Source organism: Vibrio sp. BS-M-Sm-2, assembly GCF_041504345.1.
GTDB lineage: Bacteria > Pseudomonadota > Gammaproteobacteria > Enterobacterales > Vibrionaceae > Vibrio > Vibrio satsumensis.
This window is the reverse complement of sequence record NZ_CP167895.1, coordinates 633,183-748,525: the sequence shown is the minus strand read 5'-3', so window position 1 is coordinate 748,525 and position 115,343 is coordinate 633,183. Positions and strand designations below refer to the sequence as shown.

The window sequence follows — 115,343 nt, the reverse complement described above, 5'->3', positions numbered from 1 at the left end:
TGGTAAGTACTTAGCACTTGAACAAATTCCAACACAAATTGCTAACGCGATGCTTGAGTTCTCTGATAGCAAGGTGATCTTCATTATCTTGATGGTAGCTCTACTGCTCGTCGTCGGCTGTTTCATGGAGACCGTTGCGGCAATCATTATTCTGACGCCAATCTTGGTTCCAGTGGCCATGCTATTCGGTTTCAACCCAGTACACATCGGCATCATCATGGTGGTGACATTGGCTATCGGGTTTATCACTCCTCCTCTGGGTCTAAACTTATTTGTTGGCTCGAGCGTTTCAGGGGTCTCTGTTGAGAAACTTTCTAAAGCCATTATCCCGTTCTTCCTAGCCATGATGTTCGCGTTAACGCTGATTGTCTTTATTCCTCAGATATCTCTGATTCTGATTTAAGTAAGGTATTTATTGTGAAAATTATTGATGTCATTCCACACGCAATCTCAGTTCCACTAGAGACGCCATTTTACTTCGCACAAGGCTGGGTTCATAACCGTAGCTCAATGATCATCGAAATCGTTACTGATGAAGGGGTTGTTGGTTTTGGTGAAGCTCTATGTCACGGTCTACAGAGCCCACACATCGCTGCTGCATTTGTCGAGCATACCTTTAAGCCACTGCTACTTGGACGTAGCCCATTCGACGTAGAAGTGCTTTGGGAAGAGATGTACAACGTGACTCGCCCATACGGTCAAGGTGGTTCTGCAGTCAACGCAATCAGCGGTGTTGATATTGCGCTGTGGGATGTCATTGGTAAGGCTCTCAATAAACCGATTCACTCTCTCATAGGTGGTGCTTTCCGTAAAGAAGTCACCCCTTATGCAACGGGCTTCTACCGTATTGCAGATGCAAAATATCCAGAAGCCGCGATCGAAGAAGCACATCGCTATGTCGATGGCGGCTTTGAAGCCTTCAAGCTTAAGATTGGATTTGGCGTAGAGGAAGATATCGCCTTCATTCGTTCAATTCGTGAAGCAGTTGGTAATGATGTGAAAATCATGGCTGATGCTAATGGGGCGTACAACGCCGCTGCTGCACGTCGCATTATCAAAGAAACAGAAGAGTTCAACCTGTACTTCTTAGAGGAGCTGTTAGCTCCAGAAGACATTGCTGGCTATCAAGAAATCAAGAACCTTTCTACGACTTATATCGCCGCAGGTGAGCAACTGTTCGGAAAAATGGGCTACCGCCCTTGGCTTGAACAGAGAGCGTTAGACGTGATTCAACCTGATCTATGTTCTTCAGGTGGTATCACAGAATGTAAGAAGATTGCAGCAATGGCACAAGCAAACCACACCATGATGATTCCACACGTTTGGGGTTCTGGTATTGGTATTGCGGCCTCTTTGCAGTTTATTGCTTCACTTCCAAGTTCACCACTCTCACTCAACCCTATCGAGCCAATGCTTGAGTTTGACCAGTCTTCACACCCATTCCGCAAAGATCTCATTTGCGATGGCATCAAGATGGAAAACGGCAAGGTACAAATCTCTACCAAACCGGGCATCGGTGTCGATGTGAATACCGACATCATCAAGCAGTACAAAGTTAACTAAAAAAGCAAAGTTAACTAAAGAGGCAAGGTTAACTAAATAAACAGAGTTAGCTAGATCCGAAACGTTAACGGTTCGACAAAGTAAACCGATAAAAAGTACATCAACTAAACCTAAAACTGCGCGCCTTAGGGCGCGTCTGTGAGCTGTAATTATGAATCAAAAAAACAAAATCAGTTGGCTAATCCTGGATTGGGGAACGACAAACTTTCGTGCCTTTGCCATGGATGAACAAGGACAGGTCGTTGATAAAACAGAACGCAAAATGGGGCTGCTTCAAGTTGAAGATGGTGCCTTTGCAACCGAACTTGAATCATTACTAAGCAAGTGGCTCGGCGAATACCAATACTTACCCATTTACATGGCAGGTATGGTTGGTTCTGCACAGGGCTGGGTCAACGTCCCGTATGTTTCCACTCCAACTAATGTGGAGTCCTTGGCTCAAAACACCCACCAATTCGACCTCCCTTGGGGGGCAACAGCCACCATCATTCCGGGTGTCAGCCATTGTGATGAGCATGGCCACTACGACGTCATGCGTGGTGAAGAGGTTCAGTTGTTTGGACTTCTTGAGTTAGCAAGCAAACCGACGCTTGAAGCAGCCTTTCCAGGTACTCACAGCAAACACGCAAATATTGAAGCGGGTAAGTTAATCTCGTTTTCAACCTACATGACTGGCGAACTTTTTTCTGCACTTTCGACACACACAATCCTAGGGCGTGGCTTACCTAAACAAGTCAGCTCTAACGCTGCTTTTGTAAAAGGGGTAGAGGAAAGCTCGAACTCGTCAATCACTAATCAGCTCTTCAAAGCCAGAACGCATCGTCTATTCGGAAATCTAGAAGAGAGTGAGGTGCTTGATTATTTATCAGGGCTGTTAATCGGCAACGAAGTACGAGAACTGCATCAAGAAAGCATCTACTTGGTGGGCGGAAAAGCCCTATCAGAACGCTATGACCAAGCCTGTCGTCAGCTAAATAAAACAACCGAATACGTGAATGGCGATGACACTTTCATCGCTGGAATGTTAAAAATTAAAGAGGTAATGAACAATGACAAATAAAGACTTTAACCTAAGTGATCACTTACCGCTCGTTGCCATTATCCGTGGTGTGGAACCAGCAGACTGTATTCGAGTGACACAGATTTTGATTGAAGAAGGCTTCTCAATGATTGAAGTGCCATTGAACTCACCAGATGCATTGACCAGCATTAAAATGCTAGTCGAACATTTCGGTGATCAATATTTAATTGGCGCGGGTACCGTTACCACCCCAGAAAAAGCACAAGCTGTGATTGATACAGGTGCAAACTTAGTGGTAACGCCGAACTTCAACGAACAGGTCGTGAAAATGTCAGCGGCTGCAGGTTGCGTCAGCTTCCCTGGTGTTGTTACGCCAACAGAGGCGTTCGCTGCACTTGCTGCCGGTGCGACAGGGTTAAAGCTATTCCCAATTTCAGTGCTTGGCCTTGATGGCTTTAAAGCGTTGAATTCTGTACTTCCTCCCGAAGCAATCTGCTTACCTGTAGGAGGAATCAACCCTACCATCGAGAGCATGAAACCATACTTAGACATCGGTGCGAAAGGTTTTGGTTTAGGGGCGTCACTGTACAAGCCTGGTTTATCTGACGACGAGATTCGTGCTAATGCAAAAGCATTCAATACCGCCTTTAAGGCGTCTGTAGCTTAAGTAAGCTCAGCCAAAATGTAAGCAGAACCACAATACGGCTCATATTTGTCTACGTGATTTGTTATCAAGTCATACAGAACAATATGAGTCGTATTTCTTTTACTAAAACATTAGCTCGCCGCTTGTTCCCAATCAGTTAATAACTTCATGATTACGCGAGAGTCTTGGTGGGTTGCCATTGGCGCAGCAAGTTGTGTGTCAACTTGCTCAACCGCTTGGCGGATATTGCGCACTTGATAATGGAAGCCGTCACCTTGCGCTTCGACTTTCACTTCGCGTTTCGACGTTTCATAAATCTCAACCGTAAATGTATTCTCTTCGGTCGGTAACCATGGGTTAGTGTCGAGAATGATACAGCCTTTACTGCCTAAAATCGTAAAACCATGCTTTAAGCCGTGGTCTTCTGCAGTGTGGATTTGCGCGGTAAAGCGGTCATTGAAATGCATCATCGCCGACGATTCGCAGATATTGCCATCTGGGCCTCGTCGACCGATTGCTGAGATCTGCACATCATCAAACACACTCTCACCAAATTGCTGCTGCGCGACAGAGTGAATCAGCGACATTGGGTAGCAGCCAAGGTTGTATAGCGCGCCTTTACTTGCAGGATTCACAAACTGATCAATCGCCGCAACGTAGGAACCTTGAATTGAGCGCACTTCGCCGATCTCACCAGTTGCCAGTTCTTGATGAAGCTTGGAGATAAGTGGATGGTTTAAATACATCAGACCTTCTGCAAAGAATACACCCGCTTCTTTCACCGCTTGCAAGGCTTGTTCTGTTTTTTCCATATCAACCGACAGAGACTTCTCACACAAGATCGCTTTGCCTTTTTGAGCCGCTTTAATCACATACTCATGATGGACATGGTTTGGTAGAGCAATGTAGATAATGTCGACCGACTCATCTTCAATCAAGGCGTCATAGCTGTTGAAGGTTCGTGTTGGTTGGTATTGGTCAGCAAACTCATTGAGTGTTTTTTCAGTACGACCAGCAACGGCATACAGCTCGCTTTGAGCATCGCCTTTGATCGCATCCGCCATGACGCCTGAGATAAAGCTGGTTCCTAGGATTCCCCATTTCATGTCTTAGATCTCCTGCTCTTGTGCTTTGATAGGTCCACGTTGCGTTTCGAATGCTTGAACCAACTCGGTAATGCCACGCTCAATAAACGCTTTGGTATGAGGCATCACAAAGTGCTGATTGATCGCCTCGCGGTTTGCGTATTGCTCAAGCAAGATCACACGATCGCTTTGGCTTTGATCATAGGTTGCAATCGCTTGTAGGCAGCCCGGTTCGCTTTGCATGTCTAAACAAAACTGTTCGATGACTTCAATCACAGCAGCTCGCTCTATGTTGGTTTTGATCTTAAGTTCGGCAGTAACAAAGATGATTTCATTCGTTTGAGGCATTTCACGCTCTTATTTTAGTTAATTATCGGTTTGCCATTAATATAATTAACCCCTAATAATTGATAAACTCACCTTTTGTTTATTGTTTATCAACCAAGAGTGTTTAATGGATAAGTTAACCAGCATGAAAGTCTTCGTCTACGTAGTAGAACAGGGCAGCTTTCGTAGCGCCGCAAACCACTTCAACCTGTCGGCGACCATGATCAGTAAGCATGTCCATTCCTTAGAAACCAGTTTGAACTCTCAGCTGATCCACCGCACCACGCGTAAGCAGTCTTTAACCGATTCAGGGCAGCTTTACTATCGAGAATGTAAGCGGATTCTTGAAGACATCAGCAATGCTGAAAACCTCATTCAAACCTTAGAAAAGCAGCCACAAGGCACGGTAAAAATAAACTGTCCAGTCACCTATGGGAACAAAGTGCTTGCCCCGATTGTGGCGAAGTTCCTCGCAAATCACCCAACAATCAACGTCGAACTCATGCTGAACAACGACCTTGTTGATCCCTACTCTTCCGATATTGATTTGATTGTGCGAATTGGTGACCTGTCTGACTCCAGTTTAGTCGCCAGATACTTAGGCGATTACGAGATGTGTTACTGCGCAGCTCCTGAGTACCTCAACCAACATGCAGAGATTCGTGTATTAGAAGATCTCGCACAACACCCATCGCTTGGATTCAGTTATAGCAGTCGTCGTGATGTGAATAGCCGTGATACCCAAAACAGTGACTCGCAACTCCTAGCCCCTAAGAACCACCAAGCAACGCATAACACGGGGAATAAAGGGCAGGTGCGTTTGATGTCTAACAATGGGGATGTGTTGCGATATGCCGCCCTACAAGGCGTGGGCGTGTTGTTGCAGCCGACTATCTTAGTCTCAGAAGAGATTGAGCGTGGTGCTCTGTTGGAAATTTTAGCTGGCATGGCACCATTACCAAAGCCGATTCACCTACTCTACAAAACCAAGCAGCTGTCGTTGAAGAACAGAACCTTTGTCGAGTTCTTGCTAGCCGAGCTTTCTAAATAACTAGGGTGATCTGAGTAACTAAGGTGGTCTGCGTTACTAATGGCTTTAAAACAACGATGAAGGTTAATGCCCTTGCCAATGGCTCACCAAGCGTTTACCAAGATCAGAAGGTGTAGTGTAATGGACGATCATCTCATCACATTGGTTGAACACCATGAAGTGTTTAAGCTCATCGCATAAAGCGTGAACCAATGACTCATGGTTTCTAATTCGCTCTTCAACAACCAAGTTGCGAATATTGAGTAAACGGGTCTTCCTGTCGACCTTACAATCCATTCGCGCCACCAGCTTACCTTGCCACAGAATCGGCAAACTAAAGTAACCAAACTGGCGCTTGGCTTCTGGAACATAGCACTCAAGAAGGTAATCAAAGTTGAACAATGATTGCATTCGCTTACGTTGAATCAGCAGATTATCAAATGGCGAGAGTATCTTAAGCTTAGTCCTGGAAAGAGGCTGATTCAACAGTTCAAAAGCATCCGGCAGCACATAATAATCAGAGCCTTGAACACTCACTTTCATCACTCGTTTATCTTCAAGCATCTCCTGGAGTGTTTTCTGAATCAGAGGTTTGGTGTTCTTGAGGAGATAGCTCATCTCCGATGCTATTCCCATACCATTGGCTTCTAAATAACGCGTGATCAGATGCTCAATGTACTCTTGTTCCGTTGGTTCAGAGGTATCAATGCCGCTCGGCAAAACTCGCTCGGTTAAGTCATACACCTTATGAAAGTTTACTCGGCTCGGCACCATTAAGTCACCTTGCATAAACAAGGTCTCTAGCGCCTGTTTGGCCGGTTTACCGCCCCACCCACCGGGGTTTGGTCTATCCCCTTCAAAGTCTTTCGCCATTAATGGCCCTTCGCTCTCAATACGTTTGAGAACATGTGCCATCAGTGCGTCGTCTTTTTTATACCAATGCTTAAGCTTACCGCTCGTAAATCCATTCTTTCGATGCAAGCTGAAACGATAATCTCGCATGGGTAAATACGCGGCGGCGTGCGACCAATACTCAAACACTTCACGACGCTCTAACAACTTATCAAGGTGATTCAGTTGGTAGTCTTGATTGCGATTCCACAACGTATGGTGGTGGGCTCGCTGAATCACGGAAATGGTATCAATTTGCACATAGCCAAGGTTTTCAAGCGCAGACAGCGTATTCGCCAAAGCGCCCCCATTACGTTGCTTTTTAGGTGGCAGCTTTTGCGAAAGCAGTACAATTTTTTGTGCTTGAGCGAGTGACAATGATTCCATGAAATTCAGACTCTAATTGATACCAATGATCGGCTTATGATTCAGCAATAAGCTCTTGAAGGATCTGCTTGTACGTTTCGACCGTCTGCGCACCAGTGACTGCACTCTTGCGGTTAAATACCACAGTAGGTACCGCAGAGATGCCCATGCGTTGCCATTCAAATTCTTGCGCTTCAATTTGCTTTAAGTTGTCTGTGTTATTTAGGCGTTTCAGTGCCTTGGTTGAATCTAGCCCAACCGCTTCAAGTTCTTGCGCGATGACCTCAAGATCAGACAGATCTTTCTGCTCTGAAAAATGAGCCGTAAAGAAGCGTAGCTTTAATTCAGTCTGTTTACCGTGCGCCAGTGCGAAATCGAGAAGCACATGCAGGTGACGGGAATTAACCATTCTCATGCTGTCATAGAAATTGAAATCGAACCCGACAGTTTGGCCACGAGCAGCCAGTTGCTCACGCGAATTTTGGCTCTCTTCTGCACTAGAACCGTATTTTCTCATGATATGGTCACGCAGGTTTTCACCCTCTTGCGGCATATCAGGGTTGAGCTCAAACGGCTGCCATTCAAGTTCAATCTGTTGTTCTAAGCCAAGTTCCGTAATGGCTTGCTCTAAGTTTTTGTAGCCGACCACGCACCAAGGGCACATTACGTCAGAAATAATATCGAGTTGAAGTTTCTTGCTCATCGTCATTCCAAATATAGTTGATAAGGCATGTCTACAGTAAAAGCAGGCATCCAATTTATCTTCAGACTACAACAACCTGAACAATCGTTCAAATTCAACTAATACCAATCACAGCACCTGTAGCCAACAAAAAAGCCAACTCATATTACCGAGTTGGCTTTGACCAAAATCTGTTCGAGCTAAAGCGCATTATGCTAGCAGCTTCTCTAGCACTTGGAACACACCCGCATCAACGTTACTTGGCGCACCAAAACGTGCGATCTCTTTCAGCTTAGGATGTGCGTTTTCCATTGCGTAAGAGTGGTAGCTCTCTTTAAGCATTTCCAAGTCATTCAGGTAGTCACCAAAGCTCATGGTCTGCTCGTAAGTGAAACCTAATGTGTTTTGCAGATGCTTGAGCGCCGCACCTTTTGACGCTTCAGCGTTCATCACATCCAACCAAATTTTTGCGCTCACAACCACTTGGTAATTCTCACCAAACTTAGCGTCGATGCTTGGGTTTACTTTCTCTTGTGAACCATCAAAGTGGCAAATAGCAACCTTGATGAAATCGTCTTCTACCGCCAGCAAGTCTTCTACTTGCTCACGGCGATGGTAGTACTTAGAGATCTCAGCTAAAGCACGCTCGTCTTTGGTTTCGATGTATGCCGACTTCTTACCACACAACACAACATGAGCGCCTTCGATAGCACGCGCTTCTTTGATGATGTCTTTGATGGCATCAGTATCAAGCAAGCAACTGTAAAGCTCTTGGCCTTTGTGCATCACTAATGTGCCGTTTTCAGCAACAAACATCATGCGGTCTTTAATTGGAGCAAAAGTTTCCATTAAGCTGTAATACTGGCGACCCGACGCAGCAGCAAAGATAATGTCTTGAGCTTCTAGTCGCTCGTACAGGTTGAAAAATTCTGGGGCTAATTTTCCGTGTTCATTAAGCAGAGTGCCGTCCATATCAGCAGCGATAAATTTGATGTTCTGTTGTGGCATTTCAGATACTTACCTTAAAATTGTAATAAGTCCACAATGTCGTGGGCAAGTCGTTGATTATATCTCAATCTAACCTAATTGCTCCCCTCTAACATGATTAAATAACTGACATAAAAATCAATAAAAAGTGAAAAAACTGGGACTCATCATTAACTTATTGTTCCATTTATAAATACGCCATACTTTTGTGATATTACTCCCATAAAAACACCCCTAGCAGTGTTATTTTGCACAACTTTGCAACGAGTTGTTCACCTACATATTGCTTATTTATAATTTATGGTTGTTGATTAATGTTTTTTAGCTTCGAAATATTCCTTAAAGCCCTAATCACAACGAGCCTGATATTAGTCGTCTTCATTGTTGACCCACTTGGAATCAGAAACTCTGCCGAAGACCACTATGAAGATCATATTCTAAGATTATGGTCTCCATTCTTTAGTGAAACAGTTTCTGAAGACATCGTAGTTGTATTAATTGATGACCAATATATAGAAGGAACTAACACTTACCCGGTTAGCTACCGAAATCTTGCCCGGCTACTTAAAACTATCTCACGTTACGAACCACAATCCATGTTCTACGATATTCTTCAACATCATGAGCATTCCGATAATCTAAAGCGTTGGTTGCGCATGCTGGATAACCAGAAGTTCCCCATTTTCATGGCCAGCAACACCAATTATGACACTGAACAAAGACTTAATGATCCGGAATCACTAAGACACAAAATATCAAATGTCACACAACTGGCAGCAGTATCTTGGAGTGGTGAAGGACGATACTACCCGTTGTCTGTCCCATGGAATGATAAGACAATGAACACCGTTGCGGCTGCGATGTATCAAGACTGGTGCGCACGAGACAAACAGTGCGATACCACATCCATCGGCAATATGGATGACGCGGTCATTGTCCAATGGAGCAACAAACACGCTAGTAACCAGGAGTCATTTTTTCCACTTGGGTTTGACTGTGGAGAACACACCAGCCAGTTTCAACAGTTAAAAGAGTTACTGGTCGTAAGCCTTACTCAAGGCATACAAGACCAAAATGATGTCGATGCCACGCTCAGAAAACGCTGTCCGCCCTTTCTTACTATTGCAGCTTCCAAGCTCAGTGCTCCTGGTGCAGCTGGTTCACCTGAACTAAAACAAGCCATTAAGGGGAAAATGGTACTCGTTGGTTACCATGTTACTGGTGGTGTCGATCTAGTTGTTTCACCCGTTCACGGCACGCTTCCTGGGGTCTACTTTCATGCTATGGCACTCGATAACCTAGTCACACTTAAAGATGACTACTGGCGTTCCCCTGACGACACTGGGTTATTTAACCTAAGTATTGCAGATATGGTTGAGATTTCAGTGCAAACCATCGTTCTATTTTTAGTCATTTGGTTTCGCTTTAACTTTCTAGAACAACAAGAAAGTCTGCAATTCAATGAAAGACAAAAACTTTGGGGCGCTTTCGTTCCGATGATAATCATCATTGCTGTCATCGCCATTTCAGTTGCCATATCTCACTTTGTACTTAACGTCGGTGCACCTAATTGGTATGGATTGGTTCTGATCATTTTTATCGACTTGCCGGTGTTTTTCTTCTTCATATTTGAAGCTTTCAGACCAAAACTCGAAATATATCGAGAGAAAGCCTGTGTATTCGCAAAAACAGCCAAGCATAAATTAAGAAAAATACAATAAACACATAATATTCAGTAAATAAGGAACATTTATGAAACTATTATCAACGCTAGTTCTAGGCTTATCATTAGGTTTTTCGACATCAGCAGCCATGGCGCAAGACCACGTCAAGATTATTGACTTTTTAGTCGATAATGTTTGGGTGTGTGACAAGAATAATGAATGCGCAGACGTATCAACGAAGACTTTACCTGACCCAACCCAAAGTGGGCTCATTGTTGAAAACTATGACCGCAAAGAACAGATGGTAATGGTCAAAATTGATGGCCAAGAAAAATGGTTTGACCAAATCGAAGTGCAGCTCAATAAAACTGCGGTGGCCAGTGTCGTATGTAGCACACAAGTCATTAGTGCCAAAAGTGACAGTGGTACTTACGCAACCCTTGGTTTAGGTGAGGGGTGTAACTAATGAAGAAACTATTTTGGCTAGCTGCGCCTTTATTAATATCAGGATGTGCCGTCGACAGCCTCAATAATCTTGTAGGCAGCAAATATGAATCTTTCGATGGTAAATATATCGACCAACACCTTGGTGAAACAAATTCTCCTAAGAAAAACACCGAGGCGAGCGCTGAGTTTGCGAATATAGTCAACACGCGCGCCGCTGCCGATAAAGACCTGATCGCAAACCCATACGTTAATAAATACCTAGAAGGTATCTTAGCTAAAATTCTTAAGCAGTGGGGCCAACCTGTCGATAACGACATTGCCATTATGGTCTCATCTGACCGCAGCTACTCTGCTTATGCAACACCTAGCACCATCGTCATCACTCAAGGCGTATTAGCCGATGCGGAATCTGAAGATGAGGTAGCGTTCATTATTGCACATGAGCTTTCCCATATTTTACTTAAGCATAACGACACCAATGAATACTTTGCTAAGCAAAGCGCTTTAGTCAGTAAAACGGCAAACATAGCAATGAGTACCGCACTCATCACTGATATGAAAACGGAAAAGACAAACAATGGTTACAAAATAACTAACCAAAATAAAAGCTCGACCAAAAATCTAATTAAAGACTCCTACCGTGCGGGTTTAACCATTAACCGCTTAAGTCGAGACGTTATTAGCTCTTCAATGAGCCGTAATGCTGAAGATGAAGCAGATCTACTCGGCATGGATCTCTTAGTAAAAGCGGGGTACAGCCCAAGAGCCTTCTCACCAGTACTTGAACGACTAGACAGTAGTCAGAAGTTTACAACAGCTCAGCTCAAGGAAAAAAAGCAAGACTTTCAAAGCTTTGTTAGCCTAGCGAGTGATGCGGGTAAGCACTTATCCAGTGAAAACAAATGGAGTAACTTAGGCTATTTAGCTGCAAATGAAGCTGGCACTCAACTTTTGCAGAGTTTTTCTGCCAGACATGCCTCTCCAATAGATCGCAAGAAAGACCTATCAGCTTACGTTAAACGTGAATATAGAAAAGAGCGTAAAAGATACGTGTCATCGACTGAATTCGAGAGGGTGGTAAAAAATGGTAAAGGCAAGCAGATCCAACAGAACTATTGGTATGCATCCGAGGCTTTTAAAGCCTTAGAGTTTGGAGATATAAAAACTGCAGAAACGCTCGCAAGAAGAGCAGTATCTGGTCCAACTAAAAATCATGCTTACCCGCGTTTAGCTTTCTATGGAGTACGAAAAGCACAAAACTTAGACTCGAAAGCACTGCAGAATCTAGCCCTGATCAAGAACTGGGACTACGCCTCAATTCAAACTTTCACGTTAGCTGCACAATCTTATCGCGAACAAAAAAAGCCAACCAACTCGCTCAAACTTCTCGCAAAAGGTGAACAAGTTATCGGAACCCAAGTTCCGTTCTTCCCCGAGTACATTGCAGCACACAAAGCATTAGGAAATGACACCCAAGTAGCGGAGCTTCTTACACAATGTAAGGGATTAAGTGAAAGTAATATCGTTGCTCAATGCCATAACAGTGCAGGAGTTGCGATTCCACAAAGCGCAGAATCAAGTAGCAGCCTAATGGATTCTTTTAATTCTTTAACCTCGTTGGTAGAACTTTAGTCACAATAGGCACCAGTAAAAGATTTCATTATTGGTGCCTTCATTTGCTAAGGGGTCACGCCTGCCAACTTCAACCAAACTTCACGGTAGTCTTGCCTATTAGCCTCGCTTCCCTGAAACTCACTTCGAACAATCAGCCCCTCCAGAAAGACCATCATCATTTCAGGTCGCACGTCATGAGGTTTCTTTTCCGGAAGCAACGACACAATAAGTTCTTTCAACCATGATTTGTGCTGTTGTGAAAGCATCGCAATGTCATCTTCCGACTCTTTAAATTCGGCGAGTGCGTGCATGAACATGCAACCTTTGAAGTCAGGCTGTTCAAACCAAGCAAAGTGCCAATCTAACAGCGCATCGAGTTGATTTTGTATCCCAGAAGTTGATGATAGCGCTGCTTCTAAACTCGACTCGAAACGCTGATGACGCCTTTCTAACACCGCTTCAATCAGTTTGGTTTTCGAGCCAAAATGGCGGTACATGGATGTTTTGGAAACCGCTGCTTCGTCTCGGATCATATCCACCCCAACTGCGGTATAGCCAAACTGATTAAACAACGACTCTGCTACATCCAAAATCAAATCTTTTTTACTCATCGTTCATCAACCTCAAATCGCTCTGAAATCGTAGAGCTCAATTTCTCGTTGCAAGAAGTGTACAGATCTGTATCATTCAAATCAAATAGTACAGATCTGTACACTTTCAATAAAACGAGATAACGAAGAGGAAACGATTATGATCAGCAAACTATCTGGTGGTGGAAACCTTCCTCCGAAGGCAAGCATTAGACAGCTTGTTAAAGGTTTTATTGGCGGTACGCTGGGCATCTTAATCTTGTGCTTATTAGCCGAAAGCTCTGGTTTCCCGTGGTTAATGGCGCCATTTGGTGCGACGTGCGTACTACTGTTTGCGGTGCCGACATCGCCGTTAGCTCAACCTAGAAACGTCATTGCGGGTCACTTTATTTCGTCTGCCGTGGGCCTAATCGCGTTATATGGCTTTGGGGATTCTTATGTGGCCATGGCTATCGCTGTCGGCTCGTCCATCATGCTAATGCAATACTTTCGCGCGGTTCATCCACCCGCTGGCGCAAATCCGATTGTGATAGCTTTGGCAGGGACTGCGCATGTGGATTGGACGTTCTTATTTACTCCAGTATTAATCGGCAGCATCGCTTTGGTCGGTATTGGTGCGTTATTGAATAACAGTGATTCACAACAAAAATGGCCGTTATACTGGTTTGGTTCATCTAAGTCTTAGTCCGTTGAATTTCAATAGTAAGTAACGATTTTCGTATCCAACTTAAGAGCAAATTGAAAGATCACATTGACCCTTGTATAAAATGGGCTTACTATTAATCGTCTTTTAACGATTATGGAAAGCGAAACATCAATATGAACGAAACTTGCTCTACAACTGGTGGCTGTGCTCTACCAATCGGACATGGTGATGCCGAAGCTGAAAAGCAAATGGCAGCTCTAGCGAAAGCGCTCGCTCACCCGGCAAGAATACGTATATTGAGTATCCTTTCAACGTTGGAAAAATCGGGCGGCTGCTTAAACAGTGATCTAGTGAGTGAATTAGGTTTAGCTCAGTCAACGGTATCTGAGCACTTACGAATCTTGAAGAACTCAGGCTTCATCACTGCCGAGTCGATACCACCGAAGATGTGCTATCGCATTAACCGAGATAATATTCAGCAATTTGAATCGCTTATCGACACCATTTTAAAATAGATTTATCGCGCTTAGTTTGTCGAACACAATGAACTAAGCGTATTTTTTGCCTTTAAATATCGCTTTTCGACGATTAACGATATCAACCAAAGAGATAATATCATGAAACCAAAATTAGGTTTTCTCGATCGCTACTTAACGCTGTGGATCTTCATCGCCATGGGCATTGGTGTACTGCTTGGTACCTTGTTCCCACAAATCGAACAGTGGAACGAATCGATGTCTGTTGGCACAACCAACATTCCACTTGCGATTGGCCTTATCTTAATGATGTATCCACCTTTGGCTAAGGTTAACTACAACCTATTAGGCACTGTGGTCAAAGATAAGAAAGCCATCAAACTGTCTCTGATCATGAACTGGGTTGTCGGTCCGATTCTAATGTTCGTATTGGCACTGACGTTCTTGGGTGATCACCCTGGTTACATGGTGGGTGTGATTCTGATTGGTCTTGCTCGTTGTGTGGCAATGGTTCTGGTTTGGAATGATATCGGCGGCGGTAACAAGGAGTACGGCGCAGCATTGGTTGCATTGAATAGCGCATTCCAAGTGGTGACTTACAGCTTTATGGCGTGGTTATTCATCAGCGTTCTACCGCCTGTATTTGGTTACGAAGGCATGATGGTTGATATCTCAATGATCGATATTGCACACAGTGTACTTATCTATCTAGGTATCCCATTCCTAGCGGGCTTCTTAAGCCGTAAGATCCTTGTATCGATGAAAGGCGAGCAGTGGTACAACGATGTGTTCATCCCTCGCATCTCGCCAATCACACTGATTGCTCTACTGGCAACGATCGTTCTAATGTTTAGCCTAAAAGGCGAGATGATTGTTGAACTGCCAATGGACGTATTGTTGATTGCGGTTCCACTGACTATCTACTTCACAGCGATGTTCTTCATCAGCTTCTTCATTGGTAAGAAGATGGGCATTGAATACGACAAGAACGCATCAATTGCCTTCACAGCAACAGGTAACAACTTTGAGTTGGCTATTGCCGTAGCAATCTCTGTATTCGGTATCAACTCAGATCAAGCGTTTGCAGGCGTTATTGGGCCACTGATTGAAGTGCCTGTGCTGATTTACCTAGTGAACGTTGCACTTAAGATGAAAGACAAGTACTACAACGGTCTAACAGTGAAATCTGCGAACTAGAAAATCGCGTATCGCTTTAAACAGAAAGGCTCACAAATTACTTTGTGAGCCTTTTCTTTATTCAGATTCACCCAATTTAAGTCTCATCCAGCTTATGTTTCGTCTAATAGGCCTTTCAATGCTTGTTCAAGCCAAAGCAATGCTGGGCCTTTCGAGCGTGTTTTAGACAAAACAAGATCAACGGGCGGCGACCATGTTTTGTGATCGAATGAGACATTAATCTCCACTAAACGTTGCTTATCCAAATCATCTTCGACAAGGTGTTTGGGTAAATATGCCCAACCAATGTCACTGCCGAGCACCACCTCTTTGATGACAATAAAGCTGTTCGACCACCATACCTTGCCGGCAATCAGCGGAAACTGATCCATCACCTTACCTTTGTCTCCCCTCAACATTAACTGACGATGCGGGAGTAAATCAGAAAGTTTCGCAACACCTGTTTTTGCGAGCGTATGACTTGGATGGCACACCGCAATAAACGGTAAGTGACCAATAAAGCAAGGCTCAGAGCCGACGTCAAAAGCCAAGTTGGTAAACATCAATCCAATGTCGGCTCTCTCTTCGATAATCAACGGGTTGACCTCAGTTGTGGTACACGCAACCAGTTCAACTTCAGTAGCAGGGAATTGTTTACTGAATTGACTAAGGATCTTAGATAGGTTTGGGACCAACAATGAATCATCTAATGCAATTTTGATGAGCCCCTCTTCACTGCTCCCCATCGCATTAACCGTCACATTCAGATCTTCAACCTGAAGTACGATCGCTTTTACCTGTTTAAATAACTGCTCACCCGCTTTAGTTAGTGAAGGCTTTCGAGTCGAACGGTCAAAAAGTTGAACATTAAAATCTATTTCAAGATTACTGATGCCTTGGCTTACCGCCGACTGTACCTTGCCCAACTCACGAGCACTCGCAGAAAATGACCCTAATTCAACGGCATACACAAACATCTTCAGCTGTTCTATGTTGTACATTCGGTGTCTCCCAACACTTACTATCATCATATGTGATGCTAACTATCTTTATATTATCACTTAAGTAGATATTATCTAGCTAAGTCATTAGCCCATAGAGGCTAGAAAAACATAAAGAGAGTAAAAAGATGTCACATAAAGAACGCATGTTACACATGGTGCTATTTGAATTGGTTGCTTTGGTTTTGATGGCAGGGCTTGCAACCTATATTACAGGAAACGGCGCAGGTGAAATGGCAGGCTTAGCGCTCGCAATATCATTGATAGCAATGGCTTGGAACTACATTTACAACTATGGCTACGACAAAGTATTCGGAGCTGACCGCAGTAAACGAACCAAGAAAACACGTGTTGTGCACGGATTGGGTTTTGAACTTGGCTTAATGACAGTGACTCTACCTGTCTTGATGTGGGTTCTACAACTCGACTTCCTAACCGTACTGATCATGGACATCGGCCTAGTGATTTTCTTCGTACTTTACGCGATTGCATTCAACTGGGCGTATGACTCGATTCGAGATCAATTGGTAGCGAAAGGAAAAGTTGCAGCTCTGGTTTAGAACTGTAATTTCGTACCTTATAACAAGAACAAACACCCAAATTAAACTGCCAAACTACACCGTAGCTGGCAGTTTATTCATTTATGCATATAAGCTCATTCGTTAACGCCCTTCTAACATAGCAAGAACATCACATAGCCCTTCGTAATTAAGTCTAATAATCCACCACTCACGAAGTAGCATCACAAATCCAAACATAAACTCCTCGTACCAGTTGCGCATCCGTTTACATATAGGTAGTTTGAGCGGCTTCGCAACCTATCAATTCGAGTAATGACGTTCATGCGAGCATCTTTTCCGAGCAAAAGTGTTCGGATTAACATTTCAAGTGACTTTAATTAACAATTTTATGCTCAAACGCTCATTTTTGGTGTTCGTTTATTTTCGAGTTCGCAAATATATGCACAATACACGTGCTAGATAAGCAAAACTAAAAAGGACTCGAACATGACAACAAATAAACACCCTTCTTTATTTGGGCAATGCTTGGCTGAATTTATCGGTACAGGATTACTCATATTTTTTGGCGTTGGCTGCGTGGCCGCACTGGTATTAACAGGTGCGACATTCGGACAATGGGAAATCAGCATCATCTGGGGCTTCGGTGTTGCGATTGCAATTTACTGTACTGCCGGCGTGTCAGGCGCACATATAAACCCTGCAGTAACCATTGCATTAGCTATGTTCCACGGCTTTGATAAAGCGAAAGTGCTGCCTTACATCATTTCGCAACTGCTTGGCGCATTCTGCTCTGCAGCATTGGTTTACAGCCTTTATAGCAACCTATTCACTGACTACGAAATTGCACATAACTTCGTTCGTAGCAGCCAAGACGCACTATCAACTGCTGGTATCTTCTCGACTTACCCACATGCTTCACTCTCTTTCTTCGGCGCTTTTGCTGTGGAATTCGTGATTACTGCAGTGTTGATGTTTGCCATCTTAGCGTTAGGTGATGAGAACAATGGCGCATCTCGCGGTGCAATGAACCCTCTACTGATCGGTATTCTTATCGCAGTTATCGGTGGTTCTTTAGGTCCACTGACTGGTTTTGCAATGAACCCTGCTCGTGACTTCGGACCAAAACTGTTCGCTTACTTTGCAGGCTGGGATTTCGCACTAACAGGTGCTCGTGATATTCCTTACTTCATCGTACCAATCCTTGCTCCAATTGTGGGTGCATGTTTTGGTAGTTGGTTGTACCCACGCGTTATCGGTGCTTACCTACCAATTGAAGGCCAAGGCTGCACAATTCCAAACCAATGTGAAACAGAACAAGAAGCTGAACAAGCTCAAGCTTAATCACTAAGCGCCCCTACATTTACTAAAATATAAATAACAAAAGAAAAAGGATTCTTACCATGACCGAGCAAAAATACATTGTTGCCCTAGACCAAGGCACCACAAGCTCTCGCGCTGTAATCCTCGACCACGATGCAAACATCGTAAGTTCTTCTCAACGCGAATTTACTCAGATTTATCCTAAAGCCGGTTGGGTTGAACATGATCCAATGGAAATCTGGGCAACTCAAAGCTCTACATTGGTTGAAGCGCTTGCTAAAGCAGGCATCCGCAGCGATGAGTTAGCAGGTATTGGTATCACTAACCAACGTGAAACCACCATTGTTTGGAACAAAGAGACAGGTAAGCCTGTTTATAACGCAATCGTATGGCAGTGTCGCCGTACAGCAGACATCTGTGAAGACCTTAAAGCACGTGGCCTAGAAGACTACGTACGTGACAATACTGGCTTAGTCCTTGACCCGTATTTCTCAGGTACAAAAGTAAAATGGATTCTAGACAACGTTGAAGGCGCTCGCGAAGATGCTGAAGCTGGCAAATTATTGTTTGGTACGGTTGATACTTGGCTGGTTTGGAAGATGACTCAAGGGCGTGTTCACGTTACGGATTACACTAACGCGTCACGTACTATGTTATTTAACATCAACGACCTATGCTGGGATCAAAAGCTTCTTGATGAGATGGGTATCCCTTCATCAATGATGCCAGAAGTGAAACGCTCTTCAGAGGTATACGGCCAAACTAACCTTGGTGGTAAAGGCGGTACTCGTATTCCAATCGCGGGTATTGCGGGCGACCAACAAGCTGCACTTTACGGTCAAATGTGTGTAGAAGCAGGTCAAGCGAAAAACACTTACGGCACAGGCTGTTTCCTACTGATGAACACAGGCCAAGAGAAAGTAACCTCAAAGAATGGCCTACTGACTACGCTAGCGTGTGGTCCTAAAGGTGAACCTGCATACGCACTGGAAGGTGCGGTATTCATGGGCGGTGCATCAATCCAATGGCTACGTGATGAGATGAAGCTACTGGCTGGCGCAGAAGACTCTGAGTACTTCGCAACTAAAGTGGATTCTTCGAACGGCGTTTACGTGGTTCCTGCATTCACAGGCCTAGGCGCACCATACTGGGATGCTTACGCTCGCGGTACGATCGTTGGCCTAACTCGTGGTGTTAACTCCAACCACATCATCCGTGCAACCTTGGAAGGCATTGCTTACCAAACGCGTGACGTATTAGACGCGATGCAAGCGGACTCTGGCATCAAACTAGCAAACCTACGTGTTGATGGTGGTGCAGTAGCGAATAACTTCCTAATGCAATTCCAATCAGACGTACTGGATACCGAAGTTCACCGCCCTGAAGTAACAGAAGTTACCGCTCTGGGTGCCGCTTACCTTGCTGGTCTAGCGGTCGGTTTCTGGGACAGCATTGATGAACTTCAAGACAAAGCCGTTCTTAACCGTACGTTCATGCCACACCACGACGAAGAGAAGCGTAACCGCCGTTACAAAGGTTGGAAGCGTGCTATCAAGTGTGCGCAGGTTTGGTCTGAACTGCACGATGACGACGAAGAGTAATACTGAGTATTCAGCTCATCGTTAATCATTAGCCGTTGACCTAGGAATTCGAGCAATCAGATCGATTAGATTGCTCGAACCTCAGTAAACGAAACTAAAAAGAGCACTATTTTGTGCTCTTTTTTGCGTTTCAGGCTCAAATTTTACGTTACGAGCACCGTTTTTGCGGTTTAGACATGATTCCTTATCATCATTACTTCTCTCTTTTCATCAATTCGAGCACAATAGCCTGAGTTTATATTTTCGATTTTGACGCGCCAGAGCCTTTGGCGTGCAGGGAGTGGTAAGTTAAGTGAAGCAGATACCAAGACACCAGCAGATTGTAGACCTGGTTAAAACACAAGGATATGTAAGTACCGAAGAGCTCGTTGAAAAGTTCGATGTCAGCCCACAAACCATCAGACGAGACCTAAACGAACTGGCCGATAGCAACAAAATTCGTCGCTATCATGGTGGTGCAACCATTCCTTTAAGCTCGGAAAATACCTCTTATAACACGCGTAAAGCGCTTAATTTCAACGAAAAAGACGTGATCGCCGACGAACTGGTTAAGCATATCCCAGACGGTGCAACTCTATTCGTTGATATTGGTACCACGCCAGAATCGGTCGCACGCGCGCTTAATAAAAATCACAAACAATTACGAGTTGTCACCAACAACATTAACGTTGCCAGCATTCTTCTGCCTAACCCTGAGATAAAGGTTATCTTGGCCGGTGGCGAAGTGAGAAACCGTGATGGCGGTATCGTAGGTGAAGCAACACTGGATTTCGTGAAGCAGTTCCGCCTTGATTTTGGCATCTTAGGCATCAGTGGCATCGACTTTGATGGCTCACTGCTCGATTTTGATTATCACGAAGTTCGCGTGAAACAAGCCATCATCGAGAACAGCCGCAGTATCTTCTTAGCTGTCGACCACACTAAGTTTGGCCGTAATGCAATGGTTAAGCTGGGTAATATCTCTCAGGCACACATGGTGTTTACTAATAAGCAGCCGCCGGAAGAGATTCTGAACATCCTTAAGGATTCAGACATTCCATTAGAAGTTATCGATACAACTCGCCCTGTGAGCGAATAACTCACCCAGTGCTCGATGAGGCCACTTTCTTAAATGAATCACGATTCTTTATAGAAAAGTTAAAAAGTAAAACTTGCTCACGACCACTGTCGCTTCTATGCTCGAATTAGACTTATTTGAACCTCTGCTTTCATAAGCAGAGGTTTTTTTATGCGCAAATCACATAAAACGCGCATAAACGAAAATAATAAATGACCGCAAACGAAAGTTCATATAGGATTCAATTATGTTCTAAAATGCTCGTTCGCTCAGAAAGAGGTCAAAACCATGAGTGCTCAACAAAATAATTCAAACAACAGTACATCTTCCACTTTAGACTTGATCGTGATTGGCGGCGGTATCAACGGTGCAGGCATCGCGGCAGATGCATCAGGTCGTGGTCTAAACGTTGGCTTATACGAAGCAAATGACTTCGCATCTGCGACGTCTTCAGCCAGCTCAAAGCTTATCCACGGTGGCCTACGCTACCTTGAACATTACGAATTTCGTTTGGTTTCGGAAGCACTCGCTGAACGTGAAGTCTTGTTAAGAAAAGCACCTCATGTTGCTCAACCAATGCGCTTCCGTTTGCCTCATCGACCATTTTTACGCCCAGCTTGGATGATTCGCTGTGGCCTATTCCTTTACGATAACTTGGGTAAGCGCACCACTCTTCCGGGAAGTAAGACAGTCAACCTAGCGAAATCAGGCCTACTGAAACCAGAAATGAAGACAGGCTTCGAATACTCAGATTGCTGGGTTGATGATGCGCGTATGGTATTGCTCAACGTGTTGGCAGCAAAAGAGAACAACGCAGAAGTTCGTAACTACTGCCGAGTTGAAAAAGCGCACCGTGAAGGCGGCATCTGGCATGTGACGATCCTTGATGTGATGACAAACCAACGTTTTGAACGTAAAGCGAAAGCGCTGGTTAACGCGGCTGGCCCTTGGGTTAAGCAGTTCTTTGATGATGGATTAGAGCAGGCTTCACCGCGTAATATTCGTCTGATCAAAGGCTCACACATTGTTGTGCCACGCATTCACGACGAACCACAAGCGTACATTCTGCAAAACAAAGACAATCGTATTGTGTTCATGATCCCTTACCTAGATAAGTTCTCGATCATCGGCACCACCGACCTTGAATACAAAGGCGACCCTCGTAACGTCGCAATTGATGATGTTGAAGTGGATTACTTGATTGATATCGTTAACCAGCACTTTGTTAAACAGCTTGGCCGTGAAGACGTAGTTTGGACATACAGTGGCGTAAGACCGCTTTGTGACGACGAATCTGATTCACCACAAGCGATCACTCGTGACTACACATTGGAATTGGACGCAGAGCTTGATCAAGCACCATTGCTTTCGATCTTCGGTGGCAAGTTAACCACTTATCGTAAGCTCGGCGAAGCGGCGCTTAAGAAGCTTGAGCCACACCTAACCAACATGGGTACACCATGGACAGCGAACGACACGCTTCCAGGCGGTAACTTTAGTTGCAGCAGAGAGCAGCTTGCGAAGATGATCCACACAAAATACCCTTGGGCATCTGAAGCGCTATTGCTTCGCTACGTGACTCAATTTGGTACTTACACATGGAAGCTATTGGAAGGCGCAAATAGCGAAGCTGACCTTGGCATCCAGTTCTCAAGCGAAGCGCATGGCGTTTATCAAGTTGAAATCGATTACTTGATCAGTGAAGAGATGGCAATGACTGACGAAGACATCTTGTGGCGCAGAACCAAACTTGGCTTGTACATGAGTGAATCAGAGCAACAAGCGGTGACGGATTACTTGAAACAGAAACTACAAAGTAAAGTGGTAAGCTTTTCTCAAGTAGGCTAACCCCACCAGCCCAAACATGGTTCAAGAGCATAACTAACCATGAAGCTTAGCGTCCCCCGCGCTAAGCTTTTTTTATATCCAATGAAACCCAAGCTTATTTGTTCAGATAGGGACGGGAATGCAGAAACAAAAAAACTCCCGAAGGAGTTTTTATTGTCTCAATCTGCAATTCGCTAACTAACTATTTAATTTAGCTATTCAGTAAAATAACCCGCTAGCTAGGCAATTAAGCGAGCATGCAGTGAATCTTTAAGCTCAGAACGATCATGTTTTAGTTGGTGCATCGAGCCGTCATCAATGGGTGAATCTTTCAGCTCTAGTTTACGAATCTCTTTATCAAGGTTGTCGTATGTCTTCATATCTGCTGCAAAGCCATCGTCAGTTTTAGCAAGCTCAGCAATTTTGTCTTTCATTTCAGGAAATTCGTGAACAAGAGAGTGATTTTCACCTAGCATAGAAACCTCTTAAGTTGAGTAAAGTGATTGGGTTAGTCTTAAACACATTCACTATTAACCTTAGCAAGTGCTTGCACGAACAAATGAGATCTACCACACAACATAGTGCATACTTTAACCAACAATACACACCAAGTTCAATATCGTGATAGCACTTTGAATTAACAGATTTAGTAATAAAAACAAAAGCCCTATGAACGACATAGGACTTTTAGCAGAGATTAGGAGCCGAACAGATTAGCTGCTGCAGCCACCAGAATGAATTCGGTTCGTCTCTTCGCTTGGCGATGTTGATGCCGTAGACTGGCACCCTGCAACAAATAAAAGTGCTAATGACAACATAAGCCATTTCATAACCATTTCTCCTTCCATGATAAGTAGAGCTTAGTGTTTCTAAGCAAGTTCACCTAGTGATAGCTCAAAGTTTTCGCTAAAGGGTAAAAGCATCACCTCATCATTTAACGACCGAGTTTTTGAAGAAAAAATTTCAGGTTGCTGAATAAAAATTAGCCCAACCGACAGGCTGGGCTAAAATACATCACTATTGTTGTAGTAGTAGAGACTACCGGATTAGAAGTTGTAAATTAGCGCAATTTCAACTCGTGAGGTGTCGTCACTCGAACTGCCTACGACATCACGGGTATAGTCACTGTCTAGGGCGTAGTACATATTAACCTCAGACTTTAAGTTACCTGTAATGTAGTTATGGAATTGCAAATAAAATTGGCTATAAGCGTATTTTTCATCCGATTCTGCACCAAACAAGACATCTTGATTTAACGTATAAATCGCATCATCGGTGTTTGCTCGCCATGTCGACATGAAACCTGCAATGATTGACTGCTTCGGCTGATATTCAATGACAGTGTACGAACCAACCTGCATCGCATTACCATATGCCCCATCATGTGCGAAACCTAATGGGTCACCGGTCCATAGCGGGTTAAAGGTATTAACCTTATCGCTGTCTTTATCCGAACCTGAAGCATAATGTAGGTTCAAACCTAAACGGTAGTTCCAATCGGCTTTCCAGTTGTAGTTCAAATCTGCATAAGCCATATACGCAGAAATGTCTTTACCTGCATGGTCACCAAATTGGTACACACCATCGAGCATGTAACCAAAGCCTTCACTCACAAAGTCATGAGCATGAATGCCCAGAACTTGAATATCAACATCTCCATCAGGTGCATTAACAAAGCTTTCGTTTGTTAGCTGATTACTCATTACGTAAGCTTGCATCGTACCGAAATCGGTTTGCCAATTCGCGAATAGACCTGTTGATTTCTTACCGTTAGTTTTGTCATCCCAGTTGCCACTAAAACTACCGTCGCTATATAACGGGAAGACTTCTTCACCGTAATAAACATCAAAATTAATACCAGAAACGCTGTACTTCGCACTTGCCGCATTCCAACTAGACTGTACCGGCGTAGGCTCACGGTTCATCATTTGCCATTCATTCAAGTAAATTTCTTGACGCCCAAGTCGTGTACTTAAATATTGCTGGCCATCGTCAAGGAGCTTGAATTCTGCGAACAACTGATGAAAATCCGTACCTGCATCATCCACCGGCCCTGGGTTATCTAGGTTAGTGTAGTTGGTACGAATCTCACCGAATAAGCGCATCCAATCTTGATACGTCACATCCGTCGCAAACTGCATACGAGTCCGAAGCTCATTCTTTTTGCGATTTTCGCCGTCGTACATATGGTTCCAACGGTTATCGAGAGCCGCTTTTACATTACCGCTAAAAGAAACTTTCCAGTCACCGCTTTCATCGATGTCCAAACGTTTTAGTTTCTCAGAGAAGCTTTTTTGGCTCTCTTTCAAATCGTCGACATAGCTCCAATCTTCATTGGCTCTGTCTCCCCAGAACACCATAGGGCTTCGTTCTGGCCAATCCGCCACTGTATTTTCACTTGCATGTAGAACGCCGGAAACGCATAGGGCAAGTAAGGTAACTGCATGTTTTGTCATTGTTTTCATTTTTATAATATCCATATTTCAGGTGCACGAATCCCTTCCTGTGACACGGGGTCACAGGAGGAATCATGAGTTATTGGGATTCTATTAAGCTTGTAACTGTAGGGTTACATAAGGGAATACGTTGCTAGGAATCGACACCTAAGGCTTCTTTAATACCAGAGGCTATCGTTATGACATTAGCACCGTATATCACCTGAATGCCTTTATTCATCCTTACTACTCCGATAGCGTTAAGTTCTTGTTTCCAAACTTTATCGCTTGCCGCTAAGGATTCATCATGCAATGAGACACGCAGTCGAGTGGCACAGTTTGCTACGTTTTCAATATTGTCGGCACCGCCTAGCGCTTCAATAATTCCAGCAGGTAGGTCTTTTGAGGTTTGCGCTTTTTTCTTTTTAAAGTCTTCTTTGGAGTACAGCGCTATGTCGCCATCATCTTCCTCACGACCCGGAGTTTTCGAGTCAAACTTCAAAATAAAGAACTTGAAGGTGTAGAAGTAAATAACGAAATACAGAGGGACTATCCATATCAGAGCCCAAGCATGCACTTTCTCAGGTTGAAGCAAGTTAGGCACCATGAACAGTAGCTGATTACCATGAATGGATACGCCCATCATTTCAGTGATCACATAAGCTAAACCGTTTAGAGGCACGTGAACAGCAAAGAATAGGAAAGGCTGAACAAATAAGAAGGTGTACTCCAGAGGCTCAGTGATACCGATCACTGCCGCTGTGAACACGGCAGGTACCATGATAGCTGCAACTTTCTTGCGATTTTGTGTTTTCGCCGTCACATACATGGCATAAGCCGCACCAGTTAAACCGCCAATTTGAATTGGAATTCGTCCGCTAGTGAAGTTATGGGTAATGTAGCCCGTTGCCTCTGGTGAGCTCATTTGGCCGTTCATAATGTTACGAACACCTTCATAAACCACACCATCAATCTCCATTACACCACCTACTCGAGTGTACTCGATAGGGAATGCGATCAAATGGTGCAAACCAAACGGTAATAGGCCTTTATCAAACACACCGAAAAGGAACGAACCAAAGATACCAGAGCTGGTAATAAGCGTTGTTAGCGACTGCAAAGCACCTGCAATTGGTGGCCAAGCATAGTAAACGAAAAGGGCAATTGGCATAATAGCGAAGTAAGCAAAAATCACTACCGCGCGAGGGCCAGAGAAAAAGCTAAGTAACGTAGGCATTTCAAATTTGTAAAAACGGTTGTGGATCCAAGCCGTAATACAGCCCACAAGAATACCGCTGAAGATACCCATGTTGTAAGCGAAAATACCTAAAGATTCTCCCCATAGAGAGTTGAAGTTTTGTGCAGCGACTTTGTCGTAACCAGCATCATTCATCAAAGATGCAACACTGGTAGTTTCAGCAGTCCAACCGTGAAATGCAGCAATCGAACCGATAGCGACATTGAAACACATGAACATGGTAAAACCGGTAAAGGCTGCCCATCCTTTTTCAGATTTGGCGAGTGCAAAAGCCAAACCAATCGCGAAGAATGGAGGTAGGTTGCGCATCACCATCAAACCTAGATCTAACATCAGTTTGAAAAATGCCCAAATAACAGAGTCAGTTGCAGACATTTGATTTACAACGCCCGCACCTATACCAATAAATATACCTGCGATGACCAGTACGATGATAGATACCATCATACCTCCAGCAAGTGCTTGAACCTTATCTCTCATAATTTACTCCTAAAGTGATATGAGAACTTTCACGTATATTGTTATTGCTCTTTTTAATGACTTGAGGCTGAGCCTTTCGTTGGGCTCATGAACACAAGTCACATCACCAGGAAAAGTAGGTCCGAATGCAACACCATTGTTTAACGCACGCGCATACGAAGCCGCGCCTTTGCTAAAGCATTGAGCGTCCGTTCTTGTAACTTCGGAATAAGCTTTTCCCATCGCTTGGATAAGATCACTTTCGGGTGAGAGGTAAGATAGAGGTAAGTACTGCTGTTCAATCATTCTCACTCCATATTGTTGGGACAAGTATTGGAGTTGGGTACGAGTCTGATCGATAGTCAGGCCTTTAGGAAACCGAAAATCAAAATCCAAGTTGTAACTATGTTGATCGAGGTTAATAGACGAAACACAACAAGTGGTTGTTCCCATTTCAGCATCTTGATACGCGAGTCCTAATTTGGAAGCATCGCTTGCTTGCGCAAAGCATCCATCCAATAGTTCAATCAAGCTTTGAGAATGAGCATCTAAACCTTCAACATCTCGCATTTGAAGAACAAACTGTTCCATACAGTTGTCAACTTTATGCGGATTGCGGGACTTCTCCCACGGCGTTGATAGTTCAACGCAATACAGCTCCTTCTGTGAGTTATCAATACCCGCTTTATTTTCCACGAGCGTTACTTTGGCAAAAGTGGCAAACCTCGCCGCAACTTCAGCCGCTTTTTCACCAGTTAGGTACACAGTTAATTGATAGCAGGTGGATGTTCTGTCACGCTCACTTTCAATACTGACTATCTGGCAACTTCCTACGTCATTGAGAGTTGGGAGTTCTCGTTGAAATGACGCATATAGGATTCCTTTTTCTCCATTAACGATTGGGAAGTCGCCATCAGGAGAAAAGCCATATTCTGGCTGAGGATTGTGCTTAAAATAATGTTCTACACATTCCCAAGTTGTCTCTTCTGCACCACCGATAATGACTCGAATCGTTTTATCAAGCTTCATATCGAGTGCTTTAAACATCTTGAGGATGTACAGACTTGCCATCAAAGGGCCTTTGTTGTCTGTAACGCCTCGACCGTATAATTCATCACCTTGTTTATGCATTTCAAATGGCGGTGTGTTCCATTCATTCAAATCACCGGCTTCAACAACATCAACATGGTGCAAAATAGCTATTTCTTGCTCGCCTTGACCAAAGCAAATGTCCAGCGCATAACCCTGGTGATCTCTTACTTCAAAACCTTCACGCTGTGCGAATTCAATTAAGTAGTCGAACGCCTGTCTAATTGAACGACCAAATGGTGCGCTCTCTTCACTTGTGGTCAAGTCTCGCACAGACGGAATAGCAATTAACCCCGACAAATCATCCAAGAACGCTTGGTGATGTAAATCAAGATAGCCCAGAGATCGGGGTGAAAAATTGCTTTCCGTCATGTTTAGTCCCTAATTAGCTGTTACTGAGTAAGTTATAAATAGACTTGTTAACGAGGTCTCATTTTCTCGATAACCAGTGCGTTCCTTCGCTATTTGAGAACGCCATGAAATCTGCTGAACGCTGCGCAAAGATACCGTTTTCAACCACCCCAGCAATCGCATTCAACTCTCTTTCTCGGCTTTTAGGCTCGGTAAGATCTAGGCCAGAAACATCGAGAATTATGTTGCCGTTGTCGGTCAAGCAGCCTTCCCTTAGCACAGGCTCTCCGCCTAAACTTCGCAAAGCGTTGAAAACCGCTTTCTGTGCTGCTGGTAACACCTCCACTGGTAACGGAAATTGCCCAAGTTGAGTGACTAAACGACCGCTATCGGCAATAGTGATAAAACTCATGGCTAATGTCGCGAGCACCTTTTCACGCGCTAGCGCCGCTCCTCCACCTTTCACTGTAATGCCGTCGGTCATCCCCTCATCAATGCCATCAATATAGAAATCGACACGGTCGCACTCCGCAATTGCCAACTCTTTCAAGCCGGCCTCTGCAATCGCCTTACTCGAACGTTCAGAGCTCGATACACAGTGAGAAAACTCCGCTCCACTCTGCTTCAATAACTGAATAAAGACTTCGACGGTTGCACCTGTACCAATTCCAATGACACTTGACGGCGTTAGCGCATCAATCACATGCTCTAAGGCTACTTTCGCAGCCTTAGTACGCAGGCAATCTTGGCTAAGGTTTTCAATAAAACGCGTTGCCATTGCCATACTATCTCTCCAGAACCGCTTTAGACTTCTCTACGATGTTTTCAACCGTAAACCCAAACATTTCAAATAGCTCTTCTGCAGGCGCTGACTCACCAAAGCTCGTCATACCCACGATGTCACCTTGTAGCCCTACATATTTGAACCAGTAGTCACGAATACCAGCTTCTATCGCAACACGTGCCGTGATATGGCTAGGCAGCACTTGCTCTTGATATTCAGTTGATTGAGCATCAAACACATCAGTTGCTGGCATCGAAACCACTCGACAGCGTACGCCTGCTAATTGCGCTTTTGCCTCCATCGCTAGCGCCACCTCAGATCCAGTCGCAATCAAAATCAACTCCGGTTCACCTTCACAATCAGAAAGGATATATCCGCCTTTTGCTACATTGGCTAACATCGATTCATCACGTTCAAATTGCACAAGGTTTTGGCGAGAGAAAATCAACGATGTTGGACCATCGAAGCGTTCGATTGCTGACTTCCACGCCACAGCCGTTTCTACTTGATCACAAGGCCGCCACGTACTCATGTTTGGCGTCAGGCGCAATGATGCGATCTGCTCCACTGGCTGATGCGTTGGGCCGTCTTCCCCTAAACCAATTGAGTCATGGGTATAAACGAAAATACTGCGTTGCTTCATCAGTGCTGCCATACGCAGCGCGTTTCGAGCGTATTCCATGAACATCAAGAAAGTGCCGCCATAAGGAATGAAACCGCCATGAAGTGCGACACCATTCATCATTGCCGACATCGCAAACTCACGTACGCCGTAACTTAAGTAATTACCGGAAGCATCTTGAGCCGAGATCGATTTTGAACCCGACCAGTTCGTCAGGTTTGAGGGTGTTAAATCGGCAGAACCGCCCAAGAACTCTGGAAGTAACGGACCAAACGCTTCAATGGTATTTTGCGATGCTTTTCTGGTTGCAATCGTTTGCGGGTTAGCTTGCAAGGTTTGAATCCAGTCTTGTGTATACTGCTCCCAGCCTTCTGGTAATAAGCTTTGGCTACGACGTGCAAACTCAGCAGCTAGCTCAGGGTAAGCTTGTCGGTAAGCATCAAAACGAGCTTGCCAATCAAGCTCATCGGCCTTGCCTTGCTCTTTTCTATCCCACTCATTGTAAATATCTTGCGGCATTTCAAACTCTGGGTGTTCCCACCCCAAGTTTGAGCGAACAAGTGCCACTTCTTCTGCACCTAGGGGAGCACCGTGGCAGTCATGGCTTGCCGATTTATTTGGAGAACCAAAGCCAATGATTGTTTTGCAACAAATCAAACTAGGTTTATCTGTTACCGACTTCGCTTCAGCAATCGCTTTATGGATACTTTCAGAATCGTGACCATCAACATCGGCAATCACATGCCAGCCATAAGCCTCAAAGCGTTTTGGCGTATCATCAGAGAACCAACCATCAACATCGCCATCAATTGAAATGCCGTTGTCATCCCAGAATGCGACTAACTTTCCAAGCCCTAGTGTTCCCGCTAGTGAACAAGCTTCATGCGAAATCCCTTCCATCATGCAGCCATCGCCCATGAACACATAAGTATGGTGGTCTACGATCTCATGACCTTCTCGATTAAATTGTTCGCCCAAGACTTTCTCTGCCAACGCCATGCCCACGCCGTTAGTGATACCTTGCCCTAGCGGACCAGTTGTTGTCTCAATACCCGGTGCGTAACCATATTCAGGGTGACCTGCAGTTTTACTGTGTAATTGGCGGAAAGATTTAATATCGTCCATCGACAGCTCGTACCCAGATAGATGCAGCAAGCTGTAGATCAACATCGAGCCATGACCATTCGACAGAATGAATCTGTCTCGGTCTGCCCAATTCGGATTGGTTGGGTTGTGTTTTAGAAAATCTCGCCATAGCACCTCAGCGATATCAGCCATTCCCATTGGAGCCCCAGGGTGACCTGATCCCGCTTTCTGCACAGCATCCATGCTTAATACACGAATCGCATCAGCAAGTTTTGAACGTGAAATCATCATACTTCTCCTACAAACGCGCTTCGATCATGGTTTCCAATTTGCCTTGGTCGACGGCAAAATTGCGAATACCTTCCGACAACTTTTCCGTGGCCATCGGGTCTTGATTCATTTCCCATCGGAATTCAGCTTCTGTCATCGATGCTGGTGCAGTTTTAATCGCGTCACGCGCTGAAAACAACTGGCATTGCACATCGCCTTCTTGAGCGGCTAGTTGGTCTAAAATTGCTGGACCAATCGTCAGGCGGTCACACCCTGCTAACGCTAAAACTTCTTCTGCGTTGCGGAAGCTGGCACCCATGACGACTGTCTCGTAACCGTGGTCTTTGTAGTAGTTGTAGATATCTGATACTGAAACCACACCTGGGTCTTCATGAGGTAAGTACTCTTTTTTCTCTGTATTGGTTTTGTACCAATCAAGAATTCGCCCTACAAAAGGAGAAATTAAGAAAGCACCAGCTTCTGCACACGCTTTTGCTTGAGCGAAGTTAAACAACAAGGTCAAATTACAGTTGATGCATTCTTTCTCTAACACTTCAGCAGCTTTAATGCCTTCCCAAGTAGAAGCCAGTTTGATTAAAATGCGCTCGTTACTAATACCGGCCTCGTTATACATCGCAATCAATTTGCGTGCCTTTGCTAGGCTTGCTTCTTTGTCAAATGACATACGAGCATCCACTTCTGTAGAGATGCGTCCCGGTACCGTTTTTAAAATCTCTAGGCCAATATTGACGGCCAACTTGTCTCCAGCATCAATTAATTGCTGAGACTTATCATCGCTTTGGGATTTTGCCCACGTCACGGCATCAGCAATCAAGTGATCGTATTGAGGCATCTCAGCTGCTTTTAGCACCAAAGAAGGGTTAGTGGTGGCATCTTGAGGTTGAAAAGCCGCAATCGCATCAATGTCACCGGTATCCGCAACAACGGTAGTGTACTTTTTCAATTGTTCTAATTTATTCATCTTCATTTCTCATAAGTTGATTAAGCAATTGCGGTAAGGTTTGGTCATTCATCGAACTCAGCACCACGTTGGCTAGCGAGACATCGAGGTGACGAGTGAGCAAGTTAGTTACCGCTACTGTTGGTATTCCTGCCGATCGAGCCGCCTGAACACCCGGAGGAGAGTCTTCAAATGCGATGGCTTGATGGGCAGAGACACCTAATTGATTTAGGGCGGCCAAATACACATCGGGTTGAGGCTTACGTTTTGTTGGAGCAATGTCTTCTGCACCGACAAAACAATCAAAGAAGTGAGTGAGATTTAATCGAGATAAAATTGGATGGTAATGCTCAAATTCAGAGCTTGTTGCAAGTGCAATTTTCCAATTTTTTGACTTTGCAAACTCAAGGTATTGGCGAACACCTTCACGCTCAGAAATGGTTTCAATCAAGCGATACGCTTTCTCCTCAACAAGTTGGCGAATGTCATCATTCGACAACGCCTGATGAGATGCTTGATTAAATAATTGATAAAGAGAGGTTGCTGGTGCTGAGCTCCCAACTAGACCAGCAACCTGAAGAGGTGATACTTCAACATCATGGGTTTTTAACAAAGCTTCCCAGGCTTTAAACATACAAGTCTCGGTATCCACGAGAAGTCCATCGAAATCAAAAATCAACGCTTGAACATCACTGGCAATGAATTCCTCTCTTTCCAATTTCAGTGCTGTGTTATTCGAAGTGATGATGCTTTTTTCCATGGTCTCGTCTCCATTTTCTTTATTAATTTATTTTTAAACCCTGTGGCACTAGACCAAACTGGCGTGTAATACTTTTTTCATTTCATCACCGCTAGTCAGCGGTAAATCAAAGCAGAAAGCAGGCTCTAGCTTAAGAACATCTTCTTGAGTTACCCCGACTTGAGTTAAATTCGACTCAAGGCCAATTCGCTCAAGAAACTTCACAAGAAGTGCCGCCAATGATTGAGCTTTTTCTTCAGTGCTTCCCACGGCACCAAAGAGCTCAGCCACTTGTGCAAATCGCTCCGGCTGTTTTCGCCACTGAAGTTGCACATACGCCGGATAAACAACAGCGAGTGTTAAACCATGTGGTAAGTTCGTTTTACTACTGCCCAAAATCTCCCCAAGAGGATGCGGCGCTCCAGCACCACCATTTGCTAGTGAAATTCCGCCTAACGTGTCGGCTTTCGCCAACTCGCAACGACCAGCTAAATCTGCTCCGTTGTCTACAACATTTGGCAAGTTTTCAACCACCAGCTTCATGGCTTGTAACGCCATTGCATCCACAAAAGGAGATGGACGCGTGCCAGTAAATGATTCAAACGCATGAGAAAAAGCATCAAAACCCGTCATTGCAGTCATACGAGGCGGCAGTGTTAACATTAACTCTGGATCAATCAGCGCTTCGCAAGGAAAGAACTCCGGATGAAACAAAGTCAGTTTTGCGTGCTGTTCCATGTCTGTAATCACCGCAGCTTGCGTTACCTGTGACCCTGTACCAGACGTTGTCGGTACTGCGATCAAAGGAACAACTTGAGCGGGTAAATCTTGGATTTCTCCAAACGGTGAGTCATAGGTTGCGAACCAATGCGCCCAGTCCAAAGACTCTGCATTGATAGCAGCAGAAATGATTTTTGCTGTATCAATCGAAGAGCCACCACCAATCGCTAACACCACATCACAATTTGCCGAGACAGCTACTTGACGGCCAAGCTCCACAACAGTGGTTGGTGGGTTTGGTACCACGCCATCAAAATGTGTCACTTCAATTCCTTGCTCTGCTAGCAGGGCAAAAATACGGTCATAAGCAGGTTTCACGGCATCAAAAATTGGCTCACTGACCACGAGGCATCGTTTGCCATATTGAGCAACAAGCTGCCCAACCTTTTGAATTTCTCCTGCACCAAATGTCAATTTTGTCGGCTGATAATATTGAAACTGTGTCATGAATTAATCCTTGGTAGTGGTGCCAAGCTCGAGCATATATAGGGGGTAAGCTCGGCACCGTTATTAGATTGAGCGCGACAGCAAAATGAATCACTTATATGAATCACTGTTACGCCAAGTGAAAAAGTTAAGCTGTTTCAGCTTCTTCTTGTTTCACTTCTGCTTTGTCTTCGAGTTGGTCAATCGCAGCGCGGAAATCACGAACACCAGCAGTAATGCCATCTTTGTGACCAAAGATATTGGTAGAGGCAACCATTACGTCGATGTCTTCATTAAGCAGCTCTTCGATATTGTGGTTACGGATACCACCATCAACACATAGCTCACAGTTAGGGTTACGTTCGTTGATGAGTTCACGAGCTTCACGAATCATTGCAATCGCTGATTTGCGCCATAACCACTCATCATCGCCATCAGTAATTCCGTGAATAACAATGTGTAGGCGATCTAAGTAGTAGATAGATTCTTTAACAAATGACACTGGTGTTAATGCACCAACTGTTAAGCCAAATTTCATTCCGTGGTTTTGGCAGTATTTAATGATGTAACACAGAGGAGCACCGATAAAATGCTCTGCCGGTAGAATCAACATGTTTGCACCTGCAGCTGCGATTTTATCGATAAATAATTTGTCGCAGTCTTTGAAGTAAGCATGAACTTCAATTGGCTTTTCAGTGTAAGGGCGAATACCTTCAACGATTTGATGTCCACCCATCAATTGCAGGTTTTTTAGGTCATGCATATCTGCCGCATCACAGTGAATGTAGTCTGCACCAGCGTCTGAGACTTCTTTCACTACGTCAGCAATGTGTCCGTAATCTACGTGAGCTAGGCCTGCTGCAATTTTCACTTTTTTCATGGTATTTCCTTAATAATTAAAAGAATGTTGGTATGTTTTCTGGCCTTCTTGCACCGTGAGGCGAAGATACTGACCAATTCCACAACCGTTGTTATTGGTGACAATAAGGTTTGCTAAACCCTTTAATGAAGGGCTAGCGTTATCCATAGCAACAGGCTCCCCGACGAGTCGGAACATAGAGGCATCGTTGTCCCCATCTCCAAAAGCTATGGTATTTTGAGCGGATATATTTTGTTGTTTCAGCCACTGAGTTAGCGCATGGCCTTTTGTGGCTAACGTCGACGTAATGTCGAGTTTTGTTGGTGCAGATAAATCAGCTTGGCAATGAGCTTGCAAAGCATCCCTTAATTGGTTCAAAGCGACTTTGTCCGAGCTTGAAACAAGCACTTTGTATACGTCGCCAGCCTGTTCAAGCAGTTCACTGATAGCAGGAACGACTTGAATGGATATGTCTGCATTAATGACTTGCGCTTTTTTGACCAAGTCTTCTGTGTGCTGTGACGCTTTTTGAGCAAACACGCCACGGCTTGAATAAAGAGTGAAAGCAAAGTGTCCTTCATTCAGCAGGCTCACTAGATCAATGAGAAAATCACGTCCCAGAATTTGTGGGTTCATTATGTTCTGCGTGATTGGGTCAAAAAGGTATGCACCGTTACAGCAGATGATAGGTAAAGACAAACCAAGCTTTTCGACATAAGGCATCATTAACTGATGCGGTCGACCACTCGCTAGACTGACGCAATAACCGCTGTTCACAGCAAGCGAGATCGCTTCTTTATTGTTTGAGCAGATTTGCTCATCATCTCTTAACAATGTTCCATCTAAATCAATAATGACTGCTTGATACTTCATCTTGGTCTCCAATGACTCTTCATGACGCAAAATGACTATAAATGGTCAAATGCAGTCACGTAAAGTCATTTTTGATTTGTTATGACCAAAATTCAGTGATAGATCACAATAACAACGTCATTAAAAATCAAAACGAGTCACGGTTAGATTTTATTTGCTCAAAAATTCATAATGCGTCAAAATAAGTCAAAACTAATTAAAGGCATGAAGAATGAATGAAGCTCAACGTCATAGAAGCTTGCTTGACCATTTAAACAGTCACACTTTTATTACGACAAATGACTACGTAAAAATGTTAGATATCTCTTTATCAACGGCTCGTAGAGACATAACTAAGCTGGCAGAAGAAGGTAAGCTAAAGAAGATTCGTAATGGTGCAGAAGTGATCAACCATGATGCGCCATTGGCTGCCACACACGTTCCAAGTAGCTTTATTCCTAAAGAAAAAGATATTGAGTGCTACGCTGCCAAACAACGGATTGCCAAAGCAGCTGCAGATATGTGTGAAGAGCACGATAGTATTATTGTTAGCGGAAGTAACACCACCTTTCTGATGGGGGAACACCTTCTTCACAGAGATGTTCAAGTTATGACTAACTTTATGCCGCTGGCCTACCAATTGATCAGTCAAGATCATCAGAGCATCATTATTTTGGGCGGTCAGTATCTGCCTGAACGTCAAATTACGATTTCACCCGATGAAGAAGCCGCAGACGATCACAAGAGTCGCTTTGTGTTCTTTACCGGTACGGGTGTAACGGCTGCTGGTATCCACACATCTGATTTATTAGTGTATATGGCAGAGAAGAAGCTTCTAGAGTATGGCGATCGCATTGTTGCGCTAATTGATAGCAGCAAGGTGGGTAAGCACGGTGGAAAACTCCTTACGTGCACATCCAAATTAGACACTTTGATTACTGATGAAGGTGCCGATCAACAGACACTCGATTCATTACGCCAACAAGGGGTTAATGTTGTCGTAGTCTGATGGCGAATAACCACCTGATAAAGAAAAAGGATTGGTAGCATACCAATCCTTTTTTATTTAAGTTTCTCGTATAGGAGCGAAAAGAAACTAATCTCTTAAACATCTCGAAGATGATTAAACGTCTATCGCCAAGCGCACCGCCGCTTCAGAGTGAATTGCTGTTGTATCAAACAACGGTACATCCGTATGTTGCTGCTGAATCAACAAAGCGATTTCAGTGCACCCCAGAATAACGGCTTCCGCACCTTGTTGGCTTAGCTTCTCAATGATTTGACGATAGATAGCTCGAGATTCTTCTCTTACTTCACCTCGGCACAGCTCTTGGTAAATGATGTTGTGCACTTTCTGTCGGTCACTCTCATCGGGAATCACAACATCAATACCGAACTTGTTAGTCAGGCGCCCTTTATAGAAATCTTGTTCCATCGTGAAAGCGGTGCCGAGTAACCCGACTTTTTTCACGCCCTGTTCAAGCAGCTTCTGCGCCGTGGTATCTGCGATATGTAAGATAGGAATCTTGATCTTCTCTTCTATTTCAGGAACGATCTTATGCATGGTATTGGTACAAATCAGAATGAAATCAGCACCGCCCTTCTCTACCGATAAAGCCGCGTCCGATAAAATATCTGCCGTCTCCGCCCAACGACCTTGATGCTGCAGCTTTTCTATCTCATCGAAATTCACACTGTACATACAAATCTTTGCTGAATTGAGCCCTCCGAGAGTGGCTTTAACGCCTTCGTTAATGGATTTGTAGTAACTCATCGTCGACTCCCAACTCATGCCGCCTAGCAAACCGATCGTTTTCATTTTTCTATTCCTTTAATTTCTGACTAACCCGATTAAACAGCCATGAGTTAACAAGTTATAGTACGGTCTTACTTAAAATGAGGCTGAAACTTGGCTGTTTCCCAAAAAATTGTTGCGACGTTAGAGGTTTACCCCAACCACAAATGTCGTTATGGTAATTTGGAATACCATCATAAAAACAAGGACTGTCAGAGAGCATGAACAGCACGATTGAAACTATTCTGGGGCACCGCTCCATTCGTCAATATACAAATCAACCGATTGAAAAGTCACAACTTGATGTGATTGTTCAGGCTGGTCTCGCGGCTTCATCATCGAGCTTACTGCAGGCTGTTTCTATTGTGAGAGTAACCGACAAAGAGAAGCGTAAGCTGCTAGCTGAATTCGCAGGCAACCAAGCTTACGTTGAGAACGCGGCTGAGTTTTTGGTGTTCTGTATCGACTATCAACGCCACGCTCAAATTAACCCTGAGGTAAAAACCGACTTTACCGAACTTACTCTGATTGGCGCGGTCGATTCTGGCATCATGGCGCAAAACTGCATGCTGGCTGCAGAATCTCTTGGATTGGGTGGCGTGTACATTGGTGGCTTGCGTAACAGCGCTCAGCAAGTCGATGAGCTATTGGAACTTCCACAACACACGGCTGTGCTATTTGGTATGTGTTTAGGTCACCCTGCACAACAGCCAGAAATCAAACCCCGCCTTCCTGCTCATGTGGTGATGCACGAAAATCAATACCAACCGTTGAGCTTAGATGAAATTGCTCGCTACGACGATTCAATGCAAAGCTACTATGCAAACCGCTCAAGTAATCAAAAGCAAAGCAGCTGGTCACAGCAGATCACTCAAAAGCTTTCTGGTGAATCTCGCCCACATATTCTGCCTTATCTGAACAGTAAACATCTGGCTAAGCGATAAAGCTAGAGCAGATCTAAAGACAGAAAGAGATCCCGATGAACGAGCTCCGTTTTCGTCATCACAAACAAAAATGTCAGCGTATTATGCGCTGACATTTTTCATTTCTAAGGTGCTAACTCTTTTACAAGTATTTCTCAATCGGTAGCAGTTGTAAGAAACCTGATTGCATCCGTTCCCACTTGCCGGTTTCTGGTTCGCTGTCCCAGCTTTGTTCACCTGAGTACCAATACACGTCACCGTCTTCAAGTTCCAAGCGCCAGCTGTTGTCTTCACTCATCGCCTGCTCGATAGTTTCAGCTAGCGTTTCAGCAATCGCTTTGTTCTCGATGATTAACACCGATTCCGTGTTTAGGTAGGTCGAACGCAGGTTGAAGTTAAACGAGCCGATACTCGCAATGCTGCGGTCAAATACGACTGATTTAGCGTGTAAGCCATAGGCCGTTTCAGGCGCACATTTCGACATGTCTTGAGTCGATGCTTCACACAGCTTGGAATCTGGTTTTAACTCAAACAAGTCGATGCCATGTTCTAACATGTCGTAGCGTCTGCCCGCGTAGGCTGAGTGGTTAGTAACCAAGTCATTTGACGCCATTGAGTTAGTCAGTGCTTTTATCTCAACGCCGCTTTTGTTCAACACTTGCCACTCTTCCAACTGACCATCATCAAACACTAAGTAAGCCGATTCAAGCAAGATCTCTTGTTTAGATTCACTGGCTAGCTGCCCTAACAGAACCGCCGTTGCTTTCGGTTCGTCGGTATTGTCTGAGTCGATAGGCACAGGGCGATCATAAGCAAAACGAGCATTCACCCAAGTCATCTCATCTAGAGCCTCTTTCAGCAGGCTATCTGCCGCTTCACGATTTAATGGTAACTCTGGGTAGTTTTTGTATTGCGGAACGGTTATATCGTCAATCTTTGAAAGATCCGGTTGTTCCTCGTCACCTAACATATCGACTGGGTAAGACCAACGGCTGTCCCAATACTCAATAAAGCTGGTTTGGATAGTGGTAACGACTGTGCCCATCACCAATACATCACGATCTCGGAAGTTGATTTCATCAGAAAGATCGAAATATTCATCACCAATATTACGTCCACCAACCACAGACAAGGTGCCATCTACGGTAAACGACTTGTTGTGCATACGGCGGTTTAAGCGAGAGAAGTCGCCAAGGAAGCTCAACCACTTACTGAAACCACGGCGCGTTGGTGTTGGGTTGAAGATGCGGATCTCGACATTCGGGTGAGCGTCGAGTGCCGATAATAGGCCTTCACGCTCGTTGAGATTGATATCATCCAGCATTACGCGAACCTTCACACCACGCTCAGCCGCGGCTAACAAACGGCTGGCGAGGTAGCTGCCTGATTCATCTGAGTTCCAGATGTAGTATTGAATATCAATGGTGTGCTCTGCACTTTCAACCAACGCCAATCGCTGCGCTAAAGCATCCCAACCGGATTCTTGTAAACGAACGGCGGTCGTCGCCTGCGCTGATGCGGGTTGATATTCATCTGCCAAAACCGACAAAGTGCTTGATCCATAAGAGGTGTACGGTTCTGCAGGGTGGTCGATGCCTTCTGGTAATGAAGAACAACCGCCCAGAATAGCGGCTAAAATTAAGGTTAAACTGATGCGTTGGAGCACAGGCATGTGTCTGACTTCCTTTTCACGATGACGTCTTTGAGAGTTGTCCCGACAGCTTTCGACTCACAAGCTATTCAGGTCTATCCATAGATTATTACTGCTAAATCCATAAATTTATAGGTAATTATCCAGTATAAATGAAACATCACTACTCGAACGTGAGCAACACAGCACCAAAGTACCCTCTTCGTCTATCAATCTTTGCTGCAAGATCACAACGATTTCAGCTGCTCGATACCCAAACAATAGAGGCCTAAAGGCTTTCTCACCATCTCAACCGTAATCTCTGTTCTATCCGGGTTACAGTTCAATGCAAGCGCGTAACCGTGTAAATAGTCCACTAGCAAATGAAGAGCGTCTTCGGTTTGCTCTAGTGTGAGATTCAGCGGGTTCACTACCGCTTCAAAGCGCTCACTAAATACCTCAACGGGCCCAAGCGACTTCATCGTTAGCAAGGTTTCAAGTAAGCCACTATAGTCATTTAACACCGACAGGTAACTCACGCTGAGTTGATAAAGATTCTCTTGCCACTCTTGGTTCTGTTCAGGCTGTGCCACCTCTTCCACCAAAGAGACAGTGATCGATTCCAATAGATCATTTTTGTTTTTGAAGTAATGGTATATCGCCATCGCATCTACGCCGAGTTCTGTGGCTAACCCTCTGATACTCGGAACTTTACCGCCTTCACGCATCATGCCCTTTGCCGTATCTAAGATCTTTTCGGCACTCAGTTGGCTTGATCCACTCTTTGGTCGACCTCGTTTTTGATCCTTGACAGTCATATCACCACCTCTTAAACTTAATTTCTACACTGTAGAATATTTTAATTTAATAGAGCGTGAATGCCAAGTTCCAGTTCAGTTTCGGAGTTAACAATGTCAAATATTGTCTTTATCGGTGCGAGTCTTGATGGTTACATTGCAGACAAAAAAGGTAGTCTAGATTGGCTACAAGCAATCCCAAACCCAGAGGGTGATGACATAGGGTACAACGCCCATATCGATCGTATTGATGCTTTAGTAATGGGCCGAAATACAATGGATATGGTGTTGAGCTTCGGTATTGATTGGCCTTACACAAAGCCTGTTTATGTATTGAGTAACACGTTGACGGAAGTACCTAAGGAACTCGAAGGTAAAGTGTTCTTGATAAAGGGTGAGCTCACTCAGATCATCGAAGACCTGAACAGCAAAGGCCTTAACAATCTGTATATTGATGGCGGTGTGACCATTCAAAACTTCCTTAAAGAGGACCTGGTTGATGAACTGATTATCTCGACGATCCCTGTCGTTCTTGGTGGTGGCTCCCCGCTATTTGGTGACTTAGTCTCTCCTCTCGACTTTACACTGAAAAGTGTCACCACTTACCTTGATGAGATCGTAACCACTCACTACTTACGTAAGCGCTAAGCATTTACTTATTAATAATGTAAGTATCAGCATCGTAAACATTGTTCACGCAGTATCGATTCAATAGCGCCTACACAACACTACCCAAAAGTAGTACCATTTATCGTGTCTCATTCTTAATGGCATCTAGGTCTTATGAAGCTTTTAGTCGATCGTACTGGTGAACAGTTTTTAGAAATTCTGGAAGAATCAGGGGACAAACTGACGGTTCAATTCATTAGTAATGAAGGCAATCGAAAAGGTAAGCCATTCCAAGATAGCTTGAGTGGCTTGTTCCTCACAGGCTGGAAGCCTCGCACGACCTCAACCGCCATTGGACTAGAGCGCTTTAAGCAAGGTAAATTACAAGATCCCAAAGTAAGCTTTGCGCTTCACCAACTCTACCCCCTTGGTCGAGACGTAAAATTACCCTCTGGAGATATCGCCACAATCGCAAGTTACGCCAATACCCACAGCGATGGCTACTACATGTTTGTGCGCCTAAACGACGAATTGAAGCGCCTGAAGATGACGCCAGAATGGGAGCTACTACCTTCTGTTGTGAGATTAGCACTACCTTATTATCCAGCCCCAAGAAGCCAACAAGAACTCGACAATATTGATGACTTCGATGCTTGGGCGGGCGGGTTTTAAACACTCTTTACCTACTCCGTTAGCCTGAAACATAAATGACTTAGCCCCATAGTTTTCACCGTGGGGCTTTTTGTCTGCTTTTGTTCTAGCGCTTTTCTTATACAATGGTGTACTACCTACAGGAAATACGTTCAGAGCTAATCACCTTATGCTGATCACCGAAGATGATATTTACTTCACATCGCAGATCCTCGACTTTCTCTCAGAGAACGACAAAGCACTCTCTTTTCGTAAACATACGATAAAGAAAGGCGATCCAATCTTTCAGCAAGGGCAAGAGATAACCGACATCATATTCATCACCGACGGCGCTATTTCTGTCGCTCGAAGCTCGCGTTACGGTCGTCGGTATCAGGTTGGTACTTTCAACCACAATGGGTTTCTGGGGCTTATGGAGCTGTTTTCTGGGAAGCCTTGCTTCTACTCGGTGAAGGCTGAATCTGATTGTGAAGGGTTTATCATGAATGGAGCAATATTTGCAGAGCTCATCTGTCAAACCCCTATCTTGGCGGCACATACTTTTAAACACCTCACCTCCAAATGGTATTTATCGGTCGAGAGAATGTCGCGCAATATCCTGCACTCTATTACCTACTGTGTGATTGATGATTTGTTGCAGTTTCACAGCCTGAATCCAGAAAAAGATTACATCGTAAACAAAAGCTTAGAGTGTGAACGATTAGGCACGAGCCTGCGTGTTTACAATCGAATATTGAAACAGCTGAATGACAGCGGGGCGATTTCAGTCACACGCAAAAGTATTCGAATCATCAATCTAGACAAACTCGAAGCGACTCGTTTGAAAGAGTCCGAAAAGCAATAACTTCACTCTAATACTTATTAATTTATTCACTTATTCCAACGCTCCTACAAACGTAAAACGGTGACCCATAGGCCACCGTTTATTTTGATTATCGACAGTCATTAAGACTAAGCTTGAAGAAACTATGAGTTAGTTCCACAGCTCATGTTCAATGATTTTCTCAGTAGTGAAGTTAGGGTAAGCCATCTTCCACATGTTCAAACCTGAGTATTCATCACTGGAGTACTGAGCAAAAAATTCATCCAACGCTTTTGTCATCGTATCTTGAACCGCTTGACGTGGTGGCTCTGCGATATACGCCTCACCCATTGGGTTGCTCAAGTCATACCAATGATCGATAGGCTCATTTTTCTTATTGTAGTAACGCACTAACTTCCAGTGACCGTTAGTGATCATTCGCGCATTACCTCGCTCTGAGAATTGGTACTGACGCCAATCTCGAACGCGCTCCCCCTTCATCATTGGTAACAAGGATTTACCCGGACCATAACTGGTATCGTAACCTTCGCCCTTGCTCGCCAGATCCATAATCGTAGTATGAAGATCTAAGATATCGACAAATTCGCCACGCACTTGTTTCTGACGCACTATGCCTTCAGGCCCTTTGATGATGAAAGGCACACGAATCGTCTCTTCATAGAAGTTGTATGGGAAACTGGCATTGATCTTACCGTATAAGCCATACTGCCCCATCAATAAGCCATGATCAGAAACAAAAGCGATCACGGTATTGTCCATCAAACCGCGCCCTTCTAAGCCATCGATCAATTGGCCAACTTGCTCATCCAGTAGAGTCACCGCCGCTAAATACTGTGCCAATTTCTCTTCATGATCAGATGGAACCAAGGTATAAGCACTCATGTGTTCAAGCACAGAGTTCCCACCATAAGACACCACTTTATGGGCAATATCGCGGTATTTCTCTACCAATCGCTCTGGTAAACCTTCAAAGGGGAAATGCGGCTCAACATAGTTAAGGCTAACAAAGAAAGGCTTATCGCTTGGCGCATCAATGAACTTAATGGTCTCCTTGGTTAAGAACTGCGCTTGAATACCGGTGTGTTCTTCATTCTCTCCATCTCGCGAGAACAACACAGTTCCTGAATGTAGGTATTGGTTTTTCCAACCCGCTTCTAACGCGTCGTAACTTAACCAACGGTCAAAGCCACGAATCGGCTCTTTACTGTCTGTCGTGGCATGCCACTTACCAATTAAAGCGGTACGGTAGCCTTCATCTTGTAAACGTTCCGACAGCAATTTCTCACCACCTAACCAACCGGCATCAAACTTAGGGTCTTCCGCTAAGAAATCATACACACCATGTTGAGAGGGCATTTTACCAGTATGGAAAGAAGCACGCGCCGCAGAACTCACAGGCGCTGGCGTCATACCATTCTCGAAACGAACACCGGTCTCTGAAAGGTATTCTAGATTGGGTGTTTCTACGTATTGGTTATGGTGGCTTGTCGCCCAATCACCAAGATCGTCGGCCATGATGACCACAATATTCGGCTGTTGAGGTTGTTTGACTTCTTCAGCGATAACGCTACCCGAGCAGGTCACTGCCGCGAGAGCAAACGCTTTTGAAACCGCACTAAGCGGGAATTTTTTCATGTTCGACTCCATTGAATATTCAGGGGATGAGTTATTGAGGTTCTTTATTTTTGATGATTTGCATAATGGCAGCAGGAGGATGCCCTGCTTGGTAGAGCTTCTTCATCAAATCAATGTAAGGGGCAGAATAAGAGAAAAACGTTTTGTACCCGTGGCAAAGGTAGTTCTGATCGGGCTTACCAGAAGACGAGAAAGAAAAACGATGTTTCGGGCAGCCGCCATGGCACACAGAACGAAATTCACAACGCAGACAGTCTTTAGAAAGTGAGTGTTTTTTCTTCTCGCCAAACTGTTGATTCGCCTGGCTTTCATTTATCTCTTTGATAGTGACGGTATGGATATTTCCAAGCTTAAACTCTGGAAATACATAGTGGTCACAAGCGTAAATGTCGCCGTTGTTTTCCATCGCAAAGGCGCTACCGCACGTCTCTGAAAACACACACAACTGCGCAGGTTGGCCACATGTCATTGCGAAGGTATTCTCAAAAAGTTGCACCCATACTTTTCCGACATCTTGGCGTACCCACTCTCTGAATATGGCCGCCATAAATAAGCCATAATGCTCAGAACCAACACTCCAATCACACAGAGACACCGCCTCTAAACGTTCAGGATGTAACAAGGTTAATCCATCTTCCGTTTGCTGTTGGGCTTCACGCTCCACCAACGGAATGAACTGCATGTGCGTACTTCCGATTCCCTTAAGGTAGTGATACACCTCTAACGGAGATTTGGCATTCACATCACTGATAACGGTTAGTGTATTAAACTCAACACCAAAGGATTTGAGTAGATTAATCGCCGCTTCAACTTTGTGGTGGGTAGGTTTCCCTGAGCGTGTTTTACGATAGGCATCATGCAGATGTTGCGGGCCATCAATCGAAATGCCAATTAAGAATTGATAATCTTTGAAGAACTGACACCACGATTCATCAAGCAGTAAACCATTGGTTTGCAGAGTATTGGTGATGGTTTTACCTAAGCCGTATTTGGCTTGCAGAGCCATCGCTTTTTCGAAGAAAGCCAGTCCCAACAACGTCGGTTCACCGCCTTGCCAAGCAAAAGTCACCTCATTGGAAGATTGCGCTTCAATATGTTGGATAACATAACGCTCCAACGTGGCATCACCCACCTTCCAAGAGGTCGGTGAACTGGCAGATTCAGGATAGAGTTTTTCTTTTTCAAGATAGAAACAGTAGCTGCAATCAATGTTGCATTTAGAACCCGAAGGCTTTGCCATAACATGACAACCTTGAGGTGAAAAAGTATCAATACCCATCTGCGATTACCTACTCAATTTCGATATGCGCATGCTAAGAATTGATAAGCTTCGTCAATAGGACAAATGTCCGAAAAGCGGTGATTTTAATCAGTGAAAGTCAGTAAACGCTATTGAGATCACATCCACCTATCGAATCTCAATACAACAATATGTGCTCTCTAAGCATTGATACGAATACCCCATCTCAAACGATTCAAATAACGGTTTGACTGTGTGCTGCTAAAGAGTGTTTCATTCTTCCCTACAAGCTCAAACGGGGCTGTATAAAATCAATAAACGCCGAGATACGTTTAGAGACAGAAGACGACTTGTAGTAAACGGCATTCACTCGCTCTCGGTCTGTGTTGGCAAGTTTGTCTTGTTCCAGAATAGGGATTAGACGCCCTGCTGCCATATCTTCCTGCACCATAAACCCCGATAAACAAGCAATACCATTTCCTGCTAAGACTAGTTGACGCACGGTTTCACCATTACTGGCTGTCACGGTAGGCGCGACATCACTTTGGTTTGGCAAAGGCCAATGGTTAAGCACTTTGTTACCCGCAAATCCCACAATTTGATGCGAACTCAAATCTTCAGGTTTGGTGGGTAGCCCACGCTTAGCGAGATAATCAGGTGACGCCACAATATGGAGTAAACTTTTTCCTAACGGTCGAGCGTGCAATGTTGAATCGGACAACTTACCGATTCGAATCGCAACATCAGTTCTCTTTTCCAGAAGATCAACGAAGCCTTCGTTGGAAGTGAGCTCCAATTCAATGTCTGGGTAAGCCTCTTTGAATGACTGCACCAACGGCACTAACTGATGGAAAACGAATGGACTGGCAGCATCGACTCTTAAACGACCTTTTGGCAACTCACCGCGCGACACGATTTCTTCTTCCGCGCTCTGGATCATCTGCAATCCCACCCTGACTGAATCGATAAACTGCCGCCCTTCCTCCGTCAATTCCACGCGTCTCGTTGTTCGGTTGAATATTGAGACGCCGAGTTGCGACTCAACTTTACTCACCGAACGAGATACCTTGGCGACTTGCACGTCCAGCGCCTCTGCAGCCGCAGAAAAACCACCAGCATCGACAACGGTGAGTACCATTTCTAAATCATCTGAACGGGTTAACATGAGGTCCCTTTGCTATCTTCATTTTGTTTAATGTCATCTCGCTTGTGCTCATCACAGCTCAAATCATCTGTGTCTTTTCAATCTCATCAGCTTAACCCAATGATCGGCTAACTCTTTAATTATTGCAAATTTCACAAAGGTTATTTGTTAATGATGGCATTTTTCACAAATATATTTTGCTAGATAATCCTCGCCATCAAACGAAGCGCTCCTATTGCAGCCACAAGCTGCCCCATTTTATCGCGCTCGGTATTTAACAAAGAACAGTAAGAGATGATTATGCCACTAGCATTACTAGCATTGACGCTCAGCGCCTTTGCCATCGGAACCACAGAATTTGTCATCGTAGGCTTGATTCCTACCATGGCGAGCGACTTGAATGTATCTCTGCCATCGGCAGGTCTATTAGTCAGTTTATACGCACTTGGCGTTGCTATTGGGGCGCCAGTGTTAACGGCATTAACCGGCAAATGGAATCGTAAAGCGGTATTGCTAACCGTGATGGCATTGTTTGTCATTGGTAACTTATTGGCGTGGCAAGCTCCAGGCTATAACACGCTGATCGCTGCACGAATTTTGACCGGCCTCGCCCATGGTGTGTTCTTCTCGATTGGGTCGACCATCGCGACAGGTTTGGTTTCAAAAGATAAAGCAGCCAGTGCCATCGCGATCATGTTTACGGGTTTAACGGTTGCATTGGTAACCGGCGTACCACTGGGCACTTATATCGGCCAAACCTTTGGCTGGCAAGCGACCTTCTTGATCGTTGCTCTGCTTGGTCTTATTGCTCTTATCGGTAGCGCTATCTTGGTTCCAAGCAACCTTAAGCAACCACCAGCGGCGAAGATTTCGGCACAACTAAAGGTTCTAACTCAACCACGCTTACTGTTGGTTTACGCTATCACAGCACTAGGTTATGGCGGTACATTCACAGCGTTTACCTTCCTTGCTCCAATACTGGAAAATGTATCAGGGTTTGATTCGAGCTCTATCAGTCTCATCATGTTGGTTTACGGTGTGTCAGTGGCGGTAGGTAACATCTGGGGCGGTAAAATGGCCGACAAGATGGGCCCGATTAAAGCGCTGACCGTTATCTTCTCTGGTTTAGCCGCGGTACTGGTGGTATTCAACTTTACCGCAGTAAACCCTTACGCAGCTGTTGCTACCATTTTGGTTTGGGGTGCATTCGCATTCGGTAACGTTCCAGGACTACAAGTGTATGTTGTGAAACTGGCTGAGAAATACACACCAGACGCAGTCGATGTCGCTTCTGGGTTGAACATTGCTGCCTTCAACGTCGGTATTGCATTAGGCTCATGGGGCGGTGGTTTGATTGTCGCGAAATCTGGATTAATGGACACCCCTTGGGTAGGTGCTGTGATTGTTTTGATCGCTCTTGTTCTGACTCGATTCAGTGGTGCGTTAGATAAGAAGCAGGCACAACAAGCTGTTCCATCTAGCATCTAGCAAGGATAGAAAAAGCAAAGCCCGAACCTAGGTTCGGGCTTCGTCATTTAAATCTGATTATTGCCCGTTATCGATCGATTTCAGCACTTTACATGGATTACCCACGGCAACCACGTTAGCTGGAATGTCTTTAGTCACGACGCTTCCGGCGCCAATCACGCTGTTTTCACCAATGGTGACGCCGGGGCAAATAATCACACCACCACCAAGCCAAACATTATCGTCAATGGTAATTGGTGTACCGAACTCAACGCCGTCTTCAACTCGGCCTTTCACATCTAATGGATGGCCTGCTGTAAGGATTTGTACATTAGGGCCAAGCAGCACATTGTCACCAATGGTGACTTCAGCCACATCCAAAATCACGCAGTTAAAGTTAGCGTAGAAGTTCTTACCCAACTTGATGTTCGAGCCGTAATCACAGCGAAATGGTGGCTCCAAATGCGCATTTTCACAGCCAGGAATGAGCTCTTGGGTTGCAGTTTTCCATTCAGACGTATCAGGAATACTGTTGTTGAGTTTTTGAAGTACCTTACGACACTCAATTCGAGCTGAATAAAGCTCTTCATCCCAAGCCTGATATGGTTCACCTGCTAGCATTTTTTGTTTTTCTGTTTTCACGTTACTTACCTATTTTCACACTACTTACCGTTTTCACATAACTTAACTAATAGCGGTCAATTCATCGACCAAAGAACGCAATATCGCATATCTTTAACTCTCATAATAAGCACGGTTTTAAGAGGCTTTCTGAGATGCGCTGCCAGTCACGATTTGTAGTGTTCGGCCAATTTAAATCACTTCTAAACCAAGCAAGAAACATAGATAGTGCAAATAAAAAAGCCTTTGCTATCAAGCAAAGGCCGGTTTAATTCAGTGCGTTGCACGCGGCTCAGATACGCTGGGCTACCGAGTCGCGAATTACCAAGCTACCAGTCGTACTCAATACTTCTGCTTGCTTTGTCTCACCAACAATTCGAAGTATCGCCTTTTGCGTCATTTGTTCGAGTGGCACACTCACAGAGGTTAAGCTTGGCGTTAGAAATTCGCCCACTTTACTGTTATCAAAGCCAACAATAGAGATGTCTTTAGGTAATGAGTAACCCAGCTCTGTTAACGCCTTAATCGCGCCAATCGCCATGTCATCGTTTTCAGACAAGATCGCAGTGAAGCTTGCTTTGCTTTCCACTAAAGCTTGCGCGGCACGGTAACCACTCTCCATTGTCCAATCGCCCTGAACGACATTAAGTTCATTCACTGCAATACCGTGCTTGGTTAACACATCTTGATAAGCTTGGTAACGTTGTTCATCCGTTGAAGAACCCGCTTTACCACGAATTACCGCAATCTCTGCATGACCCTGCTCGATGATATGTTCAACCATCAAACAAGCGCTCTGATAGTGGTCGGTGGTAATGGCATGGTTAGGCTTCGACGGCATTTCTCGGTTGAGTACCAGAATCGGCGTGTCAGTGCTTTCGATGACCTTTGCAATCTCGCTTTCGGTTAAGCACTGTGGATAGATGATGATGCCCGCGCACTTCATATCGAGCAGAAAGTTAATTGCTTTGCGCTCGTCTTCAGCGCTGTGTTTACCATCGGTGATCACCAATTGGTGATTCGACTTTTCACTGTAGGAAGCGGCGTGATACATCAAGGAAGAGAAGTAAGGGCCATTGAACAACTCATTGGTGATAACAAAACCGATGAAATTGGTCTTCTTGGTCGCCAATTGCTGAGCTAACAGGTTTGGCCGATAACCTGTCTCTTGTATCGCATCGAATACCTTTTTCACCACATCTGGGCGCACGATGTTCTTGCCATTTAAGACACGAGAAACGGTCGACTTAGATACGCCTGCGCGGTTCGCGACATCAAGCATGGTTACCATTGGCTTCTTTTCCTTTATAAAAAATTAGTCGACATAGGCCGACTAATTCATTGCAAAATCACAGCTCACAGTTCGCATAACTGCACTGGGAAATGCATTCTAAATAGTGGCACCGTTAGATGCAATCACGCCTTTGTACCACTCAAAAGACTTCTTGCGCTTACGCTCTAGTGTTCCTGACTGGTCGTTGTGTTTGTCTACATAAATGAATCCGTAACGCTTTTTCATCTCACCTGTGGTGAACGACACCAAATCGATACAGCCCCAAGGGGTGTAGCCCATCAAGTCAACGCCATCAATCGCTACGGCTTTTTTCATCTCTTTGATGTGATCGCCAAGGTAAGCAATACGATAGTCATCATTAATGCTGCCATCTTCTTCGATGGTATCAACCGCACCAAAACCATTTTCAACGATGAACAGTGGCACTTCATAGCGCTCATAAAGAGATGCTAAGCAGTAACGCAGGCCTGTTGGGTCAATCGGCCAGCCCCAATCACTTGATTGGATGAACGGGTTCTCTACCGAATTTTCATGACCACCGTCCATTGCTTCTTCAGTCGACTGATGCGAAGAAGAATCCAAGGTATTCGACATGTAGTAGCTAAAGCCTAAGTAATCCGCTTTACCCTCTTTCAAGATTTGTTCATCTTCAGGCTGCATTTCAATATCAAAGCCTTTGATGGCCCAATCGCGTTTTGCGTAGTTTGGGTAGTGACCGCGAACCATGACATCAGAGAAGAAATAACGATCACGCATTGCTTGCTGCGCCACCATGATGTCTTCTGGCTTTGAAGAACGAGGGTAGAAAGGCACCATCGCACACATTGCACCGATCTGAAGATCTGGGTTGATCTCATGACCTTTCTTAACTACCAATGCGCTTGCAACAAACTGGTGATGAACCGCTTGGTACATGGCCTCTTGCGGTTTTTCGCACTGTGGGAACTTCACACCAGAGCACAACCAGCCAAAGATATCCGCCGAGATGTTCATCTGGTTATTGATCTCGTTAAACGTCATCCAGTATTTCACTTTGTGTTGGTAACGCTCCATCACCGTGGTTGAGTACTTAACAAAGAAATCGATCACTTTACGGTTCATCCAGCCACCGTATTCTTTGGCTAGATAGTAAGGCATTTCAAAATGGCTCAGCGTCACGACTGGCTGAATATCGTATTTCAACAGCTCATCGAACAGATCATCGTAAAACGCTAAACCCGCTTCACACGGCTCGGCTTCATCGCCATTTGGGAAAATACGCGTCCACGCGATGCTGGTGCGGAAACACTTAAAGCCCATCTCAGCAAATAACTTAATGTCTTCTTTGTATCGATGGTAGAAATCAACAGCGACTTGGTTTGGGTAGTTTTCGCCATCAATCACACCATCGGTGATTCGACGTTGCACGCCATGCGCGCCCGCTGTTAATACATCAACAACACTTACACCCTTGCCATTCGCATCCCAGCCGCCTTCTAGCTGATGCGCCGCAACCGCACCGCCCCATAAAAAATCGTTTGGAAATTCGTTGTTCATACCGTTACTCGCTACAAGTTATTCGTGAAAAGATCAGGATTAGAGAGCTCATTGCAGCTCTGAAACCGATTTCAATAAAAGCAAAGATACAGGTTGAAACCGGTTTCAGCAAGGAGGTTTTGATCTTTTTTTGATCAGGAAGTGGGATCTAAGGAAAGCTCTCATGGTTGATGGATAACGTTCGAGAACGCCTACACAGAATGCAAAAAAGCCAGTTCAATGAGGATTGAGCTGGCTTTGTGTTGTTAGAGAAAAAGAATAAATCAGACTACGACAATGGCAACTGACGGATCATCTGCTGAACCTCATTGCCATATTTTATTCGTTGTCGTGTCTCTTCGAGTGCGTACATTTGCGTCTTCTTGGCTGCAGGGTTGGCACTTCGACCTTCCGTAACCATGGTATCCGCAGAAGACTTTTCTTCATCTAATCGCCCAGGGATTGTTTTAACCGATGACCAACCTAAACCACCAATCGAGCGCGCCGTCATTATGCCTTGATAGATGGTATAGCCTCGGGCGCCCACTTTGACTTGTCCAAGAAGAATCTTGGTAAACCCACCATGAATGGGAGGAGGCGTGTACGTCATCGTCTTACCGCCCTGCGTCATTCTGGTCGCAATCACCTGCCCCTTAGAGCTGCCTATACGCATAGCTGGGTTCGTTTTAGAGGCCCACGCAAGATTGTACTCACCGGAAGGTCTAATCTTGTTCATCAAACGAGAACCAAGACCGGGCTGAGTGACATCTTCCAATGCCCCACCCGCTCTTACCCAACGTAAGTTCTGAACCGACTTGTAGGCTGAATATCCGCCACTCACCACACCAATGATATCGAATGGAATGGTCGCAATATCGAGTTTATGAGAGATATCCCCATCATCGATAACACCCGAGGCAATTTGTAGCGCACCACTAGTCATACCTGCAATACCACCGATAATACCCGCCGCCAATACTAAGCTAGAACCACCGGTTGGTGCCGCCAATGCAATACCCACAATACCCGCGATCACACCAAAAGCACCAAACAAGATCTTACTGATATTCAGGTGTCCGCTTGGGTCGGTGAAGTTAATCGGATCGTTATGGCAGTACACATAAGCATTGTGAACCCCCTCATTGAAAGGGGCCAAACTGTCCGGTGCATTGAAGCGCATCAACTTCGGCTGGTAAACGCGATAGCCTTGGCCTAGATGGTAGCCTTGCAGTACAGGATCCAACCACTCGCCATTAAAGCCAATCTCCGAATGAGAGATGGTCATCGACTGCGCCATCGCTAAACGAACCGAAGTCGGAAGCAGTGAGATGCCACCAGCCACCGCTGCAGTTTGACCAATTTTAATCAGGAACTCACGTCGATTAAGTGGGGTAATAAATACCGAGTCTTTATTGTTCATTTGCATTCCCCGCTTGATCACGTTGCCCATATGGAGAGTAACGGTACATAGACCCTGTTTTACCCGATGTATTTGACGCGATTACCGAACCATTTTGATCCGTGGCCAATAACGTGGTTTCCGAGTCCATCTCTGACCATTTAGGTACCCCTTCGTGATAGATATAGTTGGTCAATTTTCCATTTTCTTCTATCGAAGCGAGATCGCCCCATAGATAATCAAAGTGACGAGTTTCAGAAGACGATAGCTGTGCAGACAATCGGTCATTGCTGTCATACTGATAAAGCCATTCGGTATTATCAGCTAGCACACGCTGTAATCGATCGAAGTTGTCATACTCGAGCACTCGGCCATCCGCATCTTGAATCATGTTGCCATTCAAGTCGTATTTCACTGTTACCTGACCGTCGAGTTGTGGGTGGGAATGAGTAATACGAGTCAACTGGCAAGGGTCATCCGACTCATAAAAGTAACGAGCAAAATCCTCAGATTCAGCAGTAGCTGTGCGTTGCGTCAGCATGTTACCTAGCTCATCATAGCTCCAATCAATAGACGTCATAGGCTGAGACCAATCGCTCAGTGGGCCCGCGCCAAAGAACTCGACTTTAGTCAACTGAGAGAGGTCATCATAGGTATAGATTTCCGTCAGATTACCTAAAGTTGCACACTCCTTTTTACGAGAATTAAGCAGCCCTAACGCGTTATATTCTTGTGATTGCTCAAAGATATAATTATCGTTCAAGGCTATAGCTCGGTTGACTTCGCGACTATATTCATCCCATTCGAGTTCAGTGACTTGGGTTTGATTACCCGATATCAATGTTTCTAGTATCACTCGATCAAACTCATCATATTCGTAGTAAACCGTTGTTGAATTTGAACTCAACTTCACTAATCGTCCGAGTTCGTCGTAGCCATATTGGCGAGTGTCCGTATCACTATCAATTGCAGCGATAACCCCACCATCGGAGTAGCTGTAATAACGAGACTGACCATCATTCACCTCGGCTTCAGGCAAGCCTTTCGTCGAGTAGGTAATGGTACTTTGATTGCCTTCACTGTCCTGACTCCCTGTCGGCAAACCGGATATTGGGTCATGACTGTAACTAGAAGCCTGCCCATCAGACGACTTAGCACTTAGCACACCTAATTGGCTATCGCGAGTAAATTGCCTTGTTGGAGCTGCCATGCTGGTTTCAGTTTCTGGGATATTGCTGCTATCCGCATAAGTCCACGCCAATGAAGCTTGGGGGCTCGCTCCTCTGCGCAAGGATCGCGGACGTCCCAATCCATCAATATCACGTTGCCCTAAAGTCACCCCACCAATTTTCAGATCTACAACTTGTGACTGATCGGTATGTTCAGCGTAAGTGATATCTTGATCGACACCGTTCGCTTGAGTCATGCGAACAACACGATCAAAACGGTCGTAGTGGTAATGCTTAGATCGAGCGAGAGGATTCGTTTCTTTAATCAATCTTCCCCATGAGTCGTACTCATAATTCCAACTGTTGATGCCTTGCTCTTTTTTCTCTTCTAACCCCCAGCTATTCAGAGAGCTGACCGTCATGGTCAAGCCTTCAATACCTTGAGTTTTCTTACGTGAGGCGAGGTTATTGAACTCGACACGACGTTTTCCATTCGCTAACAGAGTCGCTTTAACCTGATCCCACTCATCGTATTCATAGCTTTCTGTTAAGATCACAGGCGCCGATCTGGAATTGCGATCAGGCAACACATCGTAAGTACTCTTACTTTGGAGTCTGCCCAACGCATCGTACATTTTTGTCCATACGACCGAGCTACCAACTTTAGCCTCTAATTCACGTCCTTGACCGTCCCAGCTTTGTTCACACAAGTTGCCTTTGCAATCCGTTAGCAACAAGGTTTGTCGACTCATACCAGTATCAACAATGTATTGATACGAACGGGCTGCACTTCCTTCAATCCGTTCTTCAGTAGTTCTACGAAGCGAATCATAAGTAAATGCACAGCTAACTCCGTCTGAATCGACATGACGCGCGAGTTCTCCAATATCAAGGTAGTGCCCAACCGCAAGATTGGTTTTCGTATTGTCGTGACAGGTCAGCTCTTCGTGTTCTTCAAGGACATCGCTATCCAACTCATAGCGATAGTGAGAAATAGCAGAATACGTGCCGTTAGGATGAAGAATGTCATTTTGGACTGAAGCCAATCGGCCGAAAGAGTAAGTATCACCAGTATCAGTTTGATAAGCGTAATGACTTCTATAGCGTTGGACGTCTTCTTCCAAACTCAGAACCACATCACGATGGCCATTCAGCCCCTCAAGAGAAGCATATTGATAAGAGATCACTCTCTGTTCTGATCCATTGTTGAGCGTACGAGATTTTACGAAATTCACCATGTCAGTAGGCGATGCAGGACAACCTGCCTCACCATTTTTAGCGTAGTATTCGTAACGTTCTGCGATGTCATTCTCATCAACGAACTTAAGCATGTTGCCATACTCGTCATAGTCCCAAAATCGACTTTGAGCTTGGCTATCCGATCCAGAAAACCAGATTTGTTCCTCTTTACTGATCAAAGAATACTGAGCAGGTTGATCCGAAAACTGTTGGTTATCAATCGCTGGGTATTCCAGCCTTTTCAAATGAACAAGGTTTCCGTTAACCTGTCTAGCTTCTTCAACGAGTAGATGAAATTGATTATATGTTTGCGCTGTTACAACGGTGCCATTTTCAATTTTTTGGACGCGATAAGTATATTCGTAACCACGCTCAAGCAGGTTATCAAGCCCTTCACTTAATTCACCACCACGTACACCATAACCCATGAAATTGCGGCTATCTGTACCAACACTGTCGTAGGTTGTGCTAATAACTGGCGAATTAAGGGTGAGGACATCGTGTGCAGTAACTGCTGGTAAATAAGTCATTGAGTTGACTCGAATACCATCAGCTTTATATCTCAAACGCTCGGTCAAACCACAAGGGTGATTTACTTCATTGATTAGCGTATATGAACCAATGCTTTCATAACCAAAACTATAGCTACCTGCTTGTTCTGGTAAATTGCATTTGACGAGCTTGTTATTGCTAAGAGTAAGACTGAAATAAGCTTCATGGGTGCTGCCAATATTAGTAAAAATATTAACGCGCCCTACCGAAATATACTCGACCCACAACAGTGCGGTCTGTTTGGTTGTTCTATCATCCCAAATTTTATCTAGGCGCTTATTTTGTCCCACGTTGAGCCAAGAAAAGTAGAGAGCATGGCCATTACTTTGAGTGATCTTAATGATGTCGCCATCTTTATCTAAAAGATCAATACGGCCATTTTTATACGTAATTTCATAGCCATTCGCGCTAGAAGATACCGAAAAATCGAGCAGTTTCTTGTAGCGAATACTCATTTCGATATTGGCATTTAATTCAGCACGGTAGGACTGTCCATTTGCAAGGTAGAGCTGTTGGTTCTCGATGTCGTATCTTGGGAGATTCAATTTCCAGCCCTTACCGAAACCAAGGTTGTCCGTCGAGTAAGGTGAGAATTGAATGGATATATCGAGGTTTGGTCCCTTAAGCCAGTTACCAATAAGAGAGCCAAGTAAGATTTGATATGAATAGCTTCTGGTTCTTTGGTCTACGCCGCCCGAACAAAAGCTATCAAAGTTAAAAGCGTTTGAAGTCCAATTAGACATAAATTTCCCCTAAAGTGAATGAGTTAGCTCAAAGTGGATGAGCTAACTCTGTTTTATCTGGATGTTATTGGCTAACGAGATTCCAATGGGTGTAATCCCATTTCTGGCCGCCACCAGTAAATTCACTTTGAGGATAAATAAGCTTTAATGGTCCTTTATTTCCGTATTGGTCAAATACAGTAAATCGGTACTCTTTTTGAGAATCATTGTTCGATGTCCCGCTATTTGAATAAAGCAATTGGCTCAAAGTCACTGATCTTAGTTGCTGGTTAACTCGCCATACCGCCGTGCGACCTTCGCCAGCGGCGCTATTCCAAACATATTCATCAGATACATTACGCTCTGAACCTGGAGCGAACACATAACCTTTCACTGAACGAAAGCCATTAGTGCAATCTGAATAACAACCTAACCACTCATCGTTTAGGAACACCTTATCGCTGTCCGACTCGTCGAAGTTATCCATAGCAACCTCGACCAGTTTCACTGAAGTATCTTTGGGCGTCACATAGAAGTTATACATCTCAGCTTTTTCGAAATAGAACCCATCAGCGTTACTCTCTTCCCATACCTTGTCACCTTCTCCAATCTCTGAAAAGTCGGCGGCACTATAGGACTTAGGCTGTACGCTTTGATAGAAGGCACTTGATTCATTTGGATAAGCGCAGCTGTCGTAGTAGTTATTGTCATATTGGCTACCAGTATTGAATTTAACTTTCATACAAACTTCACGATGCTGAGCTACCTCATTGCTATAAACCCAAGCGGTTAATTTGGTATCAGATGCTGAAACCCGAGACGTTGGTAGCCCCTTAGAGTACCCATAACTGCTCCCCATTTGGTGAGAATAGTCATTTGGGTTCAATGTATACCCCCAACAATCTCTTCCATAGGTACAGTCTTTATCTTTGCCTAACTCTTGTTCGCTATTCTTAAGGTAAAAAGATATCGCTCCCTCTAAGTCACTCTTAGATACGGTCACTGGTCTGCCGTAACTATCTGCGAAGGAAACAGAAACACTGAGTTTTGACTGCATTCTCCCGTTAGCATAAAAAGGCATTGGCACACCGTTGCTTTCGTTGTGATCAGCCGTTAAATCTTCGTCTACCACATGATAGTCGCCGTTAATTGCAGCAACACTTACATTAGAAAAAACACACGCTGACATTGCTATTAACAATGACTTATTCATCGACAACTTCATAGTGTTGACCATACATATTATTCGTTAAGAAATTAAAGAAAAGACAACGTTATCGCTGGATATGACAATTTTTTATAATTAAACTAGCCATAAGGTCTTTGCCTTATTTTTAAATTTATATTATCAAATATTAAAAGTGTCATTATCTATTCTGATAACCATTGTTTATACGCCATTTAATTGATTAAACAGACAGCGCTAATTTAATTAATCACTTCATCAATGTAAAATTTCGAAACCTTCTTGGCCCGAACCACACCACAAAACTCAATGAAAAATTATACCCATAAAAAACAACAAGTTAACATGTTTAGTGTGACGTTATTTCAAGTTTATTCATGTAATAACCATGCTCAGAATCGAGAGGGCATTACTTTTTATAAAAATAAGTATGTTTATTTGCTGTGACTCGCATCGTTACACCACCTTACTGTTAATACTATCACTGATTTTACATTGTTTTTATATTAACAAGAACTATTCGAGATAATTACCCTTATTAATAAAAAGGTAATATTCATAATTCAGTTTATTTCCTCAGAATTTACCGAGTTCGTTAATTACGTCAAAATATGAAAATCACCGTAAAATCACTACTGTGTTCATTTATTAAACGAGAAGGTGATAATTTATATGCTTTTATCTAATTCCTATTAATATAAATAATGAAAAGCTAATATATTGAGTGGCAATGGCCAACAGGTTCTGAATTTCTGTTGTTGATATTGGTGGGTGTGATCTCGTCCATCGGCCAATGGTTTGGCGTGGCAGCCTACAAATGGGGAGAAGCTAACGTGGTATCTAATGTTGAATATTCGCAGATGATCTACTCAATGATTCTTGGTTACTTGTTATTCGCTGAATTACCAAACACCTTAGCGTTGATTGGCGCAGCGGTGATCGTTTTCAGTGCTGTTATGCCTTTTGTAATCAAGCTTAAGAAAGGCCTGTAATTCACGATTCAATTCGGCCCTACACATTTGATAGGGGCATTTGTTATCTCTAAATTAAAGCTTGTTCTCAATGCTGTTCAAAATACTGATCATGTTGTGATTTGCCAGAATGGTCTTGGCTTCCAGGATAGAACTGTACGAGCGTCTGATCGGCGAGTGTAAGGTGAATCCAGCCTTCTTTGACTCTCAGCCAATTAGTGCCGTTTGTTTCATAGACGCTAGGAAATTTACCCCAACCAGACTTAGTAATCTGTAGTTCTTGGAAGCGGTCAATCGGTGTAAGTTTGTTGCTGTTGAAATCAGCATTGGAGTAAACCAACAGAGGCTCGATAGCATCGCTTGGCTTAAACGTATAACAGCTCACGAAAGCGGATGTGCGATCAAACCATTGGTAGGGCCGTGCTCCTGTGAGATCATAAACCGTGCAGTCATTGAATTTAAGAGCCCACTCTTGATGAGCTTTAAAGCCGAGATACCCTATTGGGTTCAATGATTCAGACTTAGCATCAGTCTCTTTCTTATGTACCAGATCTGAGGTAGCACATCCCATAAGCCCAAGACCAAAAAGGAAAGTCACTGCACACTTCATCATTGTCATACCTCAGTCCCGTTCGTAGATGAGTAACTCAATTAAGTCTCTACATTAAACGGTAAGTTCCAATCGATTACCATCAGGATCGAGTACACAGCTCTCATAATAGCCATCTCCAGTTCTTCTTGGGCCATCTAAGCGTTCATAACCATCTTCAATCAAACGTTTAGTGAGTTCATCCACCGCTTGCTCTGATCCTAGAGAAATTGCCATATGGATGAAGCCGGTAAACTGATCATAGAGGTCATCTTTCGATTCAGGAACCGAGTCCATTTCCATGATCTCTAGACGACTTCCTGTGTCGAAAGAGAGGAAGTATGAAGAGAAACCTTTAGTTGGGTTATGGTATTTTGAGTTCGATGTCGCGCCGAAATAGTCTTCATAAAATCGTTTCAACACTTCGAGTTGTTTGGTCCAAATTGCGATGTGTTCAATCTTCATTTTGTTCCCCTAAGTTTGATGTCTAACGCTAGATTACTCATCAAATAGGGAAGGATAAACAGAACGAAAATCATCAAATATGTTCCTGTTTAAGAGCTCGATATTATATCCACAGTTGCACACTGTTAAGATCTAAGTTTGTGTAATACTTAGCTTTGATTCATAGTCGGTGTTTTACATATTCAAAGGTTCATGCTGTGAGCTTTATAAAACTAATTATCCTCGCTGCGATATGGGGCGGTTCATTTCTTTTCATGAGAATCGCAGCTAGCCCTTTGGGCCCAGCTGTCCTAATTGAAGCCCGAGTTCTGTGCGCAGCAGTCACTCTACTTTTGGTTTCTTTTTATCTGAGAAGGAAGCTCTCTTTTAATACTCATTCGAAACACTTTTTCATTCTTGGCTTGTTTAACACCGCGCTTCCTTTTTTGTGTTTCGCTTATGCAGCTCAAACTTTGAATGCTTCAACCCTTGCGATTTTGAACTCTACGGCACCGATATGGGCGGCAATCATTGGTGCGATATGGACCCAAACGGCACTTGAAAGAAAGGTAATACTCGGGTTAGGTATCGGTGTCACGGGTGTATGTGTATTAGTCGGTTGGGATGCGATGAACATCGGCCAAGAAGCGGTTGTTCCTATTTTTGCTGCGGTTTTGGCTGCATTTAGCTACGGTATCGCCTCTAACTACACCAAGACAGCACCCAAGGTTGAAGCGTTCAATAATGCCCACGGCAGCATGTGGGCGGCAGTATTAATCGTATTGCCGTTTGTGTTCTTTATTCCGATGAGAGAAGCACCCGATCTCACGATCGCCACATCGGTCATCTTGCTCGGCGCGGTTTGTACTGGTTTAGCCTACCTGCTTTATTTCAACCTCATTAATGAACTTGGTGCGCCTTCAGCACTATCGGTGACCTTCTTGATTCCAGTGTTTGGTATTCTTTGGGGGAACTTATTCTTAGATGAAGCGATTGGCATTAATACCATTGTCGGATCTATTCTAGTTATCACTGGCACCATGTTAGTGACAGGAATGTCGCCAATGAAAATGCTCAAAGCCGCTCGTCAAAAACGCGCGCAATAAGCAGGTTGAATCCAAAAATCTTAATTAAAATTCTGATGTAACAGAGACAAAAACGGCTTCCAAATGGAGGCCGTTTTTTATTGAATCGTTAACAGCTTTGAGAACTCGTCATGTATTGCTGAATTTTGGTTCTTAACCATTGATGTGCCGGGTTTAAGTCTGTTCGTTTATGCCAAATCATATACTGCTTCATGGGCAAGACCTCAAACGGCTGGTCGAGCACTTGCAATTGGAATCGCTCCGCAAACTGATTAGCAAAATCACGAGACGTGCTACCAACACAGTCAGAGCCAGAGACCAACACACACATCGTCATCAATGAATCACATTCGGAGCTGACTTTTCGCTGTTGTATCGGGCTTTTCGTAAAGTAATCTGCGGTATAAAGGCGAGAACGACGCATTCTGAAGGTGATGTGTTTCTCATGATAATACTGCTCTTCCGTCACCGATCCATCAATCCTTGGGTGCCCTTTCTTTGCGATCAACACGAGCTCATCTTCGATCACTTGCTGGTTCATATAACCATTCACTTGTGGATAGTGAATATCGATCGCTAAGTCGGCTTGTTGCATGCTCAAACTCTGCAGCAGATCTTCTTCATTGCTTGGCACCATATTGAATTCAATTGAGATGTTACCAAGCGTATCGTCCTTTTCCACAAGGGGCTGAAGCTTGGTTAAACCGATCTCGTTGACCAAAATTCGAAACACATGATGCTGCTGATTATCGAACTGCTTTAGCGTGCTGACCGCGCTGGTTATCCCGTCCAATGCGGGTTCTACACGTAACGCCAATTGCATCGCTGCATTGGTCGGCGTTATACCTCTACCTTCTCGAATAAAAAGGTCTGTACCCAATTGTGCTTGCAGCCGTTTCAAAGCGCCACTAACTCCAGGTTGAGTCATACCAAGAGATTCTGATGCTAAGGTGATCGACTTTAATCGATACACTTCCAAAAACACGCTCAGTAAATTTAGATCTAACTTTTCAACATCACTCACGGTCACTCTCCATGTTTAGGGCACTCGCATTGGTTATGCGACAAGCTTTGCGCTTCAATCTGCTACTTTTAAGCATACAACACATAACAGTTCGTGATGTATTAAATAAAGCTTACTTTATTTTTTGCTATATGTCTTATTCCTATAATCGCCTCAACGAAACAAAATTCTGAAATGAAGAGGCTCTTATGACAACTTCTCGCACGTTCAAAAACGCATCACTATTCCTAGCTATCTCACTCGCATTCCCTGCAGTTGCAGCTAACCATGATCACGCACACTTCAGCGAAATTGGTGACCAAGGTGGCAAAAGCGCAACCGAGATGACGACCAAAGCAAACCAAGAGTTCGCAAAAACACTTAACTTTGCCGACACTCGCGCTTTCGACAATAACAACAAGGGACTGATTGCTAGCTTTGATCAAGAGACGGGCGACATCATCCGTAACAGCTTTAACTTCATCGATCCAAGTGTTTCAAATGCAGACAAAGCGCCAGATTCAGTCAACCCATCACTATGGCGACAAGCGGTATTGAACCAAGCCGCAGAAGGTTTATATGAAGTTGTTCCGGGTAAGGTTTATCAGGTTCGCGGCGCCGATTTAGCTTCGATTTCTTTCATCCGTACTGACAATGGCTGGATCGCTTATGACGTTCTACTAACCAAAGAAGCAGCAGAGAAGTCACTAAAGTTCTTCCAAAAGAATGTTCCTAATGGTGGCAACTTACCAATCGTTGCGATGATCTATTCGCACTCACACGCCGATCACTTCGGTGGTGCTCGCGCAATTAAAGACGCGTACCCAGATGTAAAAGTATATGGCTCAAAGAACATCACTAAAGAAATCGTAGATGAAAACGTGCTGGCTGGTAATGCAATGTCTCGCCGTACCGCTTATCAATATGGTGCAACACTGAATCGCCATGAACACGGTATTGTCGATGCTGCGCTGGCAAAAGGCTTATCGACGGGTAGCATTACCTACGTATTGCCGGACTACGAACTGAATCACAACGAAGAAATTGAAACTCTGGTTATCGACGGTTTAGAGTTGCAATTTATGGATGCATCGGGCACTGAAGCTGCCTCTGAGATGGTGACTTATATCCCGAGCATGAAAGCACTATGGACGGGTGAACTGACTTACCAAGGTATGCACAACCTGTATACCCTACGCGGCGCGAAGGTTCGTGATGGTTTGAAGTGGTCTAAGAAAATCAACGAAATGCTAGTGACTTGGGGTGAAGAAACTGAAGTGTTGTTTGCTTCTCACTCATCGCCAATTTGGGGCGAACAAGAGATCTCTGATTACCTAAAAATGCAGCGTGACGCTTACGGCTTTACTCATAACCAAACGCTTCGCTTAGCTAACAACGGTGTGGTTCTGCAAGATATCGGTGATGAGATCTACAAAGTAATGCCAGACAGTATTCAACAGTCTTGGCACACCAATGGTTACCACGGTACTTACTCGCATAACGCTCGTGCGGTGTACAACATGTACCTTGGTTACTTCGACATGAACCCAGCCAACCTTAACCCACTGCAAGTGAAGCCAGAATCGGTCAAGTTTGTTGAATACATGGGCGGCAGCGATGCCGTAATTGAAAAAGCGCAGCAAGACTATCAAGAAGGTGAATACCGCTTCGTTGCGACAGCATTGAACAAAGTAATTCAAGCTGAACCAGACAACAAAGTTGCACGTGGTCTATTGGCAGATACTTACGAACAGTTAGGTTACCAATCAGAAGGTGCTGGTTGGAGAAACATCTACCTAACGGGCGCTCAAGAGCTTCGCATTGGCACACAACCGGGCGCACCAAAAACCGCGTCGCCGGACGTACTAGCTAACATGACCATCGAAAACTTGTTGGATTACTTAGCTGTAAAAGTGGATTCGCTAAAAGCGCAAGAAACACCATTTACCATGAATATTCAGCTGCCTGACGTGAAAGAGTTCTACTACGTAGAGATGTCGAACGGTAACCTGAACAACATTCAAGTGAGTGAACTGCAAGATGCCGATACGACACTGATCATCAATAAATCAGACGTGTCTGACATTGTATTGAAGAAAACAACACTCAATAAACTGTTAGAAGATGGCCAAGCAGGCGTGAAAGGTGACAAATCATCTCTGAACAAATTGCTGTCTTCACTGACTGAAGCTGACACCTCGTTTGAGATTGTACCTCGCCCAAGTAAAGGCGAAGAGGTGGATGCCGAGCTATACCAAGATTCATCGGTACACGCTCATTAAGCGATAAAAACTATAACAACGTCAAACAAAGCCTAAAAAGGCAAGATGGCTATTAACGATAAAGCCTCAACCATTGAATCGGTTGAGGCTTTTTTGATTTTAGCTTTATTCGATATCAAGAAAATTAAATGAGAAACCCCACTCACAGTACTCAATAAGCATTTAGAAAATCTTCTTATCAAGCCCAGAAAAACAGTACTGTATTTGTTAAACCACACCCTTATTTCACGGTTTCTCAATAGCAATACACATCCGTACTTTCTATATCTCAGCATGTGAAGTAGTAGAAACTTTGTGCAATCAAACTTTGTTATAAAAGTTGTCCGGACTCTTTATTCAAGGAAGGAAGATGCGAAAAAAGATCATGATTACAGGTGCGACAGATGGTATCGGTTTAGAGACCGCGAAAATGTTAGCCCAACAAGGGCATCACATCCTTATCCATGGACGTAACCCAACAAAACTCAGCAAAGTAGAAACAGGCCTTTCTCGATTATCCAAGGATGCGATTATCGAAAGTTATGTTGCCGATCTCTCTTCTCTTTCAGAAGTTGGAGCCCTCGCCAACCAAGTAAAATCGGAGCATGAAAAGCTCGATGTACTCATTAACAATGCTGGCGTATACAAGGTTTCAGAAGTCACCACCTCAGACAACCTTGATGTACGCTTTGTTGTGAACACCATTGCACCTTATCTACTGACACAGAAGCTTCTCCCTCTTTTTGATGCGACAGGTCGTATCGTCAACCTATCTTCAGCAGCCCAATCAACCGTAAATTTAGAAGCGCTTATCAGTTCGAACGCAGGCAAACTAGATGGCCCAGTTTACGCGCAAAGTAAGCTCGCGCTGACGATGTGGTCTATCGAATTGGCCAACACTCTATTAGATAATGGACCTTCGGTGATCCCGGTGAACCCTGCTTCTTTCCTCGGCAGTAAATTGGTCAAAGAGGCTTATGGCGTGGACGGTAACGATCTGGCGATTGGAGCCGATATCCTGTGTCGCGCTGCACTCAGTGACGAGTTTGCCAACGCATCAGGAAAGTATTTTGATAATGATTCGGGGTTATTCAAAGACCCTCATGCCGATGCATTGAATCCCGCTAAAAACCGTAAATTAGTGGAAGCACTTGACCGGTTGCTAGAAGAGAAATTGTGCGTGGCACCCAGTTGATTCTGGTAGACACATAGCATCACACATACTTGATGAAAGCTTGGCTTAACTGCTGAAAGAGTGAGTCTATGCTGGGCAAGGGTGTCACATGCTCGGACAACGGAGTATGAACCTGCGCATCGACCACGGTTGGGTTGCCGCAAACTTGATTATAAAAGTTCACGGGGGCAACGATGTGCTCTAAGTCAGCGTCTAGCAAGATACAGGCTTGCGAAAGTACGATTTGACCGCCCCCGCGTTTAAGCAAAACACGCTGAGCCGTACCCACTATTTTTTGTTTATTGATGTTGAGGTTGTAATCGCCATCGCAATAAGAACCTGGGGTTGCATGAACATCCACATCGACGCCCAGCTCTTTAAAAAACATCGTTAATACATTGCACAAATGTAGATACGCTTTTTGAATATTGTAGGCTTCATCACGAGGCCAATGATAAATGTGCGATAGGTTAATGACACCCGGCAGTTGGGGAACGGGAGCGCCGCCCGTTTTACGCGAACAGAGTTGCCAGCCTTGGTCGGCGAGCTGTGCTTGAGACTGCACCGTCACTGGCCATTTTTTACCTGCGGGCAAAACGAGTGTCGGCGTTTTTGCTTGCCAAAGCATCAAGGCTTGTCCAATCTCACCAGCCTGTATCTGCTGCAATAATTCAGCTTCTTTTTCAAACGCACGCTCAACATCAATATGCGGGTAACGTACGAGTTTATTCACTAACTTCAATGCACTTTTCCTCTACAACTTGTTGTGTTCGAATTATTCACAGGCCTCAGTGATTAATAATATATCCCCCAAATCCAATACAACATAGCGCCAGAGGCACAATATCTTATTATTCCTATTTATGCGGGATCGACTTAGTTAAAACCATTACGTTTGGATAGCTTTAGTCAAGCAAGGTTGTCTGATATGGTGGCGGCAGAACTTCAGCAATTGTTTAGATAGTATTGAATATGAAAACACTCACCATACTTGATGGCGGCATGGGCCGAGAACTCAAAGAAATTGGCGCGCCATTTTCTCAACCACTTTGGAGTGCTCAAGCGCTGATTGAAGCACCCGACTTTGTTAGCCAAGCACACCAAAACTTTGTCGACGCAGGCGCTGAAATCATAATTACTAACAGCTATGCGTGTGTGCCTTTTCACTTAGGCGAAGAGCTTTTTATACAAAGAGGCTTTGAGCTAGCGGCGCTTTCTGGCGAACTGGCTAAAGCTGTAGCGGACAAGGCTCCTCAGACTGTACAAGTCGCAGGTGCGATTCCACCGCCATTTGGTAGCTACCGACCAGACTTATTTAAGGTCGAAGAGGCCGCGCCAATCATCCAAACGCTTTACGATGCACAAGATCCAAATATCGACCTTTGGATAGCAGAAACCATCTGTAGCCTGCAAGAATTCGAATCCATTCATTCGGTACTCAAGCAGTCAGATAAACCTTGTTACTACGCATTCAGTTTGGAAGACACCAAGGGCGATTGTGCCAATATTCGTTCTGGCGAGAGCGTAACAGACGCCATCAAACTGGCCTGCAAATCAAACGCAAAAGGCATTATGTTTAACTGCTCAGTGCCTGAAGTGATGGATCAAGCCATTATTGACGCTAAGAAAGTGTTCAATGAGCTAGGTATCAGCCTAGAAATCGGTGTCTATGCAAACAACTTTGCCCCTATCAGCAGCGAACATGAAGCGAATGACATGCTTCAAGAAATGCGCGAGCTGGATGGCCAAGGTTACTTAACTTACGCCAAACGCTGGCACGCATTGGGCGCGAATATCGTCGGTGGTTGTTGTGGCATCGGGCCAAAACACATTAAAGCCCTAGCCGATTGGAAGCTCTCCATACAGAGCTAAGCAAGAGCTTCAACAAGAATAAAATAAATAGAGAACAGGTTGAGAAATCTGTTCTCTATTTGTATGTGACGTCTCTGAGTACACTGATACAAAACAACGATTTGGAGCAACTGATGAGCAACATACAACGCAAGATCAAATGGGGCATAGCCGGGCTAGGTAATATCGCCAATAGATTCGCAACCGCAGTCACAGAACACTCTCTGCATGGTGAATTGTATGCTGTTGCTGCAAGAGATCACTCACGCGCAGCCACGTTCGCCAACAAGTTTAGTTGCGCCAAGGCTTATGGCTCTTATGAAGCTATGGCTAAGGATCCAGACGTCGAAGCAGTGTACATTGCCACGGTTCATCCTTATCACAAGCCTCTAGCCGAACTGTTTCTGAGCCATAAAAAACACGTATTGGTAGAAAAGCCCGCCTTTACCAACCTTGGTGATTGGTTAGAAATGAAAAGCCTTGCGAAGCAACATGGTGTGATGCTACTAGAGGCAATGAAGACTGTCGTGTTCCCAGCCTATCGCGAGCTTACATCGTTTTTAATCGACAACCAGATTAAGATTGATTCGATAGAAGCCAGCTTTGGCAATGAACACGACTATGACCCAGAGCTGTTTATCTTCAACCCAGATTTAGCGGGCGGAGCAACGCTTGATGTTGGGGTGTATGGACTATGGTTTTTCTACGATTTGTGCCGCACGCTTGGGGTTACGCCTTCTATCCCTCAAGTAGAGATGTCGAGCCTTTATGAACAATCAAATGTTGATACCGATTCATGCTTCCAGTTCTCTGGAGAAATCAGCGCGACCATATCGGCTTCAACGGTGCGCAATCTGCCACGCGCTGCGCGATTAATTGGCCCAGACATCACCATCACAATTCAAGAGAAGTGGTGGAACCCTGCCTACATCGAGATCGAATACCGGAATGAAACCTTCACTATTCAACACCCGATTGAGGGCAATGGGTTCGAATATCAAATCGAGCACTTCTCGCAACTTCTATTAGAAGGCAAACTTGAGTCTGATATCCTAAGCTCAAAGATAAGTGCACAGGTTCTTGCAACCATGGAAAAAGCACTCGCTGATGCAGGCTACCAACACTTAACTCAACCTAACATTTAGGAATGCGAATTGGGCAACCTTAAGCGCAAGCTTGAACTGTACGAAAAGATATTTCAGGCTTTTGGGCCTGGAGTATCACGCTGCCAAGTCAGTCAAATAGCAACGCTTCTACATGTTAGTGAGCGTCACGTTCAAACTCTACTCAAAGCAATGACAGCGCAAGGCTGGATTGAGTGGCAAGCCAGTTCTGGGCGCAACAAAAAGGCACAGCTCACGTGTCTGGTTGAACCGATGGATATTTGTTACCAATACGCACAAAACCAAGTAGATTCAGGTAACGTCGAGCAGGTATTTAGCACCTTGAGCTTTAACGGACGCAACGCTGGCGCGGAACTGCAAGCTTTTCTAAGCAGCGCCAATCAATCTGCACAGAGCGTCGCGTACATTCCCTTTCACCGTGAGCTCGAGACTCTTCATCCTCAACGAGTACTTAGGCGCACCGAACGCTTCTTAGTGATGCAGGTGTGCCAACGCCTCACCTCCGTTCAGCACGGTAAGCTCAGCGGCGATTTAGCCTACCATTGGCAACCCAATGAAGATGCAACGATCTGGCATTTCCAAATTCGTAATGGCGTTCAATTCCACAGCGGTCGAACACTTGAAGCTCAAGACATAGCACGCAACCTTAACTCACTCTGCCAAGACAAAATATGGCGTCGCTGTTATCAGCATATTGATGAGGCCTCTGTCTCGCCTGGTAATGTGCTTGTCGTGAAATTGAATCAACCTGATTGGCATTTACCGCGCTTACTTGCCAGAGTTGAAGCTTCCATATTTGACTCATCATCAACTGATAGGCTGATTGGTTCTGGCGCATTCTCGTTAGACATTTTCTCGAGCAAGATGTTGAGATTGAGCCGCAATAGCGCGTATGTACACAGTACGCCCATTCTCAATCGAGTTGAGTTGTGGGTCTATCCAGAATGGGCACAGAGTAAAGCTTGCGCTCAAAATCAGGTGTGTGTGAAGCTGCCCGAAAAGACGATCACCGTGCGTGGCGATAACCATGCTTCTCAACCGAGTTTCGGCTCAACCTTCTTCAAGATTCAAAGCCCGATGTTGTCGAAAACCGTTCGTGAATTCACTGTTGAAGACACCTCTGAATATCAAACCCTTTTCGAGCAATTATCAGTATCCGGCGACAACAAAACCAGCGTGGAATATGGACATTACCTAACTACTAAAGACGTCGCGCTATGCAGCATTATTGATGAAAACGACACCTTTGCTTCGTGGCTAAGCTTCTTCAGTCGGTTCCCGTTTGGGGAGTTAACACTACCTGCTGAGATGTTAGAGACAATCGAACAATGTTTAGCCTCAATAAGAAACCAGCCAAATTTTGAGTTAGCAATGAATGCACTGTTGATACTTCGGCTTTGGTTGAACGACTCTGGGATTGTGGTTGAGCTCAAGCAAGAGACGTTCAACTTAGAGGTTTCTGAAAAGATACACGGCGCACAAGTGAATGGTTTCGGTTGGTGCGAACTCGACAAGTTATGGATTAGCCATTTGTAAGTCTAACCATGTTCAAAATAAGTCATTATGCACAGCGACTTATCTTTAACACTCCCCTGCCAATAGCAAAGTAATCAGGTGCTAATGTACTCTGGAAGTGATACTCAACAAAATAGCACAAGCTAAACAGCCCCAATAAGAAGGAAAACCATGACTCGACACTTAAAAGGCTCGTTACTGTTTCTTTGCGCACTCTCTTTTAACAGCATGGCGAGCACCCAATGCGACGCTCTCGCGGGTTGCGAGAAGAAGTTCTGTGAGATCGAATATCAAATTAAGAAAGCAGAACAATACGACAACCAGTACAAAGTAGAGCGATTAACAAAAGCGTTGAAAGCCGCGAAAGAAAACTGCACCAATGAGGGTTTGAAAGAAGACCTCCGTGACAAAATCGAATCCAATGAAGAAGATTTGGCCGAATACAGAGCTGACTTAGAAGAAGCAAAAAGAGACGATAAAGCGGATAAGATTCAAAAATACCAACATAAGATCGAAAAAGAACTGCATAAAATCGGTCGCTTAAAGCAAGAGTTAGCAGAGCTCCCTTAAGCAGCACTTGTTTTCAGCTAAGCCCCTTGCTCTAAGCTACCCCTAGTTTCGATACATCATTTAGCTACCAATGATGTATCAAAACTAGAAACAAAAATGGCCTTACATATTAATAAGGCCATTTAAAGCATGCTGATTTAAACAACATCCACAATTAACAAAGCAAATTCGACAGCTTATCCCACCAACGCCAATTCAGACTCTTTATAGATGCGATTAGCTACCTTGTACGCTGCCGGTGACGTCAGCCTCTCTTTGCATCGACTCTTAAACTGCTCGATATCTATCGCCTGTTCTTCCAATAAGTACGTCAGCTCACTCAAAGAGTTAGCCTCAAACACAGCTTGGCCAAGTGGAGTGCATGCGTATCTGCTCGACTCTTGATAACCAATCACAGTCAGTACCGATTCAGGCAGATTCCAGAACTTTGCAATCGTGTAAGTCAGGCGAATAGAATAACTATTAATCAAGCGCTTCAACGCCAATGAGTTAGGCGGGACAGAAGGGTCAACATGCTTGAAAGCTTCCACCATCATTTGGAAAATGATCATCTTGCCTAGATTACGGATCAACCCAACAAAATATGCGGTAGCTTGGTCTTCTTGAGATGGCGACTCTTTCATTAACTCCTTAGAAAAAGAAGCCGTTTGAATACTGTGATTCCAAATTTTCTCACCGAAATGACGCCAGTAAATATTATTACCCGGCGTGAAATTCTTCATGTAAGAATTCACCACCCCCTCAACAAGGCCTTGAGAGCCCATATTTAAGAATGCGGTTTTTAGGTCCGTCACCTGCTTTTCATTGCGTTTGTAGAACGCACTGTTAGCCAGTTTAATCACATCGGCCGCCATACTCGGCTCGCGCTCAATCACTCTTAACAGTGCATCGACATCAAATTCGTCGCTCTGTAATTCTGCCATCAATGTAGTCACTGAGGCTGGCATCACTGGCAATTCATTGAGCAAGGCTTTTGGAGAGCGAATCAAACGTTCGATCTGACAAGCGACAAAATCGCTAAATGGGTCTGACTCTGTTCGAAGGCGAGACTCTCCAAACAAGTAATCAAGAAACTCACCATCGTGAAGGCTCATCGCTTTGTCGACGATTAATGATGATGGTTGAGCTGACGAAGGCGGAACAAAGATTGAAGGTTTCACAGCAGCTTGCCCTTGAGAGCAGACCTCATCTGAGGCGGTTTTCTGAGAGGCACTTTGTGAGGAATTTAGTTGCTTACCTTGCTTGGAAGCGAAAGGGGAAAATAGTGCCTGTAATACCCTTTTAAACATCAATACGGCTCCTAGATGAATACAAAACAGAACGGGATATATAACGGCGGCGATTATTACACAGTAGACTCATAAACCATACAGTGATAAATAAATCATTAATTTTTCAGCTGTATAGGATCTGTTACTTAGCAGTTTGCTAGGTCAGCCTCCTGTATTCGACAGAAACAAAAAGAGCGAGCAAATAACGCTTGCTCGCTCTTCCATAAATCTAAATCATGAAGCTGACGAAACTAGCGCTCTGCTACTTCTAACACAATCTTGCCCATAAACCTCAGTCAAACAAGGCTCAATCAGAACACGTTCGCCAATACTTCGTTGCCAACGGCTACGAATCAAGAAAATGAAAAACTCCGCACCCAATAGAATGCGGAATTTATCGATATCGATCAGAAATTTACCGTTTAAGCTAGAGTCGACTGCGTATCGTCACCAACACAGATAACGCGCCACAAAGTACCAGTACCACGCCTAGATCTTGAATCATTCCCGCTAAAGCGAGCCCTGTACCGATCAAGGTGTAGTACATCAAACCAAACAGTGCGCCTGCACTTCCTGCTTGAGATTGGTAACGCACCAACGCACGGCTCAATACATTAGGAATCGCAATGCCAAACGCCATAACCACCAACATCATCGGAAGCAAGAACCAGATAGTGTGTTGTGAAAAATACACACCTACCGCACCTAATGTTTGAAGCCCTGCCGCTAAGCTAATCAAAGAGATAGATGACACTTGTCGTTTCAATAGTGCCTTATTAACCAAACTTCCCAACAAGGTTCCGAACCCAAGCACAACACCACTATAACCAAACTGCTCGATGCTGAATCCAAGCTGTAAGAAGGTGAATGAACCTAGTTGGTAATACGAAAACAGCGCAATATTGAACGATGTGACAAGCAGCGCTGAAATCCAAATACTGCCGTCTTTGGCCATGCGTATACCGAGCGATTTTAACTGCAACGGTTGCTTAGATTGCTGTGTTTCCGGCAAAGACCACAAACTGTGTGCTATTAGTGCCAACACCATAATTAGTAAGGCAGTAAATACGTATTGATGCCCGCCTGCTTGACTTAATTGACCACCCAGCAACAATCCGATGATTGGACTAATCGATAGCCCCATCCCCATGTAACCAAATACCTTAGCTAGCTCTGTTCCACTAAAAGCATCTCGAAGCATGGTTTGAGTGACTACAGAGCCAACTGCAAGTCCGAAAGCACCCATCGCTCTTGCTATCATCAACCACGTAAAACTGTCGGTTTGCATGGCTATGAGTGCAGAACAGGCGAATAATCCCATCCCCAATAACATGGTGGGACGACGTCCCCATTTATCCGCTAACACGCCCCATACCACCACACCCAGCGCAAATGCAGAGAAGTAAATCGATAGAGTTTGAGCGGCTTGTGTGTAACTAACATCAAAGGATTTCGATATTGAATCCAGAGTCGGGCTATAGATGGTTTCTGCGATTTGAGGGAACATCAACAGCAGCACCATTTGCCACAAAGAAGGTTTTGTTTTCATCATTTTTCCAAGACCAGTGAACTTGACGCGAAGTCTAGAGGAAACTAACCTTGACCCGTTAACAACATTAAAACCAAAAACAACAAGATTGGGACAAATGGCATTAATTAGTGAGACCATCGAGTTTGATGCAGATAGTTTACCCGCGCCTGTAATTGGCATTGCCGCAGAGCTAGGCAAACATGACTCGGGTATACATCACCACGTTAAGGGGCAACTTCTGTATGCTCCGCAAGGCTGCATCACCTTGACCTTAGAAAACGCCCTTTGCATTTTACCGCCGACCAAGGCCGTGTGGATCCCGCCCTATACCAAGCACCGAGCGCAGATGACCAATGTAGTTGCCTATCGCTCGCTCTATTTCGACAGTGGTATTTACACATGCCCAGAAAACATAGAAATTGTAGAAGTAAATGAGCTACTAAAGGCTCTGATCAACAAAATGGCTTTTTGGGATTGGGACATTGCGTCCGAGCAAACCACCAATACTGCCAACCTGTTTTGGGAAGAGTTTTACAGCGCCAATCAACACTCGTTTATCTTGCCGCTACCAACAGATCGCCGCTTTAAAAGCTTTTGCAAACGAGTCCGAACCGCCTCGTTTCTTGCCCCAGCCCTGTCGACATTAGCGAGCTCGGTTGGCGCAAGCACCAAGACGATTACTCGATTATTCAAAGCCGAAACAGGCATGACCTATCAAGAATGGCGTCAGCAATGGCGCTTGTTTAAAGCGATTGAACTGCTTTCAGAAAACCGACAAGTTGGTGATGTGGCACATCTGCTAGAGTTCTCGTCCAACAGTGCATTTATCGCTTTTTTCAAACAGCAAACCGGACAAACGCCACTGGCGTTTACCAAGTTAGGGACGTGATCGCAATAATACAAACTCTTAGATTTTACTTAGCTCAGATACAAAAAAACCAGAACATGAGTTCTGGTTTTTAAGAATATTTTAAAGCTAGATGCAATCGTTATTTGGTATAGAAAGCGCGTTTCAAGGCCATCTCTAACCCACGAACTTCAGCTAAGCCTTTCAATCGACCAATCGCTGAATAACCTGGATTCGTCTTTTTCTTTAGGTCATCCAACATTTGATGACCATGGTCGGGACGCATTGGAATCAAGCGATGGTCACCCACCTCTGCACGGCGGTGCTCTTCATCCAAGATAGCCATTACAACGTTGTACATGTCCACATCACCATCTAGGTGCGCTGCTTCGTGGAATGTCATTGGGTTGCTCTCTTCACGCTTGGTAGAACGCAGATGCGTAAAGTAAATTCGGTCACCGTGCTTTTTGATCATATTAACCAGATCATTGTCGCCACGAACACCGTATGAACCCGTACACATCGTCAAGCCATTCATTTTGCTCGGTACATGCTCGGTCAACCAATCAATGTCTTCGATCGTTGAAACGATGCGAGGTAAGCCTAGAATTGGACGCGGTGGATCGTCTGGGTGAACCGCCATCTTCAAGCCATTCGCATCACAGATAGGCATCAGCTCAGCGAGGAAGTAAGACATGTGTTCACGTAGCTTGTCTTTGTCGATTCCCGCATAGCGATCTAGCTGTGCTTGAAAGGCTTCAAGTGTGTAGCCTTCTTCAGCGCCTGGTAGGCCAGCGATGATGTTATTAGTCAGTTGCTGAATTTGCTCTGGCGTCATGTTATTGAAGTAATCCAACGCTTGCGCTTGCTCTGATTCTGAATAGTCCGATTCTGCACCCGGGCGCTTCAAGATATGCAGCTCAAATGCCGCAAATGCGATTTGGTCAAAACGCAGTGCGCGAGAGCCATCTGGCATTTCAAATTCTAAATCGGTACGCGTCCAATCCAACACGGGCATGAAGTTATAACAAACTGTATCGATGCCACATTCAGCAAGGTTAGACAGAGTTTGCTTATAGTTATCAATCCATTGCTGGTAGTTACCAGTTTGAGTTTTGATCTCTTCATGAACAGGCACACTTTCTACTACCGACCACGTTAAACCTTTCTCTTCGATGATGGCTTTACGCTTCAGGATCTCTTCTTTTGTCCAAACTTCACCATTTGGAATATGGTGCAGTGCATTCACAATACCAGTTGCGCCCGCTTGACGAATGTCATCTAGCGAAACTTGATCATTAGGGCCGTACCAACGCCACGTTTGTTCCATGAGACTTACCTTTCTTTAAGACGCACTTAGCCGGCTCGAATTAATCAAGCTAAATGCAATAACGACTTCTTAATGGCAGTAATGATAATTACTGCCCGAGATAGCACCGGTCTACGCCGGTCTAAAGACGATTACCTATTAATAACCTAGTGAATGAATCAGCTTCCAAAAAGAGTTTTGTCGCTGATTTCAACGTTAGCTTTCAGGACTAACTTTCCGTGCTAAGTAGCACCACTGGGTTAGAACTAAATAAGTAACCATCAAAGTTTGGGTCATCAATGTCTGACAACGCTAACAAACGCTGTTTAACATTCTCAAGGTGTTGCCACATTGCGTTCTTAGCAGCGACAGGGTCTTTTCGCTGTAAGGCGGCGAGGATACGAGCGTGGTCATCTAACCATTCTTCACGGTAATCTTGACCACTGATGTGAGAGTGGAGTTTATTCCACATTGGACTCTTTTCGCGTCGATCCCAGGATTGTTTCAGCATATCTACCAGCACAGAGTTTTGAGTGGCCTCTGCAATACACATGTGAAATCTTTCATCTCCGCTGCAATCGGTGGTGCCGCTTGCAAGCTCTTCGCGCTCGAGTTCGAGTGCAGAGCGCATCTTAATGATGTCGCCCGGAGTGACCTGAGTTGCCGCAAACTCCGCAATATTACTTTCCAGCAATTGACGGGCTTGCAGCATCTCGAATGGACCAGCATCATCGCTGACCACATTCTCGCGAGAATGAGTAGGAATGTTCAGGACATAAACACCTGACCCTTTTTTTACCTCAACTAAGTTTTCAAGCTCCAGCATGATGATCGCTTCACGCACCACAGTGCGGCTTACATCTAGACGATCAGCAATATCGCGTTCTGGAGGTAACCTATCTCCGACCTTATACAGGCCTTCAATAAGTTCTTTTCTTAGTACTAACCCTATCTCCTGATAAGGTCTTTTCGGCTCGAAAGGCATCATGATGATATTGTCACTTCTTTCCATTGTATTTCTCTCGCCATCATAATGACCAAATATAATTGGTCAACCTCTATATCCTAAAATGCAGTAACACCTTGTTTTTGTATTACTCTTTTTTCTATATTTGCTCGTTATTCAACAGCCTGAATACGGTCAATCAATGCACTCAATTCTGGGTCCGCTTTATCTAGCGCGTCGTACATAGGTTGAACCGCTAGTGCGAACGCAGCCTTGTCTGGTTCCACAAAAGTAACACCCATTTCCTCGGCTTTAGCACGCTCTTTTGCTTCCGATTCAGCCCACAATTTTTTCATCAATTCAGATGAATCACTTGCCGCTTTCATTAGCGCATCTTGTTGCTCTGTAGTCAGTTTGTCGTATGCTTTGGTTGAGATAACCAACACATCCGGAACCATCGTGTGCTCATCTAAGCTGAAGTATTTAGATACTTCACTGTGACGGCTCAAGCTGAAAGAAGGAATGTTATTTTCAGCCGCATCCACTACACCTTGCTGCAGTGCTGTGTACAACTCACCGTAAGCTAGTGGCGTTGGGTTACCGCCTAACGCTTTCACCATCGCAATTGCTGATGGGCTTGGTTGAACACGAACTTTCAAACCTTTCAGATCTTCTGGTGTGTTAATTGGCTTGTTGGTATAGAAGCTACGCGCACCAGCGTCGTAGTAAGTCACACCAATAAAGCCGCTATCACGAGAAGAGTTAAGAATGTCACGGCCTACTTCACCATCAGTCACACTGTAGTAGTGCGCTTGATCGCGGAATAAGTAAGGCATGTTGAATGATGAATAAGCGGGAGAAAAAGCTTCTAGCTCAGCAGCATTACTTTTCACCATATCTAAAGCGCCGTTCTGCATCAGCTCCATAGATTCACGCTGTGTACCCAATTGAGCATCAGGGTAAATACGAATACGCACCTCACCATCCGTCAATTCACGTACTTCTTTCGCCATAAACGTCATCGCTTCATGTACTGCATGGTCACGAGGGTGGTTATGGCTCAGTTTCAATGTTGTAGCTGCATAAGCAGAAGCTGTTGCTCCAAAAGTGAAAGCAGCACCGACAACCGCACTAATCAAAGTTTTACGCGTCATCATCATTCTTATTCTCCGTGGATTGGTTATCCAAAATGTAGGGTGTTTTTTGTTATGGGCTCATATTGGGGCTCAAAAAAGGAACCGTCAAAGCGAAATTTAAAATTGATTGACCAATATCACAATAAAAACCCACAAATTGGTCAACCAAAATCATTTGTGAAGTTGCTCACGCCAACCAAAAAATGAATAGCTTATGATTCAGCCAGATTTTTGAACATCCCATCCCTACATAGAAACAATTTCTTACATTGGTAAACCAATTGTTATGAGATACGCAATTTTGTTGAAAGGAAATAAACATGAATAAATTGGTCAGTTACATAAATAGAGGGTTGGCCGCCTTTACAGTGTCTCTATCGTCTTTCTTAGTACTGTGTGTGATATGGCAGGTCTTATCCCGCTATGTTATTGGCAAACCAAGTACTGTTACCGACGAGCTCGCGCGTTATCTCTTTATGTGGGTAGCCTTAATTGGTGCTGCTTACACTACGGGTCTGAAACGCCACCTTGCCATCGACCTGCTTACGATGAAGCTGACTGGCAAACGCAAATTAATCAACGAAATCGTTATCCAAATAGCCATCGCTTCTTTCTCTTATATCGTTCTGGTACACGGTGGAAGCCAACTTGCTGCTAAAACGCTTGCGATGGGACAGCTGACTCCCGCTCTAGGTTTAGAAATGGGCTACATCTACTTCTGCTTACCGATTAGTGGCGCTTTGATGATTTTTTACTCCGTCGTATTTACCTACGAACGCGTTAAACAATTAATGTCAGGTGACGATTTGATCACCGACTCACAACTTGATTGATAGAAGGATTTCACAATGGAATGGCAAGTAATACTGACCTTATTCGGTAGTTTCGCTGTACTGCTTACAATCGGTGTACCGGTCTCTTTTGCGATTGGTTTATCGTCACTGGCAACCATCTTGATGAGCTTACCGCTTGAGCCTGCAATCGCTGTAGTTGCTCAACGTATGGCTGCTGGCCTTGATAACTTTGCTCTACTGGCAATCCCGTTCTTCATTTTGGCGGGCAACATCATGAACCAAGGCGGCATCGCGCTGCGTTTGATCAACTTCGCGAAAGTGTTGGGTGGTCGTCTACCGGGTTCATTGGCACACGTAAACGTGATGGCAAACATGATGTTTGGTTCTATCTCAGGCTCAGCGGTTGCATCGGCGGCTGCAGTTGGTGGCACCATGTCTCCTCTGCAAAAGAAAGATGGCTACGACGAAAACTTCTCTGCTGCAGTAAACATTACATCGTGTCCTACCGGTCTATTGATTCCGCCAAGTAACACGCTGATCGTTTTCTCGTTGGTTTCTGGTGGTACTTCAATTGCGGCGCTGTTCTTAGCGGGCTATATCCCAGGTCTCATCATGGGGCTCAGCATCATGATTGTGGCGGGTATCATTGCAAAACGTCGTGGTTACCCAGTGGCAGCGCGTCCTTCATTATCAATGGTTTGGGATACTTTCTTAAAAGCGGCACCTTCTTTAGCACTGATCGGCATCATCATGGGTGGCATCATTGGCGGTATCTTTACTGCGACTGAAGCTTCTGCAATTGCTGTGGTATACACGTTTGTTTTAGCCGTGCTTATCTACCGTGAAGTAAAATGGCGTGATATTCCAAAGATCATCCTTGAGTCTGCAGTAACAACTTCTATCGTTCTATTACTTGTTGGCGCATCAATGGGGATGTCTTGGGCAATGGCGAACGCCGATGTGCCTTACATGATTGCTGATGCATTATTGGCGGTTTCTGATAACCCGCTAATGATTCTATTGATCATCAACATCATCCTGCTGATTGTGGGTATCTTCATGGATATGACGCCAGCGGTACTGATCTTCACTCCAATCTTCTTGCCAATCGCATTGGATCTAGGCATCGATCCTGTTCACTTCGGCATCATGATGACATTCAACCTTGCTATCGGTATCTGTACGCCGCCAGTAGGTAGTGCTCTATTCATCGGCTGTTCGGTTGCCAACATCGCTATCGACAAAGTCATCAAGCCGTTACTGCCATTCTATGCAGCACTGATTGCTGCCCTAATGGCCGTTACTTTTATCCCTGAGCTGAGCTTGTTCCTACCTGAATTGGTGCTGGGTTACGGTTCGTAATTTGGTCTCAGATACATTCTAGGACTGCTAAACACTCAAACGTATAATCAAATAATAAAATCCCGTTGGCTCGCTGGCGGGAAAAGGAACTGAATAATGAAGACTGTTGCTAACTCTACGCTGCCAAACACTGTATTACGACCTGACTACGACCGTTCAGCACTCCAAAGCCGTATTGTGCACCTAGGTTTTGGTGCATTTCACCGAGCTCACCAAGCGCTATTCACCAATGAAATGCTCAGCAAAACCAACACTGATTGGGGCATTTGTGAGATAAACCTATTCGGCGGCGAAGACCTAATTAAATCACTTCGCGCGCAAGACCACCTTTACACCGTAGCTGAAAAAGGCGCTGAATCCACAGACGTTAAAGTGATCGGCTCAGTGACAGAATCTCTTCACCCAAGCCTAGACGGCATCGAAACCGTATTAGAAAAAATGGCAGAGCCTCAAGTCGCTATCGTGTCTATGACCATCACAGAAAAAGGCTACTGCGCTGACCCTACGACCGGAAAACTCGACAAAAATAACCCATTAGTCATCGCAGACCTAGCTAACCCAACTCAACCAAAATCTGCGCTTGGCTATATTGTCCAAGCCCTAAAAATTCGCCGCGAACGTGGCTTAACACCATTCACGGTGATGTCTTGCGACAACGTGCAAGAGAACGGTCATGTAGCAAAAGCAGCGATCATTGAGTTTGCTCAACTGCTTGACCCAGAATTACGTGATTGGATTGAAACCAATGTCACCTTCCCATGCACCATGGTTGACCGCATCGTACCTGCAGCAACCGAAGAGACACTGACAGAAATTGCAGAACTGCTTGGTTGTGAAGATCCATGTGGCATCGCCTGTGAACCATTCCGCCAATGGGTGATTGAAGATAACTTTGTGGCAGGCCGCCCAGACTGGAATGTTGCTGGCGCAGAGTTCGTAGAAGATGTGGTGCCTTACGAAGAGATGAAACTGCGTATGCTCAATGGCAGTCACTCTTTCCTTGCTTACCTTGGATACCTTGGTGGTTACGACCATATTTCCGACACCATGACAGATGCAGGCTACCGCAAAGCCGCTTTTGACATGATGATGAAATCCCAAGCACCTTCACTAACGATGCCTGAAGGGACTGATTTGGAAGGTTACGCAACCTTGCTGATCAACCGCTTCACCAACCCAAGTTTGAAACATAAGACATGGCAGATTGCGATGGATGGTAGTCAGAAGATCCCTCAGCGTATGGGTGGCAGCTTGCGATTCCATTTAGAGCAAGGATCAGATTTCTCGTGGCTTGCAACCGCCATTGCTGGCTGGATGCGTTATGTATCGGGTGTTGATGAGCAAGGCAATGAGATCGATGTCCGCGATCCAATGGCAGACACACTTCGCCAGATCTGTGACGAGCATGGACTCAATGTATCTGTGGTTCCGGCGTTGCTTGCGGTTGAAGCAATTTTCCCTGCCGAGCTAGGTCAAAACCCACAGGTCATTGATGCAGTAAGTTCAGCGTACCAATCATTAATTGAACACGGTGCCGTTGCTACCGTGGCTGCGTTATAAGGAGAACAAACAATGAAGAGTTTCTTATGTGAAGACTTTTTACTGTCGAATGAGACAGCGCGCCGCTTGTACCACGAACACGCAAGCCACCAGCCGATTTATGACTATCACTGCCACCTAAACCCGGCAGAAGTGGCTCAAGATCGTCAGTTCGAAAACATGTCTAAGATTTGGCTTGAGGGTGACCACTACAAATGGCGTGGCATGCGTTCAGCAGGGATCGACGAACGCCTGATTACTGGAGGCGCAAGTGATTATCACAAGTTTATGGCATGGGCAAAAACCGTCCCTCAAACCTTAGGTAATCCTCTTTACCACTGGACTCACTTAGAACTTCGTCGCCCATTTGGTATTACTGGCACTCTATTGAGCCCAGAAACAGCTGACCAAATTTGGCACGAAGGCAACGAGCTATTAGCGACACCGGAATTTAGTGCTCGCGGCATCATGCAGCAAATGAATGTTGTGATGGCCGGCACGACGGATGACCCTATCGACTCTCTTGAACACCATAAAGCGATCGCTCAAGACAGTTCATTTGATGTGAAAGTTCTACCGAGCTGGCGCCCAGATAAGGCATTCAAAATTGAACTTGATGGCTTTGCGGATTACCTGCAAAAGTTAAGCATGGTTGCTGATATTGAGATCACACACTTCCATCATCTATTGAGTGCTTTAGACAGCCGCCTAGCGCATTTCAACGATCATGGTTGCCGTGCAGCAGACCATGGTATCGAAGTGGTTCGCTACGCACCTGTTCGATCAGAATCGGATTTGGATGCTCTGTTAACTCGACGCCTCAACGGCGAAACGCTCACCGATTTAGAATGTGCACAGTTCTCAACAGCCGTTCAAGTGTGGTTAGGCAAGCGCTACGCCGCAATGGGTTGGGTAATGCAGCTTCACATTGGTGCTCAACGCAATAACAACACGCGTATGTTCCAACTGTTAGGCGCAGATGCAGGGTTTGATTCGATCAGCGACAAGACGTTTGCCTTCGAATTGGCTCACCTATTAGACGAGATGGATCAAAGCAACGAGCTGCCTCGCACCATCCTTTACTGCTTAAACCCTCGCGATAACGAGATGATGGCAACCATGATTGGTAACTTCCAAGGTGGCGGCATCGCGGGCAAAGTCCAGTTCGGTTCTGGTTGGTGGTTCAACGATCAGAAAGACGGCATGCAACGTCAAATGGAGCAGTTATCTCAACTTGGCCTGCTCAGCCAGTTTGTCGGCATGCTGACCGATTCTCGCAGCTTCCTGTCTTACACTCGTCACGAATATTTCCGCCGTATCTTATGTGACATGGTTGGCCGCTGGGCTGAAAATGGTGAAGTACCAAATGATATGTCACTGCTTGGTCCAATGATTGAAGACATCTGTTTTGGTAATGCTAAGCGTTACTTTGAAGAGAGGGCATAACTGATGAAACATATCGCCATTATTGGTGAATGTATGATTGAGCTGAACGGAAAACCATTTGGCTCAATGCATCAAACATTCGGTGGTGACACACTGAATGCCGCGATTTATCTAAGTCGTGGCTGTGAAGCCAATGTAAACCTTGGGGACGTTAAAGTCTCTTATGTCACTGCTCTTGGTACCGACCCCATTAGTAAAGGTATGCTGTCTCGCTGGCAAGATGAGGGCGTTGCGACGGATTTAGTACTCCTTGATGAAACTCGCACACCCGGCTTATACCTAATCCAACTTGATGACCAAGGTGAGCGTACATTCTTATACTGGCGCAACCAATCTGCAGCGCGATACCTGCTTCAACATCCAAGTTTCGCACAGATCAAGCAAGCATTAACTCAAGTAGACGTGGTTTTCTTAAGTGGCATTACCTTAGCTATTTTACCGGAAGAAGATCGTATCTCGTTGCTCAATCTGTTGGTCGAACTCAAAACACAAGGGGTTGAAGTCGCTTTTGATAGTAACTTCCGCCCAGCGCTATGGCCACAAGACGACAATCAGACCGTAAAAAACATTTACCAAGCCATGTATCAACTCACTGATGTTGCACTGGTAACGTTTGATGATGAACAGCTGATTTGGGGTGACAGCTCCCCAGAACAAACGATAAACCGCCTGAAGACATTAGGCGTAAACAAGTGCATCATAAAATTAGGCGCTGATGGCTGCCTAGTTCAAGATTCCACGAATCAGGGTTCAGGTACGGTTTTGGCTCCACAACCCGTGCCAACCCAACCTGTCGCACAAGTGGTGGACACCACCTCCGCAGGCGATTCATTTAATGGTGGCTTCTTATCGGCATACCTTGTAGGCGCAGATTTAGCGACCGCATGCCAAAGAGGCAACGCAATGGCTGGCGCGGTGATTCAACATCGTGGCGCTATCATTCCAAAAGCATTCACAAAACCGGCGCTTGGCGTCGCTTAAGGACCACACATGTCTAGTATTAAAGAACAACTAAAAGCACTGAAAGTCATTCCTGTTATCGCTATCGACAAGGCAGAAGACATCATCCCTCTAGGTAAAGTTTTAGCCGAAAATGGCCTACCAGCGGCAGAAATCACTTTCCGTTCTGAAGCGGCTGTCGAAGCAATTCGTCTACTTCGTGAATCGCAACCAAACATGTTGATCGGCGCTGGCACTGTGCTCAATCGTGAGCAGGCGATCGCCGCTAAAGAAGCAGGCGCAACGTTTGTAGTCTCTCCTGGCTTTAACCCAAATACGGTAAGAGCCTGCCAAGAGATTGGTATTGATATCATTCCTGGGGTCAACAACCCGAGTACAGTAGAAGCCGCTCTAGAAATGGGCTTAACCACATTGAAGTTCTTCCCAGCTGAAGCATCAGGTGGCATCAACATGGTTAAGTCACTTCTTGCGCCTTACACGGATATTGAGATCATGCCGACAGGTGGCATTAACCCAAACAACATCAAAGACTACCTAGCGATACCTCGAGTGCTCGCATGTGGTGGTACTTGGATGGTGGATAAGAAGCTAATTGAAGAAGGTAATTGGGAACAGCTGGCTAATTTAACTCGTGAAGCCGTTAAGTTAGTCAATTAAACCTAATGCAATAGCACCTTTAACGTTATATCTAGCCCTCCTTTTGGAGGGTTATTTTATGGTTGAGCATTATTCTCTTAAAGTTAATTATTTAATCGTGCTCGATAGCATCTAAAAATAAAGGCTAAATATGGAAAAATGGATAACACAAGGAGTTGGCGGCCTGGCTTTTTGTATCGGTGTAATGGCCTTTTGGCAAAAAGATGATATGCGTTTTCGCTGCCAGATGATGATCTTTTGTTTTGTTATGAGTATCCATTTCATATTAATAGGTGCCATAGTGGCTGCTATAGGCGTAATTATTAATGCTATTCGCAGTTACGTATCGATAAAAACTCAATCGCGCAAAGTGATGTGGTTCTTTATTGGCTTGATGTGGTGCATGACTTTGCCCAACATGAACCATTTCTTTGAGTTTATTACGGTTGTTGGTTCGTCCGTTGCGACATGGGCACTCTTTTCAAGACAAGGCATCGCCTTGAGATCATTAATCTTATTCAATTCCTTCTGTTGGGCTAGCCATAACATTTGGATTGGTTCAATTGGAGGCTCCTTTGTCGAAATCACCTTTATAGTCACCAACATAGTCACTATCTATCGTTTACATCAGCGCAGATTGTTAACTATAAAATAGGCAATAAATTTTTTATTCTAGATTTAAAATATGGAAGTAATACACCACTAATTAAATGGGGAATTAATTGGATATCAAAAAATCAAATCTAATTAAGTTTACGTTATTTAAACGTCGTCAATATATTTCCAGTACTAAATTGAATTAAATCACCAATTAAATTTATATGGTGATCCAAATCTTTAGTTTGCTTTATTTTGGTTAACCAATAATCCGTTAATTATTAAAATTGGTCATGTACTTATTATTATACTAACAATAGGATCGTGACCATGAAGCGTCTTACCCTGACACCTATAGCAATCGCGTTGCTTCTTGCAGGATGCAACTCATCTGATAGCGACAATAACCTCCAGCAACCCCAAGTTCACTCTCGTGTTCATGATGTATTGAACGTTGAGGGTTACCAATTCCGAGATTCTAACGGCAATGGAAAACTGGAACCCTTTGAAGACTGGCGATTATCTCCAGAAGAACGAGCAGCAGACTTGGTTAGCCGAATGACGCTAGATGAGAAAGCCGGCATGATGCTCATTGACACCTTAAACTCAGCCGAGGGTGGACTTGTTAGCAGTGCCGGGCAAGACATGATTGCCGATGCCCAAATGACGCGCTTTATCTTCCGTAACAGCGTAGTTGAAAACCCAACTAACACACCTGATTGTGATACTGGCCGTTCAGGCTGTCAGATAACCCCAACAGAAGCTGCCCAGTTCATGAATAGTGTTCAAGAACTGCGTGAACAAACGCGAATGGGTATCCCCGCTCTATTCAAATCCAATGCTCGTAACCACATAGATCCATCAGCTAAAGCTGGGATCAACGTTTCTTCAGGTGCCTTTTCTGCTTGGCCTAAAGAGGCAGGTTTAGCAGCCACTCGTGACATGGATTTGATCACTGAATTTGCTGGCATCATGAATGACGAATGGTCTTCAATCGGCCTGCGCAGTATGTACGGATACATGATGGATTTGGCGACAGAACCTCGCTGGTATCGAGTGCATGAGACCTTTACCGAAGATGCAGATTTAGCGTCTGACATTATGCGCTCACTGATCAAAGGGTTGCAGGATGGCGGTGAGGTCAACGAAGACAGTATCGCGCTAACCATCAAACACTTCCCTGGCGGCGGTCCACAAGAAAACGGCGGTGACCCACACTATGACTTCGGTAAGAACCAAGTCTATCCAAAGAACAATTTTGATTATCACCTAAAACCGTTTATTGCCGCAATTGAGGCTGGCGCTTCTTCAATCATGCCTTACTACGGCATCCCTGTAGATCAAAAGTGGATGCCAAATGATGTGGGCATGTCCTTTTCAAAAGGCATTGTCACCGATTTGCTCAGAGACGAATTAGGCTACACAGGTAACGTGAACTCAGATACCGGCATTATTGGCGATCGAGCATGGGGTGTGGAACACAAAACGATTGATGAACAGGTTGCAATGGCGGTCGAAGCAGGCGTTGATGTGCTTTCAGGTTTCCATGATAAAGAAGTCATCGTGAAACTGGTCGAAAAGGATCTGCTCACCGAAGAGCGTGTCGACCTATCCGTAACGCGCTTACTTGAAGAACAATTCAAGCTTGGCCTTTTCGAAAACACTTACGTTGATGAGAAAAAAGCCCAAGAGATTTTAGGCAACGAGAAGTACCAAGAACGCGCTGATTACGCACAGAAAAAATCTGTCGTCTTACTTCAAAATACCAATAAGACTTTACCTTTAGCTGAATCAACCGCACAAGCTCCTGTTGCTCTGTATGTCATGGGAATGGACGAAAACATTGCAGGAGACGACAAGTACAACTTTACCGTGACTTCTGGTGATTACGAAACGGGAGAAACACGTCCACCAGTTCCAGCCGATACGGACTATGCGGTTATTCGTGTTCGCGTATCTAACGAAGGTTCAGATCCTGATCTTATCTTTGGTGGTGCAAACCCAGATGAACTCGATATTCTTGCGTTCAGCGAAATGGCTACTGCCGCCTCTTGGCATATCGAACCAAGCCTAAGCGACATTAAAGCCGTCATGAACGAAGTGGGCGCTGACAAAACGGTATTGTCCATCAACTTTAGACAACCATTCGTATTAGACGATCAAAGTAATCTTAAGCAAGCAGGGGCCGTGATAGCGACATTTGGTGTATCAGATAGCAACCTCATGGAAGTGCTTTCAGGTAACTTTGCACCTCAAGGAAAGCTGCCATTTGCTTTAGCAAACAGTGCCCAAGCCATTCAAAACCAAGACTCAGACTATCCTGGGTATAATCAAGCCGACACCCTTTACCCGTTCGGACATGGTTTAAGTTACGAATAATATTTGAGCTAATTCAGGCAGTGTTGAGCACTGCCTTTCCTTCTTAGATACCAAGGACAAAGTCATGGAACATATCTTACAACTGGGTTGGGATGATCATGCTATTCCACATAAAATCTGGATAGAACAATACTACGATGGGTGTCGTATCTGCTTAAAAGTCGTAAAAGACGTTGAGCCAGAAATGCTCTCATTGATTGTTCCAAATATTGATGTGCAAACCACTCATAAAGCGTGGCAAGGTAAAGCGACGAACATTACACCGGCCTATGACGACGGCGTGTTGTTCACGCAAACTCGCTCGCTATTCAATTTACCTCACGGCTGCGTGATCTGGGCGGTAACACATATCCAGATGCAAAACGGCTTAAAGATGTCGGCAGACAAACTGTGCTTCGTACCAAAATACAGCAATCAAGATTCTTGTTTTAAGGTTCCGGCATAACGCGACTAAGCACTCGTTCAAACCACAAAATCGCGACCAACAAAAAGGCCAACGTTCACATGCTGGCCTTTGTTTTATCTGCTATCTGTCAGAATCAGGAGTTAATTAATCAACACCAGCGAATCGAGAATGCCTTTGCCACTGTGGATTCCACCTTCATTTTCACTAGCGGGTTTGCTGCGGATTAAATAGCCCGCGTAGCCGTCTAGCTCTGTTACTGGCTCACCTTTGTAGTAAGCGGTGAACAAACCCACTTCGCTGACTAAGTCTGTCACGAGCGTTTGTTGGGTATCACGCACTGCAATGGTCGGCACGTCTCGCTCATGTGGGTACAAGCGCTGCATCAGAGCCCAAGCGTCGTATTCTTCCGGTTTAAGCTGGTTCAATTGTTCACTGATGTCATCACCAAATACGCAGTGACCGCCGCCCTCACCTTGGTTTTTCAACACCCACTCTTGCTTATTAGCTTGCGTGTTAAACCACTCTATTGATTCACTGGTGATTGGCTTCATATCGGCTAATACACTCTTGGCCAATTCGGCTTCTTCTAACGTTAAACTCCAGCGTGTGTATTCTGTTGCTGGCATCATGGTCAGCAGCATTTGCATGGTTTTACTGGTCGCTAACTGTTGGCTGATGGTCGCGTTCATTGCGACATGGTGTTGTTCCATAAACAAGCGAGTCTGACTTAGTGTGTGGCAACAAATCGATTCGTTGAGTTCTGGAGCCCAGTAATCTGAATACTGATAGCCAGCTCTTAGATAAACCACATCGACCGCACCAACATCTTGCAGCAACAAACGTTGGTTATCTCCTGTTGAAAGCTGACAGCTCAATTGTTCAAAGGTACGACGAACCGTGCGAATGCCCTGTTTTTGCAGCTCAACTTCAAGCAAATGTTGGTCATATACATTGTCTTCGTTCTTCTGAACCACCATCAAGAAAACTGGTTTATCTTGCTCATCGAAATCGGTTTTCACTTGCCTTGCAGCATTAGCGATACCATAAGCCAACTGCGTTAAGCCTTGGTTTTCAGCTGGTGTTGCTGACAATTCTTCCAACCAATGGTTATAAACGTTTGGCCATTGGTTTTGCATGAATGAGTGAAACTCTGTAGCGCGTTGACCAAAAGGCGCCATTCCTGCCGCAATGCCATTAAACTCAATCACTTTTGCACCGTGTTGGCGATCGTCCATAAAATCAGTACGCATCAACAACAAAGGTTGTCGCGCTGGATTCAAGCGCTCATCCTCACTGCCGTGTGCTTGTCGGTGCAACTCCATCAAGCGACCAAAAAACGGGTCGGCTTTCGCCATATCGCTCAATGATGACTGTAAAAAGTCGTGGTCTTCAGAAACATTATTGATGAGCTTGGTGATCAGCGGCGTCACCTTCAACAGGTGTTCAAAAACCTCACGCTCAATACTCATTGGAGCAAGGCTAAAAGGGCAATGTCTCGCGGCATTGTCAGACTGACGAAAAGCGACACCGTGCATAATGGCCCACTCACAAGCCTCTTCAATTACTTGCTGCGGAATCAATGGCATTGAATTCATTTAGATATCTCATTCTTGGCGGGCATTTAGCACCCGTAGTAAGACGATGCTCATTCTAAAAAGACGAAATAAATTTCAAAAAGTTATTTCGCCGCTTTGATCATCGTAGCTTGAAGTTTACAGCTGAGGTTCTTGAGTCTTATTAACAATGAGGTCGCGAAGCCATTTGTGGCTTGGTTCAGAGTCAAAGTAACGATGCCAAAGCAAAAACAAACCACCGGGAACCAACTCAATGGGAATCGGCTTCATCACCAGCTCGCCACTCTCAATATAGTCACGAACCGAGTTGTACGGATAACACATCAGCAAATCGCTTTGCTTACAAAGCTTTACTGCACTGGTGATGTCCGACACGTTGGCGGCTTTGTTAATTTGAAGCTGTTTGGCTTGTAAGATTTCCAGTAGCAACCAGTCGCCAACGCCACCGGTCACTAACTGAATATGACGGTATTTAAGGAAGGCTTGCAGATTCCACTCTTCTTGAAGCACTGGGTGATCATTGCGCATCAAACACACAGAGTAATCTTGCAGCAATTCGACATGGTTCAGCTCGGCAGGAATGTTTTGAATGTGGGTACTCGCCCTTTCATCGAGCTCAAAAATTCCAATCCCAAAATCGACCTCACGCTTTAGTAAGCGCTTAAAAGTTTCGCTGCTCCAAGTAGTGCTGTTTACCGTAATGTTCGGCGCATCTGCCAGCGCGTTAGGCATAAATTTAGGGTAAATCGCGGTATAAGCGGTTTCAACAAGATCGATATTAAAAGTGCGTTCGCTATCTTTCGGTTCAAAGATGTCCGGCACGGTTAGCTGTTCAACTTGCAGAAGGATCTGATGAATCTTAGGCGCTAAAGAGGTGGCTTTCGGGGTTGGAAACAGACCTTTTGACTCGCGTTCAAACAAAGGGTCATCAAACAAAGAGCGTAGCTTGGTGAGTTGCTTACTCACCGCAGACTGACTAAGGAACAATCGCTCTGCCGTTTTGCTCACACTGCGCTCTTCAAGCAACACGTGTAAACACAGCAGTAAATTCATATCACATTTGAGTAAGCTCTTAACATCTACCATGATATTCCTTAGATTCAGATTAATGATGACTTTATGTCACTTTAAATCATATCACAAACTTGTTAATTTAAGCCCATGTAACCTATGAGTTAATAACTCAAAAAAATAATAGACCTAAGGAATACTCATGAATTTTCTAGCACTCCCTAAGATTGATTTGCACTGCCACCTAGACGGAAGTGTTCGTCCAGACACCATTATTGATCTGGCGAAACAGTACGGAATCGAACTGCCTGAAGATCGCGATGCGGTTGTTCAATCTCTAACGGTGCCAGAAGATTGCAAAAACTTAGATGAGTACCTGGCTTGTTTCAGCTTGCCACTGCAAGTGATGCAGACTGAAGAAGCGATTGAACGTATCTCTTTCGAGCTTTACGAAGACGCTGCACTAGAAAACGTTAAGTACCTAGAAGTTCGCTTTGCACCAATCCTGCACGTAAATAAAGGTCTGTCTCTTGATACGATCATTGCAAGCGCAGTTAAAGGCATGAAGCGTGCTGAAGAGAAATACGACATCAAGGGCAACTACATCATGTCTGTACTTCGTATGTTCCCTAAAGATTCTATCAAAAACGTAATCGACGCAGGCCAACCTTACCTAGGTAAAGGCGTGGTTGCATTTGATATCGCTGGTGGCGAAAAGCCAGGTTTCTGCGCTGAATTCCCTGAATACACGCAATACGCTCTTGAAAAAGGCTACCGCATTACCGTGCACGCTGGTGAGCAATGGCATGGTCAAAACGTTTACGATGCAGTAACTATGTTGGATGCTGAGCGTATCGGCCACGGTGTTCACATCCAAGGTAACGAAGACGCGTACAACATCGTTAAAGAGAAGCAAGTTGCACTTGAGACTTGCCCAACAAGTAACGTTCAAACTAAATGTATTCACAAATTCAGCGACCACCCAATTGCTGAATTCAAGAAAGACGGCATCGTTGTAACGATCAACACAGATAACCGCACTGTGTCGAACACAACCATGACTAACGAAGTGAAGCGTGTGTGTGAAACATTCAGCTTAACAAAAGAAGATTACGTAGAAATCTACAAGTACTCTGTAGAAAGTGCGTTTGCTTCAGACGAAGTGAAACAACACCTAATGGGTTTCGTTGAGCAAATCTAATTTGGCAAAGCGCGCCTTTTACTGAATAGCTGGGCTCACTTAGCATTAGTGCTTAAAGCACAAAATAGGAAGAGAAAGGCTGAGGCTTTTCTCTTTTTTTATGTCCAAAAATCGCTAATCTTGCAGTATTCGTCATTTAGACCGAGACACTCGGAAAGTGGGCAAGCATGAATAATACAAACGATAAAACTGAACTAGAAAAGATGCTATCTGGGCAAGTGTATGATGGTGCAGACCAAGAAATTGATACCATGCGTTCCAATGCCAGAAAATCGCTAATAGCTTTCAACAACCATCAAGACCCAGACCAGCAACACACATTGCAAGAGCAGTTATTTGGGAAAGTCGGCAGTAGCAGTTTAATCCAGCCCCCTTTTCATTGTGAGTTTGGTAAAACCATCGAGATTGGCGAAGATACCTTCATCAATATGAACGTAGTAATGCTAGATGGTGCGAGAATCAAAGTCGGCAACAATGTTTTAATTGGACCAAGCGTCCAATTCTATACGCCATCACACTCCCTTGATTATCGTAGCCGCCGTAAATGGGAAACCTTCTGTTTACCAATAACAATCGAAGATGATGTGTGGGTTGGCGGTAATTCCGTTATCAACCAAGGCGTGACGATTGGCGCTCGTTCGGTTATCGCAGCTAATTCTGTGGTCAACAGCGATGTACCGCCAAACTGCCTATACGGTGGTACACCTGCCAAGTTGATTCGACACTTGAATGCCGAACAAGCCCACGACTAAACAAGCAAGTTGCGTATCCAAACCTAAAAACAAAAAGAGCCATGTTTCAATAACACGGCTCTTAATCTAATAAACAGCGTTGTTCTATCGTACGATTAACTTTCTACACAGTTCATCTCATTAACTGCTCTGAGGCCTGTAATGGGCTCCGATCTAAAGCCTTCTCATACTCGCTTTGTGGTGAACTAAGATAGGTATTTTTCACAAAACCCTTCCACCCTGAAAATAGCGACTCTATCGGCTCATTCGTTATTCCAGATACATCACCGTTACTCTTTATGAGCTTAATAAAAGCCTCCTCCCCCAAGAACGCTCGATAAACTCACCGATCATATAACCGACTTCATAGATTGTTGAACCATCATTAGGGTTGATATATAACTCTTGAACAAGCCCATCAAAACGGGCTTTGATGGCATTCCTGTTATTCATGTGGAACCAATAATCTTCAGATTTATAGATAGCCACCGCTTCCCACAACCAACGAGGGTTATTCGCAAAATTGGGGTTGATTTGAAGTGTCAGTAAGTGCACAAATTCATGCAATGCTGTTCGTTGAATTTCACCACCAAAATAAAGCAGCCTGATTTCATTACTTTTAGGCTCGATGTAGCCTGTAGAAAACGCATATCGCTGTCCAATGCTACGCTCTTGCTCATCTAAGTAGGCCTTTTGGCCTTGCCATACTCTCACTGTTATGACCGGTATTGAGTCTAGGCCGAAGCTCTTCATCAAAGGAGCCTGCTTGAGTAATAGCTCGTTGTGAATACTTGGAATTATCGCAGGTGAAGTTCCATCGTAAAGGACAAACTTGAACTGTCCTTTATCTGATTCATAGCAACCATCACATGCTTGCTCACCGCGAATTTGAAGCACGAAAGCCACGACTAAAACCAGCACCGACATGGTCAAAAACAAGAATGTAACGATAGACTTAGGTGGGTATCTTTTCATTTTCTACATCCTCAAATTTAACTCATTTGCCAAGGTGTCAATCTATTAAATTAACGCCAAGCGCCTGCAAGCTGTTTTCACACTGAACGGCATCAGTAAACTGGATAGCAGCCATACCCACAGATCTCGCACCTTCAACGTTATAAGGCATATCATCGAGGAAGACGGTTTCTGAAGCTTTAAGCCCATAATTAGATAAAAGCGCTTGGTAGATTTCAGGTTGTGGCTTAAGCATACCAAGCTCAGCGGAGACTGCCGCACCATCAAACAACGCCCAAAATTGATAGGTATTTTTTAAGTAATCAACAATCTCGACCACATTGTCGGTAAGCGCATACACACCATACCCAGATCGCTTTACACGCTCGATGAGTTCAACTGAACCGTGCAGTAAAATCTGCGTTTGCTTAACGTAATAAAACAAGCGTTCGCACTCTAACGGGGATAAGTCGAGTTCTTGTTGATAACGAAGCTTGGCCTCACTTTCGGTCAAGAATCCTTTGTTCAAATCCAACCAAATCGTGCTTTGGAAAATAGAACGAGCTCGAGACTCCAAGTCTTCAGTATCACCAAAAGTAAGACGGGCAATTTCCAGAGGTGCCCAACGCACAATGACATTGCCCACATCAAACACCACATTTTTGATTTCATTAGAACTCATACATACTCCCGTGATCGCCATGTTATTGATGGAAAAAAGACACAAAGTGCCACGCATCAAGATTCATAGCGAACGTTTATAAATTAAAAGTCTCGAGTAGAATATACAACCAATAGAGTACAAAAAAGACCATCATTACGACGGCCTTCTCAATATTCACTAACGAGTCAATCATCAACATAAATCAGCTTCAGATGGGAATATGGTCGGTGCTTTATAAGCGTTATACGTTTATGTCATCACCTGCACTCTTTTTGTTCTTTTTCCATTGAAGCGGTGTTATCCGTTCGATCGCTTAAACGCTCGTATAAATTGTGAGGCATCTGCGTATCCCAATTGAAGCGCAATATCTAAGATCGAATAATCTTGCTCTGTCATAACCCGCTAGCGAATTCAAAAGACAAAGCCATCTAAAAGCACTCACCAAGTTAAGAAATGAAAACTTAGCCATGTAGCTCGCGACTCAGAAAGCTCAAACATTCAAAGCACGTCCTATTGGCCGTGCTTTTTATTATCTGTTTGCCTAATACCTCGATCTCCCCCTTATCTAATCGAGAAAGAGAATGAAGTCACACCCCTAGATATAACCCTCGAATTCACCCTCCAAAACACCCTATTTCTCATCATCTAATCAGCCTTCTATGTTAGAATTATCGGCTAGTTCGGAATGCGCTGAGTCTCTGATTTAGTTAACTATAATTTAATCACCATGAGTGCTTTTTTAAGTTTTTAGAATGAAAAAATATGAATTAGTTGTTCAAGATATTGTGAGCAAAATTTGTCAAAACAGTATCAGCCATAAGCTTCCTGCAGAAAGAGAACTGTCTGAAATATATGGATTATCTCGTTTCACGATTCGTAAAGCACTAGCCAAGCTAGAAGCTATTGGCATGGTGAAATCTAAAGTGGGTTCTGGTTACTTCGTCAACACTTCTCTCATTGGCACACCACTGGTGTACAACTCCATTACTGAAAACAGTTTTGAAGAGATCTCTTATAAAAAGCTCCAGCTAAATAAAGCGCTACCTAATAACCATGAACAGCAGATTTTTTCTTTAGACGACAATGACTACATTTGGAAAATTAGACGGCTTCGATTGATTAACAACAAAGTAGTTCAGATAGAAGAAGCCAAGATCCCTGTTAGCGTCTTTCCAGAAATGAATGCCGAGATCATTGAAAGCTCAATCCAAAAACATGCATTGGCGAAAGGCCTTCAGATCGATAGCTATTTAACGACATATCAAGCGATCAATGTGTCTAAAGAAGATGCAGAGTTGCTCGGCTGCAAAAAAAATGCGGCAGCGATGAATATCACCAACCGAGGTTTCTTAGCATCAGGTGAGCTGTTCATCGTCAGCGATATCATTGACATCAACTACCAATGCACCTACCACACGCCTTTTAACAATGAGAGCATGAGCTTCCGAGACAAAAAGTAACAGTTTGATTTGTATTCAGCTACTTTGTCTTCCCACGTTTAATTTCTCTAGTTTCCGTATCTTCCTAAAAACAACAACCCGCACAGTGGCGGGTTGTCAGGAGAATTGAATCAACTGTTATTAGAATTCGTAGTACAAACGTACGCGAGCACCAAAATCATCGTCTTCAGAGAACGCAGATGTATTGGTCGTTTTGTTGTCGACCGTCGTGTAGTAAGTACCAAGAAGAACAGAGAAGTCTTGTACTTCGAGCACATTCTGGAACTCATAAGATGCGTAACCCGTGTTAACCGTCACATCACCTTTCGCCCATGTGGAATCATATTCGTTCGCACCATAGATGTAACCGATACCGAAGTTGTTATAAAGCGCGTTCAAACCCGCGGTTGCATTGGTTTCATCGACAGCATCTAAGTAAGCAAAGTTAGCGTTAACGCTCCAAGAATCATTAGACCAATTACCTGTTAGACCGTAGCCAGTTCGGTCAGAGATATCTTTACCCGAGGTGTCGACAACTGCATCGCTAACTAAGTTAGTTTCCATTGAGGCTGCAACAGTAAAATCACCCATTTTATATGACACAACCGGGCGAACAAGGAAGGCATCTTTGGCGTTGTCGTGGTCTACGTCCACACCATGGTAACTATCAGAGAACAAGTCAGAACGATCGCCGATCATCGTTCCTACTTCAACATACAGATCCCCAAAACTTTGGCTATACATCAACTGACCATCAGAACCACGACCGCGAGCTTCTTTCATCTGGTACACATAAGCGCTGCCACCTGTATAAAGTTCATTTGAGGTATCACCTGAATACTCAAGAAAAACATCGAGGCCGACAGGGAACATATCGTAGGCTTCAAAACGACCCGCTTTGATCGCCCACCCGTCTTTTTTACCGAACTCAAAGTAGGCATCATCGAGTGCGACATTGCCTGTGCTTTCAAATAGAGGCTGCGCTTTAACCCCAACATAATGACCATTACTGGTGTACTTTTCGCCAGCGAACTCAATCAGAACTCGACCATCTTGGTTGAACTCTGCGTCACCGTTATCATTCGACTCTCTATCTTGGTAGTTGAAGTTCAGCTCAACGTTACCACCAACAGAGAAGTTACCTTCTTCTGTATCAACAATGGCAATGCCTGCATGAGCCCCCATTGCAGAAGAAACTAAAACAGCAGCTAAAGACAGTTTGAATGTGCTTTTCATATAAACCCTAATATTATTTTATTGTTATTAGTTGCATAGCAACTTTTTGAATTTCAAGTTGAAATATATGGACAGTATTCGACTCGATTTCTAGGGCATATATTGACTAATTAACTCCTCACTCACAATATTATCCATCTGGAATTGCAGACCTAAATCACTGTTTTATATTTATTAAAATAACCTTTAAATTCAACACTTTAAATGTAAAACGCAAAGTTAAAAACTAAAATAACCTCTATTGCACAACACAGGCGAAATAACAGTAAAACTTGGATGATTTTATAGCAATACGCTCAACCACTTAATTTCAAATCATATTAAACCGTTTTAATAACTATCAGGCTATTTATTTAAATTAATTAAAGGTTAACGAAGCCATATTATAAATATTAACAGTGATAATTAATGTACATCATTACTTTTCCATGAACCGATCAAATCAAACTTAAACTTAAACTTAAACTTAAACTTTTATCGAAAAGAAAACCCTAGTAAGTAGGTAAATTAATGTGCACTTATAATGAAGTATTTTCATGATAGTCAGCTTATTATTACTGAACTATTTAAAGTCAGTTAATTGAAGGCATGTGAGAGGTAATACTAATAGTTTGGATATGAAAATTCTGATTACTTGCTGATTGATTAGCTAGGCCAGAAACAGCAACACATCGGGAACGAAGACTGACAAAGAAGCTAAAACTAACGATAAGTTTCAGACAAAAAAATGGCCGCTATCTGCGGCCATTTTGGTTAACTCAATAAATTATGGAGTGTGAATCGCGCCATCAGGAAGGCGACTTTGAGTCCACTCGTGGGGGCGATACATAACAGGGAACTCCGCTGCAACCTCTCGGTCGATTTCAACACCAATACCTGCGATTTCAGAAGCGTATAAGTAGCCATTAATTGGCTCTGCAGCGTTCGGGAATACCTTGTGCGTATTCTCGTTGTACTCGACATGTTCTTGAATGGCGGCATTGTGTAAATGCACATTCAAATGCGTATTTACCGCTGCGCCAATTGGCGTCATATCTGGTGGGCAATGCCATGCAATACGAACACCAAAGTTCTGACATAGATGACCTAGTTTCAGAGCTGGGGTAATGCCACCAATCTGTGAAACATGACAACGAATGAAATCAATGCGACGGTTGGCAATCAATGATTTCCACTCTTCAGGGTTATTAAATAACTCCCCTAAACCTAATGACACCGAGCTCTGGCTGCGAATGTTATCCAACCATTCCGTTTGATTTGGCGGCAGAATATCTTCAATGAAGTACGGCTTATATTGCTCGACTTCCTTCGCAAATTGTATTGCCTGATTTGGGAAAAGGCGCTCATGCACATCGTGAAGAATATGGAATTGATTACCATATTTCTCTCTCAGCGACTTAAACATCGTTAGAGTATTGTCCATGTACTGATCTTGATCGTAGTACGAACCTTCAGTCGGATTTTGAGTAGTATGTAAATCGGTTGGAACACCGCCATAGAAACCAAGCTGACAACGGATATGCTTGTAGCCTTTGTCTAGGAAAGATTCCACCAGCTCATAAATACCTTCCATCGTATCGCTAGTCGCATGTGTGTATACAGGAATAGCATCACGAGACTTACCACCAAATAATTGATGTAACGGCATGCCTGCCAATTTGGCTTTAATATCCCACAGTGCCATATCAACACCGGAAATTGCATTATTGATAACAGGGCCATTTCGCCAATAAGCGTTGACCATCATCATTTGCCATAAGTCTTCAATATTATTGGCGTTTTTACCAATAAGAATAGGTTTTAAATATTCATCGACCATTGTTTTTACAGCAAGCGGTCTTTGTTGGAATGTCGCACAACCAAACCCAGTCACGCCTTCATTCGTTTCAACTACCACGGTAATGAGATTGTGCCTGTCTGGTTTAGTAATAATACAATGGATATCAGATATAATAGTTTCTTTCACAATTAAATAACCTAAACTTAAGTCAACTCCTATTATCTAACCGCTTTAAAAACCACATTTCAAGCGCTAATTTTGCGTAAAAATAATTGGTACGTTAAGTGATTTTTTTTGATAAACAAAACATACCAATTGGCCAAAAACGGTGAAAAAATAATTTTTCGGATTTTAAGTGTGATTGAGATCTCTTTTTACTGCGTTGGATTTAAATTGGTTGTCGTTATGATTGCTCGAGTTAAATATATTCCAATAACAGGTGTAGTATGCAAATGGTAGAAAAGAGTGATGCCGTTATTAATAACTCGAAGTCATCATCGAAGAAGAAAAATTTCAAAGAAAATATACAGTTATTAATCACTGCACTTGGTGGTGAAGACAATATCGTGAGTATCACGCACTGTATGACAAGGCTGAGATTCAAATTAGCAGACGAGTCTCTGGTAGACGAAGAGGCTATCAAGCAGATCGCTGATGTGAAAGGTGTGGTACTTCAACAAGGCCAAACCCAAGTCATCATCGGTGTTGAGGTCGAGAAGTGGTTCAACGCGTTATCAAACACTCAACAAGCTGACGCTAATCCGGCTGATGAGCTAGAGAAAGGCAAGCTGTTCCAGGGCGTGATGCGCATTGTCGCAGGCATCTTTGGCCCTGTCGTGCCTGCAATTGCTGGCGCTGGTATGTTGATGGGCCTGTTGTCTGGTCTTATTGCGACCAATGTTATCTCTGAAACCTCAGACACAGTTTATTTCTTCCGCTCAATCTCTGTTGCTGTGTTCTTCTTCTTACCTATGTTGGTTTCTTTCTCTGCAGCCAAGGTCTTTAAAGTAAATGAGTACATAGCACTCGCTGTTTCCTCTGCAATGCTAGCACCCAAGCTAGTAGATAAAGCGGCGATGCTAAAAGACGCAGGTGCAGATCCGGAGCTAACGGTTCTTGGCGTAGTTCCGATTGAACTGCTCAACTACGGCGGCGCAATTGTGCCTGCGATTCTAGCAATCTGGTTATTGTCCAAAGTGACTCCGTTAGTTGACCGTCTAGTTCCTTCTTCTGCGAAGCCTGTATTTACACCACTGCTTGCTTTTACGGTAACTTCGACCATCACGCTATCATTTGTTGGCCCTGCTGGTATCTGGCTAAGTAACGGCGCGGGTTGGGTAATGAGTTCACTCCTGGAAATCTCTCCGACGTTAACGGGCTTTGTTTTTGGTCTGACTCGCCCGATTACGATTGTGTTTGGTATTCACCACAGCATGACACCAATCAGCCTGAACAACTTTGCACTGTATGGTAAGGATTTACTTATGCCGATCATGTGCTTGGGTAACATGGCAATTGCAGGCGCGACAATGGCTATCTGGCATAAGCAACGTAAGACAGTTTCTAAAGAGCAATCTTCAATTACGATGGGCTCAAGTGTTACCGCTATCTTAGGCATCACGGAGCCAGCTCTATTTGGTGTACTAACGAAGTACACCAAAGCGATGATGACCGCGAGTTTGGCTGCTGGTGTATTCGGTGCAATCTCGGTAACAATCGATACGCACCTAACAAGCTACATTCTTTCTTCTGTCTTCAGCTTGCCGGCTTATCTTGCAGGCGGTACACAAAACTTTATCCAAGCGATTATGGGTGTGGTTGGTGTGTTTGTACTGTCTTACGTATTAACACTGTTATTCGTAAAGCTAGACAACAAGTAACACTTCCTCCCAACCTAATGGGAAAAGAAGCAACGTGGCGACCTTCCTTGTAGCCACGTTCCATCATTTATACCTAGCAATACCAATCTTTCTGTAAGGGCACATTATGAGCCACATTGCGATTATCGGCGAGTGCATGATTGAACTGAACGGCGCTCCATTCGGTACCATGCAACAAACCTATGGTGGGGATACGCTCAACGCCGCTGTTTATTTGAACCGAAGTGCCACCAGCCATTCCTGTTCGTCAGATGCACCTATGATTCGTACCAGTTATGTCTCAGCTCTAGGCTCAGACGCTATCAGTCAGCAGATGCTTAACCGATGGCAAGATGAAGGACTATCAACCGATTTCGTGCTTATTGACGAGCAGCGTTCACCCGGACTCTATCTCATTCAACTCGACGATGTTGGTGAGCGCACCTTCCTGTACTGGCGCAACGATTCAGCGGCTCGCTACATGGTACAGCACCCCGATTTCGATAAGATAGCCAACCAACTTCGTGATGTTGATATGGTGTTTCTAAGTGGCATTTCCCTCGCGATACTGCCACACAGCGATCAGCTAAAGTTGCTCACTATCATCGAAGGCCTACGTGAACGTGGCGTTACTATCGCCTTTGATAGTAACTATCGACCAAAGTTGTGGAGCTCAGAGACCGCAACTAAAGAATGCTATCTATTGGGCTATAAAACGACCGATATAGCCCTAGTCACGTTCGATGATGAACAACTGTTGTGGAGCGATCAAACGCCACAAGACACTATAAGAAGGCTGCATGCACTCGGTGTCAAAACCGTTGTTGTCAAGCTGGGTGCTGAAGGCTGCTTGATCAGCGAAAAACCCGAAAATGATCCCGTAATAATCACAACGACACCTGTCGAGACTGTGGTTGATAGCACCTCTGCTGGCGACTCTTTTAACGGCGGTTTCTTATCTTGCTATCTCGCTGGAGGTTCTATTGAAGAAGCTTGCCACCAAGGTAATGCATTAGCCAGATTGGTGATTCAACATCATGGCGCAATCATCCCAAAATACATCACCGACACTCTTTCAAACTGATATTAAGAAGCACACATGTCTACAATTAACGAACAGCTAAAAGCACTTAAAGTTATCCCTGTTATCGCCATTGATAACGCAGAGGATATTATCCCTCTAGGCAAAGTCTTGGCTGAGAATGGGCTTCCAGCGGCTGAAATTACGTTCCGTTCAGACGCCGCTGTTGAAGCTATCCGACTTCTACGAGAAGCTCAGCCTAACATGCTGATTGGTGCCGGAACGATTTTGAACCGTGAGCAAGCACTCGCAGCAAAAGAAGCGGGCGCAACGTTTGTGGTATCACCAGGATTAAATCCAAACACAGTTAAAGCATGCCAGGAAATCGGCATCGATATCATTCCAGGTGTGAACAATCCAAGCACCGTTGAAGCGGCACTTGAGATGGGACTAACGACTCTCAAGTTTTTTCCTGCCGAAGCCTCTGGTGGCATCAACATGGTTAAATCACTCGCTGGTCCATACGGCGATATTAGACTCATGCCTACAGGCGGTATCACGCCATCAAACATCGATAGCTACTTAGCAGTACCTCAAGTATTAGCCTGCGGTGGCACATGGATGGTCGACAAGAAACTCGTTGCAAATGGAGAGTGGGACGAAATTGCCCGCCTAACACGCGAGATTGTTGAGCAAGTGAATCGCTAAGTAAACAGCCAAACTGTTCGCAGATTTGGAAATGCGTTACATACAAAAAGAGCGAGAGGTTAGCCTCTCGCTCTTTTTTTCATCAACTTACTGTGACAATTGTTGTTCTACCAAAGTCTTCCAAAACCCAACACCATGCTCCAGAATGTTATCGTTGAAATCGTAGTGTGGATTATGAAGCGCAGTGCCTCCACATTCACCAACACCATTCCCAACTAGCACATAACACCCTTTTACTTCGCGTAACATGAACGAGAAATCCTCACTGATGGTGAAGCGTTCACATGCTCCATTCACATTCTCTTCACCAACAACCGCTTGTGCTGCTTTCACTGCATGAGCCGTCTCTTCAGGCGTGTTAATCGTTGATAAGAAGCTGTTGTTGAAGTGGTATTGGTAATCAACACCTGCCGACATGCACTGGCCAGCGACAACACGCTCAATCGCTTTCTCAATTTTATGCAATGCTTGATCGGTAAAGCTGCGAGTGTCACCAGAAATAGTCACTTGCGAAGGAATCACATTCACGGTGCCATTGGTAACAAAGTTAGTCACCGAGATAACCGCCGTCTCATCAATGGCGCTCAAATTACGCGAAACGATGGTTTGCAGTGCTGTGACCACCTGAGCTCCAACAACAATCGGATCGGTTCCCATGTGTGGCATCGCCGCATGGCCGCCCGTTGCTTTGATCACAATTTCAAAACTGCTTTCACTTGCCATAAGCGAGCTTGGACGAGTCACAAATTTACCTTCAGGGATACCCGGTAAGTTATGCATAGCGTAAATTGCATCCATATTCCAACGAGTGAACAGGCCATCAGCGATCATCGCTTTCGCTCCTGTGCCTCGCTCTTCATCTGGTTGGAAAATGAAGTATACAGTGCCATCAAATTGCTTACTGGTTGCTAACTCTTGCGCCGCACCCAGTAGCATCGCGGTATGGCCATCATGTCCACAAGCGTGCATCGCTCCTTCATGTTTTGAAGCGTGACAAAAAGTGTTCTGTTCATGAATGCGCAGCGCATCCATATCCGCACGTAGACCAATCGAGCGATCGCTTGTGCCATTTTTCAGAATTCCAAGCACACCTGTTCCGCCAATACCGCGGTGAACTTCAATGCCGAACTCTTCGAGCTTGTTCGCTACAAATTCAGATGTTATGAACTCTTCAGTACCGAACTCTGGGTACTGATGTAAATGGCGGCGCCATTCTGTAACGTTGGCAATGTTAGTCATGGAAACTCCAATAAATACTTAAAATTAATTTGTTAAAACTGTTTTAGATGTCATCTCGCGGGACTTGTTGGATGCAGCAAATAGCATCATTGCCACAATAATCAAGCCAACAGCCAGCGCCCTAAAAGGTGTGATGGGTTCTCCAAACACCAAAACAGCGATGAAAAATGCAGACATAGGGATGAGGTTTAAAGCCATACTGCTGCCTTCAACACCAACACGCTCTATGCCGTATATGTATGCGATGTAGCCCAGCCCTGATACAAAGCCACCCAGCACAATAATGCAGAGTAACGACCAAGAAGGGCGAATCACTAGTAACAGGCTTGGTACATCAAGGCCTGAAACCAGTAAGTAAATGAAAAATCCAACCGCCGCAAAACCAAATTGATAATGCATGGTGCAAGTTGCACCGTATTTTTCTGCAAGCTGAGCGCGCAAATGAGTCACCGACGCAAAGCTCAGCACACTCAATAGACAAATCAGGTGCCCGATGTTTACTCCTCTATCTTGAGACGTAAACGGAGGAGCTAGCACTAACATGCTGACGCCAACCAAAGCGATTCCGCTAGAGACGATTTGCATACGAGTAAATCGAGCGCCGTAAAAAAGCTGACCTATCGCCAAGATAGCAATGGGAACAAGTCCCTGAATAACGCCATTTTCTGACAGTGAAATATAGTCCAACGAGAGAAACGAAAGAAAGCTAAACAAACCTTGGCCAACGACACCACATACCAACAACTTGAATAGATCGCTCCGATTATCCCAACTAAACGCCAACTTCGGTTTGCTTTGAGTTTTCTTGTGGATCATTGCTGAGAAAATCAGGACTAAAGATAAAACAAAGAATGCCATCATGTAGCGTAGCCACACCAACAATCGCGCATCAATGGTTTGTAATGGCAAGGTAGCTAATGCGCCCTCAGAGCCCCATAACAACCCTACGCCAATCGCTGCCATCCAACCTTTAGTCACTGATTTCATCACTTAGCTCGCTTCTGGTGTTGCTTTTTTATCGCAAGCTAAATTTTCTGAAGATTGTTCTTCCTGCTTTGTCTCAAACTTCGTGAACACGTAAAGTGCGACCACAATTAATGAAACAACGATGGTTTTGCCCATTGCCATCTGTTCGCCAAGTGTTAAAACCGCCACTAAGTAGCCAACCAAAGGCATGAGATTTAATGCCATCGTTGCCTTTTCGACACCGATACGCTTGAAAGAATACAGTTGAATAAGGTAGCTACCGCCAGAGATACCCGTACCTAAGAAAATAAGCAAAGCAATTAACAGCGGGCTAGAGAAGATAATGTAAATCTGAGATAGGTCTAAGCCCATGGTCAATACAACGATGATGCCCATTACTGCAACTGAGATGTATTGGTAAAGCATAGAAACAACTGAACCGTATTTGTCCGCTAAACTAGCTCGTAAGTGAGCTGTCCACGCTAACGCCAGCATTGAACACGTCACGTAAACGTAACCTAGTAGTGGCGTACCACCTTCAATGGAGTTTGTCGGACCAACACTCATTGCGTAAATACAAACCGCCGAAGCAATAAAAGCACCCCACTGAATCTTGTTCATGCGGAAGTTCATAAACATCATGCCAAAGAAAACCGTCGCGAACGGCTGCATGCCTTGAATAACACCGTTTTCAGTCGCACCAATGTGAGAAAGAGAAAGGAAGTTGAACAGTGAAAACACCCCTTGTCCAACGATGCCACAAAGCGCAATGCGACCAATATCTTTGGTATCGATCTTTAACGAAGAACCCAAGTCAGCGCTCAAGCTTTTACTACGTGATGTAAAAAAGAAAATGATGGAAAGGCCAATTACCGCAGTAACGTAGCGGAAAAATACCAATGTCATAGGGTCAACAGCCATAGAAAGCGGCTTAGAGACCACCCCAGTTACGCCCCAGATACAGGCAACAGCAATGGCAGCAGTCCATCCTAAAAATGTGTCTCTGTTTGTTGTGTTCATCTTTCTATCTTCCATAATTTTTAGGTAACGGCGGTGCGCACACCGCCTTGTTACTCATAATTTTATTTAGTGGTTTTTCGCTAGTTAACGTCTGTCGCCGTTTTCAGCTGAGGCGCTTTTTTCTTCGCCTTACCAAACTTCATGAACAACATCATTGAGCCAATAACGACTGCAATCGCTAGTAGTCGCATTGGCGTCACCGCTTCACCGAGAGCAAACACAGCCAGGACGAAAGAAGACAGAGGCATCAAGTTAAGTGCCATACCCGTTCCGTCTACGCCGACTCGTTCCATTGCATAGATGTAGATTAGGTAGCTGATACCTGAAATACCCACACCCAGAATTGCAATACAAGCCATACGAAGTGGAGAACTGAAAATACCGAGAGCTGAAGAGAAATCGGCGCCGACAACCAGTAGGTAAAGACCGAAGCCAATTGCCGCAAAAACAAACTGGTGATACATCGTCGCCACTGAACCATATTTCTCAGCAAGCTTGGCACGAGCGTAAGCCATCGTAGAGAAGCTCGCGGCACTACCCAGACAGATCAAGTGACCAATGTTAAACCCGCTGCCTTCAACAGAAGGGTCCATGACCAAAATAGCGACACCAACGAAGGCGCCAACAGCTGCCAAGATTTGTAGTGGTGTAAAACGCTCGCCGTGGCGAAGGAAACCAACACACAAAATGATGATTGGGATAAGGCCTTGGATCACGCCGTTTTCTGAAGCAGTAATGTAATCAAGAGATAGGAACGATAGAAAACTGAAAGCACCTTGACCAATAATGCCGCAACATGCCGCCCAGAAGATGTCGTGTCGGTTTGCCCAATTAAGTTTAAAATCGACTTTTTTCTGTGGTTTACCCATCGCATTGCTGACTTGGATAATCACAAACAGCGTAATGAAAGCGACGGTATAGCGAACCCATACCAAGACTTGTGCATCCATTACTTCTAAAATAGGTGTCCCTACGATCCACGGAATACCCCAAAGCATGCCAATGAAAATGGCAGCTAACCAACCTTTAGTTGTATTACTCATCTTAAAATTCCTTTATTCATTGGTTGCTATTGATTTAGCAATTGTCCGTAACCTGGACATTGAGCTTTGTTGCCGACTAAGTGCATGCAGTGCCAGAACATCGCAGAGTTGCTGCACACGACTGGGATACCAAATCGATCTTCAATCTCTTGAATGTGGTCAAGAACACGAAGGTTGGTGCAAGACATAAACACCACATCGGCACCAGAGCCCGGCAACATTTTGCTCAACGCTTCCATCATCGATTCCTTTGAAACCGTCGTGATGTCAGTGTCTTTCTCAATGCCAAGTGAACCTAAAACAGGAACTTCAAAGCCAGCGGCAGTCAGTTGTTGATAAAGAGGGAAATTCACTTCGGTTGGGTAAGGGGAAAACACGGCAACTTTTTTTGCACCCAAATGCTTGAATGCGGCTTGAGCAGCTGTCCATGGATTGGTTGCGGGAATATCACCGCGATTTTGAGTAAGAAGATTGGCGACTTTCTCTTCACCAATAATGATAGAGGCTGAAGTACAACCAAACGCCATGACATCCATCGGTAAACCCGTCGCTATCAGATCTGATGCTTCACTGATCCCAACCGCAATTTGGTCGAGCGCTTCTGGAGTCATTTCGCTGCTGTAATACACTCGGGAACTAAATACCCCTGCTTGTGTACCCAGTAATTTTGCCCAGTCCATCTCTAAAGAGTGATCAGTACTTAGTTGTACTAAACCGATATGAACTCGACCAATTCTTGGTGCCTGAACGTGCTGTAATGGTATTTCAAATTGTCGAAACTGTTCTATTGTTTGCATGAGAAACTCGTATTTTTATAGTTTTTATATGCTGACTCCAGAGTCCAGAGTCAGCTTTTGTAGGGTGTTAAATTTGTAAGGCGTTAAATTTTGAGCTAAATAATGATCAGTTCTGGTTCAGCTCGTTCGCTCAACCATTCAGCGCCGTCTTCAGTGATCACGATGTTCTCTTCGTGAACCATCGACTTACCCGGCGCGTAAACCATGCCCGGTTCTAGTGTCATCACCATGCCTGGCTTAAGTACTGTGTTGTCGGTAGCCGTGTTAGACGGGCGCTCTGTCAGCTCCATACCTAAACCATGACCAAGACGACCAACGTCGTTACCCAATGCACCATTGGCTTCTAATACTCCCCACATCGCGTTGTAGATGTCCGTCGTGGTTGCGCCCGGTTTCGCAGCCTCGAAGCCTTTAGTTGTTGCTTCGTAAGTAGCGCGGTATGCCGCTTTGGTTTGCTCACTTGCATGACCAAATGCCCAGTTGCGGTCGAAATCAGAGAAGTAACCATCACGCACGGCACCCGTATCGATGATCAACACGTCTCCCGGCTCTATGATGCGGTCGGTTGGGCCCATGATGATGCTGTCGTAACCGTCAGGTCCTGAGCCTGCGATGATGTAAGGGCACTCATCAGCCCCTTCTAACAACATATCGATACGGAACTGTTTACAGATTTCTCGCTCTGTCATGCCTGCTTTGGCATACCCAGGAATTTTGCTAAAGCCCACATTGGTAATGCGGCAGATTTCGCGCGTTTTCTCGATTTCAGCTTGTGACTTGATCTGACGAAGTTCATGCATTGCTAAAGACACATCAACAAAGTCTTTCTTAACCATGGTGGTTAATTTCAAGTAGTTGTTCACAGGCATACGTAGATGAGATTCAATGCCCAGCGTTGCGCCTACTCGGCCATGACGACAAGGCAGAGAGTTCAATGCGCTAGCAACTAAGCTAATGCCATCATCTTCAGGACGAGGAGAAGGCCAAGTAATAATGTTGTCGAGCCATGTTCCCGCCATACCACTTGCTCCGATTTCAGGAACAATCGCAATCGGCTTTCCTTCTGCAGGAACGATGACAAACCATGGACGAGTTGGGCTATGCCAAAACTGAGTGTGGAAGCCAGTGAAGTAGCGAACGTTTGGCTCGGTTGTGAAAATCATCGCATCCAGATTCATCTCATGCATGACTTTTTGAGCGCGTGATGTTCTGTGTTCAAACTCAGCTTGTTCAAAGCCGCGGTTTAGGTAGTTAGTCATTGGAACCTCTAATTATTGTATTTAGGTAGGCACTTCTGCTGCTCTTCACAACCAGTAACCAACCCTATAGTTCAATTTTGTTTACGTTACGCCGAGCATCTTACTGACATTTCAGTTAAATAATGTGACCAAGATCTTAGGGTTAACTATAGTGACCAGAAACCTTCTAAAACTGGAAATATTGTTGATTACGATCAATTTTGGGTACTTATTTGTAACTTTAGGCTTGTACAGGGAGCGGATATATAGTCTTATAGTTACATAAAGTTAATTGGCAACTTGAAATACATCGATTAACCAAAGATAATGAAAGGCAATTAAAGTTAACAACAGTGGTCTAAAATGAACGCATCAGCATATAAATCGTTTAACGTTGAATTCACCGGCAATGATAGAGAGCATCTCGCACTGAACTTTCGCTTAGCCGAAACCATTGCCGACTTTATTGGTCCGCACTGTGAGGTTGTGATTCATTCATTTGAGAGCTTTGAAAAGTCGGTAGTGAAGATAGTAAACGGCCACCACACGGGTCGAGAAGTAGGGTCACCTATCACCGATCTAGGGCTGAAAATGCTGAGTGTGTTTGAGAGCACTGGTGAGGTCACGCCAAAGAGTTACTTCACCACCAGCAAAGATGGGTCACTGCTTAAATCTACGACCTGTGTGCTAGCTGGAGAAAATGGCAAACCGATTGGGCTGTTCTGTATCAATATGAACTTGTCTCACCCGTTTCCTGAGATCATAAAAACTTTAATGCCAGACATGGCTCATGCCCCTGTGGGTGTGCATGAGAACTTTGGAGCTTCAACAACAGAAGTGATTGAGCAAGCGCTTGAGCACGCTATTTTTGAAGTCGACAACGATGAGTCAGTCAACTTAAAAGGTCGAAACAAAGCCATTACCAAGCTATTGCTTGAGAACGGTATTTTCGAATTAAAAGAGGCGACAGCATTCGTATCTGAGCGTCTTGGTATTACTCGTCACGCTATTTACAAATACATCCGCGAGTTTAGAGCATAGAAATCCTATAAAGAGAAACGAAATGAAAACAAAAATCCATACAGATCTAGCACCAGCAGCAATCGGCCCTTACTCTCAAGGTATGGCATTCAAAGACCTAATCTTCACTTCTGGTCAATTACCGCTTGATGCAAAAACAATGGCGTTTGTTGAAGGTGGCATCAAAGAGCAAGCTCGTATGTCACTAGAAAATCTAAAAGCAGTTTTAGAACAAAGTGGTGGTTCACTGGATACCGTTATTAAAACCACATGTTTCTTATCTGATATGGAAAACTTCGTTGCATTTAACGAGGTGTACACGGAAGTATTTGGTACAGAGAACGCACCGGCACGCTCTTGTGTAGAAGCGGCTCGTCTACCAAAAGACGCATTAGTTGAAGTTGAAGCGATCGCTTACATCAAGTAATCACGAACCGCTTTAATTGAAGACGTATAGCTTAATCCAATAACGTGAAGCTATAACGAAAAAACAAGGTCATTAAGCATCTTTGATGGCCTTAATTCCTCTGCCTGTATCTAAGTGTGCCCTATGTTAAAACTATCAAAAAATTCATTCTACACTGGTCAAGTCTGCGAACTGTTTACCGCCTCTCAAGCGCAACAAGCGCGTGAGTTTCACCGCCAGATCGAAGGCTACCAACCCACTCCACTCGTGTCTCTTCCACATCTTGCTAAACAGCTTGGTGTTAAGGCGATCCTCGTTAAAGACGAATCAAAACGCTTCGGTTTGAATGCATTCAAGGTGCTCGGCGGTTCTTACGCTCTGGGTCGCCAATTGGCAAAGCACCTTGGCATTGATATCTCTGAGATCAACCTTAAAACGGTAGCTTCAAAACTAGAAAAACCACTTGTTTTTACTACAGCAACCGCAGGCAACCATGGTACAGGTGTCGCTTGGGCAGCTCGTGAAATGGGCCAAAAAGCCGTGGTTTATATGCCAAAAGGTTCATCTCAAGCAAGTGTTAACCGTATTCAAGGCCTAGGCGCCGAATGTATCGTGACAGAAGTGAACTACGACGACACGGTACGCATGGCGAACCAAACCGCTCAAGACAACGGTTGGATGCTAGTTCAAGACACTGCATGGGATGGTTATGAAGAGATCCCAACGTGGATTTCTCAAGGCTACATGACAATGGCAGATGAAGCGGTTGAGCAAGCTCAAGCATTGGAGTTCGGCGCTCCAACTCACGTTCTTCTGCAAGCCGGTGTAGGCGCAATGGCAGGTGGTGTGTTGGGTTTCCTTGCAGATAAACTGGGAGCTGACACCTTTGAAACCATCATTGCTGAACCTGCGGCGGCAGATTGTATTTTCCGCTCTGGCGAGAAAGGCGAAATGGTTAATGTAACGGGCGAGATGCACTCCATCATGGCGGGCCTTGCTTGCGGTGAACCAAACCCAGTAACGTGGCCTGTACTGCGCGATTGCAGCAATCACTTTGTTTCGGTTGACGACAATGTTTCAGCAACGGGTATGCGTATCCTTGGCAACCCACTTAGTGGTGATGAGCAAGTGATCAGTGGCGAATCTGGTGCTATCACACTTGGTTTACTTTACACGTTATGTCGTGAAGGTGCAGACCAAGCAGTGCGTGATGAGCTAGGTTTAAACCAAGACGCAACCATCATGCTATTTAGCACTGAAGGTGATACCAACCAACCGCGATACCGCGACATTGTTTGGAACGGCTTACACCACTCTAGCTAACGAAAAAGACTCCACAACTCTAATCACAAAGCCACAGCATATTGAAGTGACCCCGTAAAGTTGGACATTTCTGTTAAGCGGCTTTCAAGGCCTGAGTTCGATATTCTATCGGAGTCAGGCCTTTTAGTTTCACTTTTATACGTTTGGTATTGTAGTACTCGATGTATTCTTTAATTTGCTCTATCAGAGCATCTGCATCTTCAAAGCTTTGGTTGTGATACATCTCTGTTTTGAGTAAAGCAAAAAAGTTTTCAGCAACCGCATTATCCAAGCAGTTACCTTTTCTCGACATGCTTTGTGTTAACCCACTCTCCGCTACCTTTTTTTGATACTGTCGATGGCGATATTGCCAACCTTGATCGCTATGTATAATTGGCTTTGAGTTGGGTTTAAGCTTTGATATGGCTTCCGTCAGCATATCCGTGACTAGCGGCAAGCAGGCACTTTTGGCCACTCTATAAGCAACCACTTCCTGAGTAAACAAGTCGACAACGGGAGACAAGTATACTTTCTGCTCTTTGACTTTGAACTCCGTGACATCAGTTACCCACTTTTCGTCGGGTTGAGTCGCACTAAAATCTCTTTCAAGCACGTTGGGAGCAGCTGTTCCAGACTCTCCTCGGTATGAACGATACTTTTTAATCCTGACCGTCGATTTAAGGTTGAGCTGAGCCATAAGCCTTTGAACCGTTTTGTGGTTAAGCACGAACCCCTGATTTTTTAATTCCAAGTGAATACGGCGGTAGCCGTATCGGCCCTTATGCTCATGATAAATTGACTTTATCAACCGCAGCTCACGTTCGTAGCTATTTGGGCGCTTGCTCGTTTGAGCCTGATAATAAAAGACACTTTTTGCCAGCTGTAGAGTGTGCAGTAAGTGCTTCAACGGGTACTTGCCTTTAAGAGTTAGAGCTATGACCGCTTTTTCTTTGTTCGACGGTTTTTTTCCTGCTCCAACTCTTCCAACTTTTTTAGAACGGCATTCTCGGTTCGTAAGTAAACCAACTCCTCTTTTAGCTCCTCAAGCGTCATTTCATTATCAGGCTTAGTGGTACGTTGAGGTTGCTGTTTCATTGAGGGTCTTCCTTTCTGGCGCATTTTGAGCCCTTTGATACCGAGCTCATTAAATCGTTTGAGCCAGACTGAGAGTATCCCAGGGGATGAGAGGTTTAATACTGCGCTAGTGTGCGTGAGAGACCATTCATTCGTCCACATTAAATTCAATGCTTTTCGTTTTGTCTGAGCAGTAGCCGCATGGTTAGTTGGTAAAAATGAATCAGTACCATGGATGGCAAAGACTTGAGCCCAATACCGTATCTGTCTTGAAGAAATTGAATATTGTTTTGCTAAGTAGAGAGATGACGTGCCATCTAAGTATTGCTTAGCAATGATACATTTTAGCTCTCGGCTATATTTGGACATAAAAAGACCCCCAATAATTGGTGTCCAACTATTGGGGGTCAGTTCATATGCTGTGGCTTTTCTTTTATCGGGTTGTATCAATATCGCTAACTGCCCGTCGTCGTTAATGGCCTTTTACCGTCACACGCCCCTTTCTCAAGGTCGTATAGCGGGCTGGCTCCATGGCTACTCCATCGGTGGTCTTCCCGAGCCAGTTTTCTATATTGAGTCGGCGTGACACCAATGTACGTTTGGAAGGTTTCATAGAATCGGCTACTTGAATTGAAGCCCACTGTGAGTGAGATATCGAGAATGGTTCTATCCGTATCGCTCAGCAAAGCACGAGCGTGGTTGATGCGCATCGCAGTAATGTACTGCTTGATGGTCATCTGCATCGTTCTCTGAAACACATTCATCGCATAGTTGCTATGTAATCCAATATGTTCAGCGATATCTTTAACGGTCAATGGTTGATTATGGTGAGTGGCTATGTATTCCAACATCTGGCTGACATAGAATTGGGAGTGTTTCGATACCCCTTTCTTAGTCGACTTATCTTGTCGATTTACCAACAGTTGTTGCCAGCCATCAAGGCAGATTCGTTTAAGCATCAAGCCAATTTCATCCATAGCCAACTGTTGACGACTTTCGGACGAATGCTTTATCTCTTGTGCCCAACGGGAGATTTCAAACTCACTGATCAGCGAACAAGAATTCGATTGCAACACACTGCCGTGAGTGATCTGGTTAACTAAATCCCGACTGAGAGCCCACGACATAAAATGGTGAATCGGTATGTTAATGATCCCCATATTATGGCATTGGCCTGGATTCGTAAGTCGATGCGGTACCGATGCCCAAAACAAGCCAATCGATCCGCTTTTAACCACAACCGGACTGCCGTTAATAATGTACTCCACATCATCCCCAAAGGGTATATTCACCTCAATTTGACCATGCCAATGATAGCCAGGCATGGAGTGAGGGGCTCTGAGTTCGATATCGATTTTCTCATAGGAAGAATATAGAGACAGCGGGCTTACCGACACGGTCTCGGACGAGTACTTGTCTAAAGTGATAATTCTCACCGTATCTGGGGCTGATTGCGGCATGTCTCGCTCCTTAGAAAATCGTATACCAGACTTTTATCAGCTCCTCGATAATAAAACTCAGAAGGCGATCATAGAGCCGTAATAGCCCATTTCATAAGATCAGAACTCTGTGATTAGAGTTCAAACCTTAAGTGTAAAACTGCCTTCATTGCACGACACCTCTCCTTAAAACCCAAGAAATTATCCCATTTCCTAAGATTTCCATTCACTAATTTAAAAATATTAGAAAACAGGAGAGCTATTAAGTTATCTGAGACGAATCGACATGGGTTCTAGGTGTAATTTATCTGCATCAACAAAGAACTCAGAGAGATAAAGGATTCCACTATGCAAAGCCCTAAAATCACATTCATTGGTGCAGGCTCCACCATTTTTGTAAAAAACATTCTTGGTGATGTTTTCCACCGTCCAGCTTTAAAAAACGCTCATGTCGCGTTAATGGACATTGATGAGGTTCGACTGGAAGAGTCTCACCTTGTCGTCAGTAAATTGATGGAATCATCCGGTGCGACTGGCTCGATTTCATGCCATTTAAATCAAAAAGAGGCACTGCAAGGCGCAGATTTTGTTGTCATTGCCTTTCAAATCGGTGGCTACGAGCCATGCACTGTCACAGATTTTGAAGTGTGTAAGCGCCACAGTCTGGAACAAACCATCGCAGACACACTCGGCCCGGGCGGCATTATGCGTTCACTACGCACGGTACCGCACCTTTGGAGTGTCTGTGAAGACATGACCGAAGTTTGCCCGAATGCCACCATGCTCAACTATGTTAACCCAATGGCAATGAACACATGGGCAATGTACGAGAAGTATCCGCACATTAAACAAGTCGGTTTGTGTCACTCAGTACAAGGCACAGCTGAAGAGCTCGCACGCGACCTAGACTTAGATTACGCAGATCTTCGCTATACCTGCGCAGGCATCAACCACATGGCTTATTACCTAACCCTCGAGAAGAAGACAGAAAGCGGTGAGTACGTCGACATTTATCCAGACCTACTTGAAGCTTTTGAGAGTGGCCAAGCGCCTAAACCAGGCATCTATCACAATGGTCGCTGCACTAACTTAGTTCGCTATGAAATGTTTAAGAAGCTTGGTTACTTCGTGACAGAGTCTTCTGAACATTTTTCTGAATACACCCCCTATTTTATCAAGCCAAATCGTCCAGATTTAATCGAACGTTATAAAGTGCCACTTGATGAATACCCTAAACGTTGTGTCGAACAAATTGCAGATTGGAAAAAAGACCTTCAAGAGTTCAAAACAGCCGACAAGATCACCGTTGAGGAATCTCACGAATACGCTAGCACCATCATGAACTCTATCTGGACAGGTATACCGAGCGTCATCTATGGCAACGTTAAAAACGAAGCCTTAATTGACAATTTACCTCAAGGTTGCTGTGTTGAAGTCGCCTGTTTAGTTGATGCCAATGGTGTTCAACCAATCAAAGCTGGCCGCCTACCAAATCACTTGGCCGCATTGATGCAAACCAACATCAACGTCCAAACTTTATTAACAGAAGCCATTCTCACTGAAAACCGCGACCGTATTTATCATGCTGCAATGCTAGACCCACATACTGCGGCAGTACTTGGAATAGAAGAGATATACGCGCTGGTTGATGACTTGATTGAGGCTCATGACGGTTGGTTACCAGAGTGGGTTAACAAGTAATTTCATACTAATAAAAAATACAATAACGTGAATATTAGCGCCTTCTCACAGAGGAGGCGTAAGGAGTGGCAATGAGTATCTCTATGAATACCAAGCTAAGTTATGGCTTTGGGGCGTTTGGTAAAGACTTCGCAATCACCATCGTCTATATGTACCTAATGTTTTACTACACGGATGTAGTCGGTATTTCTGCCGCTACCGTCGGAACCATCTTTCTCGTCGCCCGCATTTGGGATGCGGTCAACGACCCAATC

The 115,343-nt window shown here is 44.4% G+C and carries 105 protein-coding genes and 1 pseudogene (2 of these 106 cut by a window edge); 51 read left to right on the top strand and 55 right to left on the bottom strand.

The features are described from left to right. From AB8613_RS19440 to AB8613_RS19425, 4 genes are all read left to right on the top strand, one after another. Window positions 1–403, top strand: partial view of a TRAP transporter large permease gene (locus AB8613_RS19440; protein WP_048614493.1) — the end only. It extends 866 nt beyond the left edge of the window; only the last 403 of its 1,269 coding nucleotides appear in the window; the start codon falls outside the window, past its left edge; its stop codon occupies window positions 401–403. A 14-nt stretch (window positions 404–417) separates the two neighbouring features. Beyond that, window positions 418–1,563 (top strand): mandelate racemase/muconate lactonizing enzyme family protein, encoded by a 1,146-nt coding sequence (locus tag AB8613_RS19435; RefSeq protein WP_146491051.1) that lies wholly within the window; start codon window positions 418–420, stop codon window positions 1,561–1,563. Between the two features lie 151 nt (window positions 1,564–1,714). Beyond that, complete coding sequence (locus AB8613_RS19430; RefSeq protein WP_372385667.1) at window positions 1,715–2,623, top strand: 2-dehydro-3-deoxygalactonokinase; 909 nt, start codon at window positions 1,715–1,717, stop codon at window positions 2,621–2,623. Next, window positions 2,613–3,251: a 2-dehydro-3-deoxy-6-phosphogalactonate aldolase gene (locus tag AB8613_RS19425; RefSeq protein WP_372385666.1), complete on the top strand. Its 639-nt coding sequence runs from the start codon at window positions 2,613–2,615 to the stop codon at window positions 3,249–3,251. Before AB8613_RS19430 ends, AB8613_RS19425 begins: the two co-directional genes overlap by 11 nt. 110 nt (window positions 3,252–3,361) lie before the next feature. Here the strand turns inward: AB8613_RS19425 and AB8613_RS19420 are convergent, their stop codons facing one another. Further along, window positions 3,362–4,336 carry a Gfo/Idh/MocA family protein gene (locus tag AB8613_RS19420; protein WP_372385664.1) on the bottom strand — a complete coding sequence of 325 codons (975 nt, stop codon included), beginning with the start codon at window positions 4,334–4,336 and terminating at the stop codon, window positions 3,362–3,364. A gap of 3 nt (window positions 4,337–4,339) precedes the next feature. Beyond that, window positions 4,340–4,663, bottom strand: coding sequence for a putative quinol monooxygenase (locus AB8613_RS19415; protein WP_372385663.1), 324 nt, complete (start codon window positions 4,661–4,663; stop codon window positions 4,340–4,342). A gap of 106 nt (window positions 4,664–4,769) precedes the next feature. On the opposite strand from AB8613_RS19415, the gene AB8613_RS19410 reads away from it, so the two are divergent. Next, complete coding sequence (locus AB8613_RS19410; RefSeq protein ID WP_372385662.1) at window positions 4,770–5,693, top strand: LysR substrate-binding domain-containing protein; 924 nt, start codon at window positions 4,770–4,772, stop codon at window positions 5,691–5,693. Window positions 5,694–5,756: 63 nt separating this feature from the next. Here the strand turns inward: AB8613_RS19410 and AB8613_RS19405 are convergent, their stop codons facing one another. From AB8613_RS19405 to AB8613_RS19395, 3 genes are all read right to left on the bottom strand, one after another. Further along, window positions 5,757–6,950 carry a winged helix-turn-helix domain-containing protein gene (locus AB8613_RS19405; protein ID WP_372385660.1) on the bottom strand — a complete coding sequence of 398 codons (1,194 nt, stop codon included), beginning with the start codon at window positions 6,948–6,950 and terminating at the stop codon, window positions 5,757–5,759. Window positions 6,951–6,984: 34 nt separating this feature from the next. Beyond that, complete coding sequence (locus AB8613_RS19400) at window positions 6,985–7,632, bottom strand: DsbA family oxidoreductase (protein WP_372385659.1); 648 nt, start codon at window positions 7,630–7,632, stop codon at window positions 6,985–6,987. Between the two features lie 189 nt (window positions 7,633–7,821). After that, the gene (locus tag AB8613_RS19395) at window positions 7,822–8,619 is read right to left on the bottom strand and encodes a Cof-type HAD-IIB family hydrolase (protein ID WP_327784716.1); all 798 of its coding nucleotides are present in this window, start codon (window positions 8,617–8,619) and stop codon (window positions 7,822–7,824) included. Between the two features lie 293 nt (window positions 8,620–8,912). On the opposite strand from AB8613_RS19395, the gene AB8613_RS19390 reads away from it, so the two are divergent. From AB8613_RS19390 to AB8613_RS19380, 3 genes are read left to right on the top strand one after another with little or no spacing between them, the layout of a single operon-like run. Then, on the top strand, window positions 8,913–10,319 hold the full coding sequence (locus AB8613_RS19390) for a CHASE2 domain-containing protein (RefSeq protein WP_372385658.1): 1,407 nt from the start codon (window positions 8,913–8,915) through the stop codon (window positions 10,317–10,319). Between the two features lie 31 nt (window positions 10,320–10,350). Beyond that, on the top strand, window positions 10,351–10,728 hold the full coding sequence (locus AB8613_RS19385) for a hypothetical protein (RefSeq protein WP_048660953.1): 378 nt from the start codon (window positions 10,351–10,353) through the stop codon (window positions 10,726–10,728). Next, on the top strand, window positions 10,728–12,341 hold the full coding sequence (locus tag AB8613_RS19380; protein ID WP_146491061.1) for a M48 family metallopeptidase: 1,614 nt from the start codon (window positions 10,728–10,730) through the stop codon (window positions 12,339–12,341). The genes AB8613_RS19385 and AB8613_RS19380 overlap by 1 nt, the downstream gene beginning before the upstream one ends. A 47-nt stretch (window positions 12,342–12,388) precedes the next feature. Here the strand turns inward: AB8613_RS19380 and AB8613_RS19375 are convergent, their stop codons facing one another. After that, complete coding sequence (locus tag AB8613_RS19375) at window positions 12,389–12,934, bottom strand: TetR/AcrR family transcriptional regulator (RefSeq protein ID WP_146491062.1); 546 nt, start codon at window positions 12,932–12,934, stop codon at window positions 12,389–12,391. 139 nt (window positions 12,935–13,073) lie between these two features. On the opposite strand from AB8613_RS19375, the gene AB8613_RS19370 reads away from it, so the two are divergent. The 3 genes from AB8613_RS19370 to arsB all read left to right on the top strand — a co-directional run bounded on the left by AB8613_RS19370 (window position 13,074) and on the right by arsB (window position 15,232). Further along, complete coding sequence (locus tag AB8613_RS19370) at window positions 13,074–13,598, top strand: HPP family protein (RefSeq protein WP_372385657.1); 525 nt, start codon at window positions 13,074–13,076, stop codon at window positions 13,596–13,598. 134 nt (window positions 13,599–13,732) lie between these two features. Further along, window positions 13,733–14,074: a helix-turn-helix transcriptional regulator gene (locus tag AB8613_RS19365; RefSeq protein ID WP_102438766.1), complete on the top strand. Its 342-nt coding sequence runs from the start codon at window positions 13,733–13,735 to the stop codon at window positions 14,072–14,074. A gap of 102 nt (window positions 14,075–14,176) precedes the next feature. After that, window positions 14,177–15,232 carry an ACR3 family arsenite efflux transporter gene (arsB, locus tag AB8613_RS19360; RefSeq protein WP_372385656.1) on the top strand — a complete coding sequence of 352 codons (1,056 nt, stop codon included), beginning with the start codon at window positions 14,177–14,179 and terminating at the stop codon, window positions 15,230–15,232. 92 nt (window positions 15,233–15,324) lie between these two features. Here the strand turns inward: arsB and AB8613_RS19355 are convergent, their stop codons facing one another. Continuing rightward, on the bottom strand, window positions 15,325–16,212 hold the full coding sequence (locus AB8613_RS19355; protein WP_372385654.1) for a LysR family transcriptional regulator: 888 nt from the start codon (window positions 16,210–16,212) through the stop codon (window positions 15,325–15,327). A gap of 128 nt (window positions 16,213–16,340) precedes the next feature. Between AB8613_RS19355 and AB8613_RS19350 the strand changes: the two genes are divergently transcribed. The 5 genes from AB8613_RS19350 (at window position 16,341) to glpD (ending at window position 22,559) form a co-directional block, all read left to right on the top strand. After that, window positions 16,341–16,772 (top strand): PACE efflux transporter, encoded by a 432-nt coding sequence (locus AB8613_RS19350; protein WP_146491067.1) that lies wholly within the window; start codon window positions 16,341–16,343, stop codon window positions 16,770–16,772. 447 nt (window positions 16,773–17,219) lie between these two features. Next, a complete protein-coding gene (locus tag AB8613_RS19345) occupies window positions 17,220–18,074 on the top strand; it encodes an MIP/aquaporin family protein (protein ID WP_372385653.1) in 855 nt (284 codons plus the stop codon). Between the two features lie 59 nt (window positions 18,075–18,133). Further along, window positions 18,134–19,654, top strand: coding sequence for a glycerol kinase GlpK (gene glpK / locus AB8613_RS19340; protein ID WP_017064019.1), 1,521 nt, complete (start codon window positions 18,134–18,136; stop codon window positions 19,652–19,654). Between the two features lie 292 nt (window positions 19,655–19,946). Continuing rightward, a complete protein-coding gene (locus AB8613_RS19335) occupies window positions 19,947–20,732 on the top strand; it encodes a DeoR/GlpR family transcriptional regulator (RefSeq protein WP_146491069.1) in 786 nt (261 codons plus the stop codon). Window positions 20,733–20,999: 267 nt separating this feature from the next. After that, the gene (gene glpD, locus AB8613_RS19330; protein WP_372385651.1) at window positions 21,000–22,559 is read left to right on the top strand and encodes a glycerol-3-phosphate dehydrogenase; all 1,560 of its coding nucleotides are present in this window, start codon (window positions 21,000–21,002) and stop codon (window positions 22,557–22,559) included. Window positions 22,560–22,777: 218 nt separating this feature from the next. Here glpD and AB8613_RS19325 read toward each other — a convergent pair whose 3' ends face one another. The 11 genes from AB8613_RS19325 to AB8613_RS19275 form a co-directional block, all read right to left on the bottom strand. Further along, entirely contained in the window at window positions 22,778–23,014 is a 237-nt protein-coding gene (locus AB8613_RS19325) for a YdcH family protein (protein ID WP_012600119.1), read from the bottom strand. Window positions 23,015–23,584: 570 nt separating this feature from the next. Further along, the gene (locus AB8613_RS19320; RefSeq protein WP_372385650.1) at window positions 23,585–25,003 is read right to left on the bottom strand and encodes a hypothetical protein; all 1,419 of its coding nucleotides are present in this window, start codon (window positions 25,001–25,003) and stop codon (window positions 23,585–23,587) included. 124 nt (window positions 25,004–25,127) lie between these two features. Further along, a complete protein-coding gene (locus AB8613_RS19315; protein WP_372385649.1) occupies window positions 25,128–26,711 on the bottom strand; it encodes a PTS transporter subunit EIIC in 1,584 nt (527 codons plus the stop codon). 9 nt (window positions 26,712–26,720) lie between these two features. Beyond that, on the bottom strand, window positions 26,721–28,151 hold the full coding sequence (locus AB8613_RS19310) for a Sapep family Mn(2+)-dependent dipeptidase (protein ID WP_372385648.1): 1,431 nt from the start codon (window positions 28,149–28,151) through the stop codon (window positions 26,721–26,723). Between the two features lie 58 nt (window positions 28,152–28,209). Continuing rightward, window positions 28,210–28,914: a ribose-5-phosphate isomerase RpiA gene (rpiA, locus tag AB8613_RS19305; RefSeq protein WP_239718724.1), complete on the bottom strand. Its 705-nt coding sequence runs from the start codon at window positions 28,912–28,914 to the stop codon at window positions 28,210–28,212. 1 nt (window position 28,915) lies between these two features. Continuing rightward, window positions 28,916–30,910: a transketolase gene (tkt, locus tag AB8613_RS19300; protein WP_372385797.1), complete on the bottom strand. Its 1,995-nt coding sequence runs from the start codon at window positions 30,908–30,910 to the stop codon at window positions 28,916–28,918. A 10-nt stretch (window positions 30,911–30,920) separates the two neighbouring features. Then, on the bottom strand, window positions 30,921–31,874 hold the full coding sequence (gene tal / locus AB8613_RS19295) for a transaldolase (protein ID WP_372385646.1): 954 nt from the start codon (window positions 31,872–31,874) through the stop codon (window positions 30,921–30,923). After that, entirely contained in the window at window positions 31,867–32,613 is a 747-nt protein-coding gene (locus AB8613_RS19290; RefSeq protein WP_372385645.1) for an HAD family hydrolase, read from the bottom strand. Before AB8613_RS19290 ends, tal begins: the two co-directional genes overlap by 8 nt. Before the next feature lie 48 nt (window positions 32,614–32,661). After that, entirely contained in the window at window positions 32,662–33,819 is a 1,158-nt protein-coding gene (locus AB8613_RS19285; RefSeq protein ID WP_372385644.1) for an iron-containing alcohol dehydrogenase, read from the bottom strand. Between the two features lie 127 nt (window positions 33,820–33,946). Next, window positions 33,947–34,678, bottom strand: a complete 732-nt coding sequence (locus AB8613_RS19280) for a ribulose-phosphate 3-epimerase (protein WP_239718720.1) — start codon at window positions 34,676–34,678, stop codon at window positions 33,947–33,949. Between the two features lie 9 nt (window positions 34,679–34,687). Continuing rightward, complete coding sequence (locus AB8613_RS19275) at window positions 34,688–35,530, bottom strand: Cof-type HAD-IIB family hydrolase (RefSeq protein ID WP_372385642.1); 843 nt, start codon at window positions 35,528–35,530, stop codon at window positions 34,688–34,690. A 211-nt stretch (window positions 35,531–35,741) separates the two neighbouring features. Between AB8613_RS19275 and ulaR the strand changes: the two genes are divergently transcribed. Further along, window positions 35,742–36,518: an HTH-type transcriptional regulator UlaR gene (ulaR, locus tag AB8613_RS19270; protein WP_372385641.1), complete on the top strand. Its 777-nt coding sequence runs from the start codon at window positions 35,742–35,744 to the stop codon at window positions 36,516–36,518. 114 nt (window positions 36,519–36,632) lie between these two features. Here the strand turns inward: ulaR and AB8613_RS19265 are convergent, their stop codons facing one another. After that, window positions 36,633–37,328: an aspartate/glutamate racemase family protein gene (locus tag AB8613_RS19265; protein WP_372385639.1), complete on the bottom strand. Its 696-nt coding sequence runs from the start codon at window positions 37,326–37,328 to the stop codon at window positions 36,633–36,635. Window positions 37,329–37,525: 197 nt separating this feature from the next. Here AB8613_RS19265 and nfsA point away from each other — a divergent pair, with 197 nt between their 5' ends. After that, entirely contained in the window at window positions 37,526–38,248 is a 723-nt protein-coding gene (gene nfsA, locus AB8613_RS19260) for an oxygen-insensitive NADPH nitroreductase (RefSeq protein ID WP_372385638.1), read from the top strand. 121 nt (window positions 38,249–38,369) lie between these two features. Here nfsA and AB8613_RS19255 read toward each other — a convergent pair whose 3' ends face one another. Both AB8613_RS19255 and AB8613_RS19250 read right to left on the bottom strand, forming a co-directional pair. Beyond that, complete coding sequence (locus AB8613_RS19255; protein WP_372385637.1) at window positions 38,370–39,899, bottom strand: phospholipase D family protein; 1,530 nt, start codon at window positions 39,897–39,899, stop codon at window positions 38,370–38,372. Window positions 39,900–40,105: 206 nt separating this feature from the next. Then, window positions 40,106–40,675, bottom strand: a complete 570-nt coding sequence (locus AB8613_RS19250) for a TetR/AcrR family transcriptional regulator (protein ID WP_285953893.1) — start codon at window positions 40,673–40,675, stop codon at window positions 40,106–40,108. Between the two features lie 93 nt (window positions 40,676–40,768). Here AB8613_RS19250 and AB8613_RS19245 point away from each other — a divergent pair, with 93 nt between their 5' ends. The 3 genes from AB8613_RS19245 (at window position 40,769) to AB8613_RS19235 (ending at window position 42,758) form a co-directional block, all read left to right on the top strand. Next, window positions 40,769–41,302, top strand: a complete 534-nt coding sequence (locus AB8613_RS19245; RefSeq protein ID WP_372385635.1) for a dihydrofolate reductase family protein — start codon at window positions 40,769–40,771, stop codon at window positions 41,300–41,302. A gap of 135 nt (window positions 41,303–41,437) precedes the next feature. Beyond that, the gene (locus AB8613_RS19240) at window positions 41,438–41,935 is read left to right on the top strand and encodes a hypothetical protein (protein WP_128162791.1); all 498 of its coding nucleotides are present in this window, start codon (window positions 41,438–41,440) and stop codon (window positions 41,933–41,935) included. Between the two features lie 70 nt (window positions 41,936–42,005). After that, entirely contained in the window at window positions 42,006–42,758 is a 753-nt protein-coding gene (locus AB8613_RS19235) for a Crp/Fnr family transcriptional regulator (protein ID WP_372385634.1), read from the top strand. A 129-nt stretch (window positions 42,759–42,887) separates the two neighbouring features. Here AB8613_RS19235 and AB8613_RS19230 read toward each other — a convergent pair whose 3' ends face one another. The 3 genes from AB8613_RS19230 to AB8613_RS19220 form a co-directional block, all read right to left on the bottom strand. Beyond that, window positions 42,888–44,372 carry a sulfatase gene (locus AB8613_RS19230; protein ID WP_372385632.1) on the bottom strand — a complete coding sequence of 495 codons (1,485 nt, stop codon included), beginning with the start codon at window positions 44,370–44,372 and terminating at the stop codon, window positions 42,888–42,890. A gap of 31 nt (window positions 44,373–44,403) precedes the next feature. Beyond that, window positions 44,404–45,612, bottom strand: coding sequence for an anaerobic sulfatase maturase (locus AB8613_RS19225; protein ID WP_372385630.1), 1,209 nt, complete (start codon window positions 45,610–45,612; stop codon window positions 44,404–44,406). Between the two features lie 283 nt (window positions 45,613–45,895). Beyond that, a complete protein-coding gene (locus AB8613_RS19220; protein WP_372385629.1) occupies window positions 45,896–46,777 on the bottom strand; it encodes a LysR substrate-binding domain-containing protein in 882 nt (293 codons plus the stop codon). Between the two features lie 279 nt (window positions 46,778–47,056). On the opposite strand from AB8613_RS19220, the gene AB8613_RS19215 reads away from it, so the two are divergent. After that, complete coding sequence (locus AB8613_RS19215; RefSeq protein WP_372385628.1) at window positions 47,057–48,244, top strand: MFS transporter; 1,188 nt, start codon at window positions 47,057–47,059, stop codon at window positions 48,242–48,244. Window positions 48,245–48,301: 57 nt separating this feature from the next. Here AB8613_RS19215 and AB8613_RS19210 read toward each other — a convergent pair whose 3' ends face one another. From AB8613_RS19210 to AB8613_RS19185, 6 genes are all read right to left on the bottom strand, one after another. Continuing rightward, on the bottom strand, window positions 48,302–48,865 hold the full coding sequence (locus AB8613_RS19210) for a sugar O-acetyltransferase (RefSeq protein ID WP_372385626.1): 564 nt from the start codon (window positions 48,863–48,865) through the stop codon (window positions 48,302–48,304). Between the two features lie 271 nt (window positions 48,866–49,136). Continuing rightward, window positions 49,137–50,135, bottom strand: coding sequence for a LacI family DNA-binding transcriptional regulator (locus tag AB8613_RS19205; RefSeq protein WP_372385625.1), 999 nt, complete (start codon window positions 50,133–50,135; stop codon window positions 49,137–49,139). Window positions 50,136–50,234: 99 nt separating this feature from the next. Further along, entirely contained in the window at window positions 50,235–51,674 is a 1,440-nt protein-coding gene (locus AB8613_RS19200; RefSeq protein WP_372385623.1) for a 6-phospho-beta-glucosidase, read from the bottom strand. A 268-nt stretch (window positions 51,675–51,942) separates the two neighbouring features. Then, entirely contained in the window at window positions 51,943–53,073 is a 1,131-nt protein-coding gene (locus AB8613_RS19195) for an RHS repeat-associated core domain-containing protein (protein ID WP_017081371.1), read from the bottom strand. Continuing rightward, window positions 53,063–56,755, bottom strand: a complete 3,693-nt coding sequence (locus AB8613_RS19190) for an RHS repeat protein (RefSeq protein ID WP_372385621.1) — start codon at window positions 56,753–56,755, stop codon at window positions 53,063–53,065. The genes AB8613_RS19195 and AB8613_RS19190 overlap by 11 nt, the downstream gene beginning before the upstream one ends. Before the next feature lie 64 nt (window positions 56,756–56,819). Next, window positions 56,820–57,947 carry a hypothetical protein gene (locus AB8613_RS19185; protein WP_327784700.1) on the bottom strand — a complete coding sequence of 376 codons (1,128 nt, stop codon included), beginning with the start codon at window positions 57,945–57,947 and terminating at the stop codon, window positions 56,820–56,822. Between the two features lie 692 nt (window positions 57,948–58,639). Here AB8613_RS19185 and AB8613_RS19180 point away from each other — a divergent pair. Further along, window positions 58,640–58,912 (top strand): EamA family transporter, encoded by a 273-nt coding sequence (locus tag AB8613_RS19180; RefSeq protein ID WP_372385796.1) that lies wholly within the window; start codon window positions 58,640–58,642, stop codon window positions 58,910–58,912. Window positions 58,913–58,979: 67 nt separating this feature from the next. Here AB8613_RS19180 and AB8613_RS19175 read toward each other — a convergent pair whose 3' ends face one another. Both AB8613_RS19175 and AB8613_RS19170 read right to left on the bottom strand, forming a co-directional pair. Next, entirely contained in the window at window positions 58,980–59,504 is a 525-nt protein-coding gene (locus AB8613_RS19175) for a hypothetical protein (RefSeq protein WP_372385620.1), read from the bottom strand. 51 nt (window positions 59,505–59,555) lie between these two features. Beyond that, window positions 59,556–59,945 (bottom strand): VOC family protein, encoded by a 390-nt coding sequence (locus AB8613_RS19170; protein WP_285953903.1) that lies wholly within the window; start codon window positions 59,943–59,945, stop codon window positions 59,556–59,558. A gap of 197 nt (window positions 59,946–60,142) precedes the next feature. Here AB8613_RS19170 and AB8613_RS19165 point away from each other — a divergent pair, with 197 nt between their 5' ends. Next, on the top strand, window positions 60,143–61,030 hold the full coding sequence (locus AB8613_RS19165; RefSeq protein ID WP_372385619.1) for a DMT family transporter: 888 nt from the start codon (window positions 60,143–60,145) through the stop codon (window positions 61,028–61,030). Window positions 61,031–61,118: 88 nt separating this feature from the next. On the opposite strand, the gene AB8613_RS19160 is transcribed toward AB8613_RS19165, so the two are convergent. Beyond that, complete coding sequence (locus AB8613_RS19160; protein ID WP_146491094.1) at window positions 61,119–62,033, bottom strand: LysR family transcriptional regulator; 915 nt, start codon at window positions 62,031–62,033, stop codon at window positions 61,119–61,121. A 188-nt stretch (window positions 62,034–62,221) separates the two neighbouring features. On the opposite strand from AB8613_RS19160, the gene AB8613_RS19155 reads away from it, so the two are divergent. Next, window positions 62,222–64,294, top strand: coding sequence for an alkyl/aryl-sulfatase (locus tag AB8613_RS19155; protein ID WP_372385617.1), 2,073 nt, complete (start codon window positions 62,222–62,224; stop codon window positions 64,292–64,294). 349 nt (window positions 64,295–64,643) lie between these two features. After that, window positions 64,644–65,468: an SDR family NAD(P)-dependent oxidoreductase gene (locus AB8613_RS19150; protein WP_285953907.1), complete on the top strand. Its 825-nt coding sequence runs from the start codon at window positions 64,644–64,646 to the stop codon at window positions 65,466–65,468. 19 nt (window positions 65,469–65,487) lie between these two features. Here AB8613_RS19150 and AB8613_RS19145 read toward each other — a convergent pair whose 3' ends face one another. After that, window positions 65,488–66,189 (bottom strand): lipoate--protein ligase, encoded by a 702-nt coding sequence (locus tag AB8613_RS19145; protein ID WP_132815779.1) that lies wholly within the window; start codon window positions 66,187–66,189, stop codon window positions 65,488–65,490. A gap of 230 nt (window positions 66,190–66,419) precedes the next feature. Here AB8613_RS19145 and AB8613_RS19140 point away from each other — a divergent pair, with 230 nt between their 5' ends. The 4 genes from AB8613_RS19140 to AB8613_RS19125 all read left to right on the top strand — a co-directional run bounded on the left by AB8613_RS19140 (window position 66,420) and on the right by AB8613_RS19125 (window position 70,507). Next, window positions 66,420–67,319 (top strand): homocysteine S-methyltransferase family protein, encoded by a 900-nt coding sequence (locus tag AB8613_RS19140; protein ID WP_372385615.1) that lies wholly within the window; start codon window positions 66,420–66,422, stop codon window positions 67,317–67,319. Window positions 67,320–67,432: 113 nt separating this feature from the next. Continuing rightward, window positions 67,433–68,443 carry a Gfo/Idh/MocA family protein gene (locus AB8613_RS19135; RefSeq protein WP_372385614.1) on the top strand — a complete coding sequence of 337 codons (1,011 nt, stop codon included), beginning with the start codon at window positions 67,433–67,435 and terminating at the stop codon, window positions 68,441–68,443. Between the two features lie 9 nt (window positions 68,444–68,452). After that, window positions 68,453–69,958, top strand: a complete 1,506-nt coding sequence (locus AB8613_RS19130; RefSeq protein ID WP_372385613.1) for an SgrR family transcriptional regulator — start codon at window positions 68,453–68,455, stop codon at window positions 69,956–69,958. A 150-nt stretch (window positions 69,959–70,108) separates the two neighbouring features. Continuing rightward, complete coding sequence (locus AB8613_RS19125) at window positions 70,109–70,507, top strand: DUF1090 domain-containing protein (RefSeq protein ID WP_372385611.1); 399 nt, start codon at window positions 70,109–70,111, stop codon at window positions 70,505–70,507. 176 nt (window positions 70,508–70,683) lie between these two features. Here the strand turns inward: AB8613_RS19125 and AB8613_RS19120 are convergent, their stop codons facing one another. After that, the gene (locus AB8613_RS19120; protein WP_372385609.1) at window positions 70,684–71,796 is read right to left on the bottom strand and encodes an HDOD domain-containing protein; all 1,113 of its coding nucleotides are present in this window, start codon (window positions 71,794–71,796) and stop codon (window positions 70,684–70,686) included. 409 nt (window positions 71,797–72,205) lie between these two features. Further along, window positions 72,206–73,327 (bottom strand): multidrug effflux MFS transporter, encoded by a 1,122-nt coding sequence (locus AB8613_RS19115; protein ID WP_372385608.1) that lies wholly within the window; start codon window positions 73,325–73,327, stop codon window positions 72,206–72,208. A 97-nt stretch (window positions 73,328–73,424) separates the two neighbouring features. Between AB8613_RS19115 and AB8613_RS19110 the strand changes: the two genes are divergently transcribed. Then, complete coding sequence (locus AB8613_RS19110; RefSeq protein WP_146491103.1) at window positions 73,425–74,198, top strand: helix-turn-helix domain-containing protein; 774 nt, start codon at window positions 73,425–73,427, stop codon at window positions 74,196–74,198. A 100-nt stretch (window positions 74,199–74,298) separates the two neighbouring features. Here AB8613_RS19110 and uxuA read toward each other — a convergent pair whose 3' ends face one another. The 3 genes from uxuA to AB8613_RS19095 all read right to left on the bottom strand — a co-directional run bounded on the left by uxuA (window position 74,299) and on the right by AB8613_RS19095 (window position 77,568). Next, entirely contained in the window at window positions 74,299–75,486 is a 1,188-nt protein-coding gene (gene uxuA / locus AB8613_RS19105) for a mannonate dehydratase (protein WP_372385606.1), read from the bottom strand. 208 nt (window positions 75,487–75,694) lie between these two features. Further along, window positions 75,695–76,477 (bottom strand): FCD domain-containing protein, encoded by a 783-nt coding sequence (locus AB8613_RS19100; RefSeq protein WP_061020948.1) that lies wholly within the window; start codon window positions 76,475–76,477, stop codon window positions 75,695–75,697. Between the two features lie 107 nt (window positions 76,478–76,584). Next, the gene (locus AB8613_RS19095) at window positions 76,585–77,568 is read right to left on the bottom strand and encodes a TRAP transporter substrate-binding protein (RefSeq protein ID WP_048610358.1); all 984 of its coding nucleotides are present in this window, start codon (window positions 77,566–77,568) and stop codon (window positions 76,585–76,587) included. Window positions 77,569–77,867: 299 nt separating this feature from the next. On the opposite strand from AB8613_RS19095, the gene AB8613_RS19090 reads away from it, so the two are divergent. From AB8613_RS19090 to AB8613_RS19050, 9 genes are all read left to right on the top strand, one after another. Next, the gene (locus AB8613_RS19090; protein WP_048609952.1) at window positions 77,868–78,380 is read left to right on the top strand and encodes a TRAP transporter small permease; all 513 of its coding nucleotides are present in this window, start codon (window positions 77,868–77,870) and stop codon (window positions 78,378–78,380) included. 15 nt (window positions 78,381–78,395) lie between these two features. Further along, window positions 78,396–79,703 carry a TRAP transporter large permease gene (locus tag AB8613_RS19085; RefSeq protein WP_372385604.1) on the top strand — a complete coding sequence of 436 codons (1,308 nt, stop codon included), beginning with the start codon at window positions 78,396–78,398 and terminating at the stop codon, window positions 79,701–79,703. A gap of 96 nt (window positions 79,704–79,799) precedes the next feature. Continuing rightward, window positions 79,800–81,263 carry a fructuronate reductase gene (locus AB8613_RS19080; protein ID WP_372385602.1) on the top strand — a complete coding sequence of 488 codons (1,464 nt, stop codon included), beginning with the start codon at window positions 79,800–79,802 and terminating at the stop codon, window positions 81,261–81,263. Window positions 81,264–81,275: 12 nt separating this feature from the next. Then, entirely contained in the window at window positions 81,276–82,688 is a 1,413-nt protein-coding gene (uxaC, locus tag AB8613_RS19075; RefSeq protein ID WP_372385601.1) for a glucuronate isomerase, read from the top strand. 3 nt (window positions 82,689–82,691) lie between these two features. After that, the gene (locus AB8613_RS19070; protein WP_372385599.1) at window positions 82,692–83,669 is read left to right on the top strand and encodes a sugar kinase; all 978 of its coding nucleotides are present in this window, start codon (window positions 82,692–82,694) and stop codon (window positions 83,667–83,669) included. Between the two features lie 9 nt (window positions 83,670–83,678). Continuing rightward, on the top strand, window positions 83,679–84,305 hold the full coding sequence (locus AB8613_RS19065) for a bifunctional 4-hydroxy-2-oxoglutarate aldolase/2-dehydro-3-deoxy-phosphogluconate aldolase (protein ID WP_372385598.1): 627 nt from the start codon (window positions 83,679–83,681) through the stop codon (window positions 84,303–84,305). A 130-nt stretch (window positions 84,306–84,435) separates the two neighbouring features. Beyond that, complete coding sequence (locus tag AB8613_RS19060; protein WP_372385596.1) at window positions 84,436–84,939, top strand: YgjV family protein; 504 nt, start codon at window positions 84,436–84,438, stop codon at window positions 84,937–84,939. A 272-nt stretch (window positions 84,940–85,211) separates the two neighbouring features. After that, a complete protein-coding gene (locus AB8613_RS19055; RefSeq protein ID WP_372385595.1) occupies window positions 85,212–87,260 on the top strand; it encodes a glycoside hydrolase family 3 N-terminal domain-containing protein in 2,049 nt (682 codons plus the stop codon). Window positions 87,261–87,324: 64 nt separating this feature from the next. Beyond that, complete coding sequence (locus AB8613_RS19050; protein ID WP_017057786.1) at window positions 87,325–87,705, top strand: hypothetical protein; 381 nt, start codon at window positions 87,325–87,327, stop codon at window positions 87,703–87,705. A gap of 101 nt (window positions 87,706–87,806) precedes the next feature. On the opposite strand, the gene AB8613_RS19045 is transcribed toward AB8613_RS19050, so the two are convergent. Together AB8613_RS19045 and AB8613_RS19040 are read right to left on the bottom strand one after the other, a co-directional pair. Then, window positions 87,807–89,261, bottom strand: a complete 1,455-nt coding sequence (locus tag AB8613_RS19045; protein ID WP_372385594.1) for a glutathione synthase — start codon at window positions 89,259–89,261, stop codon at window positions 87,807–87,809. 117 nt (window positions 89,262–89,378) lie between these two features. Then, the gene (locus tag AB8613_RS19040) at window positions 89,379–90,326 is read right to left on the bottom strand and encodes a LysR family transcriptional regulator (RefSeq protein WP_017061092.1); all 948 of its coding nucleotides are present in this window, start codon (window positions 90,324–90,326) and stop codon (window positions 89,379–89,381) included. A gap of 127 nt (window positions 90,327–90,453) precedes the next feature. Here AB8613_RS19040 and add point away from each other — a divergent pair, with 127 nt between their 5' ends. Beyond that, window positions 90,454–91,452, top strand: coding sequence for an adenosine deaminase (add, locus tag AB8613_RS19035; RefSeq protein ID WP_146491114.1), 999 nt, complete (start codon window positions 90,454–90,456; stop codon window positions 91,450–91,452). Window positions 91,453–91,619: 167 nt separating this feature from the next. Continuing rightward, window positions 91,620–92,204: a sugar O-acetyltransferase gene (locus AB8613_RS19030; protein WP_372385591.1), complete on the top strand. Its 585-nt coding sequence runs from the start codon at window positions 91,620–91,622 to the stop codon at window positions 92,202–92,204. Between the two features lie 276 nt (window positions 92,205–92,480). On the opposite strand, the gene AB8613_RS19025 is transcribed toward AB8613_RS19030, so the two are convergent. From AB8613_RS19025 to AB8613_RS19015, 3 genes and pseudogenes are all read right to left on the bottom strand, one after another. Continuing rightward, window positions 92,481–93,158, bottom strand: a complete 678-nt coding sequence (locus AB8613_RS19025; protein WP_372385589.1) for a hypothetical protein — start codon at window positions 93,156–93,158, stop codon at window positions 92,481–92,483. Between the two features lie 37 nt (window positions 93,159–93,195). After that, complete coding sequence (locus AB8613_RS19020) at window positions 93,196–93,819, bottom strand: HAD family phosphatase (protein ID WP_146491117.1); 624 nt, start codon at window positions 93,817–93,819, stop codon at window positions 93,196–93,198. A 223-nt stretch (window positions 93,820–94,042) separates the two neighbouring features. Then, a pseudogene (locus AB8613_RS19015) lies at window positions 94,043–94,223 on the bottom strand (helix-turn-helix domain-containing protein); the annotation flags it as partial. A 330-nt stretch (window positions 94,224–94,553) separates the two neighbouring features. Between AB8613_RS19015 and AB8613_RS19010 the strand changes: the two are divergent. Then, window positions 94,554–95,261 (top strand): GntR family transcriptional regulator, encoded by a 708-nt coding sequence (locus tag AB8613_RS19010; RefSeq protein WP_146491119.1) that lies wholly within the window; start codon window positions 94,554–94,556, stop codon window positions 95,259–95,261. A 120-nt stretch (window positions 95,262–95,381) separates the two neighbouring features. On the opposite strand, the gene AB8613_RS19005 is transcribed toward AB8613_RS19010, so the two are convergent. Next, the gene (locus AB8613_RS19005; protein WP_372385588.1) at window positions 95,382–96,476 is read right to left on the bottom strand and encodes a carbohydrate porin; all 1,095 of its coding nucleotides are present in this window, start codon (window positions 96,474–96,476) and stop codon (window positions 95,382–95,384) included. A gap of 766 nt (window positions 96,477–97,242) precedes the next feature. Next, a complete protein-coding gene (locus AB8613_RS19000) occupies window positions 97,243–98,442 on the bottom strand; it encodes an enolase C-terminal domain-like protein (protein ID WP_004732372.1) in 1,200 nt (399 codons plus the stop codon). 260 nt (window positions 98,443–98,702) lie between these two features. Between AB8613_RS19000 and AB8613_RS18995 the strand changes: the two genes are divergently transcribed. From AB8613_RS18995 to AB8613_RS18985, 3 genes are all read left to right on the top strand, one after another. Then, window positions 98,703–100,136 (top strand): PTS transporter subunit EIIC, encoded by a 1,434-nt coding sequence (locus AB8613_RS18995; protein ID WP_372385587.1) that lies wholly within the window; start codon window positions 98,703–98,705, stop codon window positions 100,134–100,136. Between the two features lie 106 nt (window positions 100,137–100,242). Next, on the top strand, window positions 100,243–101,199 hold the full coding sequence (locus tag AB8613_RS18990; RefSeq protein ID WP_372385585.1) for a sugar kinase: 957 nt from the start codon (window positions 100,243–100,245) through the stop codon (window positions 101,197–101,199). A 15-nt stretch (window positions 101,200–101,214) separates the two neighbouring features. Then, window positions 101,215–101,844 carry a bifunctional 4-hydroxy-2-oxoglutarate aldolase/2-dehydro-3-deoxy-phosphogluconate aldolase gene (locus tag AB8613_RS18985; protein ID WP_372385584.1) on the top strand — a complete coding sequence of 210 codons (630 nt, stop codon included), beginning with the start codon at window positions 101,215–101,217 and terminating at the stop codon, window positions 101,842–101,844. Window positions 101,845–101,931: 87 nt separating this feature from the next. Here the strand turns inward: AB8613_RS18985 and AB8613_RS18980 are convergent, their stop codons facing one another. The 6 genes from AB8613_RS18980 to AB8613_RS18955 all read right to left on the bottom strand — a co-directional run bounded on the left by AB8613_RS18980 (window position 101,932) and on the right by AB8613_RS18955 (window position 108,168). Further along, window positions 101,932–103,083, bottom strand: coding sequence for a M20 aminoacylase family protein (locus AB8613_RS18980; RefSeq protein ID WP_060980735.1), 1,152 nt, complete (start codon window positions 103,081–103,083; stop codon window positions 101,932–101,934). 24 nt (window positions 103,084–103,107) lie between these two features. Continuing rightward, window positions 103,108–104,070 (bottom strand): DMT family transporter, encoded by a 963-nt coding sequence (locus tag AB8613_RS18975; RefSeq protein WP_229633406.1) that lies wholly within the window; start codon window positions 104,068–104,070, stop codon window positions 103,108–103,110. Between the two features lie 3 nt (window positions 104,071–104,073). After that, on the bottom strand, window positions 104,074–105,069 hold the full coding sequence (locus AB8613_RS18970; protein ID WP_048662517.1) for a DMT family transporter: 996 nt from the start codon (window positions 105,067–105,069) through the stop codon (window positions 104,074–104,076). An 80-nt stretch (window positions 105,070–105,149) separates the two neighbouring features. Beyond that, window positions 105,150–106,112: a DMT family transporter gene (locus AB8613_RS18965; RefSeq protein WP_052879296.1), complete on the bottom strand. Its 963-nt coding sequence runs from the start codon at window positions 106,110–106,112 to the stop codon at window positions 105,150–105,152. 26 nt (window positions 106,113–106,138) lie between these two features. Next, window positions 106,139–106,909, bottom strand: coding sequence for an aspartate/glutamate racemase family protein (locus AB8613_RS18960; RefSeq protein WP_017068125.1), 771 nt, complete (start codon window positions 106,907–106,909; stop codon window positions 106,139–106,141). Between the two features lie 95 nt (window positions 106,910–107,004). Beyond that, a complete protein-coding gene (locus tag AB8613_RS18955) occupies window positions 107,005–108,168 on the bottom strand; it encodes a M24 family metallopeptidase (protein WP_372385581.1) in 1,164 nt (387 codons plus the stop codon). A 342-nt stretch (window positions 108,169–108,510) separates the two neighbouring features. Here AB8613_RS18955 and AB8613_RS18950 point away from each other — a divergent pair, with 342 nt between their 5' ends. The 3 genes from AB8613_RS18950 to dpaL all read left to right on the top strand — a co-directional run bounded on the left by AB8613_RS18950 (window position 108,511) and on the right by dpaL (window position 110,896). Next, the gene (locus tag AB8613_RS18950) at window positions 108,511–109,188 is read left to right on the top strand and encodes a transcriptional regulator (protein WP_285953929.1); all 678 of its coding nucleotides are present in this window, start codon (window positions 108,511–108,513) and stop codon (window positions 109,186–109,188) included. Window positions 109,189–109,210: 22 nt separating this feature from the next. Then, window positions 109,211–109,594 carry a RidA family protein gene (locus AB8613_RS18945; protein ID WP_004732389.1) on the top strand — a complete coding sequence of 128 codons (384 nt, stop codon included), beginning with the start codon at window positions 109,211–109,213 and terminating at the stop codon, window positions 109,592–109,594. Window positions 109,595–109,717: 123 nt separating this feature from the next. Next, window positions 109,718–110,896 carry a diaminopropionate ammonia-lyase gene (gene dpaL, locus AB8613_RS18940; RefSeq protein ID WP_285953930.1) on the top strand — a complete coding sequence of 393 codons (1,179 nt, stop codon included), beginning with the start codon at window positions 109,718–109,720 and terminating at the stop codon, window positions 110,894–110,896. Window positions 110,897–110,969: 73 nt separating this feature from the next. Here dpaL and AB8613_RS18935 read toward each other — a convergent pair whose 3' ends face one another. The 3 genes from AB8613_RS18935 to melR all read right to left on the bottom strand — a co-directional run bounded on the left by AB8613_RS18935 (window position 110,970) and on the right by melR (window position 113,409). Then, the gene (locus tag AB8613_RS18935) at window positions 110,970–111,812 is read right to left on the bottom strand and encodes an IS3 family transposase (protein ID WP_327784266.1); all 843 of its coding nucleotides are present in this window, start codon (window positions 111,810–111,812) and stop codon (window positions 110,970–110,972) included. After that, the gene (locus tag AB8613_RS18930; protein WP_146492455.1) at window positions 111,809–112,318 is read right to left on the bottom strand and encodes a helix-turn-helix domain-containing protein; all 510 of its coding nucleotides are present in this window, start codon (window positions 112,316–112,318) and stop codon (window positions 111,809–111,811) included. The genes AB8613_RS18935 and AB8613_RS18930 overlap by 4 nt, the downstream gene beginning before the upstream one ends. A gap of 86 nt (window positions 112,319–112,404) precedes the next feature. Continuing rightward, window positions 112,405–113,409 carry a transcriptional regulator MelR gene (gene melR / locus AB8613_RS18925; protein ID WP_372385580.1) on the bottom strand — a complete coding sequence of 335 codons (1,005 nt, stop codon included), beginning with the start codon at window positions 113,407–113,409 and terminating at the stop codon, window positions 112,405–112,407. Window positions 113,410–113,736: 327 nt separating this feature from the next. Between melR and AB8613_RS18920 the strand changes: the two genes are divergently transcribed. Further along, on the top strand, window positions 113,737–115,089 hold the full coding sequence (locus tag AB8613_RS18920; RefSeq protein WP_372385578.1) for an alpha-glucosidase/alpha-galactosidase: 1,353 nt from the start codon (window positions 113,737–113,739) through the stop codon (window positions 115,087–115,089). A gap of 71 nt (window positions 115,090–115,160) precedes the next feature. Continuing rightward, on the top strand, window positions 115,161–115,343 hold the start of the coding sequence (gene melB / locus AB8613_RS18915; protein WP_372385577.1) for a melibiose:sodium transporter MelB. Its footprint extends 1,245 nt past the window's final position; only the first 183 of its 1,428 coding nucleotides appear in the window; the start codon lies at window positions 115,161–115,163; its stop codon lies beyond the right edge, outside the window.

What these genes read in the sequence shown, in the direction of transcription:
- AB8613_RS19430 (WP_372385667.1), top strand. Translation starts at nt 1,715, where the DNA reads ATGAATCAAAAAAACAAAATCAGTTGGCTAATCCTGGATTGGGGAACG.
- AB8613_RS19425 (WP_372385666.1), top strand. Translation starts at nt 2,613, where the DNA reads ATGACAAATAAAGACTTTAACCTAAGTGATCACTTACCGCTCGTTGCC.
- AB8613_RS19420 (WP_372385664.1), bottom strand. Translation starts at nt 4,336, where the DNA reads ATGAAATGGGGAATCCTAGGAACCAGCTTTATCTCAGGCGTCATGGCG.
- AB8613_RS19415 (WP_372385663.1), bottom strand. Translation starts at nt 4,663, where the DNA reads ATGCCTCAAACGAATGAAATCATCTTTGTTACTGCCGAACTTAAGATC.
- AB8613_RS19410 (WP_372385662.1), top strand. Translation starts at nt 4,770, where the DNA reads ATGGATAAGTTAACCAGCATGAAAGTCTTCGTCTACGTAGTAGAACAG.
- AB8613_RS19405 (WP_372385660.1), bottom strand. Translation starts at nt 6,950, where the DNA reads ATGGAATCATTGTCACTCGCTCAAGCACAAAAAATTGTACTGCTTTCG.
- AB8613_RS19400 (WP_372385659.1), bottom strand. Translation starts at nt 7,632, where the DNA reads ATGAGCAAGAAACTTCAACTCGATATTATTTCTGACGTAATGTGCCCT.
- AB8613_RS19395 (WP_327784716.1), bottom strand. Translation starts at nt 8,619, where the DNA reads ATGCCACAACAGAACATCAAATTTATCGCTGCTGATATGGACGGCACT.
- AB8613_RS19390 (WP_372385658.1), top strand. Translation starts at nt 8,913, where the DNA reads ATGTTTTTTAGCTTCGAAATATTCCTTAAAGCCCTAATCACAACGAGC.
- AB8613_RS19385 (WP_048660953.1), top strand. Translation starts at nt 10,351, where the DNA reads ATGAAACTATTATCAACGCTAGTTCTAGGCTTATCATTAGGTTTTTCG.
- AB8613_RS19380 (WP_146491061.1), top strand. Translation starts at nt 10,728, where the DNA reads ATGAAGAAACTATTTTGGCTAGCTGCGCCTTTATTAATATCAGGATGT.
- AB8613_RS19375 (WP_146491062.1), bottom strand. Translation starts at nt 12,934, where the DNA reads ATGAGTAAAAAAGATTTGATTTTGGATGTAGCAGAGTCGTTGTTTAAT.
- AB8613_RS19370 (WP_372385657.1), top strand. Translation starts at nt 13,074, where the DNA reads ATGATCAGCAAACTATCTGGTGGTGGAAACCTTCCTCCGAAGGCAAGC.
- AB8613_RS19365 (WP_102438766.1), top strand. Translation starts at nt 13,733, where the DNA reads ATGAACGAAACTTGCTCTACAACTGGTGGCTGTGCTCTACCAATCGGA.
- arsB (WP_372385656.1), top strand. Translation starts at nt 14,177, where the DNA reads ATGAAACCAAAATTAGGTTTTCTCGATCGCTACTTAACGCTGTGGATC.
- AB8613_RS19355 (WP_372385654.1), bottom strand. Translation starts at nt 16,212, where the DNA reads ATGTACAACATAGAACAGCTGAAGATGTTTGTGTATGCCGTTGAATTA.
- AB8613_RS19350 (WP_146491067.1), top strand. Translation starts at nt 16,341, where the DNA reads ATGTCACATAAAGAACGCATGTTACACATGGTGCTATTTGAATTGGTT.
- AB8613_RS19345 (WP_372385653.1), top strand. Translation starts at nt 17,220, where the DNA reads ATGACAACAAATAAACACCCTTCTTTATTTGGGCAATGCTTGGCTGAA.
- glpK (WP_017064019.1), top strand. Translation starts at nt 18,134, where the DNA reads ATGACCGAGCAAAAATACATTGTTGCCCTAGACCAAGGCACCACAAGC.
- glpD (WP_372385651.1), top strand. Translation starts at nt 21,000, where the DNA reads ATGAGTGCTCAACAAAATAATTCAAACAACAGTACATCTTCCACTTTA.
- AB8613_RS19325 (WP_012600119.1), bottom strand. Translation starts at nt 23,014, where the DNA reads ATGCTAGGTGAAAATCACTCTCTTGTTCACGAATTTCCTGAAATGAAA.
- AB8613_RS19320 (WP_372385650.1), bottom strand. Translation starts at nt 25,003, where the DNA reads ATGAAAACAATGACAAAACATGCAGTTACCTTACTTGCCCTATGCGTT.
- AB8613_RS19315 (WP_372385649.1), bottom strand. Translation starts at nt 26,711, where the DNA reads ATGAGAGATAAGGTTCAAGCACTTGCTGGAGGTATGATGGTATCTATC.
- AB8613_RS19310 (WP_372385648.1), bottom strand. Translation starts at nt 28,151, where the DNA reads ATGACGGAAAGCAATTTTTCACCCCGATCTCTGGGCTATCTTGATTTA.
- rpiA (WP_239718724.1), bottom strand. Translation starts at nt 28,914, where the DNA reads ATGGCAATGGCAACGCGTTTTATTGAAAACCTTAGCCAAGATTGCCTG.
- tkt (WP_372385797.1), bottom strand. Translation starts at nt 30,910, where the DNA reads ATGATTTCACGTTCAAAACTTGCTGATGCGATTCGTGTATTAAGCATG.
- tal (WP_372385646.1), bottom strand. Translation starts at nt 31,874, where the DNA reads ATGAATAAATTAGAACAATTGAAAAAGTACACTACCGTTGTTGCGGAT.
- AB8613_RS19290 (WP_372385645.1), bottom strand. Translation starts at nt 32,613, where the DNA reads ATGGAAAAAAGCATCATCACTTCGAATAACACAGCACTGAAATTGGAA.
- AB8613_RS19285 (WP_372385644.1), bottom strand. Translation starts at nt 33,819, where the DNA reads ATGACACAGTTTCAATATTATCAGCCGACAAAATTGACATTTGGTGCA.
- AB8613_RS19280 (WP_239718720.1), bottom strand. Translation starts at nt 34,678, where the DNA reads ATGAAAAAAGTGAAAATTGCAGCAGGCCTAGCTCACGTAGATTACGGA.
- AB8613_RS19275 (WP_372385642.1), bottom strand. Translation starts at nt 35,530, where the DNA reads ATGAAGTATCAAGCAGTCATTATTGATTTAGATGGAACATTGTTAAGA.
- ulaR (WP_372385641.1), top strand. Translation starts at nt 35,742, where the DNA reads ATGAATGAAGCTCAACGTCATAGAAGCTTGCTTGACCATTTAAACAGT.
- AB8613_RS19265 (WP_372385639.1), bottom strand. Translation starts at nt 37,328, where the DNA reads ATGAAAACGATCGGTTTGCTAGGCGGCATGAGTTGGGAGTCGACGATG.
- nfsA (WP_372385638.1), top strand. Translation starts at nt 37,526, where the DNA reads ATGAACAGCACGATTGAAACTATTCTGGGGCACCGCTCCATTCGTCAA.
- AB8613_RS19255 (WP_372385637.1), bottom strand. Translation starts at nt 39,899, where the DNA reads ATGCCTGTGCTCCAACGCATCAGTTTAACCTTAATTTTAGCCGCTATT.
- AB8613_RS19250 (WP_285953893.1), bottom strand. Translation starts at nt 40,675, where the DNA reads ATGACTGTCAAGGATCAAAAACGAGGTCGACCAAAGAGTGGATCAAGC.
- AB8613_RS19245 (WP_372385635.1), top strand. Translation starts at nt 40,769, where the DNA reads ATGTCAAATATTGTCTTTATCGGTGCGAGTCTTGATGGTTACATTGCA.
- AB8613_RS19240 (WP_128162791.1), top strand. Translation starts at nt 41,438, where the DNA reads ATGAAGCTTTTAGTCGATCGTACTGGTGAACAGTTTTTAGAAATTCTG.
- AB8613_RS19230 (WP_372385632.1), bottom strand. Translation starts at nt 44,372, where the DNA reads ATGAAAAAATTCCCGCTTAGTGCGGTTTCAAAAGCGTTTGCTCTCGCG.
- AB8613_RS19225 (WP_372385630.1), bottom strand. Translation starts at nt 45,612, where the DNA reads ATGGCAAAGCCTTCGGGTTCTAAATGCAACATTGATTGCAGCTACTGT.
- AB8613_RS19220 (WP_372385629.1), bottom strand. Translation starts at nt 46,777, where the DNA reads ATGTTAACCCGTTCAGATGATTTAGAAATGGTACTCACCGTTGTCGAT.
- AB8613_RS19215 (WP_372385628.1), top strand. Translation starts at nt 47,057, where the DNA reads ATGCCACTAGCATTACTAGCATTGACGCTCAGCGCCTTTGCCATCGGA.
- AB8613_RS19205 (WP_372385625.1), bottom strand. Translation starts at nt 50,135, where the DNA reads ATGGTAACCATGCTTGATGTCGCGAACCGCGCAGGCGTATCTAAGTCG.
- AB8613_RS19200 (WP_372385623.1), bottom strand. Translation starts at nt 51,674, where the DNA reads ATGAACAACGAATTTCCAAACGATTTTTTATGGGGCGGTGCGGTTGCG.
- AB8613_RS19195 (WP_017081371.1), bottom strand. Translation starts at nt 53,073, where the DNA reads ATGAACAATAAAGACTCGGTATTTATTACCCCACTTAATCGACGTGAG.
- AB8613_RS19190 (WP_372385621.1), bottom strand. Translation starts at nt 56,755, where the DNA reads ATGTCTAATTGGACTTCAAACGCTTTTAACTTTGATAGCTTTTGTTCG.
- AB8613_RS19185 (WP_327784700.1), bottom strand. Translation starts at nt 57,947, where the DNA reads ATGAATAAGTCATTGTTAATAGCAATGTCAGCGTGTGTTTTTTCTAAT.
- AB8613_RS19175 (WP_372385620.1), bottom strand. Translation starts at nt 59,504, where the DNA reads ATGATGAAGTGTGCAGTGACTTTCCTTTTTGGTCTTGGGCTTATGGGA.
- AB8613_RS19170 (WP_285953903.1), bottom strand. Translation starts at nt 59,945, where the DNA reads ATGAAGATTGAACACATCGCAATTTGGACCAAACAACTCGAAGTGTTG.
- AB8613_RS19155 (WP_372385617.1), top strand. Translation starts at nt 62,222, where the DNA reads ATGACAACTTCTCGCACGTTCAAAAACGCATCACTATTCCTAGCTATC.
- AB8613_RS19150 (WP_285953907.1), top strand. Translation starts at nt 64,644, where the DNA reads ATGCGAAAAAAGATCATGATTACAGGTGCGACAGATGGTATCGGTTTA.
- AB8613_RS19140 (WP_372385615.1), top strand. Translation starts at nt 66,420, where the DNA reads ATGAAAACACTCACCATACTTGATGGCGGCATGGGCCGAGAACTCAAA.
- AB8613_RS19135 (WP_372385614.1), top strand. Translation starts at nt 67,433, where the DNA reads ATGAGCAACATACAACGCAAGATCAAATGGGGCATAGCCGGGCTAGGT.
- AB8613_RS19125 (WP_372385611.1), top strand. Translation starts at nt 70,109, where the DNA reads ATGACTCGACACTTAAAAGGCTCGTTACTGTTTCTTTGCGCACTCTCT.
- AB8613_RS19120 (WP_372385609.1), bottom strand. Translation starts at nt 71,796, where the DNA reads ATGTTTAAAAGGGTATTACAGGCACTATTTTCCCCTTTCGCTTCCAAG.
- AB8613_RS19115 (WP_372385608.1), bottom strand. Translation starts at nt 73,327, where the DNA reads ATGAAAACAAAACCTTCTTTGTGGCAAATGGTGCTGCTGTTGATGTTC.
- AB8613_RS19110 (WP_146491103.1), top strand. Translation starts at nt 73,425, where the DNA reads ATGGCATTAATTAGTGAGACCATCGAGTTTGATGCAGATAGTTTACCC.
- uxuA (WP_372385606.1), bottom strand. Translation starts at nt 75,486, where the DNA reads ATGGAACAAACGTGGCGTTGGTACGGCCCTAATGATCAAGTTTCGCTA.
- AB8613_RS19100 (WP_061020948.1), bottom strand. Translation starts at nt 76,477, where the DNA reads ATGGAAAGAAGTGACAATATCATCATGATGCCTTTCGAGCCGAAAAGA.
- AB8613_RS19095 (WP_048610358.1), bottom strand. Translation starts at nt 77,568, where the DNA reads ATGATGACGCGTAAAACTTTGATTAGTGCGGTTGTCGGTGCTGCTTTC.
- AB8613_RS19090 (WP_048609952.1), top strand. Translation starts at nt 77,868, where the DNA reads ATGAATAAATTGGTCAGTTACATAAATAGAGGGTTGGCCGCCTTTACA.
- AB8613_RS19085 (WP_372385604.1), top strand. Translation starts at nt 78,396, where the DNA reads ATGGAATGGCAAGTAATACTGACCTTATTCGGTAGTTTCGCTGTACTG.
- AB8613_RS19080 (WP_372385602.1), top strand. Translation starts at nt 79,800, where the DNA reads ATGAAGACTGTTGCTAACTCTACGCTGCCAAACACTGTATTACGACCT.
- uxaC (WP_372385601.1), top strand. Translation starts at nt 81,276, where the DNA reads ATGAAGAGTTTCTTATGTGAAGACTTTTTACTGTCGAATGAGACAGCG.
- AB8613_RS19070 (WP_372385599.1), top strand. Translation starts at nt 82,692, where the DNA reads ATGAAACATATCGCCATTATTGGTGAATGTATGATTGAGCTGAACGGA.
- AB8613_RS19065 (WP_372385598.1), top strand. Translation starts at nt 83,679, where the DNA reads ATGTCTAGTATTAAAGAACAACTAAAAGCACTGAAAGTCATTCCTGTT.
- AB8613_RS19060 (WP_372385596.1), top strand. Translation starts at nt 84,436, where the DNA reads ATGGAAAAATGGATAACACAAGGAGTTGGCGGCCTGGCTTTTTGTATC.
- AB8613_RS19055 (WP_372385595.1), top strand. Translation starts at nt 85,212, where the DNA reads ATGAAGCGTCTTACCCTGACACCTATAGCAATCGCGTTGCTTCTTGCA.
- AB8613_RS19050 (WP_017057786.1), top strand. Translation starts at nt 87,325, where the DNA reads ATGGAACATATCTTACAACTGGGTTGGGATGATCATGCTATTCCACAT.
- AB8613_RS19045 (WP_372385594.1), bottom strand. Translation starts at nt 89,261, where the DNA reads ATGAATTCAATGCCATTGATTCCGCAGCAAGTAATTGAAGAGGCTTGT.
- AB8613_RS19040 (WP_017061092.1), bottom strand. Translation starts at nt 90,326, where the DNA reads ATGGTAGATGTTAAGAGCTTACTCAAATGTGATATGAATTTACTGCTG.
- add (WP_146491114.1), top strand. Translation starts at nt 90,454, where the DNA reads ATGAATTTTCTAGCACTCCCTAAGATTGATTTGCACTGCCACCTAGAC.
- AB8613_RS19030 (WP_372385591.1), top strand. Translation starts at nt 91,620, where the DNA reads ATGAATAATACAAACGATAAAACTGAACTAGAAAAGATGCTATCTGGG.
- AB8613_RS19025 (WP_372385589.1), bottom strand. Translation starts at nt 93,158, where the DNA reads ATGAAAAGATACCCACCTAAGTCTATCGTTACATTCTTGTTTTTGACC.
- AB8613_RS19020 (WP_146491117.1), bottom strand. Translation starts at nt 93,819, where the DNA reads ATGAGTTCTAATGAAATCAAAAATGTGGTGTTTGATGTGGGCAATGTC.
- AB8613_RS19010 (WP_146491119.1), top strand. Translation starts at nt 94,554, where the DNA reads ATGAAAAAATATGAATTAGTTGTTCAAGATATTGTGAGCAAAATTTGT.
- AB8613_RS19005 (WP_372385588.1), bottom strand. Translation starts at nt 96,476, where the DNA reads ATGAAAAGCACATTCAAACTGTCTTTAGCTGCTGTTTTAGTTTCTTCT.
- AB8613_RS18995 (WP_372385587.1), top strand. Translation starts at nt 98,703, where the DNA reads ATGCAAATGGTAGAAAAGAGTGATGCCGTTATTAATAACTCGAAGTCA.
- AB8613_RS18990 (WP_372385585.1), top strand. Translation starts at nt 100,243, where the DNA reads ATGAGCCACATTGCGATTATCGGCGAGTGCATGATTGAACTGAACGGC.
- AB8613_RS18985 (WP_372385584.1), top strand. Translation starts at nt 101,215, where the DNA reads ATGTCTACAATTAACGAACAGCTAAAAGCACTTAAAGTTATCCCTGTT.
- AB8613_RS18980 (WP_060980735.1), bottom strand. Translation starts at nt 103,083, where the DNA reads ATGACTAACATTGCCAACGTTACAGAATGGCGCCGCCATTTACATCAG.
- AB8613_RS18975 (WP_229633406.1), bottom strand. Translation starts at nt 104,070, where the DNA reads ATGAAATCAGTGACTAAAGGTTGGATGGCAGCGATTGGCGTAGGGTTG.
- AB8613_RS18970 (WP_048662517.1), bottom strand. Translation starts at nt 105,069, where the DNA reads ATGAACACAACAAACAGAGACACATTTTTAGGATGGACTGCTGCCATT.
- AB8613_RS18965 (WP_052879296.1), bottom strand. Translation starts at nt 106,112, where the DNA reads ATGAGTAATACAACTAAAGGTTGGTTAGCTGCCATTTTCATTGGCATG.
- AB8613_RS18960 (WP_017068125.1), bottom strand. Translation starts at nt 106,909, where the DNA reads ATGCAAACAATAGAACAGTTTCGACAATTTGAAATACCATTACAGCAC.
- AB8613_RS18955 (WP_372385581.1), bottom strand. Translation starts at nt 108,168, where the DNA reads ATGACTAACTACCTAAACCGCGGCTTTGAACAAGCTGAGTTTGAACAC.
- AB8613_RS18950 (WP_285953929.1), top strand. Translation starts at nt 108,511, where the DNA reads ATGAACGCATCAGCATATAAATCGTTTAACGTTGAATTCACCGGCAAT.
- AB8613_RS18945 (WP_004732389.1), top strand. Translation starts at nt 109,211, where the DNA reads ATGAAAACAAAAATCCATACAGATCTAGCACCAGCAGCAATCGGCCCT.
- dpaL (WP_285953930.1), top strand. Translation starts at nt 109,718, where the DNA reads ATGTTAAAACTATCAAAAAATTCATTCTACACTGGTCAAGTCTGCGAA.
- AB8613_RS18930 (WP_146492455.1), bottom strand. Translation starts at nt 112,318, where the DNA reads ATGTCCAAATATAGCCGAGAGCTAAAATGTATCATTGCTAAGCAATAC.
- melR (WP_372385580.1), bottom strand. Translation starts at nt 113,409, where the DNA reads ATGCCGCAATCAGCCCCAGATACGGTGAGAATTATCACTTTAGACAAG.
- AB8613_RS18920 (WP_372385578.1), top strand. Translation starts at nt 113,737, where the DNA reads ATGCAAAGCCCTAAAATCACATTCATTGGTGCAGGCTCCACCATTTTT.